Raw genomic sequence first — 113,545 nt, forward strand, 5'->3', positions numbered from 1 at the left:
GGGGGGGGGGAGAGGGGGTAGGAGGAAAGGGGAGGTGGTGTGATGAAGACAAAGGGGCCACGCCAGAACAAAACCCTCCCCCGTCCGCCCCCCCCCCGGCGCCCCCTACTCCTCCTTCTCGCCCGCCCGGCCCGCGCCGCGGCGGGCGATTTTTTTGCGTGCTGGTGGTAAACTTGAGGCCGCCAGACTACACATCGTTCAGCCCGGCATCCTGCCATCATCGCGCTGAAAAACACCCTCCATGGTCAATAACATCGGACTCACCTATTTTGCCAGCGTGGCCCGCATCGGCTCCATCCGCAAGGCGGCCGAGCATCTGCATGTAGCGGCCTCGGCCATCTCCCGGCAAATCCGTTTGCTGGAAGACGAGCTGGGCACGCAACTGTTTGAACGCGGCAAGAACACCCTGCGGTTGACACCGGAAGGCGCGCTGGTGCTCGACTATGCACGCTCGGTCGACCATGGCCTGGAGCAGTTGCTGGCCGATATACAGGCGATCGATAAACTGCAGCGCGGCAACGTGCGCATCGGTATTTCCGAATCGTTTACGCGTGAATTCCTGCCCGGTTTCCTGCACGCCTTCCATACGGATTATCCGGGCATCCAGTTCCAGGTAACGGTGGCGGGCGGTGCGGCACTGATGGCGCAGCTGGTATCGGACCAGCTCGACGCCACGCTGTCGTATATTCCACCCGAAGCTATCGATGTCGCGGTGGTCGAGCAAGTCATGGTCCAGCCGTGCCTGCTGGCGCCCGCCAGCCATCCATTGGCGGCTGGCAAGGTTGTGCGCCTGGAACAATTGGCAGGCCAGAATATTGCCTTGCCCGACGATAGCCTGAGCATCTATGGCAGTTATATCCGCATGTTTGCCGGGGCCGGCATCAAGCCGGCCAAGCTGCTGCAAAGCAACTCCTTTGAGTTCATGCGTTCGGCCGTCGCCAGCGGCCTCTGCCTGGCCATTTCCAACGATTATTTTGGCGCGCCCAGCTCGGCTGCAGCGGCGGGCCTGCGCTACCTGCCGCTGCAGGGCGACGGCGTCGAAGCGTGGCCCTTGAAACTGTGCGTACACGCCGAGCGCAGCTTGCCAGTGGCCGCCAGGTTACTGATCGACCGCCTGCAGCAGGCGCTGCGCCAGGCCGCCCCTTAATCCTGCAGCGCCACGCCATACTGTGCGCAGCAGGCATCGATGGCGGCCAGGCCGTCGGCGATTTCCTGCGCCGTCATGAACGAGGCGCGGATGCTGTTGCGGGCCAGGGTCACGATCTGCTGCACCGTCAGGCCCAGGCCTTGCGCGCACTGCATCAGGTTATCGCTGACATGCCCGCCGAAATAAGCGGGGTCGTCTGAATTGACGGTGACGTTCAAGCCCGCCTCCAGCATGCCGCGCAAGGGGTGCTTGTCCATCGACGGCACCAGCTTCAGTCGCAGATTCGATAGCGGACACACCGTCAGCGGCGTCTGGCGCTGCACCAGCCGTTGCACCAGCGCCCGGTCGTCCAGGCAGGCATTGCCATGGTCGATCCGGTCGACCCGCAGCACATCGGCCGCTTCGGCCACATACGATGCGGGGCCTTCTTCACCGGCATGTGCGGTGAGACGAAAACCCCGCTGGCGGCAGGTATCGAAAAAACGCTGGAACTTCGATGGCGGATTGCCCGCTTCCGCGCCACCCAGGCCAAACCCCAGGATGCGCCAGCGCCATGGCTCGACCGCGTCGAGCAGCGCATAGGCATCGGCCTCGCTGCGGTGGCGCTGTACGCTGACCAGCAGGGCGCCGCTGATGCCAAACGCTGCGCGCGCCTCGTCGATGGCGTCAAAAATGCCATCCATCACGGTGGCAATCGGCACGCCCCGGCTGGTAAAACTTTGCGGCCCGAGGAACATTTCAGCGCGGATCACGCCATTCTGGTGCGCGCGGTACAGATAGGCCAGCGTCACGTCGCAGAAGTCGGCACGCGTGCGCAGCACGCCGCAGCCTTCGTAATAGAGGGCGAGGAAGGATTGCAGATGATCGAAACGATAGGCGGCGCGCAGCGCCTGCGGCGTGGGCCAGCGCAAGGCGATCTGGTTGCGCCCGGCCAGCTCAAACATCAGCTCGGCTTCGAGGCTGCCTTCCAGATGCATATGCAATTCTGCCTTGGGCAGGGCTTTGATGAAGTGATCCAGATCCAGCATGTGTTTTGCTCTCGCATGAAAATGGGCCATGGTAGCGGCGCATGATGAAGCGATGGTGAGCATTTTTCGCCGCCGGTGTGCGAAAAAACAGATGCTGCAGCCTAGTCGGGCGACGCTGTTTGAGCCCGCCCCGCCAGCCATTCGCGCCCGCCCGCTTCCAGCGCGGCGGCGATCACCTCTTCCGGCAAGCTGTACACGGTAGCCCAGCTGGCGCGGCCGTCAACGGTATTGGCGGGAAAACTGTGCGTCTCGATGGGCCAGTGGTATTTGCGTTTCAAGGCCTTGACGATGGCGGCCAGCGTCACGCGGCCCTGCAGCGGTTCGGCGCCGGCCTGGTCGCGGTTCGACAGCAGCACGGCCAGCACCTGGCCACGGCCGGTGCGCACACCGGGGAATTGGGGAGTTTTCTTGCTCATGAGACATTGTAGCGAGCCTTGCACCCGCCATGTCGGCCTTTCTTACACTCGCTACGCTCGCTTGCAAGCAGGCTGAAGCAAGTCATTGATCGCACACGCTTTTTTTTCGTGGCACGCAAGCTGCTTAGTCAGTTCCAACAGAGCAGTCCAGGCCGACACGGCCAGGTTGCATGCTCCCCCCAATGATGACGACGACAACAAGGCGAGGCCGCGATGAACGTTTATCCCACACGACACAAGACCCTGGGCAGACTGGGCACGCTAGGCACGCTGTCGGCGGCCAGCCTGCTGCTGGCGGGACAAGTCCATGCCGGCGCGTATGGCCTGGCCATCAACGAGATCAATAATTTCCGCGTTACCACCAGCGCCGGCACCTTGTCGCTGACGGGCGCCAACCGCAACGCCAGCGACAGCGCGTTTTTTGAAGGCGGCGCTCCCGTCAATCCGCGCGCCGTCAATACCGGACCAGCCGCCAATGCCGACGTGCTGCAAGTGTGCTCCGGCAGCGGCTGCGCAGGCTTGCCACAGAATAACTACGCTCCCAGCGCCGTGCTGGAATTTGCGCGCGGCGATGCACATACCTTCGGCAATATGCTGACCGCCGGCGGCGCGACCATGCAAGCCGTGTCGGAAGCGCAGCGCAACACGGTCGGCGCCGCCTCGGCCACGGCAGGCGGCACCCTCACCGGCTCGCTCAACCTGACCCTGTCGAGCGCCGGCTTCATCACCTTCAGTTTCATGGCGCGGCGCGACCTGCGCACCAGCGTCACGGCCGCGGGCGACAAATCCAATGTGTCGATCATGGATATTTTCAATATTTCCTGCAATGCGGCCAGTCCCGCCGGCTGTACCTCGCGCGCCAAGACCGATGGCGTGATCTTCCAGTTCGCCCCCGATGGCGACCCGAACAACGGCAGCGACGTGAACGGCAACCACGGCGCAGGCAGCCTGGACCCGTTCAGCCTGAACATGACAGCAGGCACCAATGACCCTGGCACGCCGGGCAGCTTCACGAATGTGTTTGCGCAATTCTCACTGACGTCGAATTTCGAACTGCCCGCCGGCAGCTATACGCTGAACTTTTCCAAATCTACCCGTACCGATATCGTGGTGCTCGATCCCGTGCCGGAACCTGCCACCCTGCTGTTGCTGGCCACTGGCCTGGCGGCGCTGGGCTACACGCGCCGCCGGCGACCCGTACCGGTTTAACCGAGCTGCGCCAGCGCCTTGCGCGCCAGTTGCAGCTGCTGCAGATAATAGCGGTGCAGCATGGCCGGATCGCTGAAGTCGCGGCCCAGCACCAGCCGCAAGTCGCTGGCGGCGACATCGGCGGCGATGACATCGACCTGCGGCCCCAGCTGCAAGGCCAGCAAGCGCGCCGTCTGCTCCTGCGCAGGGCGGTACTCGACACGCGTGCGCAGTACCTGGTACGGCGGCTCATTGCCCAGGCGCACCACCTGGACGGGACTGGCCGCCAGGCTGCGCGCCATCGCGGCAGCCATGCCATGCACACCGTTGCCATTCAAGATTTCCAGGCGGGGACGCGGCGGCACGGCCAGCACCGGCGCCGCTACCGTGATCGGCGCGGCTGCCTGGCGCGCCGGCACCCTTTGCAAGCGGGCATGACCATCCGTTTGCGTAATCTCGATACGGGCGGCGTTCTCTTCCCTGGCTGGCGCACTGCGCTGCTGCAGCAAGGCATAGTCGCTGCGCGCGTCGTGCGCCTGCAGGCTCTGCGCCTGCGCCAGCATCAGTCCGGCGCGCTCGCGCTGGCCCAGTTGCTGCAGCACGTGCGCCAATTGCTGCCAGTGGCGCGCATTGAGTGGATCGAGCAGACACGCCTGCTCCAGCACCGGCAAGGCGTCGGCATGGCGGCCGGCCAACACATAGGCGCGCCCCAGGTTGGCAAACAGATAGACGTACTGCGGCTGGCGTATGCCCTCTCTGGCCGTAACGGCCTGCCATACGGCAATCGCGGCGCCGAGATCGCCCCGCTGCGCGTGCAGCACGGCCAGGCCATTGTGCGCATCGACATGGCCGGGATCGCTGCGTATGGCCAGCGTGTACGATGCCTGCGCCACAGCCAAGTCGCCGGCATCGAAATGCAGGCGGCCCGCAGCGTAAGCCACATCCGCGGCAGCGACGTCAATCGGTGGCGCATGGGCGGCATTGCTGGCGCAAGCGCCCAGGCTCAGGCAGGCAAAGGCGGCAGCCATGCGGGAAATGGGAATACGCATACAATTCCTTTCATCGGCTGGCCATGGCGGGCACCAGCACGCGATACACTTCGATCACGGCGGGCCCCATCAGCACCAGCATCAAGGTGGGGAAGACACAAAAGATCAGGGGAAACAACAGCTTCAAGGCGATCTTGGCCGCCGCTTCCTCGGCCAGCAGGCTGCGCTTGCCGCGCAGGTTTTCAGAATGCACGCGCAGCGAATCGCCCATGCTGGTGCCGAAGCGCTCGGACTGGATCAACATGGCCACCAGGGTATCGACGTCTTCCACGCCGCTACGCAAGGCCAGGTTGCGCAGCGCCTTGTCCTTGCTGAAGCCGGCGCGCATTTCCATCAGCACCAGTTGCAATTCCTGCGCCAGCACCACGCTCTTGATGTGGATTTCGCCCGATACTTTCACCAGCGCCCGCTCCAGGCTCAGGCCCGCTTCCACGCACACGGTCAGCAAGTCCAGGGCGTCGGGAATGTTTTCAAAGATCTCGCGCTGGCGCCGCCTGGCGGTACTGGCCAGCACCAGGTTCGGCAGGTAATAACCAGCAGTGGCGCTGACGCACAGCAGCAGCAACAGCACGCTGCGCAGCTGCGCCGTCATGGCGCTGGCCGCGTACAGTCCCAGCAAGGTAGGGAACAGCAGCGCCAGCACGGATTTGGCGGCGAAATACAGGGCCGGCGCACTGGCCTGGCGCCAGCCCGCATTCATGAAGCGCGTGCGCAACGGCGAATGTTCCCAGCCTTCCTCGGGCAGGGACAGCTTGCTGAACGGCTGGGCCACGCGCGCCACCCGTTCCACCCAGCCATCATCGGATGCCACATCCCGGACGGCCGGCGCCATGAAACCGAACAGGCGCTGGCGCAAGCTGCCGGGGAAAAACACCAGCAAGGCCACCAATACCAGTGCCACCACCACGCCAAACACGATCAACAGAAACAGCAGTTGCGGGCCAGTCATGAGGTTTTCCTCTCGTTTTAAATCCGGATGCGGATGACTTTGCGCATCCACACAACACCCAGAAATACCATCCCCGCCGCATACCACAGCAGGCGAATGCCGCTGGGGTCGGTCCATAGCAGGCTGATGTATTTTGGGTTGACCACCGCCATCACGCCGATCATCACCACCGGCATCAGGCCCAGCACCCAGGCCGACATGCGGCCCTCGGCCGACAGCACGCGCACCTGGCCCAGCAATTTCAGGCGGGCGCGGATGATGCGCGCAATGCTGAGTAATACTTCGGCCAGGTTGCCGCCCGATTCGCGCTGCACCAGCACGGCGATCACGAGGTAGCGCAAGTCCGTCAGCGGAATGCGCGTGGCCAGGTTTTGCAGCGCCTCGTTCATCGGCACGCCATAGTTGATCTCTTCGTACGCCATCTTGAATTCGCCGCTGATCGGTTCACTTAACTCTTCGCCCACCATTTGCAGCACATTCGAAAACGAATGCCCGGCGCGCAGGGCGCGTGCCAGGAAATCGGCAGCCTCCGGTAATTGCGCCTCGATTTTTTGCAGCCGCTGCGTGCGTGCGCGTAGCAAGAACATGACGGGACCACCACCGGCCATCGCCAGCAGCAGCAAGGCGCCCGGCAAGGGCAAAGGCCACAGCAGCAGCACGGCCACGGCCGCCAGCAGCAAGCTGCCGGCGCCGGACAGGAACTGCGCCACCGACCACGACAGGCCCGACTGCAGCAGCAAACGGTCCAGCGCGGCGCCATGCGGCGAGCGCCGCAGCAGCCGGTCCAGCACGGGCGACTGCGCATAACGGCGCTGCTTGAGGATGGACACGCGCTCGCCGCCCGAGGCTCCCCGCGTGGCCATCAGCCGCAGCCGCCGGTTGATGCGTTTGGCGGCGCTGCCATGCGTGCCCGACCACCATAGCCAGGCACCCTCCACCAGCAGGATGCAGGCGGCAAACAGCAGCACGGCAAAGCCGTAGAAGACCAGATCCATGCCGTCCTCCCTGGTTTATTCGTAGATGCGGTCGGGATCAAACACGCTGTCGGGCACGGCGGCGCCAAACATGCGCAGGCGTTCCGTAAAACGGGGCCGCACGCCGGTGGCGCAGAAGTGCCCCAGCACCTTGCCATCCTTGTCCACGCCCGTTTGCTCGAAGCGGAAAATTTCATGCATGGCGATGATGTCGCCTTCCATGCCCGTCACTTCCTGCAGGCTGACCAGCTTGCGCGCGCCGTCGGTCAGGCGCGACACCTGCATCACCACCGTCACGGCCGAGCAAATCTGCTGGCGCGTGGCGCGCGGCGTCAGGTTGACGCTAGCCATGCCGACCATGTTTTCCAGCCGCGCCAGCGCATCGCGCGCCGTGTTCGAGTGGATGGTCGCCAGGGAGCCTTCATGGCCCGTGTTCATCGCCTGCAGCATGTCGAGCGCTTCGGCGCCGCGCACCTCGCCCAGGATGATGCGGTCGGGCCGCATGCGCAGCGCATTGCGCACCAGCGCGCGCTGGCTGACTTCGCCCTTGCCTTCGATATTCGGTGGCCGCGTTTCCAGGCGCACCACGTGCGGCTGGCGCAGCTGCAGCTCGGCGGCGTCCTCGATGGTGACGATGCGCTCGCTGCCGGGAATGAAACCGGACAGCACGTTGAGCAGGGTGGTCTTGCCGCTGCCGGTGCCGCCCGAGATCAGGATGTTGACCTTGGCCTGGCCCAGCGCCTGCAGCACTTGCACCATCGGCGGCGTGAGGCTTTTATAGTCGAGCAGGTTGGCGATGCTCAGGGGATGTACGGCGAAGCGGCGGATCGACAGGATGGGCCCATCGACGGCCAGCGGCGGAATGATGGCGTTGACGCGCGAGCCATCGGGCAGGCGCGCGTCCACCATGGGACTCGATTCATCGACCCGGCGCCCCACGCGCGAAACGATTTTCTCGATGATCTTCATCAGGTGCGCATTGTCGTGGAAGGTGACGTCGGTCAGCTGCAGCCGCCCGCCCCGCTCCACGTAGACTTTATCGCAGGTGTTGACCAGGATATCGGACACGCTGGGGTCGGCCAGCAGCGGTTCGAGCGGACCGAAACCGAGCATCTCGTGCTGGATGTCGAGCACCAGGCTATGCCGCTCATGCTGGTTCAGCACGATGTGCTCGTCTTCGATGACGCGCTGCACCAGCAGCGCCAGCTCATGCTTGAACTGTTCGGCCGTCAGGCGCTTCAGGCGTTCCAGGTCGATACGGTCGAGTATCGTCTGGTGCATGGTTTTTTTCAGTTCCTGGTAGGCGTGCAATGCCAGCGCATCCTGCCCATTGCTGGCAGGACGCGTCTGTTCATTGGCGGCCAGACGTTCGCGTAATGTCATCTCGGCTCCCGTAATGGCTCCCGGCGGGAGCCGCGCTACACTTCGTTGCGGCTGAACAGGCGGTCGAACAGGCCGCGGCTTTCCGTGACGCGGCGCGCCGTCACCAGTTCCACCAGTTCCGCCAGGTTGCGCGCCACGGCGCTGCTGCGCGACAGTTGCAGCAGCGGGATGCCCTGGTTGACCGAATCGGTGGCCGCCAGATAATCGTTGGGCACCGTATGCACCACTTCGGCGCCCAGCGCCTGCTCCAGGTCGGCCAGGCGCAAGCGCCCGCCCTTTTCGTAGCGGTTGACGATCAGCCGCAGGCGTTCGCCCGGATAACCGAGCGAGCGGAAAATATCGAGCAGGCGGCGGCCATCGCGGATATCGGGCAAGGCCAGCTGCAGCACCGGATAGATGGCGTCGGCACTGTCGAGCGCGCGCAGGGACAGCGCATCGATCTGGCGCCCCACGTCGAGCACGATGTAGTCGTAATGCTGGCGCGCCACGGCCAGGATGCGGTCCATGTGCTCGGGTTGCATGTCGACCTTGTGGGCCGGATCGTCGGCCGCCGCCAGCACGCCGAAATTGGACGTCACATGCACCAGGCATGAGGCGAGAAAGGCGCCGTCCATGCGCGTGATCTGGGCGCAGATATCGGACAGGGTCATGGCCGGCTTCTGGTCGGAGACATACAGGGTGGCGTCGCCAAACTGCCCGTGCAAGTCGATCAGCAGCACCTTGCAGCCGGCCAGCGTCGCCAGCGCGTAGGCAAAATTGGTCGACAAAAAAGTGGCGCCGCTGCCGCCCTTGCACGAGATGAAGGCAAGCACCTTGCCATCGCGCATCTGCGTCACGCCCGCATGCACATCGACCCGGTCCATCGCTTCGTGAAACGCCTTGTGCACCAGCGGCAGTTGCAGCACTTCGCGCATGCCGGCGCGCATGGCGCGTATCAGCACATCCTGCTGCTGCCCGCGCGTCAGCAGCATCAGCGCCGCTTGCGGATGCTGGCGCGCCAGCCGCTCGAGCAAATCGGCCTCGTCCAGTTCGATCTCGCTGGCGTCGACGATCACCAGTTCCGGCGCCTCGCTCATCATGTGATCGACGGCGTCGCGCAAACCGCTGCGCCGCTCCAGCAGGCGCAGCACCGGCATGCGCGCCGCCCCCTGCGCCGCGATTTCATCATGCAGGGTGACATCACGGGTAATCATCAAGGCTTTCATCGGCCGTCCTCGCTTTTATCTGACATTGCAATGGATTTCTTCAGGGGCAAAACCCGGCATTCTCGTGGTAGCCCAGCGACTCAGCCACAGCCACGGTGCTGCCGCTGGGCAGGCGCATCGCTTGCGGACCCGATGGAAACATCATGCCCAGCATCGGCAGGATGGGCCGGTAAGGCACCCGTTCGCACTGCCCGCCGCCGCCAGGCAGACACAGGCGCGCGCGCACGAAACGGATGCAACTGGCGCCATGCGGGTCGTTCAGGCAATTGATGCGGTTACGCTGCGGACAGCCGGGCAGCACGCTGATGGGCAACGGCGCCGGGCTGCTGCCGCTGGCGCCCTGCGATAAATACTCGATACGCACATAGGCATCATTGATGGCGCCTCCCAGCGGCAAGCGGCCCGGTCCCGCGCGCAATATCGCCTGTTCGCGCACGGCTTGCAGCGCTGCGGCATTGCTGAAATCGGCCACGGCCGCGCCGCGCGCCGCACGCCGCGTCACCTCATGCACCATATTCCACAGATACACGGCGCGCGCCACTTCCAGCATGGCAAACAAAAAAATAAAAAACAGTAGCGCCAGCATGGCAAATTCAACGGCAAACACGCCGCCCTGGCGCCGCTGCCGCGGGTGCAGGTTAATTGTCATAACGCAAGCTCGCATTGGCGCGCAACGGTATCGACGTCGCCTGCGGCAGCCATTTGCGCACCAGGTTGGGCAAGAACGTGACCGGCATCTCCACGCCGACCTTGATGCGCACCGTCTGCGGCTTATACGCATAGTTACCGCAGGCATAAGTATCTTCGTTATAAACGCATTCGAGGATAACCTGGCTCACATCCATGGCCGGCCAGGTTTCGGCCATCGCATCGAGCACCATCTGCCTGGCAAACAGGCTGCTCTGGGCGGCGGCGCTCATACTCGTCATCTGCACCAGGGGCAAGGTGGCCATGTAGCGCGCCGCGTCATGGGTACTTTTCTGCAATGCCGTGTAAGCCTGCAGCGCGCTGCCGAACAGCAGCACCAGCGGCAACAGCCCCATGAAAAACAGCATGATCAGCGCCAGTTCGATGGCTGCCACACCCTGCTGACGCCGTTGTAGAAACGGCCGTCTCATAACAGCAGCTCCGTCGGGCCAGCCAGCGCCTGCTCCGATACCAGGCCGGCAAATTCGGCGCTCAGCATGCCGCTGGCCGCCGGCGCCGTCATGAAGAATCGCCCGATGGCCAGCACATTGACCAGGATGTCGCTGCCGCCCGGCACGGGACAGGACAGCAAGGCGATATTGAGCACGCGCCGCTGCGCCAGCCCCACATTGCCCACCGGCGCCGTTTGCAAACCCAAGGTGAAATACGGCGTGCTGCTGGCAGGATAAAAACCGTTACTGGCCGGAGCCGTGGGCAAACCGGGATACAGGCCAGCCCAGGCGCTGGTGGGAAAAGCCAGGTAGTCGCCGGCCGGTTTCGGACTGGCGTACTGCACCGCCTTGGCGAACGACCATAGCGGCCCATAGCTGGCGGCAGGAATCGTGGCCGGCAGGGCCGCTGGCGGCAGGTCGGCCACCGACAGCAACGCTGTCGCACTGGCGCTGGCGGCGGCGTTCGACCCCGACGGCATATTCATCCACCAGCCCGGCAAGGCATTCGGATAGGGCCGGATATTCGTGTCGGGCGGCGCCGTCTGCGGGTCGCAGCCATTGCCCGCATACTGGTTGAAACGTGCATTGAACGCCGGCCATAATTCGGTGGGAAATGGCCGGTGCGCGTGGATGGACGCGCCGCCGATGGCCGTGTGCAGCATGCTGCCGCTGCAGATAAACGGCGTCACGGCGGCGTTGCTCATTTGCGCCGACGAGCCGAGCGTGCCGAGCGGCCCCACGGGATTGAGCAGGAAGTGCGCCGGCGCGGGGCCATGCGGATTCAGGTTGAACAGGTTATAGGCCACGCCGCGCCGGAAGCCATATTCCAGCGCTTCCTTGCGCTCGGGTGGTCCGGGATTGGTGCGCAAGCCATTCGGCGCCGGCGACAGCGCGCAGATCGCCAGCGGCGTCAGGCGTACGCTGACCCGGCCCGCCACGGCGCGCGCCCCCGCATCGAGCGTGCGCAAGGCAGGTGACCAGGCGCCCAGGAAGGCCGTCGTCACGCGGCCCAGCGATGGATCGTTGTCATGCGTATCGACCCGCACAAACAGCGCCTGGGCCGGATCGGGCACGGCGCCGGCCGCATGCCAGGCGGTGGCGGGCGCATCGAAAGCACTGGCGAAGCGGATACTCGCATCGGACAGGATGGCGCCTTGCGTGCGGCGCTGATACGCGCTTCTGTCGGCCGCGCTGCTCTTGGCTTTCGCCACCGCATTGGCCAGGCCGGCCGCCGTGCCCACCAGTTCCGGCGCCGCCGCCAGCGCCGCGTTGTCGGCCAGGTTCTGCAGTTCAGTCTTGCGGCCAATGACTTGCCCCACATCGAGCGCCAGGCCGATAAAGCCCAGCACCACGATGAGCAGGATGCAGAAGGCGATCAGCATGGCGCCTTGCTGGCGTTTATTTTCCAACGCTGCCTCCCAGCATGAACTGCACCGGTTGTGGCACTTGCGCATGCGGTTCGGCGAACGACGCGCGGTAGCGGTCCATCACGGCGCGCGCGCTGGGGCCATCGAGGCCGTTGGCCGGGGTCTGGTTGCGCGCGGCCGCCGGATCGAGCACCTGCTGCGCCATGGCCAGGCGCACGGCATCGCCAAAGCGCCGCTCCAGCTGCGGCGTGCTTTGATGCGCGCAGGCAGTCAATTGCAGCGCCAGCAGACAGCGCAGGCAGCTCACATGGGATATCGGCATGGTCTGGCTCCCTGTCTCATTTCAACTCGAAACCCTGCACAACACGGGCCGCGGCTGGCGCGGGCGAGATCGCGTTGGGCGGCGGCAATGGCCCTTCCATCTTGCCGTTCAACATCAACGTCGTGCGCGATGGCGTCGTCAGCTGCGCCGTCGGCAGTACCGTGTCGGGCGGCAAGGGTTTGACCAGGTAGGCTGTAATCACGAACAGCAGCTCGGTGCGGTCGTGCTGGAAATCCGTGCTGCGGAACAGCGCGCCCAGGATGGGCAGCTCGCTGAGCCAGGGCACGCCCGAGACATTGCTGACCTGGTTATTCTTGATCAGGCCGCCGATGGCGTAGCTCTGGCCATCGAACAGCTGCACCGTGGTCGAGGCGCGCCGGGTAGTGATCACCGGCAGGATAGCGCGCCCGCTGACGCCGGCCGCGGAAATGCCCACCCCTTCGCGCGACAGCTCGGACACTTCGGGCGCCACCTTCAAGTGGATGCGCCCCCCCGACAGCACGGTCGGCGTGAAGCGCAGGCCGACGCCATATTCGCGCTCTTCCAGCGTGACCTTGTTATTGTCCTGGCCGACAGGAATGAAAATCTTGCCGCCGGCCAGAAAACTGCCCTCTTGCCCGCTGATCGCCATCACCGTCGGTTCGGCCAGGATGCGCACCAGGCCATCCTGCTTCTGCGCCTCGATGGTCACTTGCTGGCCAGTCGACTTGCGCACATCGAGCAAGCCATTCGCCGTGCCGGTCAGGAAATTCGACAGCAGGGTGGTAGCCCAGCTGCCGGAAGCGAAGCGCAGGGTGGCGCCCACTTCCAGCCGCTCCAGCAAGGATTTCGACACTTCGGCGATCTGCACCACCAGCATCACTTGCTGCGGTGCGCTGACGTCGAGCATATTGATGACGCGGCCCGTGGCCGGCGCGCCGCCAGGCGTGGGCGGCGCGCTGCCATCGGCCGCCCTGGGCAAGGCCAGCGGCTGTACCGGGTGGCGCACATAGGCTTGCGCCAATTCCACGGCGCGCAGCACGGCGCCCGCATCCTGCACCGTACCCGACAGCACCAGGGTATCGGCCACCGCCGTGACGCGGATGGCTTTCTCTTCCGGCATCAGCGACGCCAGGGTCGCCTGCAAGCCGGCCGGATCCATGCTGACGATCACATTGACCACGCTGCAGGTGCCGCTCTTGCCCTGGATAATCATGTTGCTGCTGCCCACATCGACGCCCACCACATACAAGGTGTCGGGCGCCACCAGGATCGCCTGCACCACGGCAGGATTGCCGACGCTGCGCTGCAGCACGGCCTCGGGCAGGCGCAGCATGCTCGACTTGCCCACCTCCAGCAGCAGCTTGCCGGGCAAGGCCGCCTCGCCGCCGCAACGGGGGCTGCCCGCCACAGGCGCGGCGGCATCCGCCAGATACGGCAGCATGGCAAGACACAAAGTCAGTAGGGCGCGGTTCATGTGGAGGTCCATGGTGGATCGTTGCGGAGCGGCTAAAAACATACGCGCGACTGGCGCGTGCCATCGATCAGCGCGCTGCAATCACGCGGCGGCTCTTCCTTGCTGCACATTACCGGGCGCGGCGGACTGGCCGCTGCGGCCACGGTCATTACGGTGGCCGGGGCGGCCGGCGGCGCTGGCGGCGGCTCGCCCAGCAAGGTCAGCTTGGTCGCGCCCGCCGTCACGCCCGGCTGCGGATCGACCTGGTTGCGCAGCACCAGCGACAGGCTGCCCACGCTGCGCGCCAGGTCGAGGTTTTCCGCCTGTTCCGGCGTCACTTCCAGGGTCACTGCATTGACCACGCGCGGCTTGGTTTCATCGCGCCCCACTTCCTGCGCCACCGCCAGCACCAGGATGCGTTCGAGCACGATCTTGGAAATATTGCGGCTCTGCGGAAAGTTGCGGTCGCCGGCATCCTGCTGGGTGCTGACGATGATGTCGACATAATTGCCGGGCAAGGCAAACCCGGCCACGCCGATCACATCGTTGACGCGCACGGTGATGGCGCGCCGTCCTTCCGCGATCAGGGCCGACAAGCCGCCGAGGGTGCCGACCGGCGCCAGCTTGGCCTCGCTCAGCGGCTCGCCGCGCAGCATGCTGCTTTTCAGCACGCGCCCCGCCAATGGCTGAGGATCCTGCAAGGCGCCTTGCGGCAGGCTTTCCGCCGGCCATTCCGCCAGCCGCAGCATGTCCGGCGTCAGGCGCTGGCCCAGGTTGACATCGGCGGCGGCCACCACGATCTTGCCCTTGCCGACTGGCGTCTGGCGCAGCAGCCAGTGCGATGCCAGCAGCACCGCCATCAGCCCCAGCAAAATGGCCAGTCCCATCATCAGCAGTGCGCGGCGGTTTTTCATGCGATGCTCTCGCACAAGCTGCCCACCGGCACATCGCAGCTGGCAAACAGGCTGCGCCAGGCCTGTTCCAGGGTGGCCAGCGTCAGGCGCGGCGGCGTGCCCGCGAAGCCGGCGAAGTCGGTGATGCGCTCCAGTAATTCAGACGGGTAGCAGGCCAGCAGGGGCCGCCCTTCGGCGCCGTGCAGCTGCTGCATCAGATGGTTGAGCGCCAGCTCGTCGAGCGCGATGCCGGTGGCGCGGCATTGCTGGCGGAACAGGGCACGGTAGGCGCTATCGCTGAGCGGCCCCACGGGCACCTTGTAGCCGATGCGGCGCAGCAGCGCAGCATCGAGCAAGTCGCCTGGCGGCAAGTTGGTGGCCAGCACCAGGGCATTGTCGAAGGGCATGCTGATTTTCAGGCCACCACGCAGGCTCTGCAGATCCATGCCCTGCACCAGCGGGCGCATCAGCCGCGTCAGCACCTCGGCCGCACTCACGCGCTGGCGTCCCAGGTCATCGACGATCAGCATGCCATTGTTGGCGCGCACATGGGGCGGCGCCTGGTAGCAGCCATTGCTGCTGTCATAGGGCAGCGCCAGCATGTCCGCATCGAATTCGGCGCCCACATGGATCACGGGGCGCTGGCACAGCACCCAGCGGATATCGGTGCTGCGCCGCTCCAGCGCCTGGCGCGCATGGCTGACATGCTGCGGCGCCGGCGGCAAGTGTTGCGCCGCATCGTACAGCTGGATGATGTCCTGGCCGACCACCACGGCGTAGGGCACGGCCACCAGGCCATGCAGCAATTGTCCCAGTTGCAGCGCCAGCGTCGACTTGCCGCTGCCCGGCGGACCATACAGCAAGAGCGAGCGCCCCGCATACAGGGCCGCCCCCAGCAGGTCGAGCATGCCCGGCCCCGCATGGGCGCTGCCCAGCACGGCCGCCAGGTCATCGCTGGCCACGCGCTGCTCCTGCGTCCGCCAGGATTGGCGCGCCACCATGGCGCGGTAGGCTTCCAGGGTGACGGGCGCGGCGCCGGCATACGCGCAGCGCTCCAGGAAAGCGGCGGCGCGCAGCTTGCCGGGGCCGGTCAGTTGATATTGCACGTCGATATCGGAATCGCCGCGCCAGGCCACCTCGGCCAGTTGCTCGGCCACCATGAAATCGAGGACTTCGCGCAAGACATTGATCGACAGGCGCAAGCGCGTGGCCAGCACGGACAGATGGGTCTTGCCACCGGAAAAAATCGCCTTGGCGATCAGCTCGACCACCAGTTGCCGCTCCAGTCCCGTCTCGCGCAGGCTCTTCGGCTGCGGCGGCAAAGGCGGCATCAGCTGCGCATCGGATGGACGCGGCACATTCTCGGCATGGGAATAGTCGACCTCGGTCATTGCAGCTTCTCCAGGCAGATTAAGACAGCAGCGATCAGAAATTCATTCTAGCGAGCAGCTCCCGGCACCCATTGATTAATAGCAATGAATGCGTTTCAGAAATAGTCATGGGCTTGCACCACCAGCGTGCCCACGGCGATCGCCAGCCCGTACGGCATGTTGCCCACGCTGGCATGGCTGGCCAGCGGCGTAGGCGCCAGCGGTGCACCGGCGGCGCGCGCGATCATCGGCCACAGCAGCTGTTGCATATTGCGCAGGCAGGCCCGCCAGCTGCCCTGCCAGAGGATCATCAATAGCGCCATCGCGCCACCGCAGGCAAAGGTGGCAAAGCAGATCAGCAAGCTCGGCCAAGGCCCCACAAAAGCGCCCACCATGGTCATCAGTTTCACATCGCCGGCGGCCATGCCGCGCAACACGTACAAGGGCAGGAACAGGAAAAAACCGGTCGCCATGCCACCCAGCCAGTCCAGCGGCAAGCGTTGCGGCGAGAGCCACAATTGCAGGCCCAGCGCAGTGGCAATCCCGGCCAGTACCCAGGCATTCGGGATCTTGCGGCGGGCCAGGTCGCTGACAGCGGCGGCCGTCACGAAGAGCAGCAGCAGCAAGTCACACAGTGCCTTGGCGGACATGGGGATACCTCCCGGAAAAAAACCGCCACCGGCCGGCCGGTGGCGGTACCTGCTTAGGGCGTCAACACCAGGTTGGTTGAAATCTCGGTGAGAACGGACAGCAAGTTGGTCTTGATCAGCAGGAAACCGGCAGTGATGGCTGTTGCCATCAATGCCGCAATCAAGCCGTACTCGATTGCCGTAATCCCGTCCTCATCTTTGACGAATTGCTGTACTGCCGACAGGAAGGTATGCATGACAAGCTCCCAAAAGTGAATCACAAGTCCCTGGCGCAATCCGGTGTGAAACATCGCCCATTCCTGCTAATATGTTTCCTACCGTAAATTTCTGCACCATTGCAGTGACTATAGAACGCGCGCAGTTCGACAAATTGACGCGTCACAAATTTCCTCATGGAAATTATCAAGGCCTGCCCAGATAGGCTGATGGCGGAGGCGATGTTGCGAGAAAGCGTGGCAAGCTTCTTGGCAGCATTTTTTACAACGGCAAGCAGCAATCGCATACTTTTACATGAAATCTTGCATACGTTAATTGCCTATTAGGCAAAAAGACATTATCCTGCTTAGTTCTTCTTTGGAAAGGCTTATCGCCCGGCAAAAAAGTGGCTGATCAAAATGTGCGGCGCCAGGCATGACCATGCCGGAGCGGACAATTTTTCAGCTACTCTGCGGTGTGTCATGCCACCAAATAAATCTTGGCTTCTTGTAGACGGACGCGAACATGCTCTTGCTTGACGCAATGCTGGTATGACGACACTGGTGTGACTACTTTCCAGAGAACGACAATGGACTCCCTACTGAAACACATGGTGGACATGACGGGACACCGCGATCACACGATGCTCGATATCTCGGTGATCTCGGCAGTCCAGGAACTCGCTTCCGCGTCACAAACCCGCGTGCTGGCGCTGACCACCGTGCGTGGCCAGGTGTTCGTGCGCTCGCGGGCCATCATCGTGGCAGGCAGCGTGGCCCGCATGGAAGACAATCCCGATCCCGCCTCGCCCGGCGAGCCGCTGGCGGACTATCCGGCGCTGGCGGCTTGCATCACGCGCCATGAAGCGAGCGCCGACACCGTGTGCGACGATGGCCGCCACCTGCTGTGGCTGCCGATCTGGATCGGCGACCAGGTCACCACCTGCCTGGAAATTACCAATCCCACGCCCTACACGGGCGCCACCATCCAGGTGATTGGCGGCATCGTCAGCGTCTACCGCAATTTCCAGAACCTGCTCGACTACAGCGAACGCGATTCGCTGACCGGTTTGTTGAACCGCAAGACCTTCGACGACCAGCTGGCCAAGATCCTGCAAAGCCGCGGCGATGGCGACACCGACAAGAGCCGTCCGTTTGACGCCGAACGGCGCCACCATAGCGACACGGAACGCCAGTGGCTGGCCGTGATCGACGTCGACCATTTCAAGCTGGTCAACGACAAGTTCGGCCACCTGTATGGCGATGAAGTCCTGATTTTGATCGCCAACCTGCTGCAGTCATCGTTCCGCTCGCAAGACCGCATCTTCCGTTTCGGCGGCGAGGAATTCGTCGTACTGCTGCGCTCGATCACCCTGGACAATGCACAGAAAATCATCGACCGCTTCCGCACCAATGTCGAGGCGCATGATTTCCCGCAAGTGGGCAGGGTCACCGTCAGCGTGGGTTTCGTCAGCATCAGCGCGTTCGAAGCGCCGGTGATCATCCTGGGCCGCGCCGACCAGGCGCTGTACTACGCGAAAAGTCACGGCCGCAATCTGGCCTGCCATTATGATGAGCTGGTGGCAAAAGGAATGTTAACCACCATCGCCTCCAACGATACGGCCGAGTTCTTTTAGGCGTCTGCGAGAGAAAGAAAACGCATGGGATCGACTTGCCACTTGGCCGCCGACTCATGGCCGACGATCTTGTCGGCGCCGCCAAAACCGACGCCGCGCGCCAGGTCGATCGTTTCGGGCTTGATGTAGGTCTTGCTTTTCGTACTGAAGAACACATTCACCTTCGGCGCCAGCAGATTGGTTTCATGTGCCTCGATCACCACCGCCAGGCGGCCCGATTCCAGCATCACCATGGTGCCTACCGGATAGATACCCACACAGCGCATGAAGTCTTGCGCAAACATGGGATTGAAATGGAATTTGCTCCATTCATAGATCTTGCGCAAGGCTTCCGCGGCCGGTATGCCCTTGTGATAACTGCGGTCCGAGGTCAGCGCGTCATACACGTCGACGATGGCCGCCATCTGCGCCAGTTCGCTGATGGCGTCGCCAGCCAGCTTGTCCGGATAACCGCTGCCGTCGCGCCGTTCATGATGATGCAAGGTGATATCGAGCGGGATAGCCCCCACTTCCGGCGACTGGCGCAGGATGTCGTAGCCATCGCGCGGATGGCGCTTGATCAGCTCGAATTCTTCCGGCGTCAGCGGCCCAGGCTTGTTCAGCACGCTATCGGGCACCAGCGCCTTGCCTGTGTCATGCAGCAGGCCGCCCAGGCCCGCCTGGTGCGTGGTGGCGGCATCGAGGCCGCGCGAGCGGCAAAACGCCACCAGCAGCGCACATACGCTGACGGAATGCAAAAAGGTGTAATCGTCCTTGTTCTTGATGCGCAGCAAACCAGGCAGGGCGCCAGGATTGCGCAGGATCGATTCGGTAATGTCCTGCACCGTGTGCTGCACCCGGTCCAGCTCAACCGCCTTGCCCAGCCGCGCATCGGCCATCACGGTGCGCACCAGGTGCTTGGCCTGGCTGCGCACCTGCGTCGCCCGCGCCAGCTCCATGCCCAATGAAATGCGCGTCACCACGGGCGGCGCGCTGACGATCTGCACCAGTTCGCGCTCGGTGGCCGCCTGGGCTTGCGCCAGGGTCGGCGCATCCTGCACGTCGAGTCCCTTGCTGCTGTCGATCACCACGTCATGGATGCCGGCCTGCACGATCTTGCGTATCTCTTCATCGCTGCGCAGCAAAAAACGGTTACGCACGAACGGGTGCGTCATCCAGTCACAACTCAGATCATGGATGTACATGCCGACTTTTAATTGCGAGGAATCTACTTTCTTGAACATGCAGTCATCCCACAAATTAAGCGTGCTGGTGAACCGGAAGCGCTAGAATGAGTATAACAAATATGCAAGGGCAAGGCCCATGCGCGCCAGGCGGGACAAGGCGCGTGTTTTTCCCGCGACAACAGCCTGTGGCCAGCGCCTGGCGCACCGCAGATACCGACTTCGTTTGTGAGACTGGCAGCACATGGAATTGCGTCAACTTCGATACTTCGTCGCCATCGTCGACCACGGCTCATTGTCGCGCGCGGCGCTGAACCTGCACGTGGCGCAACCGGCCCTGACGCAGCAGCTGCGCCAGCTGGAAGAAGAACTGGGCGTGCAATTGCTGCACCGCTCGGCGCAAGGCGTGCTGTCCACCGACGCGGGCAAGATTTTTTATGAGCACGCGCAAGCGATCCTGAAACAGGTGGCCGACGCCCGCTCGGCCGTCACGCAAAGCGCCACCCGGCCGTCAGGCAATGTCACCCTGGGCCTGCCGCACAGCATCTCTGGCGCGCTGGCCCTGCCCTTGCTGCTGGCCGCGCGCGAACGCTACCCCGAAATCACCCTGCAATTGACGGAAGAAATCACGGGCAACCTCAATGAACAGCTGAAATCGGGCCGCATCAACCTGGCCGTGCTGTTCGATGACGGCCAGCTGACGCCGTTCGCCTGCAGCCCGCTGGTGGAAGAAGAGATGCGCTTCATTTGCCGCAGTGGCTCCGCATTCGCGCCCACCGGCGACACGCTGTCGTTCCAGCAGGCGCTGGCGACCACCTTGATCCTGCCCGGCCTGCAGCATGGCGTGCGCCCGCGCATCGCCAGCCGCGCCCGCGCCGCTGGCCTGAACACGGCCAAGGTGATCGAGATCAACTCGATCGCCATCCTGAAATCCGCCATCCTGGCCGACATGGGCGCCACCATCCTGCCCACCGCGCCGCTGTTGGCCGAGCTGGACAGCGGCGCCATGCGCAGCTACGCCATCCACAGCCCCGCCCTGTCGCGCACGGTGTCCCTGTGCGCCTCGAAAAACATCCCCCTCACCAATGCCGGCACGGCCGTGAAAAACCTGGTGCGGCAAGTCGCTGGCGAGCTGTGCGCCAGCGGACGGTGGGTCGGCGCGCAAATGCTGTCGGCCTCCAAGCCGGAAAGCTGAGGGCAGCCTGGCTGAGCCCGGCAAGGCGAAATCGCCAGGCAAACCGCACCACGCGCAGTCATTCTTCAGCAGGGACAAAATCGCACAGGACTGTGCAGCCGGGCGGGTTCGATGCACCGCCGCCGGACGATGGATGCGCAGGCCCGGCCGGGTCAGCGCGAAATGTGCCATGTGATTGCGTGAACCGCCCGAGCGGTGAGTGATCTGGACTTCCGGCAATTGTGCCACTACGCAATATGTACATCAATCTGATTGCCATGAATCAAAGCAATCAATTAAAATACGCATTGTGTATATTTATATGGTGCTGGCAATGAGTATTCAACAACAGAGTTTTCTACGAGATACAATGCGTCGGCTGAACCTGACGCGAGAAGCATTTGCGTCACGGATTGGCGTCAGCCGGCGTGCACTCGATACGTGGCTACTGCCAGCCGAGTCGCAGGAGTTTCGGCGCATGCCGGAAATCGTTGAGCGCTTTGTGAGTGAAATCCTCGCCTCCACCATCCATGCAGCTACGCAAAGCGTATACTCCACTTCGGATTTAAGCATTACTCACGAGGGCAAACCCTGCCTGCTTTCCGTCGATCAATTCTCGCGCGGCTCAGCGGAGGCGCTCTTTCGATTGGCAGACGTGATGCAGCCCATCGCCCGCAGGCAGAAAATTTCACGGGTATTGGAAGGCGCGGTGCTGGGGAATCTGTTTTTCGAAGCCAGTACCCGCACACGTGTGAGTTTCGGGGCGGCCTTTTGCCGGCTTGGCGGTTCCGTGTGCGATACCACGGGCTTTACTTTTTCCTCGATGGCAAAGGGAGAATCGATCTATGACACCAGCCGCGTGTTGAGCGGCTATGTTGACGCGCTTGTCGTGCGCCATCCGGATCAAGGGTCCGTCGCGGAATTCGCGCGTGCCACCAACATTCCCGTCCTGAATGCCGGAGATGGCCCAGGTGAACACCCCAGCCAGGCACTGCTCGATCTGTACACCATACAGCGCGAATTCTCCCGATTAGGGAGAATTGTCGACGGCGCCCACATTGCCATCGTCGGCGATTTGAAATATGGCCGTACGGTGCACTCACTGAGCAAATTGCTGGCGCTGTATAGCGGCATCAAGTTCACGCTGATCGCACCGGCAGAATTGGAAATGCCGGCACATATCATCGAACGCATCGCGGTCAATGGCAACGTCGTGGAACAGACGTCGGATCTCGTCAATGGACTACGTGGCGCCGACGTTGTATATGCCACACGCATACAAAAAGAACGCTTTGCTAACGAGACAATTGAAGGCTACACCCCGGAGTTCCAGATCAACCAAGCCCTGGTCAATTCTGTTTGCGGACCAGACACGCTGATCATGCACCCCTTGCCGCGCGATAGCCGTCCTGGCGCCAATGATCTTGGCACGGATCTTTTGCACGACCCTCGTCTGGCGATCTTCCGCCAGACCGATAACGGCATCCCGGTCCGGATGGCGCTGTTCGCCTCTTTATTAGGCGTCGCTGATCAGGTACCGCATTCACTGCGTGATGCAACCTGGAAAGCACCACGCTTTATCGGACCTGACGATGCACTCTTTCACGGCATGGATGGTTGAACAAGCCGCCGTGTACGCGCATTACCGGGAAATGCGTCATCTGATGCTGGCACCGACGCTGGACGGACTTTTCCGTATGCCAGCAGCCACTTTGCCAACGGCTGGTCTTTACGCAGTCCCCCCTCCCCGGAGCCAGCCGGTCCGTCAAGCTCAAATGAGATTCAATCCCCCATCGGATAACAGGATTTCTCCCGTCAGGTAGTTCGATGCGACCAGCATGGCCACCGCCTGGGCGATATCTTTCGGCTGCGCGGCGCAGCGCAGCGCATCGGCGAGCGCTCGCGCCACAGTGCTGGGCTGCTGTCCAGTCTGCTGTCAGCGGCGTATCCACCAGGCCGGGCGCGACGGCGTTGACCCGGATCTCGGGCGCCAGCGAGGCGGCCAGCAAACGCGTCATGTGGGTCTTGCATCAACTGCGGGCAAGCCGGCGCGAGCTAAAACCATGCGCGCTGGCCTGCCAGGCGGTAAGCAAAGCCAGCAGCAGCAATCCCAATAGCACCCAGGGAATGGATGTGGCGCCCGCTGTTTCCAGCAGCACAGCACCGAGCACGCCGCTGCCGGCGAACGCCAGATTGAAGACCGTCACCAGCATAGCCTGGGCAACCTCGGCGCCTTCGCCTGCAGCGTCCGCCAGGGCTGTCTGCAGCAAGGTTGGTGCGCCACTGAAGCTCAAGCCCCACACGGCGACACTCAGATACACCACCAGCGGCGAAATATTACCCAGCCCCAGCACCAGCGCAGCCACGGCAAACGCACCCAGGCTGAACAGCACCAGCGGGCGCAGCCAGCGGTCGACCAGCAGCCCCGTGATCCAGATGCCGATCATCGCGGCGGCGCCAAAGATCAGCAGCGCCAGGTCGAGCCGCTCGCCCAGGCCGATGGCGGCAAGGAAAGGCGCAATATAGGTGTAGAGCGTGTAATGCGCCAGGATCCAGGCCATGATCACGCACAGCACGGGCCGCACGCCCGGCGTGGCCAGCACCTCGCGCATGGCGATGCGCGCCGTGGCCGGCTGCCCGGCGTAATCAGGCACGACCAGGCGCACCCAGGCCATCAGCAACAGGCTCAGCCCCGCCATGATGGCGAAGATGGTGCGCCAGCCGGCCAAGCTGCCCAGCCAGGCGGACAGCGGCACGCCGAGCGCCAGCGCCAGCGGTATGCCCAGCATGGCCAGCGCCATCGCGCGGCCTTGCAGCGGGGCCGCCACCATGCGCCGTGCATAGCCTGCCAGCAAGCTCCAGGCCAGGCCGGTGGCGATGCCGACCATGAAGCGGGCAAACAAGCTCAAGCCGTAATAGGGAGACCAGGCCGTCACGGCGTTGCAGATGAAAAAGCCGGCCAGGGCCAGCAGCAGCACCGTTTGCCGCCGCCAGCCACGCGTGGCAATCGTTAGGGGAATCGCCGCCAGGCCTGAACCCAGGGCGCACATCGTCACCAGTTGCCCGGCCCACGCTAACGATATGCCGAAACCCTCGGCGATCTGCGGCAGCAGGCCGGCCGGCACGGTTTCATTGGCGGTCGCGATAAAGCTGGCCATGGTCAGCGCCAGCAAGGCAGCCACTGGCAGGCGCTCGCTTGTTACGGGATGGCAGCTACGGTGATTCATGATGGGATAACTCTTTCTTGATTGCAGGGTTGGTCGATGCATCACTTTGCTACCATCTCTTGTTTTTGATAATTGGCGTATGATTTGAAAAACTTTCAAATCTATATTGATAATGGGCACTGACCGACTGGGTGACATGCGTTTGTTTGCCGAAGCTGCCGCACTGGGCAGCCTGTCCGCCGCCGGGCGCAAGCTGGCCTTGTCGCCGGCTGCCGCCAGCGCCCGGCTGTTCAAGCTGGAAGCAGCCCTGGACACCAGATTGTTTGAGCGCAGCACGCGCCAACTGCGTTTGACCGACGAGGGCCGCGTGTATCTGCAGCATTGCCTGATCGCCCTGCGCGCGATAGACGAGGCAGAAGCGGTGCTGCAGGAGGGAAAAAACGGCGTGCGCGGCAAGCTGCGCATTTCCGCCTCGGCCGACTTTGGCCGCCATCTGCTGAACCAGTGGCTGGAAGAGTTCAGCCGCCAGCACCCCGAATTGAAAATCGCGCTGACCCTGTCCGATTCCGTGTCGAACCTGCTGCAGGACGATATCGACCTGGCGATCCGTTTTGGCCGACCACAGGACGGCGCATTGATCGCCCGCCCGCTGGCGCCCAACTGGCGGGTGCTGTGCGCCTCGCCCGACTACCTGGCGCGCCACGGCGAGCCCGGCTCACCGGAAGAACTGGCCGGCCATCAATTCATCGTGCTGGTGACGGCAGCTGGCCCCCTGAATACCTTTCATTTTGCGCAGGGCGAACAGCAGTGGCGCCATACCGTGGCGATGGAACAGGCCTGGGAAACCAATGACGGCGCGCTGGCCCGCAGCTGGGCGCTGGCCGGCCATGGCATCGCGCGCAAAACCATCTGGGATGCTGCCGAGGATATCCGTGCCGGCAAGCTGAAAGTGGTCTTGCCAGGCTTCAGCGCCAGCGAGGATGGTGTCCACGCGGTATTCCACAGCAGCAAATACATGGCGCCCCGCGTGCGGCGGCTGCTGGACTTTTTGATCGCGCGCTTTGCCGGCGCCACCGAAACACTGCTGCGCGATAGCGCGATGCCACGGCAATAAAGCTGCCCCATCATTTTTTCTTATACCCCCATAGTCAAACCGTATTAGCCGCCACCTCCCCCTCGCCCTACACTGACCTGGCCGCCCACATGCGGCAATTCCGCCTGCACCGGGCGCGCCTTACCGGGCGCCGTTTTGTGCAGACGTCATCTGAAACACCCTTTTGGAGACAGCCATGTCCGTAACCACGGAAAACGGCTCCGCAGCGTTCGCTAGAAACGCCGGTGCCGCGCCATCTATTGCCCCGCCCGATACTTCCCGTTTGACCACCGTCAGCCTCGACGACAAATACACGGCCACGACCGGCACCATCTTTTTATCCGGCATCCAGGCTCTGGTGCGCCTGCCGATGATGCAGCGCCTGCGCGACCAGGCGGCGGGCCTGAACACAGCCGGCTTCATTTCCGGCTACCGGGGCTCACCGCTGGGCGGCCTCGATGAAAACCTGTGGAAAGCCAAGCCACAGCTGGAAGCGCACCACGTGCAATTCGTGCCGGGCGTCAATGAAGACCTGGCTGCCACCGCCGTCTGGGGTTCGCAGCAAGTGGACCTGATCGGCCCGGCCAAATACGACGGCGTATTCGCCATGTGGTACGGCAAGGGCCCCGGCGTGGACCGCTGCGGCGATGTCTTCAAGCACATGAACCATGCGGGCACTTCGAAACTGGGCGGCGTGCTGCTGGTGGCCGGCGACGACCACGGCGCGTATTCCTCGACCCTGCCGCACCAGTCCGATCATCTGTTCTCGGCCTCGATGATCCCCGTCTTGTATCCATGCAATGTGCAGGAATACCTGGACCTGGGCATCCACGGCTGGGCCATGTCGCGCTTTTCCGGCTGCACGGTGGCCTTCAAGGCGCTGGCCGATACGGTCGAATCGTCGGCGTCCATCGACGCCGACCCGTTCCGCGTGGAAGTGAAAATTCCACAGGATTTCGTCATGCCCGAAGGCGGCCTGAACGCGCGCCTGTCCAGCATTCCGCTGGGCCAGCAAGCGCGCAACCAGGAAGCGCTGATGCAGGACTACAAGATCTATGCGGCGCTGGCTTACGCGCGCGAAAACAAGCTGAACCACACCACCATCGACAGCCCGAACGCCAAGCTGGGCATCATTGCTTCCGGTAAATCGTATCTGGACGTGCTGGAAGCGCTGGAAGAGCTGGGCATCGATGAAAAAATGGCGGCCGAAGTCGGCTTGCGCCTGTTCAAGGTCGCCATGCCGTGGCCGCTGGAGCCGGACAGCGTGCGTGAATTCGCGCAGGGCCTCGATGAAATCCTGGTGGTGGAAGAGAAGCGCCAGATTGTCGAATATCAACTCAAGGAACAGCTGTACAACTGGCGCGACGACGTGCGCCCGAAGGTGATCGGCAAGTTCGATGAAAAAGGCGAATGGGTGGCGCCGCGCGGCGAATGGCTGCTGACCTCCAAGGCGGATTTTTCCGTATCGCAAGTAGCCAGGGTGATCGCCAGCCGCATCGCGCGCCTGGTGTCCGACCCCGTCACCTGCGACCTGATCAAGGCGCGCCTGAGCTTCCTGGACGCCAAGGATGCCGTCCTGAAAAAGGCCGTCAACACGCCGTTCCGCCCTGCGTTTTACTGCTCGGGCTGCCCGCACAATACCTCGACCAAGGTGCCGGACGGCAGCCTGGCCCTGGCTGGCATCGGCTGCCACGTGATGGCGACCTCGATCTATCCGGAAATGAACAAGCTGACCACCCACATGGGCGGCGAAGGCGCGCCGTGGATCGGCCAGGCGGCGTTTTCCAGCATCCCGCACGTGTTCCAGAACCTGGGCGACGGCACCTATTTCCACTCGGGCTACCTGGCCATCCGCGCCGCCATGGCCGCCAAGGTCAACATCACTTACAAGATTCTGTACAACGATGCCGTCGCCATGACGGGCGGCCAGCCCGTCGACGGCCTGATCACCGTGCCGATGATGGCGCAGCAGGTGGCAGCCGAAGGCATACAGCGCATCGCGCTGGTGACGGAAGATGTCAGCCGCTACAGCGACCGCAGCAACCTGCCCGCCCATCTGACCTTGCACGACCGCAAGGACATGGACGCCGTGCAGCGCGAACTGCGCGAAGTACCAGGCGTCTCCGTATTGATCTACGACCAGACCTGCGCAGCGGAAAAACGCCGGCGCCGCAAGAAAGGCGAATACCCCGATGTCGCCAAGCGCATGGTCATCAACGACGCCGTCTGCGAAGGTTGCGGCGATTGCGGTCTGCAATCGAACTGCGTGTCGATCTTGCCGAAAGAAACGGAATTCGGCCGCAAGCGCACCATCGACCAATCTTCGTGCAACAAGGATTATTCGTGCGCCAAGGGTTTTTGCCCCAGCTTCGTCACGGTCGAAGGCGGCAACCTGAAAAAGACCAGGACGGGCGCCGGCAAGAAGGATGACGTGGACAATTTCGGCCCGCTGCCCGAGCCGGTGCTGCCGGTCTGCGATGCGCCGTATAACATCCTCATCAACGGTATCGGCGGCACGGGCGTGATCACCGTCGGCGCGCTGATGGGCATGGCGGCCCACCTGGAAGGCAAGGGCGCATCCGTGCTGGACATGACGGGTATGTCGCAAAAGAATGGGTCCGTCACTTCGCACGTGAAAATTGCCGGCTCGCCAGCGCGCATCCGCGCCCAGCGCATCGCCACCGGCGAAGCAGACCTGATCCTGGGCTGCGACATGCTGACGGCCGGCGCGCAGGACGCCGTGTCGAAAATGCGTCCGGGCCGCAGCCTGGCCGTGGTCAACCTGCACGAACAGCCGCCAGGCACGTTTGCGCAAAACGCCGACTGGCAATATCCGGCAGCCGAAGTGCGCCAGCTGATCGAGGAATCCGTGGGCGGTGCCGACGCGGCTGACTTTATCGACGCCACCAAACTGGCCACCGCACTGATGGGCGACTCGATCGCCGCCAACCTGTTCATGCTCGGCTACGCCTGGCAAAAGGGACGTATCCCGTTGACGCAAGCGTCCTTGCTGCGCGCCATCGAATTGAATGGCGTGGGAATCGAGTCGAACAAGAAAAGTTTCCTGTGGGGCCGCCGCGCCGCATTCGACGTGCGCAAGGTCACGCAAATCGCCACGCCATCGCAAGCGATCATCGTGCAAATGCCGCAAAGCCTCGATAGCCTGATCAAGAAGCGCGTGGAGTTCCTCACCAGCTACCAGAACGCGGCCTATGCCGACGGTTATTTGACCTTGGTCAAGCAAGTGCGCGACCGTGAAAACACCCTGGGACTGGGCCAGAAACTGTCGACGGCCGTCGCCAAATCGTATTTCAAACTGCTGGCCTACAAGGATGAATACGAAGTGGCGCGGCTGTACACGGATGGCCGTTTCGTGGAGCAATTGCAGCAGCAATTCGAAGGCAATTTCTCCGTGAAATTCAACCTGGCGCCACCGCTGTTTGCCAAGAAAGACGCCAAGGGCCACCTCGTCAAAGCGGAGTTCGGCTCCTGGATGTGGCGCGCCTTTAAACTGCTGGCGAAAGCCAAGGGCTTGCGCGGCGGCGCCTTCGATGTGTTCGGCTACACGGCCGAGCGCAAGATGGAACGGGCCCTGATCGTCGAGTACCGTGACATGCTGGCCAGCCTGCTGGCCAATCTGACGGCCGACAACATTGCTATCTGCGTGGAACTGGCCAGCCTGCCCGAGAAAATCCGCGGTTTCGGCCACGTCAAGGAAGCGGCCGTCGCGACTTACCGCAAGGACAAGGCGAGATTACTGGCGGTGCTGGCCGATGGGACGCAACACGCGGCGTAACACATTAGCGTGAGCAGCAAAAACGCAGAGTTCAGTTCAGGCTCTGCGTTTTTTTATTCCAGATCAATCCAGGCAGCGCCCCACCGTCGCTCCCGGCAACAGCACCGGCTGCCAGATTTCCTGCAGTTGTTCGGGCGGCGTGCCGGCCAGCAGGGCTTGCAGCATTTCAACCATCTTGGCGCCCGCGCGCGGCAGGTCGGGCTGGTCGATGGTGGTGACATTGATGCCGATCAAACTGTCTTCCAGGCTGCCCCAGACGATCACGGAGATTTCCTTGCCGATCTCGATGCCGGCATCCATCAGCGCGCGCACGGCGCCCATGCCGGACAAATGGTTGTCGACGATCACGGCGGACGGGCGTGGCGAATACGCCAGCAATTGCTGCATGGCCTGGTAACCGCTGCGCCGGTCAAAAGTGTTGTCGAGCATGTAGCGGGGGTCCGGCAACAAGCCCGCTTGCGTCATGCCACGCATAAAACTTTCCTTGCGCTCCAGGGCGAAGTGCAAGTCCAGCGGCGCACTGAGCAGGGCGATGCGCTGGTGGCCATGCGCCAGCAGGAACGTCAGCGCCAGGTCGATGCCGGTGTCATTGTCATAGTCAAAATACGCATACGGCGCATCGACGCGCGTGCGGCCCTGGGCCACGAAAGGAAAACCGACCCGTGTCAGATAGGCGATGCGCTCGTCGCGTACCTGGGTGCGGCACACCACCAGGCCATCGACCTGGCGGCCCAGCACCAGGGTTTCATAGGAAGCCAGTTCATTCGCCTGCGATACGGGGGCGATGATCAGGCTCATCTTTGCCGCTTCCACCGCCTCGGACATGCCATTCACGACGGACAGGAACAGGCTGTCGCCCAGGTCGCCAGGCAGCAAGGGATAAATCATCCCCAGCACATTGGTACGGCCGACCGCCAGGCTGCGCGCCAGGGGATTGGGCCGGTAGCCCACTTTTTTGGCGGCCGCCAGGACGATTTCACGGGTGCGGGAATTGACTTCCGGATAGCCGTTCAACGCCCTGCTGACTGTCGTTTTCGACATGCCGAGGGCAATTGCGAGGCTCTTGAGATTCATGTATTAACTACCTGTCTGTCTGACAAATAAAACCAACTCTGGCCCAAGATTATAGCCGAGCTCGTCAAACAAGCCACGCGTCAACAGCGAGTGGATTGGTAGGAAAACAACGATTTAAACGCGATGAAAAAGGACATTTTATGACGATCACCACGCTCGCGGCCACATGCTGGGCCATCGTGCATGAATGGTTTTCATAGGCAAGAAAAGGAAGCAGGCACTTACTGCCGCCACAAGACTTGTCAAACGTCGCTACCAGGACGGCAATATTTTCTGCGCACGATAGAATTATCAATAAAGCACAATTTACTGGAACTATGCGAGAATTTATCCTAATCTTGATTTTGGTAAAGTAAGCAGGCTGCTGTTCCCGCCGATCAGCACGCGCTTGCCGCTCACGACCGCTTTCGCCCCACCCTTTACTAAGGTGACCAATGTGGTATCGCTAACTTCCGTCAACAATCTACAGGCATCGCTGGCAACGGCGCAGCGGCGCGTCGAGCAGGGACAAAACCAGGTGCAGCGCGACAGCGAGCAACTGGCGCAGAGCCGCCAGCAGCTGGTGAAAGAACAGGAGCAGTTGCGCGATACCGAACGCAGCAGCCAGCAAGCGCGGGCAGACGCCACGCCAGCCATCAAGCAGCCGCAGCTGGACCGAGCCATCGAGATCCCCGTCCCGCCAAAACCGGCGCAGATACCGGGCGGGCAGCTCAACAGCATCGGCCAGACCATCGGCCGCCTGATCGATGTGACTGCGTAGTTTATTCGCTCAATTCTTGCTGCAACACCGGCAACCACCATTTTTCGCCGCGATGCGGCTGCGTCAGATTGAGGGCTTCCCCCATCTCTGGCGTCGTCATGTCCACGCCCTGCTTCTCGGCCAGGCCGGCGATGCGGTCGAATGGCTCGTGCCAGACATGCAGGCCCAGATCGAAGGTGCCGTTATGCACGGGCAGCAACCATTTCCCCCGTAAGTCGAGGTGCGCCTGCAAGGTTTCTTCCGGCTGCATATGGATGTCCGGCCACTGTTTATCGTAGGCGCCCGTCTCGATCATGGTCAGGTCAAACGGACCATATTTTTCACCGATTTTCTTGAAGCCATCGAAATAACCGGAATCGCCGCTGAAGAACACGCGTACTTCGGGCGCTTCGATGACCCAGGATGCCCACAGGGTTTTGTTGCCGTCAAACAGGCCACGGCCCGAGAAGTGTTGCGACGGTGTCGCCACCAGTTTCACGTCAGCAATCGTCGTGCCTTGCCACCAGTCAAACTGCTGCACCTTCTCCTTCGGTATGCCCCACTCCACCAGGGTATCGCCCACGCCCAGCGGCGCCACGAAATGTTCTGTCTTGGCCGCCAGTGCCAGCACGGCGGCATAGTCCAGGTGGTCGTAATGGTTGTGCGAGAGAATCACGGCCTTGATCGGCGGCAAGTCTGCAATGCTGATCGGCGGCTGGTGAAAACGCTTCGGTCCGGCCCACTGCACCGGTGATGCGCGCTCGGAAAACACGGGGTCGGTCAGGAAGAACTGGCCATTGAGTTTCAGCAGCAAGGTCGAGTGGCCAAGGCGGAACAGGGTATTGTCTGGTGCGGCCAGCAATTGCGCCTGGGTCAGGGCTTGCACGGGCACGGCCTTGGTCGGCACGGTGCCGTCCGGCTTGTTGAAGAAGAAAGTCCACATCAGCTTGGCGGTATCGGCCGCCCCCAGCTTGAACATGGGCACGGGATTGCGGAATTTGCCTTCATGGTGCTGGGGCGAAGCAAGGGTGGCCGCAGGCTCGGCGCGCAGGGTGCAAGAACTCATGATGATCAGGATTCCCAGAAATAGAATATGGTGCAAGAACATATGGTGCCCAGTGGTTGGAAAACAAGATGTAATTTACACTACACAGTGTAGTTCCTATTTTCAGCAAAGTAAACCAAGAGGTGTAAAATATTGTTTTCAAAGGAGATTTGCCACCATGTCCTCACCGCAACGCTTGACCGACCGCAAGCGCGTAGCCATCGTCGATGCCGCCATCGCCGAGTTCCGCGCAAACGGTTTTGATGCGACCAGCATGGACAAGATTGCCGCCACGGCCGCCGTTTCCAAGCGCACCGTGTACAACCATTTCCCCAGCAAAGATAGTCTATTTGCAGAAATCTTGCAGCGCATGTGGGAAGGTAGTGCGGCACAGCCGGCAGTGGCCTACCAGGCGGATCAACCGTTGCGGCCGCAAGTGATGGAACTGGTGCAGCAAAAAATGGCCTTGCTGGCCGATGAGCACTACCTCGACCTGGCCCGCGTGGCGATGGCTGAAACCATCCATTCGCCGGAACGGGCGCAAGCGATGGTGGCGCGCATGGATGAAAAGGAAAGCAGCCTCAGCCACTGGATACGGGCCGCGCAAAAAGATGGCCGCGTGAAGCCGGCCGATATGCATGATGTATCGCATCTGCTGCTGGCGCCCCTGAAAACCTTTGCCTTCTGGCCGCAGATCATCCTGGGCAAACCCATGCTGACCGCCGCCCGGCGGCAGGAAGTGATGGATATCGCCGTCGATATGTTTCTTTGCTACTACAGTGTGACGCCCCACCCCGCATAAACCAACCCAGGAGGCAGGCATGACGATCACCCCGGAGCAGCTCGCAGTGCTGATGCAGGAAGTGGAATTGTCGGACCCCATCGACTTTGCCGACCTGCCCTTCGATGAACAGGAATTGCGCAGCCTGATCGCCAATCATTTGTGCGAGATGGCCGATGCGATGGAAACCTTCACGCCGGAAGACCGCAACCTGACCTTGCTGGCGGTCGCCGCCAAACTGGTGCTGGAAAACCTGGTGCTGCACGTGCAGTTGCTGCGCCGCCACGGCTTGCCTGTCGGCGATAGCGTGGCGGCGTTGCTGCAGCGCTTACAAGACGGCAAACTGTAAAGGTCTTGCCGCAAGGCACACAGCGATAACGCTGCAGATCGTTGGCGCGGCAGCTGCCTGTTCGGGTGGCGCACCGCGCAACATGATTACGCTGTCCAGGCGTTGCCGCCGGGACAATGCCACGAACTGCGCGATGCATGCCTGCCACTGCGTTTGCAGCATGATGGCCTCCCTGCTTGGCTGGTCTGAACAGTCAGACCTCAGCTTTGCAGGCAGGTTCCCCTATTTAATGAGAACAGAGCCAATTCTACAGCTCGGGCGCCGCCGGGAAATCCACGCTGGTATCGTTGACCCGGTTAAACAGATTCGTAAAAGTAATCGCACTGATGGCCAGCAAGGTCTCGACGATCTGCGCGTCGCTGTAGCCAGCCGCCTTGACGGCCGCGACCGTTTCTATCGTGGCCGTGCCGCGCGACGTCACCAGGCTGCGGGCAAACGCGGCCAGCGCATCGAGACGGGCATCGCCGCTGGGTGCGCCGCTGCGCAAGGCCACGCTGGCGTGCCGGTCGATACCCTGCTTGCTGGCCATCAGGGTATGGGCCGCCAGGCAATAATCGCAGCCGGCCACTTCACTGACGGCCAGGCGGATGGTTTCCAGTTCGCGCGCAGCCAGGCTGCTTTTGCGCAAGGCGCCATCGAGCGCCAGCATCGCTTCCAGCGCCAGCGGACTATTGTTGCCCATGTCGGCGTAGGCATTGGGCACCTTGCCGACGGCGGCCTGGATGGCGCTGAACAATTGTGCGGTCTTGCCGCTTGCTTCGCTAACGGCTTGCTGAAAAAGACGGGCCATGATGAAATCCTTTCAAAGTGTTGTGCTGCGCTGCACAGTGCAGGCATGAACACAGTCTACCCAGTCATTCCTTGCTTTTTAATGCTGAATATCCGCTAAAATTTGCTTTTTCGTCTCATTGGAATAGTATGGACAGTCTTAGCCGCCTGCTGGCCCTGTACCCGATGCGCACCGCCCTCGACGTGCGCTGCCATTTCGGCGCGCCCTGGCTACTGCAGCAGGATGCCGTCGACGCGGGTATTGCTCCCTATCATTTGATACTGGAAGGCCAGGCCCGCCTGGACGTGCCCGGTCAGCAAGAGCTGGCCTTGCAGGCGGGCGACATCCTGGTTTTTCCCCATGGCAGCGCGCATACCTTGCATTTGCATGGGCCCCAGGCCGACAGCCAGCCCTTGTACGAGGCGCCAGCGGCAGGCCCCCTGCGCACGGTCGTCAATGATGGCGACGGCGCAGCCACCGACATTTTGTGCGGGCAATTTACCTGGGATCCGTTAGCGTCGCAGACCTTGCTGGCGGCGCTGCCGCCGTGCTTGCTGATACGCACGCAAGGACAGGCCCGCCTGGCCGGTCTGCAAGCGCTGCTGGGCTTGCTGCGGCAGGAAGCGGAGCAGGCGCAGCCCGGCGCGGCGGCGGTACTGGCGCAGCTGGCATCGGCCCTGTTCGCCATGCTGATGCGCGCCTGGCTGACACAGGCAGACCAGCCGCCCGGCCTGTTTGCCGCATTGGCCGAGCCACGCCTGCAAGCGGCCCTGCACGCCATGCTGTCCCGGCCGGGACAGGACTGGAGCCTGGCCAGCCTGGCCGCTACCTGCCATATGTCGCGCGCCAACTTCGCCCGCGTGTTCAGCCAGGTGGCGGGCACCACGCCGGCTGCGCTGCTGCAGCAACTGCGCATGGCGCAGGCGGCGCAATGGCTGCGCCAGGAAAACCGGCCCGTGGCCGAAATCGGCGAACGGGCCGGCTACCAGTCCGAAGCAGCCTTCAACCGCGTCTTCAAGCGCAGCTTCGGCATGGGGCCGGGACAATACCGGCGCGCAGCCATGGCCACGCGCCCGTCCCTTGCCGACGCTGATTGAAGCTGATTGACGCTTATTGAAGATTAATGGCCGTCAGGCGCGCCACGCCCCTGCCGCCGTCATTCACCGTACTGATGTAGAGCAGGCCATTGCGCGAGAGCGCCAGCCTGCCGGCGATACGGAAGCTCCAGACCACTTTCTGGCTCGCCAGGTCCAGCGCATACGTGCCCTTTTCGCCGGCGATAAACAGCAGGTTATTGGTGACGATCAGGTCGCCGCCAAAACGCCCTTCCTTCACGGTAGACAGCGGCCAGCTCCACACCACGGCGCCGGTGGCCAGGCTGCGCGCTTCGAGCGACGCCGTGGCCTGGTTGCCCACGTACACCATGCCTTGCCCTGTGACGGGCTGCGTGGTGAACTGGCCATTGACGCTCCAGCGCAGTTGGCGGCTATCCGTATCGACCAGGCTCAGGCTATTGTCAGCCGACAAACCGGCCGCAGGACGCTGGTTCAGCAGCAGCACCGTGTGATCATCGGGCAGTACCGGCGCCTGGCGCAGGCTGGACTTGTTCAGGCCACCCAGCACTTGCCCTGGCACGGCCAGGCTCCATTGCTGCGTACCCGACGCACGGTCGAAGGCGCGCAAGGTGCCTGCCGTATTGCTGTACACGCTGCCGGCATTCACGACGGGCGTCCAGTCGGTCACGCTGGTCAGTATCGGCAAGCCCAGGCTGCCGGACCAGAGGTTCTGCGCCGTTGCCACATCGACGCCGGTCACGCTGTTGCTAGCACCGATATACGCATTGCCACTCGCCAGAGTAGGGCTGATCTGGGCCGAAGAATTCAGAGGGCTGCCCACTGTTTGCGGCTGCTTGACAGCGGCCAGGTTGGCGCCGCTGATGGCATCGAAGGTATACACGTTTTTCGGCTCCGCCATGACCAGACGCTGGCCCGCTACACCGGGAGCGCTAAAACCATTGCTCGATGTCTGCACCGTACGCCATTGCAGCGTGCTGTCCTGCTCCGACAAGGCCATCAGGGTATTGGTGTAGGTATAGTTGACCGACCAGGGCGCATCCGCGACGCCCTGTTCCACCGCAAGGTACACCAGGCCATTCGCGGCCACGACCTGGCTGACGCTGTAGATTTTGTCGCCGCCATCGTATTCCCACGTCCAGCGGCGCGAGAATTTACTGGCATCGAGGCTGACCGGGACCAGTCCCGTATGGGCGGCATTGCCGTTCGTGCCTTCCCAATCGCCGGCGCCCGCCAGCGCCTGCAAGGGATTCAGTTGTCCTTTCAAGCCGGCGACCACGATGCTGTAACTGGCCGTCCGCGGCTGGTAGTTGGGCGTGCCGGGAAAAGGACTGACCGCGACGGAAAAATCCACCGTGCCCGTGTACGTCCCCTGAGCCAGGCCCTGCCTGACGCTGAAATCCATGATCCACGAACCATCGGCCTGCTTGATGGGCTTCGCCCCCTCAAAAACCTTGCTTCCCGCTGCCGCCGGCTTTTCTTCCCATAAGGGACGCTGATCGGTCACGTCCGCATTGAGCATCACCGTTGCCTGCACATTGCTGCAGGCTTCACCTGGCTGCTGTACACAATTTAAATTGACTTGCGACAAATTCAGCGCCTGCTTCGGCGGCTCTCCTCCTACGCCACCACCACCACAGGCGGCTATCGATAACAGCGACAATAAAGCCAGGGAGGAAGCGATGGGACGGGACGGGCGTTGAATCGGTGTAATCATGTATTTTCCATGGTCGGGTCTGTTTATTACGCCAACACGGCGATATTTCAAAGACCCAAACGTTCTACCATGAAAAACTTTCTAAAAAATCACATATTCTATCTGGTCATTATTTATTTTTTGTCACTCGCGGCGCACGGCCCGCGCCTGCAAGGTGAGATCGGCTTCCGCCACCGCCACGCAGGGCAAGATATAACCGTCGAGCCGTTCGTCGGGACTGACGCCGGGCCAGTCGACCGTGTAGCGCACCTGGCCGGCGGGCATATGGCACAGGCAAGTGCGGCAAGTGCCGTTGCGGCACGAGCTGAGCAGGCGGATGCCGGCCAGTTCGGCGGCAGCCAGCACCGTGGTGCCGGCGTCTGCCGTGAAGTGCCAGCCTTGCGGCATCAGGGTAATGGTGTGGGAGGTCATACCCCAGTGTAACAAATCAGCTGGCGAGGCTGGTCCAGGCAGCGCCCTGCCGATGGCTGCGCAGCACGGCTTCGGCAAAGGCCAGCCCGGCCACGCCATCGTCCGCCGTCGGCAGCCAGCGCGCTGCCGACGGCACCGGCAAGCCCGCCTGCAGCGCGCGAATGGCCAGCGCCGCATCCAGGTACAGCTGCGCAAACGCTTCCAGATACCCTTCCGGGTGGCCGGCCGGCACGCGCGTGGCGTGCGCGGCAGCGTCACTGTGCACGCGGCCCGGGCGCAGCAGCTGGCGGTTGCCGCCCTGCGGCGTGAACCATAATGCGTTCGGTTCTTCCTGGTCAAAGTCCAGCTGCGCCTTGCTACCGAACAGGCGCAGGCGTACCGTGTTTTCGCAGCCGGTCGCCACCTGGCTGGCCCACAGGGTGCCGCGCGCGCCATTCGCGTAGCGCAGCATCACCTGCACGTGATCGTCCAGGGTGCGGTGCGGAACAAAGGTCGACAATTCCGCCAATACTTGCTGCGGCGTCTGGCCGCTGACGAATTGCGCCAGGTGATACGCATGCACGCCCACGTCGAGCAAAGTGCCGCCAAAACCGGCCTTTTGCGGATCGTTGTGCCAGTTGCCCTCCGCCATGCCGCCAGCGGCAATCGCGTCGGCCAGCCAGTCTTGCGAATACTCGACCTGCACCAGCCGCAGCTCGCCGATCTCGCCCGCTTCCACCATCGCCCGCGCATGGCGCAGCAATGGATAAGCGCTGTAGGTATGCGTCAGCGCGAACAGCAGGTTTTTGCGTTGCGCCAGCGCGGCCAGCGCGCGCCCTTCGGCCAGGGAAATGGCCAGCGGCTTGTCGCAGATCACGTGGATACCGGCTTCCAGGAACGCCGTCGCCACCGGAAAGTGCAAGTGATTCGGCGTGACGATGGCCACCGCTTCGATGCCATCGGTCCGTGCAGCCTCCGCCTGCGCCATGGTCCGGTAATCGCTGTAGCAGCGCTCGGGCGCCAGGTGCAGCGCGGCGCCGCTGTCGCGGGCGCGCTGCGGATCGGACGACAAGGCGCCCGCCACCAGTGCATACTGGTCGTCGATGCGCGCCGCAATCCGGTGCACGGCGCCGATGAATGCGCCCTGCCCGCCCCCTACCATGCCCAGCCGTATGCGTCGCTGCATCGTCGTGTCCTTAATGTAAGCCCAGCAAGTGATTGATCTGTCCCTGGTCCACGGCGCCGCCAGCGAAATCGTCAAACGCGCGTTCGGCCACGCGGATGATGTGTTGCTGAATAAAGCGCGCCCCTTCGGCTGCGCCGTCTTCCGGGTGTTTCAGGCAGCATTCCCACTCCAGCACGGCCCAGCCCGGAAAATCGTATTGCGCCAGCTTGGAAAAGATCGCCTTGAAATCGATCTGCCCATCGCCGAGCGAGCGGAAACGCCCGGCCCGGTCTTGCCAATCGCCATAACCGCCATATACGCCCTGGCGTCCGTTGGGGCGGAATTCCGCATCCTTGACGTGAAACGCCTTGATGCGCGCATGATAAATGTCAATGAAGGCCAGGTAATCGAGCTGCTGCAGCACGAAGTGGCTGGGGTCATACAGGATCGATGCGCGCGGATGATCATGCACGGCGGCCAGAAAACGTTCGAACGTCACGCCGTCATGCAAGTCTTCGCCCGGATGCAATTCGTAACACAAGTCCACGCCAGCCGCGTCAAACGCATCGAGGATGGGCAGCCAGCGCCGGGCCAGCTCGGCAAACGCCGTTTCCACCAGGCCAGCCGGGCGCTGCGGCCATGGATACAGATAGGGCCAGGCCAGCGCACCGGAAAACGTCACATGCGCCTTCAGACCCATGCGCTGCGAAGCGGTGGCTGCCCACAGCAATTGCTGCGTGGCCCAGGCCGTGCGAGCGGCCGGATCACCGCGTACTTGTTCCGGCGCAAAGTTGTCGAACAGCGCGTCGTACGCCGGATGCACGGCAATCAGCTGGCCCTGCAGGTGCGTGGACAATTCCGTGGCCTGCAAGCCATAACGCGCCAGCAAGGCGATTACTTCATCGCAATACTGCTGGCTGGCCGCCGCCTGTTCCAGGTCAAACAGCCGTGGCGCCGTCGGCAATTGCAAGCCCTTGTAGCCCAAGCCCGCCGCCCATTGCGCCAGGTGTTCCAGGGTATCGAACGGTGGCTCTTCGCCGAGAAACTGGGCCAGGAAAATGGCGGGGCCCTGGATGGTTTTCATGGAACTCCTTATTCAACCCAAGGGCAGAACCCGGGGTCGGATCCTCAGGGTCCGACCCCGGCATTTGCCTTTGGGTTCATTTGATAAAAATTAAAAAGGCGACTTCGGAAAATAAAACTGCTTGGCATTGTCCCGCGTAATCAGCACCGATGGAATGATGGTGTTGGCCGGCAATTTTTCGCCTTTCAAGCGCGCTTCCGTGGTCAGCTTGATGGCGTCGTACATGAACTTGGGCGAATACGATACATCGGCCACGATCAGCGGGTCGGAACCGTCCATGATTTTTTTCACGGCGCCCTTCGCGCCCGCGCCGCCGAACACTTGCTTGATGTCCGTGCGCTTGGCTTGCACGATGGCTTTTTGCACGCCGATGGCCATGTCGTCATCGGCCGCCCAGACGGCGTCGATCTGCTTGAAGCGGGTCAGATAATCCTGCATGACCTTGAAGGCATCGTCGCGGTTCCAGTTGCCATACTTGGCGTCGAGAATCTTGATGTCAGGGTGGCCCTTCATCACACTGTTGAAGGCGTCGAAACGCTCATTATCCAGGGTGGTCGGCATGCCGCGCAGCACCACGATATTGCCCTTGCCATTCAGGCTCTTGGCCAGGTACTCGGCCGGCAGCTTGCCGAAGGCCGTATTGTCGCCGGCAATATACGCATCCTGCGCATCCGTATTGGTCAGGCCGCGGTCGACCACCGTCACGTAGACGCCCTTGTTTTTCACTTGCGCCACCGGCTGCGTGAGGGATGCCGATTCAATCGGGAAAATCACCAGGGTGTTGATCTTGTTGACGGTCAACATGTCCTGCAACTGGTTCGCCTGTTCGGGTGCGGTGGCGGCCGTCTTGACGATGATTTTCAAGCCTGGATGGGCTTTTTCCAGTTCCGCCTTGGCCTGGTTGGCCCACCACACAATGCCGGACGTAAAGCTGTGCGTGGCGGTAGGAATCGCCACGCCCACTACCAATTTGTCGGCAGGCGCTGCCGCCTGCGCGTTCGGCAAGGCCCACGCCTGCATCACCAGCACTGCCATCCCTGCTACACGAATAAAACGTTTCATGCTGCTCTCCTCCAAGGTTGTGGGCGCCCGTTGGCTGCCCTTTCAGAAGACCGCTGTTTTTTATTTGCGGCCCCGCTGCAGGAAGGCGACGGCGATGATCACCACACCTTGCACTGCGGCATTCAGGTAGACGCTGATGATGCTGGTCAAATTCAGGATATTGCTGATCACGGAGAGCAGGATGGCGCCGATCACGGTGCCGATGATGCGTCCTTCTCCCCCTTTCAGGGCCGTGCCGCCCACCACGACGGCGGCGATCGCTTCGAGTTCCCACAACAAGCCCGTGGTGGGCGTGGCCGAGCCCAGGCGCGGCACGTACAGCACGGTAGCGATGCCCACGCACACGCCCAGCAGCATATAGGTGAGGATTTTGACCTTGTCGACATTGATGGCCGCATAGCGCGCCACTTGCTCGTTGGAACCAATCGCCTGCACATGGCGGCCAAAGGTGGTGCGGTTCAGAATCACGGCGCCGGCCGCCGCCACGCACAGAAAAATCCAGATCGGGATCGGCGCGCCCAGCACGCTGGTGTAATACACGGGGCTGTATAAATCGGCCAGGGTGGCGTCCAGGGTCAGCGCGCCGCCATCGGCCAGATACGTCAATACTGCGCGGAAAATACCCAGGGTGCCAAGGGTCACGATGAACGGCTCGATATTGCCCTTGCTGATCAGCAAGCCATGCATCAGGCCAAAGCCCGCGCCCAGCACCAGGGCCATGCCGATGCCCAGCACCAGCATGGTCAGCGGCGCCAGCTCGCCCGCCACGCCCTGCGCCAGCTGGTTCATGAAATAAATCATGCAGCCGGCGATCAGCGCCGCCATCGACCCGACCGACAGGTCGATGCCGCCGGAAATGATCACAAACGTCATGCCGACCGCGATGATGCCGATAAAGGCCGTGCGCGTGAGCACGTTCATCATATTGTCGACGGTGGCGAAATCGCCATTGAGCAAGGTGCCCGCGATGCACAGGGCCAGCAAGCCCAGCACGGGACCAAAGCCCTTGATGCGCGCACCCAGTGTAGCCAGGGATGTCACAGTGGTATCAGTGCGTGCCGGTTGCATGGGCAATCAACTCCTCTTCGGTCAGGTGCTCGGCGCCGAGCGTGGTTTGCAAACTGCCTGCGCGCATCACCGCGACGCGGTGGCACAGGCCGATCAATTCAATCAGTTCGGAAGAAATCACGATCACGGCGCGCCCTTCGGCGGCCAGCCGGTGGATCAAAAAGTAAATGTCGCGCTTGGCGCCCACGTCCACGCCACGGCTCGGTTCATCGAGCACGATGACACGCGGATCGGAATGCAGGTATTTCGCCAGCGCCAGCTTTTGCTGGTTGCCGCCCGACAGCATCCGTGCACGGCTTTCCAGGTCGCCCGTGCGGATATTGAAATCCTGCACCGCCGTCGCCAGCGCGGCCTTTTCCGCCTTCACATCCAGCCACGGGCGGGCATAGCGCTCCATCGTCATCATCGTGAGGTTTTCACGCAAGCCCAGGTTCACATGCAGCCCCTTGCCCTTGCGGTCTTCGCTCAGATAGGTCAAGCCATGCTGCATGGCCTGTTTGGGCGTGCGGATATCGATCGGCTTGCCATTCAAGGTGATCACGCCGGCATTGCGCGGGCGCAAACCCAGCACGGCTTCGAACGATTCCGTGCGCCCCGCGCCCACCAGGCCCGCAAAACCCAGCACCTCGCCGGCGCGCACCTCGAACGACAGGTCTTTGGCCCAGCCGGGCACCGACAAGCCCTCGACTCTCAAGAGCACGGGCGCGTCTGGCGCCACGGCGGTCTTGGCTGGGAACATGTCCGACAGTTCCCGCCCCACCATCAGGTTGGCCATTTGCTGGCGCGTCAGGCTGGCCGTCAATTCGCGCGTGACGAAACGCCCGTCGCGCATGACGATCACCTCGTCCGTGTTGCGCTCGACTTCATCGAGCTTGTGGGAAATGTAGAGGATGGTGACGCCATCGGCCTTCAGCTGCGCCATCACGGCAAACAGGCGCTGCGTCTCGGACGAGGTCAAGGTGGCAGTCGGTTCATCCATGATCAGGAAGCGGGCGCGGCGCGACAGGGCCTTGGCGATTTCCACCAGTTGTTTCTCTGCCACGATCAAATCGCGGATCTTGGTATCAGGCGATACGTCCAGCCCCACCTGGCGCAGGTAGCGCGATGCTTCCTGATTCATGGCCGCCTCGTCCAGCAGCCAGCCCCGCGTTTTTTCGTGGCCCAGGAACATGTTCTGCGCCACCGTCAAGTGTTCGGCCAGATTGAATTCCTGGTGGATCAGCACGATGCCGGCGGCCTCCGCCGCGCGCGAACTGCTGAAACGTTGCGGCTGGCCATCGATCAGTAGCTGCCCCTCGCTCACGGCCTCATAACCGGCCAGGATTTTCATCAGGGTCGACTTGCCTGCACCGTTTTCGCCGAGCAAGCCATACACCCTGCCCGGCGACAAGGTAAACGTTACGCCGTGCAAGACGCGCACGGGACCGAAATCCTTGCAGATAGCTTCAAAACCGACAGCAACGCTCACTATGCACTCCCTCGCAAAACCAGCTGATGGTGTAACAACACGCCCGGCACTTGCGCCGCGGGGTCCGCCAGGCGCTGCAGCAGCAGCCGCGCCGCCGTCTCGCCCAGTTCGCGCATCGGCTGCGCAATCGTCGTCAGGCCCGGCTCGATTTGCGCGGCAATCGCAATATCGTCAAAGCCGATCACGGCCACGTCCTCGGGCACTCTTTTCCCCAGCTGGCGCAACGCGCTCAGCACGCCGATGGCCAGCGTGTCCGATACAGCAAAGATGGCCGTGGGCGCATTCGCTTGCGCCATCATCTCCAGGGTGGCCAGCTTGCCCGCTTCGTAATCCAGGCTTTGCACCGTGCGCAGCCATTGCGGCAACACGGGCAAGCCGGCCGCCGCCATGGTGTCCAGGTAACCCTGCTGGCGTTGCCGCGCATACAGGTAGCGCTCGTCGGAATTGATCAAGCCGATACGCGTGTGCCCTCGGGACAATAAATGCGCGACCGCCTGGGACGCCGCCTGGTGATTGTCGATACCCACATACGGCACGGCCACGCCCGGATCGAATTCGCAGCAGGCCACCCACGGCAGGCTGGCCGATTCATGCGACAAGGCATGTTGCACCGTATCGGGATCGAGGCAGATGGCGCCATCGGCGCGGTGCATGCGCAGCAAATCGAAGTAGGAACGTTCGCGGCCCGCATCGGCGCCCGTATCGCACAGCAGCACGAAATAACCATGTTCGCGCGCCACCGTATCGATGCCGCGCACGATCTGTGCATAAAACGGATTGCCCACGTCCGGCACCATGGTCAGCAGCATGCGGCTCTCGGCCGTGCGCAGGCTGCGCGCCAGGTGATTCATGCGATAACCCAATGCCGCCACCGACGCCAGCACCTTGTCGCGCGTCGGTCCCCGCACCCCGCTCTGCTCATTCATCACGCGCGACACGGTGGCCACCGACACCCCGGCATGCGCGGCAACGGCGCTGATGGAGACGGCAGATTCTGGCGGCGGCTGGTTCGGAACGACGGGCGGCATGCGATGTCTTTATAAATGTAATCGATTACATTTATAAGCCAGTGCACCGCGCGATGCAAACATTATCGATGTTGCGATGCGGTAGGACGGGCCTGCTGCAGGCCCCGGTAAAGACTTACTTGTGGGGCTGGAACGGCTTCTGCTGCACGGCAAAACCGGCGCGCAAGGCCGACACGGCCGCTACCCATAAAATCAGTCCGGCGCCCAGGCAACCACCGGGATTGACGGGGCCGTGGCGCAAGGTCAGGGGGTAGCCGATGGCCCACACGCACAGCGCCAGGCCGATCGCCACATGGCGGCGGGCCTTGAACAGCCAGGCCAGTGGAAAGAAATGCAGGCCGACGATGAGGATAACAGCGGGAATGAACCATGCCTGCAAGCCCATATTCTTGAGTACATTGCCGACGATAAAAATGGCAATCCACTGGGCCGCGTTGATGATGTTGAACAGCTTGCCTGAACGTTTTGCCTCCGGCGTATCCTCCTGCGCCTTGTGGGCGGCGCGGTTGCGGCTGAACTGGCGCCAGGCCAGCAGGAACAGGAAAGCGGCGATGGCGGCGATCGGCAAGACCTTGAGCGGCTGGGCGCCATAGCTTTGCACGCACCAGGCCGCTACCCAGGCGCCGCCGAAAATGGAAAAAAACATGGCGCCGATGGCGCTGCCGGCGAGTGCCGCGGATGGGTTCGAGATTTGCATGGTCATGGGGGTGATTGAAGTTCAGGAACAACGCTTATTCCAGCATCGCACAAAACGTATCGGCAGGCCCGTTGAGTATCACGCCGCTGGGCCAGCGGTGGCTGCGCTTTTGGGCGCGCAGCAGCGAGGCGGCCAGGGCCGAATCGCCATCGGCGCCGTACACGAAGACAGGCATGTCCAGGGTGGCGGCGTCGGCCAGCAGATGCGAGTTGGCATCGAGGCTGCGCGCATCGACGTGCACGCCCAGGGGCATGCCGATCTGCTGCTGCATGCGCTGCAGCCAGGCTTTATCCAGCCTGGGCGGGCGGGCGCCCTTCGCGGCAAGGCGGCTGGTCTTGTTTTCACCAGCCGCCTGGGCCTGGCGGACATCGGGCACGACCACGCCCAGATAACCTTGCGGATCGGCGCGGCGGGCGCAGACGAGGTTGTTCGGCACGCTGGACGTCAAGAACCAGTTGCCATGTTTGATGTTGCTACGCAACTGCGCCACCAAGGTTTCCACCGGTGCACACGAAGGCAGCACATCCCTGATTTCCGCATTCAGGGTTTTATCCGGGAAAGCCGTGGCCAGGTCCGCGATGTCGGCCACGAAAGGCGGCGTTTCCGCCGTCAACACACCGTGGTTTTTCATGCGGGCTGCGCGCCAGTCATCGCTATCCATCTGCTTGACGGCGCGCGGCTGGACCGTATCGACCACCCTGCCCGTCAGCAAGTCGTGATACACCACCCAGTTGCCGTCAGCCAGCACTTGCAGATCCGTCTCGACCCCATCCCAGGTGCCAAAATACGCGTTGCGCAGGGCACCCAGGGAATTTTCCGGCGCATCACCGGCGCCGCGGTGGGCGTGCACCTGCATGCCCAGGCAATCGGCATGGGCCACCGTACTGAACATGCTCAACAGCAGCGCCAGCGCGGCCGCCTTGTTTTTTTTCTGGCTGATCAACATAGTTCTATCCCTGTAAGCATGGCGGAAATTTTCTCATATGACTGGGGGAATCCCTAAAGTTTATCTATTTGACAGTATCAGCATGATCTTCGGCAGGTTCAGGCTGGCTCAGTTACACTGTTCGCCACCTTCCAGCGGAATCCATCACATGGGCGAACAACCATCCACATTGGCTGCGCAGCAACTTGCAACTGGCCAACAGCTTCACCAGGCAGGCAAACTGATCGAAGCCATCAACGCTTACCAGGCAGCCTACAAGCTCGATCCGCACCTGGCCGAAGCCCAGCATGGCCAGGGACTGGCGATGCTGCAACTGGGCCAGCATGCGATGGGCATCGGGCTGATCAAACTATCGCTCAAGCAACAGCCCGACAACGCGCTATTCCACTACAACCTGGGCAATGTGCTGCGCGCCACCGACAGCGAGGCAGCGCTGGCCAGCTACGCCACGGCGGCGCGGCTGGCGCCAGGCGAACACGATTACGCCATCGTCCATTCCGAATTGCTGTTGACGAAGCAACGCTTGCCCGAAGCCATCGCCGAACTGGAGCGCGCCCATGCGCTGCGCCCGGAACGCTGGCAAAACCTGCAGGGACTGGCAGAACTGTATTACCGCACGGGCCAGCAGGCACTGGCGCTGGCCCGTTATACCACGGGCCTGGCGCTGCATCCGGCGATGGCGCAAGCCTGCCGCATCGGCTTTGCCAGCCCGCAAGCAGAGCGGCCTGAAACACTGGCCACGCTGGAAGTGGCCGATGACTTGCGTGACTTCCTGCTGGAAACGGATTTGCGCATCATCGACGACTTCCTGCCCGACCCGGCCGCCTGGCGTGCCCATGCACTGACCCTGCCGTTTGCGCCGCAGCGTTATGCGGGGCAAAACTATCCGGGCAGCCAGACGGAAGGCCAGCCTTGCCAGGACATCATGGAGCGCATCGCCACGGCGCTGGGCCGCGCAATCCGTTTCATTTCGCCCGACAACGCCTCCTATCGCCTCAGCCATGCCGATGCGACGGCACGCACCGATATCCACGTCGATAACGAAACGGGCAATAATTTCCAGTTTTATGCAGGCGTGCTGTACCTGAACCCGCCGGAACAATGCGAAGGCGGCACCACCTTCTGGCGCCATCGTCCCAGCGGCTGGACGCGGCGCCTGCCGGAAGCCGAGGTCAAGGCCGGCGGCTATCCCAGCTTCAAGGAATTCCAAAAGCGCTGGCTGCCCAACAGCAAGGTGCAGAAATTCAATGAGTTGCAGGCGCAGCGCGACAGCTGGCAAGCCTTGCTGGAAGTGCCCATGCGCCACAACCGCTTGATCGTGTACAAGGGACATTACTTTCATTCGATCAGCAAGGTCTTCGGCGACACGCCGGACAATGGCCGGCTGGTGCAGCTGTTCTTCTTCGAAGTACCGGAAGAACCGCCACACTGATCAGGCATCGGTGGTAAAGCGGTACACCGTTTCCGTCTGATACGGTTTGCCTGGCCGCACTATGCAGTCAGGAAAATGCGGCTGGTTCGGGGAATCCGGAAAATGCTGGGTTTCCAGGCACAGGGCGCCGCGCCGTTGCAACGGCCCCTGCTTGCCCGTTTGACTGTCGTCAAGGAAATTGCCCGTGTACAGCTGCACACCAGGTGCTTGCGTGTACACCTGCAGCCCCCGTCCCGAAGCAGGATCGCGCACGGTGGCCGCCAGGTCCAGCGATGACGCTGCCTGTTTATTGAGCACGAAGTTGTGATCGTAGCCGTGCCCAAAACGCAGTTGTTCATGCTCTGCATCGATGCCGGCGCCCACCGCCGTGGCGCGGCGCAAGTCAAACGGCGTGCCCGCTACCTGGGCCAACTCACCGGTGGGTATCGACCCCGCATCGACGGGCGTGTAGCGGTCGGCGGCGATCATCACTTCGTGTCCCAGGATATCGCCCTGCCCCGCCAGGTTGAAATAACTGTGATTGGTCAGGTTGACGGGCGTGGCCTGGTCCGCCACGGCGTGATAACGCAAGCTCAAGGCATTGTCATTATTCAACTCGTAGACCAGGGTCACGTCCAGCCGGCCCGGATACCCATCTTCGCCATCGGGACTGCTACGGGTGAACACGATACCAGCCGCATCGTCTGTCTGATACGGCTCGGCAGCCCACATTACCTGGTGAAAACCTTGCTCGCCGCCATGCAAATGATTGACGCCATTATTCACGGCCAGGCGGTAATCGCGACCATCGAGGCTGAAGCGTCCGCGTGCAATGCGGTTGGCAAAGCGCCCCACCACGGCGCCCAGGTACCAGCTATTGCTCAGATACGGCGCGACGCCATCGAAGCCCAGCACCACGTCGGCGAATACACCATGCCGGTCTGGCGCCTGCACGGCCTGGATGATGGCGCCAAGGTCCAGCACAGTGATGCGCAGACCCTGGCGGTTGACCAGGGTGTAGGCAGTCACCTGCGTGCCATCGGGCAATTTCCCGAACGGGGCGTGACTTACGGAAACAGACGAAGCAGTCGCAACACGGGTCATGGCATCTCACAAGGTGATGGTTGATGAATGGCTAGAAATACCATAAACCAAGACCTTGCGGCCATGAAAATTTAATTATTTGTCAAATAATTGCACCACGCCCGTCATATTGATTTCGCCCAGCCCCTGCTCGATGGCTTGCTGGAAGACGCCATGCGCGGCCGCAATCGTGGGGATGGTGTCGCCATCGCCCGCCGCCGCAACGGCATAGCCGAAATCTTTTTCGATCAGGGCAATCGGAAATTGCGGGGCGAAATTCCCGGTGAGCATGGTCGAGACCAGATAGTTGTTGACGGGCGCCCATACCGGCGTGGCCGCAATCGCTTTCAAGGCCGCATCCACGTCCGCACCATTGCGCTTGAGCAAACCAATCACTTCGGCCAATGCCGTCACCTGTATCCCCAGCAAGGCGTTGGTGGACAGCTTGGTCAAGGCGCCATTGCCGAGCGGTCCCACCAGATGCACGGCGCCGCCCATGGCCTTGAGCAAGGGCTGGCAACGCTCCAGGGTCGCCGCCTCGCCACCGGCCAGGAAAATCAATAACCCCGCTTCGGCCTGCGGGCGGGAACCGGCCACCGGCGCTTCCAGCAACTCGACGCCCTGTTCGGCGGCCTGCGCACCCAGTTCGCGGATCCAGCCTGGCGTCACGGTCGAACTTTCGATGGCGACCGTACCCGCCGCCATGCCGGCCAGCGCACCGTGCTCGGCATCGAGCCAGACCTGGCGCGAGGCGGCATCGTCACGCAGCATGGCCAGCACAAAGTCGGCGCCCGCCACCGCTGCCCGCGGTGTCGCCGCCTGCCGCGCACCCGCTGCAACCAGGGAGGCTGCCGCCTGCGGCGTGCGGTTCCAGACGGTCAGCGTATGGCCAGCCTTCAGCAGGTTGGCCGCCATGCGCGACCCCATCGCGCCCAGGCCCAGTACGGTAATCTTGCTCATTGTGTTCTCCTTGAAAAATATCAACCTTGGCGCGATGTGCGCTGGCGGGTAGCGATCACCACGATCAACCCCGCCAGGATAAAGCAGGCAGAGACACCGGGAATCGGCGCCGCTCCTGCACTGTTAATGATCAGTCCGCCGATCCATGCGCCCAGGCCAATCGCCGCGTTAAACACGGCCACATTGATCGAGGTTGCGGCGTCTTCACCGCCCTCTATCCTGGACGCCTGCTTGAACACCATGGTTTGCAACAATACCGGCAATGCGCCATAGGCCGCGCCCCATACCGCCAGCGTGGCCAGCATGGCGCCATAGCTGCTTACCGCCATATTCATCGCGACCAGGCTGACGGCAAGCAGGGCCGTCACGATCACCAGGCAAGTCCGCAGCGACTTGGCGGCAAACGGTGCAATGGCAAAATTGGTGATCACGCCAGCGCCGCCGTAGACCAGCAGCATCACGCTGATCTGGCTGGCAGTCTGTCCCGCGACCTGTTCCAGATACGGTGCAATATAGGTGTAGGCCAGGAAGTTGCCCGTCACAATCAGCGCCGTCGTCGCAAATACGGCCAGCAAGCGACCATCCTTGAGGATGGCCGACATCGCGCCGCGCGTGGAAGACTTGGCAATCTTGACAGCAGGCACGGACCAGGCGATCACGGCAAACACCAGCAAGCTCAGCACACTCAGCGCAGCAAAAACGGCGCGCCAGCCTTGGTGCTCACCTAAAATCGTGCCGGCGGGAATGCCGAGTACGGCAGCCAGAGACACGCCGCCGAAGACGATCGATGTGGCGCGTACCGCATGCCGGGCGGCAACCAGATGCACGGCCGTCACCACGGCGGTCGACCAGAAGACGCCAATGGCGGCAGCCACCAGCATGCGACCGATCAGCACGATGAAGTAGCTGGGCGCCAGATAGGTAGCCAGGTTGCCCAGGCAGCAGACTGCCAGCAGTGCAGCCATCAACAGCTTGCGGTTGACGGAACTCAACATGCTCGTCAATGGCGCGGCCGTAAGCGCCACCATGAAGGCAAAGCCCATCACCAGGTAGCCTGCCTGGCCCAGTGAAACGTGCAAACCCTCGGCCATCGAAGGCAGCACGCCCACGGGCATCAGTTCGGTGCTGACAAAAGTAAAACAGCCCAGGCTGAGCGCGCTCACGGCGGCGGCGCTGCGCGCCCTGGACGTCTTGGCACCCTGCGCATGCGGCGCAGGGATTGAAGTATGGGTGGTCGTCGATTGCATAGATATCCCGATAAAATTAAGGCATCGCCACGCCGGACAAGCGCGCGCAAGCCGAGAGAAAACGTTCCTGGATGGCCATATCGCGCGCTGCCTGCAGCGCTCCGGCAGGCCGTTGATGGTAAAAGTAGCCGCCCGTCACCTGTGTGGCAGGATCGGTGCCGGCAGCCAGCCAGGCCTGCGTACGCGGCGCCAGGTTCAGGTCATCGGGAGCACTGGCGCCGCCCATCTTGGTAGCTACCCAGCCCGGTTCCAGGCTGTTCGACAGCACGCCGGGCCAGCGGCGCGCCACGGCAAACGCCAGCAGCAGGTTGTGCAGCTTGGAATCGGAGTACGCCTGGGTGCCATCCCATGGCCGCTTTTCCCAGGCCAGGTCATCCAGCGAAATATCGCCATGCTGATGCAGCTTCGAGCTGATGTAGACCAGCCGTTTCGGCGGCGTCACCAGCGCCGTCAGGATGTAGGGCGCCAGCGCGTTGACGGCAAATACGTGCGGCAAGCCATCGACGGTGGCAATCCGCTTGGGTTCCTGATAACCAACGGCCGCGTTATGGATCATCGCGTCAAAAGCGCCCAGTGCATTGATGCGCGCGGCCAGCGCCGTGGTTTCGGCGATGCTGGCCAAATCGCCCGCCAGCACCGTGTCGGCGCCCGGCACCTGCGCCATGGCGTGCTCTGCACGTGCTGCATTGCGGGCGTGCAACACGACCTGGTGGCCTTCGGCGACCAGTTGCCGTGCAGCCATCTGGCCCAGTCCGTCAGAAGATCCCGTGATAAGAATACGTGCCATTTTTTAACTCCAATCTGTCCGTTTCAAGGTGGCGACATGTCAATCCGAAAGTCAGAAGGCGCCGCGTTGGAAGTATTATGGGAGCGTGAAGATGGAATAGCGATAACATGAAAGGCATTACATTTATGCGCGAGAGGCAAGAATGAGGGCGCTCAGTTCCCAGCTGCTGGAGGGCGTGGACGGCATGGCGGCAGTGGTCGACACGCGCAGCTTTAACGGCGCCGCCGAAGTGCTGGACATGTCGCAATCAGGCGTGAGCCGGGCCGTCGCCCGCCTGGAAGCGCGGCTGGGCATCCGCATTTTCGAGCGCACCACGCGCTCGGTGCGGCTGACGGACGAGGGCCGCCATTTCTATGAGCAAGTCATGCCCCTGCTGGCCGCGCTCAGCGAGGCTACCGGCAGCGCTGCCAGCCATGTGCGCAAGGTACAGGGACGGCTGCGCATCAATATCGACCCGCTGTTTGCCCGCTTCATCCTGGGGCCACGGCTGGGCGCCTTCATGGACAGCCACCCGGAACTCGATATCGAACTGCGCACCCGTGAAGACCTGGGCGACCTGGTGGCCGACGGCTTCGACGTGGCGCTGCGCTTCGGCCACCCGCAACCGTCCTCGCTGGTGGCACGGAAACTGTTCGACACGCGCGTCTTCGCCATGGCCGCGCCCGCCTACCTGGAGCGCTACGGCCATCCAGTGGACCCCACCGAACTGGAAAACGGACAGCACCGCTGCATCCTGTTCCGCGAACCGGTGACTGGCAGGCCTTTCCCGTGGGAATTTCATCAGCGCAAGAAAAAGCTGATCGTCAAACCGCAAGGCGCCCTCACCGTCAACGACCCCGGCACCCTCTACAGCACCTGCCTGGCTGGCCTGGGCATCGCCCAGCTATTCGAACTGGGTCTCGAGCAATACATCACGTCAGGACAGCTGATCCGCCTCTTTCCCGACTGGCCCGACCACCGCTTCCCCCTGTACGCCTACTACCCGTCGCGGCATCATGTGCCGGCCAAGACGCGGGCGTTGCTGGATTTTGTGGAAAGTCTGGTGCGGTGAAGATGCGAGCTGGCAAGAAAATGTATTCGGATAAAAAAACACTGTATTTAAATACAGTTAAATAAGCTACAATCTAGCAGCAGCATCCCCTCTTAACTGGTATCACATCGTGTAAGGAGTAAGGCATGTCAAATAAAGTAACAGGGAGCAAGGTCGCTAGCAGCGCATCCTCCGTACTTCAAAGCAAATCCACTGGTTCAAACTCCAAATCAAGCGCAGGCAGTGCGCTGGCTCAAGTTGCACCAGCAAAAGTTACCTCTGCAAAAGCTGCAACCGCGGCGTCAATCGTCCTTCGAGATGGTCGAACCAGTGCTGCGGCAAAAAGTGCTGCCGGATCAACTTTAGCCCAACGAAACAAGAAGTGAGTTTTTGCCTGTGGTTCACAAATGAGCCACAGGCTTTCAAGCGCAATCAAAGAAGCTTACGACCACGCGGTGCAATCGCCCGAATGAAAGTTTTGTGGAGAATTTGGTGAAGTGATGAGAAGAAAACGGCAAGACTGACGTGGAATGAACTGCCATTAAAAATCAAATCAAATCAACAGCCTGGCGCAACACGGCACACAGCTGTGGCAACCCTTGCTGCTCACAAGTAGTGATGAACTCATCAACCGATTTGGGGGGCTTTCTTAGCCGCTCACGATATGCTTTGACAATACTCAACATCCCAATCGGATTGAGATCGTACTGAGCAATCAGAAAGTCATCGGGATGGAGTATCTCGATACCATGCTGCGAAACAGCCGCCTCTGGAAAATCTTTCAGGTTGAAGGTCACAATGGCATCAGCATGGCCAACAATCGCGCTGGCCAGGACATGGCGGTCATCAGGATCAGGCAATACCAAAGAGTCGATCAGGTATTCGTAATTATGTACTAGACAATCATCTACCGCCTCGTTCATCAAGGCAACCGTTCTGTCCAAGCTATCCGGGTGTAAATCAGGCCGCTTTCTCAGTAAATTGCGTGTCCATTCTGCATGGATGGTCTCGGTCCAGCGGGCGCGAAAAATTCCTTCTGACGCTAAACTCAGAAGCAAGTCACGCAAGGGGGCTGGATACAAAACACAAGCATCCAGCACTGCCGTATACCGATAACTTCCAGCCATCAGTAGCCCATATCAAGTTCCTGTGCTTGGTCAACCAATTCTTGCAGCGCTCGGTGTGCCGATGCCTGACGCGCTTCCTTATAGGTGACGACATCCTCAAAGCGGATGCGTCGATGCGTGCCAACCTTATGAAAAGGCATTTTTCCTTCATCCAGTAGCCGGACCAGATAAGGCCGGGACACCTGCAAGAACATGGCTGCTTCCTGGGTCGTCAGATCCATTTCTTTCGGCATGATCGCCACTGCTTTGCCTTGAGCCATGGCCCCCAGCAAATCGGCAAACAAACGCAACACCTTGGGCGGCAGCTTGAGCAAGGGCGAGTCTTCCACTCTCTCGACGCCATCCTCAACGATGGCAATATTGACCGCACGCGCATGATCCAATGCACTGACGATACAGCGCTGAGCCGCTTTAGCAAGCTCGACATCTTCCTTGTTGTCCAACCTATCCATGACGGTCGACATGACTTTCTCCTCATTTTCAGGACTGATAGCAATGAGCCGTCCTGATGCCTGGCTTGAAGCCATTGTAAACGTATTATGCGAAACAAACGAAATAAACGCAACCTCGTTCCGTAACCGAAACGATATACCGTCATGCACTGCTATGCCAGTTGCAACGCGCGTCAGGAAAAAGGGGCAAGCATAGTGAGCATCAGGCCCGCCAAACCGGCTGATTGGCACAGCAATGGCACGAATATGTGCAGATACCCGCGCAACAGCGCAGCACCGTGCAATGGTAAACAGTTGATTTATTGAGGAATGCTGGTGCGGCTGGCGGGGATCGAACCCACGACCCTTGGCTTCGGAGGCCCAAAATAGTACTAGGCTCTATGCGGATTAGCGAGTTTTTTTGCATTTGTTGGCACAATTTTGGCACACTGCTGCCCCATTTCAACGTTACCAACAAATCTCATGCCAACTATCCGCAAAAAAGGTGAGGGTCAGTACCACGTACAAATTCGCAAGCGCGGCTACCCAATCCAAACCAAGACCTTTACCAAAGAAATAGATGCAAAACGCTGGGCAACCATCATCGAGTCCGAAATGGAGCGAGGCGTGTTCGTATCTCGCACTGAAGCCGAGGCGACACTGGTCAAAGACGTGCTGCAACGATTCGCCACGGAAGTATTACCGACCAAGCGCAGCGAACAGTCTGACAAGTCTCGCATCAAAACATTGATTGAGGCATTTGGAGATTATCGTCTGGCCAGCTTGAACTCAACACAGGTCGCAAGGTTTCGTGACCAACGCTTGAAGGTCGTCGGGCCGCAATCGGTAATTCACGAAATCAATCTACTTAACAGGGTTCTTAAAACCGCCACAATGGATTGGGGTATCGCTCTTCCTGGAGGCTTACCAACGACCCAAGTACGCAAGCCAGCTAAGCCTCATGGCCGAGATCGTAGGGTAACGGAAGAAGAGCTTACAAAAATTCTGGAAGCTACAAGCTCGGTAGAATTGCGAACGATTGTTACTCTGGCTGTCGAAACAGGTATGCGCCGAAGTGAACTGGCATCGTTGTCTTGGAATGAAATTAATCTAACTAAAAAAACAGCATATTTACCTAAGACAAAAACAGATGTACCTCGTACTGTTCCTTTATCAGAAGCTGCGATCATCGTGCTAAAAGACTTTGGAATAAAAAGTGAAGGAAATATTTTTTCTTTGCGAGCTGAATCTATAAGTCAAGCATTTGAAAGGGCTTGTAAACCTCACCGTGCAAACATCGTTGGGCTAAGATTCCATGACTTGCGCCATGAGGCAACTAGTCGACTATTTGAAAAAGGCTTGAATGTCATGGAGGTTGCAACAATAACAGGTCATAAAACTTTAGATATGCTTAAGCGATATACTCATCTGCGAGCTGAAGATTTAGCCAAAAAAATATAAGGCAAATTACTTTCTTTCCATTTTATAAAAAGCATGCTCTTTATCTAAAAAAACCACATAGAAAGTATTGCAATCATATCGTTCTCCGCACGAATGAAATTTATTATTATAATCTGAAGGCAATACAAATCCCACTAATCTAACAGCTGACTCCAATCGAAATCTACCCCATTGCGCCTGATGAGGGACATGTTTAGGCAAAGTAAAATCACTGTTGCTTGGAAATGCACCATAAACTTCAAGAACATGACCAGATTTTTTTCCGATTGGCTGTTTTCGCCAATGATTTAGAGAATCATTCGAATAATCTTTTATTTTTTCAAACAACTTAATCAGCTGACCATGATCCCATTCATCAAATGACTGACTTGCCTGTTGTTTATAAAAATATGAAAAATTAAATTTACACCGCTTAGTTAATGTATCGTCGTCCAGTTCAATGCTTGCAACGGGTATTGTGGCAAGGAAACTTCCCTTTTTATTATTATCAAATCCGCTCATACCCTCGGCACGCCTCCAATTCGACCTTCATTGTAGATGGGACTTATTGGTCTATCATTACGCAAAATGTCTCCAGGAATCTCATCAAGTCGATAGACGTAACTCTCATTATTATCCTTAGCAACAAGATATGATCGATAGCGCCCTAAATAGTTTAGTATTGCCGAATCATGCGTAGAGAAAATCAATTGTGCGTTGTGAACATTTATGTCTGAATCAGAAAAAAGATTTAATAATTTAGGCAAAATATGAGGATGGAGATTCAAATCAAACTCATCCAATGCCAAAACACCTCCTACACGAAGAATGTCTTTATACATTGAAAGACGCCTAAACAAACTTTTGGTCCCACTAGATTCCGTCAAATCTGAAATTATATGTGGGACTCCATTTACCTCATGAAAAAACATTGGAAACATTTCATCATTTCCACTTTTGTTTTTAAAACTATGAATTTCAATATCACTAATTCCAATATCACAATCCATAATAAAATCTTTTACAAAATCGAAAACATCCTTATCTTCACTCAAATACTTAGAAATATCAGCAACATTTATAGGCTCTTCGTGCAATCCAGAAAAAGAAACGTTCGTAATTATCGCCCGGAAAAACATGTAGACCTCTTCCAACTGCGGCAATTCATATTGATAGGAAGTAGAAATTATTGATGCATTTTTTCTCAATTTTACATTATCAAGACCACTTAGAGAATTTATTCTCATAGAGATTGAATTATTAACCCTCTCTAATATTTTTACTTTTTTTGATCGGGTCCGGTAAATTGCTTCTCGCTTTACTTCATGTTCCGTTGTAGCAAGCTCATATCGATAAATTTCAGAACCGATTGAAAACTCTGCATAAAACTCGCTAGGTTCAGTGCTATCAAAAAACGGAAGTACGCCGGTTGGTCCATCTGGCTTAGTAGAAAAAGAATCAGTACAAAAATGGGAAAGGAATGATAATCCTTTTAATACCTGCGTTTTTCCGGAACCATTCGCTCCTTTTATGCAAAGCAAAGTAGCAAAATTTTTCCCATTAGAAATAGACGCAGGGCAGTTAGCATCCAATCTAAAAGATATATTCGCACCTTCTTTAAAAGAAAAGAAGTTTTTAATTCCAAATTCCAATAACATTTAAGCTCCAAAGGACATACCAAAACAGGGTTTTTCGTCTATTTTGACGAAAAACATAATTTTCATTCTAACCGAAAATAAGCTGCCATGCATGGACTAAAATGTCAATATATTGCATTTTTTTGCACTTACCATGAGTGATTTAGGTCAAACTCACCACTATGGACATCTTTGTCGAGCTCGCACCGAGGCCAAGACCCAGAAAGATAGACGGTTCTGGGAAGACGCTTAAGTTCAAGTTGCAATGCGTTGCCCTCAACGTTACCAACTAATGTGATGCACGTCCGACAAGGCATACGCTATCCTCAAGCCAGAGGCGGCTGGCATCGTCGCTGGCCGGGACGACCGGCCAAAACGCTCCTACATGCCACCGTGAGACAAAAGGGTTCCGCTTCGCTCCAGCCCTCGCGGGCCTCAAATCGCCCTTTTCCGGTGAACATACTGTAGATCGGCAAGCAGAAATAAGTCGCGCGCAACGAAAATAGTAATACTTAAATAAAAAGTCATAAATGCAAGGGTATCCAGGATGTACCTAGTCACAAATCGAACCTGCATTTATCGCTGATAACGCTCTGACACTCTTGCAGAAAGTCCGCATCAGCCTTGGGTAATTCAGCCAGCGATGACCAACTCGGGCGAACAGGGCGCTGGATGATAGCGTCACCGCTGCCCGTAATTTCCAACTCCCCGCCCCCATCATAAGTCACGAACTGAGGCCTCAACTTACGACGCACAGAAAGCAGCTTTTTTCGGGCACGATTTTTCATACTATAAGTCTTGTTTAAAGCTGAAAATGTCTTCCACATGGCCTTACCCGTCATCACGGAGACATTCTCAAGCCACCTGGCTCTATATGCCTCATTTAAAAAACGAAGCAATGAGCAAAGTCAGTTTAGAAGTAACCGGATGGCTTGCGCCGCCCTTCAACAACCCCCTTCCGAAACACAAGCATAAGGTCCTCAAGACGCACACTATGCTCATCACACGTCACAACATCATTACATGCTGGGCAAAATACCCCCTTTACGGCAGGAATCAAGGTTTCATATCCATCCCACTCGTATCGCCAATCTCTTGTGCCTGGCACTAGGACCGCGCACCCACATGACGGACACATCATGTCTGTAGTTTCGCACGTAAAAAATTGAGCCTTTTTCGGCCCGTCATACCTCCTAGTCTGCTTGCATGCCATTACCAGCTCCTTTTAATTTTCACTTTCGCGCGCGAAAGTGAGTTAGGTTATCGATCAACTGACGCTGTCAGGATTAGCAACAACTCCGTCGAATCAGCCTGATGGCCATGTCCGAACGGAAGGCCCAGGAATGTTGCCGTAGAATTTGTCGTCTTCGAGGTGTTAAGTCCACCCAGTACAACTACCTCACCATCGTCAAGCAACTGGACGGTCTGAACTTCGCGCTTGCTGAGTGTAGGACTACCGTTGACACCGTTGGTCGTAGCGACGAACGAAGACACCTGCGCCTTGATAACGGCCTCAACACGTGAACCGTTTGGGCCACGTACAACACGTGGAACTACATCGAGGATAACGCCGGATGGGCGATAGACAACTGCCTGAGAAGTGTTGCCCTTGTTGTCCAGCTGGATATCGCCGAGGGTCGGAACATCCTCGCCAGTTACGATACTGAATCGCTCACCAGAGTAGACTGCACCCGACGGGGCTGCGATCTGTTTGAATCGACTGTCACGTTTGATGGCGTCAATAACAGCCGAAAAATTCGTACCTTTGAGCGAGATAGCAGCAGCCGAAGATGGAGTCCCAAGAGTGACGCCCAACTGCGAACCGAGAACGTTAGCAAGAACCGACATTCCGAAGCCATCACGACCGGTGCTGGTCACCTCTACAAACGTAGCATTGATCTTAACGCGACCAGCAACAGTGTCGATTTTTTCAAGAAGCGGATGCAGTTTGTCCATGTCCTCAGTATCAAGCTTGAGGACGACCACAGGTCCGGAAACGTGGCAGGCGCCGGGGGAGAACATCGCGCCAACAAACGCACAGATGAACTCCCCTGTACGCGCCACAGGCGTGTATACCTCGTAATCTTTTCTAACAAGAAGAGCAGTGGATACTGGTTGCAAGCCACCGAACGCTACTGGCAGCGGAGAATTAAGGTCGACTGGCATAGCGGGTGGCGAGCTAACTTGCAGAGCCTGAGGGGCTGCTAACGACTTAGGGGCGAGATAGACGACACCGCCAGTTTCACGCTGCTCTACACCAAGCTGATCGAGAAAGCCGACGAGGAAGGATAACAATTCGGATTCCTCGACAGAAATACGCACAGATACCTTCTTGCCCTGAGCCATCAGCTCTGGTGTCTGAACGTAGTTCTTGTGAAGCACCTCGCCATAGGTTGCGTCGAGAAACTTGTTGAGATCCACCCTAGAGAAGTTAAACGCGATGGGCTTGGCGGTTACCGACAAGGCTGTCATGGCGAACACAGCAGCCGCAATGAAATTTTTCATATCAGTCCTTTTTGTAAATCCATTTAGAGCCGACCTTGACACGAATGCCCCCGTCGTCCCTCGCGAAGTCGGTAGTACGTATCACCCGGCCATCGCTGAGGTACGCCACAACAACGTTATTGAAAAACATCACGCCATCGATCGAAATCGAGTTGTCAACGTCGCCCGCTTTGAACTGGTTTAACGTGGCGGAGCCGTGCTTGATAAGATCATTTTGGCTCCCCTTATAAAGCCACCAACTGGCCGACCAGCTGAACAATGCGCCGATGACAAGAGCAGACCCAACGTAGGTGGCGGCGATGGCTTTCGCGATTTGGAATTTGTTCATTGAGTGTCCAACGAGAGAGTAAGGCGCCAAATACGAGAATCGTCCAGGCGACGTAGCGGCATCGAATTTCTGCTCAGTGTCGTATGCCTTGTACAGCCCGGTGCCACGGAAGAACCAGCGGTCAACGATGGGGTCACGCTGGCCAAGGCCATACCGAACAATACCGACATGAACTTTCGGCGGTCGAATATTGAAGCCGGCAAGCTTGCCAAGCAGCCCAACGACTGGGATAGCAAGTCGGTCCATGCGCTTGCAGGTAACCAGATGCTCACCGAATGCGTCGCGTATCTGCTTGTCGAGCATGCCCTCAGTCTGCACGATGATATACACGTGCCAGCGAAGCTTGCGCGCATGCTTAAGCCAGTCGATCATCCCCTGTCGTGACTTGTCAGCCCACTCACGGGCATTGAAACTGCCGGATGCCTCATCGAGCACGATCATGCCGAATTTATCCTCATCAGCAAACGAATCCGAGCCACGCCCAAGTGCATCGAGATCAGCCAGCGAGGGTAAATCAGGAAGACGTGTGAGCGAAATTCGGCGACACTCTACCGGCAGCATTTTCTCAACAAAGATGTCAAGGTTCGTGGCGACCCGGCGACCATTCAGAAGCGCTTCTTTGATCTTCGAAACGCATATCAAGCTCTTACCGCTTCCGAGCATGCCTGTAACAATATAGAAGGCCATAGTGGTTAGCGTCCTGCGGATTCCCAGAAAAGTCCCACATAGAAAGTGGAGCGGTCATACACCCACCGAGTTATCTCCGCGCTGAAAATGACGGATATGCAAACGGAGACATGCGCGGGCCAGAGCACAGCAATGGCGAATGAGATCGAATAGTCACTGATCGCATATTGGACGGTCGTTATAAGGGCAAAGATGGCCGTAAAGAAGGCTGCTGCCAGTCCGCCAAGAAAGGTAATTACCGCGATCACCAGCGATAGGCGCTTGCCAAGATACTTAACGAAGAATTCGAAAAGACTACCAAGAAGACCGATAAAAAAACTGCCGAGCAACTGCATCATGACTCCTTAGCGACGTGCTGGCCGCGTGACAATTTTGAACAAATGCAAAGCGGTGAAGCAGTAGGCAAGAAACGATATAGCCTGCTGCATCATAGGAACGTACTTGCACCAATCGATAACGAAAGCCATGCCAAGTACGTTGTACGACAGCGCACTACAGGCAACCGGCTGAACTGGGATGGCCCAGTTCCAACTGAAAGCAGTGGGCATGTGAGATTGGATAGCCCCCAACACACCTTCATGTGCAGCCTGAACACCGGCAATTGAGGTATCTGTATCTGCGGTCTTGCCATCCAGACCGGAATCATCGATGCCGCACTTAACCTGTGATGCACCACCACATGAGCCGCCGGACGAGGAGCCTGTGCCTGTGCCTGTGCCTGTGCCTGTGCCCGTTCCGGTGCCGGAACCTGTACCTGTGCCGGTTCCAGTGTCGCCAGGAGTACCACCAGTACCACTGGTGCCCGTCTGTCCCGGGTAGCCACCAGTGCCGGGATTGTACGGGCCAGTCTGGACACATTTCCAAGACCCGTCCTGCTGGGTCTGACAAATGTTGAACCCTCCGTTAGCAGTGGGCTCAGCACTCATCTTTTCCCCAGTGGAATTCGACGGCGAAGAGAGCTTTTTGCCGGATACGAGCGACTCCTTGAGGCCATCGCAATTGGGGTTTGCGGAATCAAAATCAAAGGTCTGAGTACCAGCGCTGTACAAAACCTCGCAAGTTGTACTTGCTGGCTTTTTCACCTGAGTAGCATTGGCTAAATTACAGGTAGTGCCGGTTAATGTATAACCTGCGGGACATGTGGGAGTAGCGACAGTCTTGTACCAGACAGCCCGCCAATCGTTAGCCGATATGAAGTATCCGCCAGACCACGACCAACCAACATGTGCCGAGGCCGTGCTATTTTTCGCCGCAGTATCGGCAGCAGTCTGAACCATGCCGGGCTGGTATGTCTGGATAACGTCATACTGTGTAACTGTCGTTCCATTATTTTGGGAGTACTGATACGAGCCAACTCCAGCACTAGCAACAGCACCTAGTGATCCATTTCCGGGCAAAGCTTCAGCCAGTGGAAACGTGGCTTTAGGAGTAGCATCACGGCCCCCATTAGCCGGGTTGTCCCATTTTTTCGTGTCTGGATTCTTGCGAGTGGAGTCCGGGTTAAGCTTAACGACGATGGGCTTTTTGCCGAACGCGTTATCGACGGCAGCAGGATCAATCGCTGGTGTCGTAGCCTTGCAGGCTCCGATAGACGTAAAACCGTTACACTCATACCATAGCCAACCGCTGATAACCCCGATTTGGGCCATAACAATGTCGGTAATGAGCATATTGGTGCCACTGATCAGCCAAGCCGCAGCGAAGGCCGGAAGAATCGCATGCGCCAATGGAGCTACGAAAACGAAACAAAGGACTAGGGCTACTAGCCGTTTTTTGCTGAACAGTGGCACGCGCATATTGAACCGCCTTAGATTTTAGCGGTGAAACGTTTGAACAGCTTGAGGACTACCATGAGGCCCATGACGACGCCAACGACAGGAAACACGGCGTCGAACATGCTCTTACCATCTGCGGAAATCGATGCAACCGTAGTCGCAACAGCAGCGGGTACCTCAGCCATTGCAGAGCCAGCGGCAGCAATCGACAGAACAAAACCAGCGATCAATTTGTTTTTCATTTGAAAATTATCCATATTTAAATTTGCTCAAGAAACCTGCGGAAATAGTTGACAATGAAGCCGCAACAAAAACCGCCGGCATAGACAGCGAGCAATAAACCGCCTAATTCAATTGCGTCCTGCGCGGTCATCTGAGACTCAACCCGGCCTGAAAGCCAAGTGCCCAGACAACCACGCACGACACGACCAGCGCGATATCCTGAATCGGATAATCAGAAAGCATGGATCCCCCCTGCAGATCCCATATCTGGTAAAACTTCGGTCACGAAAAACCCCTCATGACAATTCAGAGCGGCCGTATCGACCGCATCAGCAAGGCCCTCAAATCGTCCCGCCTCATGTGCCCAGGGGGTGAAGGCCACGTCCCCTTTGCAAGGCATTAGAAACAATGCTGATTCCCGGTCCTGGACGATGAACTTTACTTCCGGCCTATGCGGCCACATTTTTGACACCATGGCCGGAAGGCTTCGCTGGCTCGATTGGCTTCAATGAATGAACGATGGTCTTTTGCTTTGTGCCATTCGTGACAATCTCCATTTCAGCAATGGCCATGAAAGGAAGCGAATCAGCAAGGTGCTTGTACTTCTGGTACTCATCTGATTTACCCAGCCCGTATTCGGCGCACGCGGTCCCCATGGCAGAGTCTTTGCTGCTGTCCAGCTCGGTCTCGACATACACCTTGGTGCTGTCAAATTCTGTGCCGTTATCCATCTTGCCTTTGGAGAACTTCATGCCTGTTACTTTGATGGTTGAGCTAAATTTCATTGGATACCCTTAAGTTTTTCATGGCCTACGCAAAACCGTGTTCCCCATTGAGGCCGAAAGATGGGACGGTGTTAATAAAATGAAAAAATGATGGGACATACGGAGGCGGCTCGACGTGAACGGGAGCTGGTCCGGTATCTGCAAAACTGAGGAACGGTTTGAGCCGCTTTGGAAAAGCGTTTTCGTCTTCATTGGTGATCAGATCGAGCGTTTCCTTGTCGCCAAACAACGCGCGAAAGACACGGATATATTTGCCGTACTGGCGCTTAGTCACAGCGATAGAGTCTTCCACCGTGATGTGCTGGGCGCGGGCCTTCACTTCCATGCGGGCAGGCGTTTCGACAGTGGCAAACATTGCCAAGCATGGATATGCGCCGACAAAAAAAGAGCTTGGATCCAGCAACACATCGGGGCGAATAATCGTGTTCGTACTTTTAAACTCAATCTCGCAACGGCACCACAGGGATAGTTTGTCGCCCTCTTTCTTGCCCTTTTCATAGAAGCGAGCAAATTTACTGGAACTTCTCATACCAATCGCCAAAGTGAGCCCCTTTCCGCTATAACGGTCCCAGTTGCCATGCTTCTGAATTTCAGGTGGACGACCTCCTTTTTTAAAGCTGAAGCCCCCATCCAACCACTGCTGATATGCCCAATGTACGGACAGATATGCGCCGGTAAGATCGTCATGAGCCAAATCAATACGTGAAATAGTCGGTCGGATGGCAGTTTTCGTGAGGAAATCGTATAGCCGCTTTTCCCAACCGGCAACGGCATTCAAGCACCCCTGACCAGTCAACGTAATCAACATTGTCGAGCGCTGGCTCCCGAAGCAAACGAAGCCCATATCGTCTCCAAGGACCCATGAGTCACGGTAAAAATTCATGCCCTTACCGCGATTGGCCGTTATGCCAAAGCCGAAAATTTTTTCGAGTTGCCGACTGGCTTCAACAATGATCTGATCATCAGAAATAAGCTGCTCGCGTGCGGTCTTGAACCAGGTATCTTCCAATACCGAAAAATTGATCCAGTCGATCACGCAGGTTTGAGCTGCTGATGGACGACGAACCATCACCGACTTGATCTTTCCGCTATCGGTCATTACCAGCTCGACTTCACCCAAGTCTTCGTCACAGATGCTCGACCAGGCCTCAGATTCGGCGCTTTCTAAGTTTTCCCCCATGTTATTAATGGGGGGGCATCCGGCGGCGCTTACATGCGCTATTTGCGGCACTAACCCTACACTTTCGGCCTCTGCACCGATCCGCACCGGCAGCGCTGGCGCGCTGACGGAACGGTCGGCGCATGCGGCCGCAGGTTTTCCGACACCGTAAATCTGCGATTTAACGGAGCGAGCCTGAGTGGAACAGCCGGATGCTTCTGCATAGGGGCTGAACGGCTCCTTGCGACTGCCCTTGATAAGGGTCTTACGTACCGGCCTCATGCACATACCTCGGTCTTGCGAGGACGTCCACGGCGCTTAACGTCTAAGCACACAGCCATCCCAGGCTTGTCACTTACTGGCTTGACGACAAATTTTTCGAACCAAGCGGACACATCCTCAATACGCCAAAGCAAACGCTTATTGCCAGGCAGTCGGCAAATTGGAGGCAATGTCGATGGATTACGCGAAGCATCACTACGGACGCTCGAAGGCGACTTGTGAATCAGCTCAGCCAACTGATCTACGCTCAACAAGTTTAATTTCATATGAAAGTGAATAGCGATCTAAATGGTGTATATTTTCTACACGGTGTATGAAATATACACTGTATTGCATTTCGTTGCAACATAACCGCAAACTCGTCACAATTCGCACATATAAAGGACAAGACGAATGACCAGAACGAACAAAGATGTTGAGTTGAGCGAACGTCTTCGTCAGCAGATCGAAGATAGATTTGGTGATCGAGGAAAATTTAGGTTGCTGGAAGAGGCGAGCGGTATTCCCGCATCCCGATGGAAGAATTTCTTCTACAAAAAGCAAGAAGCAACCTCACCATTGATTGAATTTTGGATAACAAAATTTCCGGAAGATGAAAGTTGGGTCCTGGAAGGCGTGAAAAGACCAAGCAAGGAGGACTTCCCGTTCTTGACTAGTCCTCCGACACGCTGGCAAGGACAGACAATGGGGGATCGACTGAACTGGGTAATAGCCGAATGGGCATCCCCTAAAGGAGATTCGCTTTTCGCCTATCTCCAGGAGCGATCGAAAGATGAGATTACAGCTGAGGAGTGGAGGGCGGTTTTTCTAGGAAAAACACAGCCAACAACGGAAATGATCGCGTTGGTATGTTCAGCACGTCCACACTTCACGCAGTGGGTGCTGTTGGGATCAGTAATATCGCAAATAGAGGTAGATCCAACAAACAACGCTTCAATACAACGCTGGAAGGAATTTCAGAGTCAAGAGTGGAATACGTTACAAAATTTGATATTGAAGAGCCGAGAGAAAGAGCAACAAAAATAGCTATAACAGACGCCGTAAACGCTGGCACAATTTTGGCACAGTGAGTGTGCCAAAATATGCGAAATAACGCATTACATCGCAAACAAATGCAACAGCTAAATGCTTGATTTATATAGGAAATTCTGGTGCGGCTGGCGGGGATCGAACCCACGACCCTTGGCTTCGGAGGCCAATACTCTATCCACTGAGCTACAGCCGCGTAGGGGGAAACTTGGAGTGATGCGAAGGATACCGTTTTTCTTTACCTACGTCTATGGAAACTGTCGTATCGCGGGCAATTGCATGTCATGGCCTTTTTTTTATGCCTATAATTGGGAGTTTCATAAAGGTTTACATCCAGGCATGTAAAAATGCTACCGTACAAGGCCATCGTTTCGAATCTGGATTAAGGACATCATGAGCGACGCACATAACGAACAACAATCAGCGATCAAAACTCCTAAGCAATTGCTTGCCGCCGTAGCCGGTTTCTTCCTGGTCACCGTCATCGGCATCATCTTGCTGGTGCAATTTGTCACGACCCAAAAACTGACGGGGGCCGGTTCGGACAGCCAGTCGCCGGACGCCATCGCAGCCCGCCTGGCCCCGGTTGCCGATAGCGGGTATACCTTCAAGGACGCCAGCGGCCCGAAAGTGCTGTTGAGCGGCGAAGCGGTCTATACGGCAACGTGCGTGGCTTGCCACGGCGCTGGCGTGGCCGGTGCGCCGAAGTTTGGCGATGCGGCCAGCTGGACGGCACGCCTGGCGCAAGGCTATGACACGGTCTTGAAACACGCCATCGAAGGCTTGCGCGCGATGCCGGCCAAGGGCGGCAATCCGGACCTGGACGATGTGGAAGTGGCGCGCGCCGTGGTCTACATGGCCAACGCGTCGGGCGGCAAGTTCAAGGAACCGGAAGTGCCGGCGCCCGCTGCCGCAGCAGCGGAGGGCGCATCGGCATCGGCAGCAGCAGCCACCCCGGCCAAGTAAGTCTCCAGCCCATGGGAAAAACCGCCTTCACTGGCGGTTTTTTTTCGCCTCAAAAACTTTCACCAAGCGTAAAAAAGCCGCCCGGCTTGCGCGGGGCGGCTTTTCTTTACAGCATCAATTGATGCATTACCACATGATGACGCGCTCTTTCGGTGGCAAGTACATCTTGTCGCCCGGTTTCACGCCAAACGCTTCGTAGAAGCCAGGCTGGTTGCGCACGGTGCCGTTGACGCGGAACTGGCCAGGCGAATGCGGATCCGTTTTCAGGTAGACCAGTTGCTGCGCTTCCCGCATTTTCATGCGCCATACTTGCGCCCAGCCGCTGTAGAAGCGCTGGTTGCCCGTCAAGCCGTCGATGACCGGGGCTTTTTTGCCATGCAGTGCCAGCTTGTAGGCTTTGTAGGCAATTGCCAGGCCCGAGTTGTCGGCGATGTTTTCGCCCAGGGTCAGCTCGCCATTGACGAAATAACCTTTGACCGGGCTGAAGCCATTGTACTGGGCCACCAGCTGCTTGGTTTTCGCGGCGAAGTTTTTATGGTCCGCCTTGGTCCACCAGTCACGCAGGTTGCCGTCGCCGTCATATTGCGCGCCCTGGTCGTCGAAGCCGTGGCTGATTTCATGGCCGATCACGGCGCCAATCGCGCCATAGTTGACGGCGTCGTCAGCGTTGGCGTCAAAGAACGGTGCTTGCAGGATCGACGCCGGGAAGACGATTTCATTCATCTCCGGATTGTAGTAAGCATTCACTGTCTGTGGCGTCATGCCCCATTCGTCGCGGTCGATCGGTTGGCCCAGCTTGTTCAGTTCGCGGTTGTACGACACCAGGTTGGCACGCTGGATGTTGCCGATCAAGTCGTCCGGGGTGACCGTCAGCGCCGAGTAATCGCGCCATTTGTTCGGGTAAGCGATCTTGGTGGTGAACTTGGACAGCTTGATTTGCGCCTGTTTCTTGGTGGCCGGGCTCATCCAGTCCAGCTTGTCGATGCTTTGCTTGTACGCCGTCAGCAGGTTTTTCACCAGCGCTTCCATGCGCACTTTGCGCTCGGCCGGGAAATATTGCTCGACGTACAGTTGACCGACGGCTTCGCCCAGCGCGCCTTCGACGGCGCTCACGCCGCGTTTCCAGCGTGGCCGCATTTCCGTCACGCCCGTCAGGGTGGTGCCATAGAAAGCGAAGTTTTCATCGACGAAGGCTTTTGGCAGGTAGCTCGCATTCGCGTGCAGCAACTGCCATTGGAAATACGCTTTCCAGGTAGCGATCGGGGTCTTGTTGGCGATCTCGGCAAAGCCTTTCAGGTAGCTGGGCTGGCTGACGATCACATAGCTGACCTTGCCGGCGATACCGGTATCTTTCAGGTACGTCGCCCAGTCAAAACCTGGCGCCACGTCGGCCAGCTTGGCCAGGTCTACCTTGTTGTAGGCCTTGACGGGATCGCGGTTCTCGACCTTGCTCCATTGCACTTTGGCCAGTTCCGTTTCCAGCGCCAGGATAGCCTTGGCGTTGGCGGCAGCGTTCTGGTCGCCGGCCAGGCTGAGGATTTTTTCCACGTGGGTCAGGTATTTGGCGCGCGTATCGGCCTTGCCTTCTTCCAGGTAGTAATCGCGGTCAGGCAAGCCCAGGCCGCTTTGGCCGATGTCGGCCACGTACTTGGTGGAATCCTTGGCGTCTTGGTGGATACCGAAATCGTAAGGCAAGTTCACGCCCAGCTTGCTGAACTCGGCGATGAAGGCGGGCAGTTCGCTGGTATCTTTCAAGGCGGCAATCTTGGCCAACTGGGCGTTCAAGGGAGTCAGGCCCAGGCTTTCCAGCTTGGCTTCATCCATGAAGCTGGTATAGAAGTCACCGATTTTTTGCGTATTCGAACCGGCGGCGCGGTTCTTGTCGGCAGCGGCGCCTTCCACGATGCCGCGCAACTGTGTCTGGGTGTCATCTGCCAGTTTGGCGAAGCTGCCCCAGCTCGACTTGTCGGCAGGAATGACCGTGTCAGCCAGCCATTTGCCATTCAGGTGCTGGAACAGGTCGTCCTGGGCGCGCACGGCTGGATCGACGTATTCGGTGGCGATACCGGACGCCAGGGTGGCTGGCACGGCGGCAGTGGCGACAACTTTCTTGGACGCATCAGCGGCGCCGGCCATGCCGGACACGCCGGCGAGCAAACTCAGTGTCAATGCACTTAACAGATAACGATTCACAGTAGTCCTCAACATTGTATGGAATTATTGTATGAAATATCAGGGTCAGAACGCATCAGGCTTCTGGCCCGGTTTTTGACTGTAGCATAAGCAATTGAACGGAAGAAAGAACTTTCTGGGAATGCAAAAAAAGACCACGCAAGGTGGTCTTTTTTTTGCTCAGGTGCATATATTTATACTATTTCTGCATAAGGTTTGCACCACAGCAGCGCATTACCAGATGATGACGCGGTTTTCCGGGGCGACATACATCTTGTCGCCAGGTTTCACGTCAAACGCTTCGTAGAAACCAGGCTGGTTGACCATGGTGCCGTTAGCGCGGTACTGGCCTGGCGAGTGCGGGTCGGTCTTGATTTGCACGATTTGTTGCGCTTCACGCATCTTGCTGCGCCATACCTGGCCAAAGCCCATGTAGAAGCGCTGGTCGCCCGTCAAGCCGTCAATCACCGGGGCAGGTTTGCCGCCCAGCGAGATCTTGTAGGCTTTGTAGGCAATCGCCAGGCCGGAATTGTCGGCAATGTTTTCGCCCAGGGTCAGCGCGCCATTGACGTGGTAGCCAGGCAGCGGGCTGTAGCCATCGTATTGCTTGGTCAGCGCGTCGGTCTTGGCGGCGAAGTTCTTGCGGTCTTCCGGGGTCCACCAGTCGCGCAGGTTGCCGTCGCCGTCGGACTGGCTGCCCTTGTCGTCGAAGCCGTGGCTGATTTCATGGCCGATCACGGCGCCGATGGCGCCATAGTTGACGGCGTCGTCCGCCTTGGCGTCGAAGAATGGCGGTTGCAAGATCGACGCCGGGAAGACGATTTCATTCATCGTCGAGCTGTAATAGGCGTTCACCGTTTGCGGCGTCATGCCCCACTCTTCGCGGTCGATCGGTTTGCCCAGCTTGGCCACATTGCGTGCGGAAGCGAAATTGGCAGCGCGCATCATGTTGCCCACCAGGTCGCCCTGCACGATTTGCAGTTTCGAGTAATCACGCCATTTGTTTGGATAGCCGATCTTCGGCGTGAACTTGGCCAGCTTGATTTGCGCTTCTTTCTTGGTTTCCGGACTCATCCAGTCCAGGGTGTCGATGCTTTGCTTGTAGGCGGCCAGCACGTTTTTCACCAGTTCTTCCATGTGCGCCTTGCGGTCGGCCGGGAAGTATTGCGCCACATACAGTTTGCCCACGGCTTCGCCCAGCACGCTGTCGACCGCGCCCACGCCACGCTTCCAGCGCGGCTGGTTTTCCGTCACGCCGCTCAGGGTCGTGCCGTAGAAGGCAAAGCTTTCATCGACGAAGTTTTTCGACAGGTAGCTGGCGTAGCTGCGCAGCAAGTGCCATTCGAAGTAGGCTTTCAGGGTGTCCAGGTCGGTGGCGGCCAGCACCTTGTTGTAACCGGCCAGATAGCTAGGCTGGTTGACGATGACGTAATCGACCTTGCTGGCGATGCTAGACGCGGCCAGGCCGGCTTTCAGGTCGTAGCCTGGCGTCAAGTCATTGAGCTTGGCCACTTCGGTCTTGTTGTAGCGCTTGATCGGGTCGCGGTTCTCGACCTTGGTCCATTGCACTTCGGCCAGCGCAGTTTCCAGGTCCACCACGGCCTTGGCGTGGGCAGCGGCGTGCTTGTCGCCGGCCATGGCCAGCATTTTTTCCACGTGCGCCTGGTATTTGGCTTTCACGGGAGCTTGCTTGGCTTCCAGGTAGTAGTCGCGGTCGGGCATGCCCAGGCCGCTTTGGCTGACGTAGGCAGCATATTTGGTCGACTCGCGCGCATCCTGGCCCACGTACACGGCGTACGGGGTAGCCACGCCAACCTGGCCCAGGTGGGCGATCAGGGCCGGTACACCCTTCTTGTCGCGCAGCGAGCGGATGCGGTTCAGCTCGCCGGTCAGCGGTTTCACGCCCAGCGCTTCGAGGTGAGCCTCATCCATGTAGCTGGCGTACAGGTCGCCGATCTTTTGCGCTTCCGAACCGGCCTTCTTGTTCTTGTCCTGTTGCGTGGCTTCGATGATGCCGCGCAATTGCGGTGTCGTGTCGTCGCGCAGCTTGGCGAACGAACCCCAGCTCGACTTGTCGGCAGGGATTTCGGCCGTGGCCAGCCACTTGCCGTTCAGGTGGGTAAAGAAATCGTCCTGCACGCGCACGGCAGGGTCGATGTATTGCACGTCGATGCCGGAAATGGCGCCGGCCGCAGCTGGCGCAGCAGTCGGTGCAACGGTCGGTGCGGCAGTGGTCGATGCCGGTTCGGCGGCGTTGGCAAATGCGGCCAACAGGGTCAGGGTCAGGCTGCTCAAGAGGTAACGGTTCACGAATTGTCCTTATGGGGCGTGTCAAAAAGATCGGGCGGATAGCGTCGGGCGGGTAGCCCGCCGCGCCCGGCGCTTCAGGAATGTAGCACGTCAAGTCCAGGCTTGACCATCCCCGACTCCCCTGGCATACAGGGGTTTTGTTGCTTTAAAAAAACATTAAAACTTGGTTTCCAGTCGAATATTCCAGACAGTATTGGTCGGCGACGTGGTCAATGCGCTTTGCAGCAGGCCGTTCGTCAGCACGTCGCGGCCATTGATGTAATCGTCGTGCAGCAGGTTGCTGGCGGAAATGCGCAGTTGCGTGCGCGCATCGAATTTCCACAAGCCATACATATCGAGTCCCCGCTTGGCCGTGCCATACACGGTTTCCGTCAGGCTGGTCTGGATGGTGGTGGCCGGCGTCCAGTTATAGCTGCCGCCCAGGGTCAGCGGCACTTCCCTGATGCGGTAGTCGAGGCCCAGGTTGGCCGTCTGCTTGGCCTGCTGGTCGAGCCGGTTGTTAGGGCCGGGAATGCCTTCCACGTTCGACCAGAAACGGCTGTAATTGGCGCGAAAATCGATGGCGGGCGCATTCGGCAGCAATTCCACCAGCTGGAACTTCGCTTCCAGTTCGATGCCGCTGGTGCGCGCATTGCCGATATTGGTGGGCGTGGACACCCAGCGCGGGCCCGTCAAGGTGTTTTGCAGGCTGGTTACACGGCGCATCAGATTATCGATCTGGCGCGTAAAACCGCTCACGCTGAGGATGCCGGCGCGGCCCAGATAATGCTCGTAGGCCAGATCAATCCCCGTCGCCAGTTCCGGTTTCAGATTCGGATTGCCGGTACGGTCAGGCCGCGTGGCGCTGTTCAGGCGCGACAGCGACGGCAGGGCGATCAGGTCGTTCAGGGCCGGCGCGCGGTAGCTGCGCGTCAAGCTCATGCGCACCTGGTCTTTTTCATGGCCGGGGATGCGCCATACGCCGTGTAACAACGGGCTCCAGACGCTGCTGGTATTGCTGACGGTACCGCTGCTGCGGTCGCTGAGGGTGCGGATACCTTCCCAGCGCAAGCCGAAATACGCGGCCCACTGGGGCGTGATATCCCATTCATCCTGGGCGAACAGGGCCAGGCGGCGCGTCTCGGCCGTCAGGTTGTCGCCCGAATCGACAAAACCGGGCAAGCCATTGTCCAGCGACACGCGGGTCTGCTCGCGCTTGCCCCATTCCGCATCCCAGCCGGCCGCCAGTAAATGGCCCTTGCCCAAGGGCGAAGTGTATTTGCCGCCCGTATTGACACTGCGGTCGCGCGTGCTGTCGGTATCGAGGAAGTTGTCGAGCAGCTTGCCGCTGGCATCGTATTGATTGCGCACCGCGTCGCTATCGCTCTTGCCGCTGCCAAAGCCAAACTTCACATCCAGCTTGGCCGCGCCGTCCATCTTGTGCAGCCAGTTGCCGAAACCGCGCAAAAAGGTACTGGTCGAGGTGCTGCTGCCGGCGGCAGTGTGGTATTCAGGGGCGATTTGCCCGATCGACTGGTCCAGCAGGCTGCTGGTGGCGCCATCGCTGCGGTTGCTCATCAGAAACGGCTGGAAGTTCAAGGTATCGCCGCCGTCGAACTTGTAGGACAGGCGCGGCGTCAGGTGCAGCGAGGTGGAGCGGCGCATGCTGATATCCTGCACCTGCTGGTCTTTTTCCAGCACGCCATCGGCCAGCTCGGTATCGAAATTGTGCGTGCGGTTGATGTCTTGCTGGCGGTTTTGCGACACGGTCGCCGACAGCAGATAGGTCAGGCTACCCACCTTGCCCGGCACCATCAGCGACAGATTGGGGCCATGGCGGCCCTTTTCGATGCTGTCGGTGACTTTTAACTGGATATCGCGCTGCTGGTAGCCGTCGCGCAAGATGATATTGATGGTGCCGGCGATGGCGCGCGTGCTGTTCTCGGCCACCGGGCCGCGCATCACTTCGATGCGCTCGACCTGGTCGGGCGAGAGCGAGTCCATGGAAAAACCGGCCGGCGGGCGCTCGCCATTGAGCAGCACCTGCGTGTAGCCGCTACCGAGGCCGCGCATGCGGATTTCACCGCCGCGGCCAGGCTTGCCGCCCATGGTCACGCCCGGCAAGCGTTTCAGCACATCGCCCAGGCTGGTGTCGCCATTGCGGTCCAGTTCTTCGCGGCCATACACCTGCTTGCCCGCCGTCGACTGGCGCCGCTCATCCATGTCGCTGGCGCGGCTGCCATTGACGGTGACGGCCGGCACCTCCTTGCCATCCTTGTCTTGCACCATCACGCTGGTGTCGGCAGGCTGGGATTGACCAAAGGCAGGCGCCATCAGCGCAGTGGAACTCAACAGCGCCAGGCTGGCGGCGGAAATCAGTTTACTCATGGAGACAGTGCAAGTGGAGGTGACGCTGTGGCTGATGTTGTAGCTTCAGCAATGTAAAAATCGTATTCTAGGTGCCCGGCCCCAGCCGTGGCCGGCAGCGTGGCCGTTTTTTACTTTACGATACATTTGCACAACAATTAAGCAACAATTCCCTGCCACCGCATACAACACTTTGCGCCCAGTTCCCCCGCCAGGGCGCTTGCCGCCTCAGTTTTCGAGCGCAGTTGTTGAACTCCGTTTCACAATTAATTGAAAGGAATATTCACCCCGCCGCCGACGTTGCCGGAACCGGCGCCGGCACCGCCCATGCCCCCCATTCCGCCCATGCCGCCGCCGGCGCCACCGCGGCCACCGCCTTTGCGTCCGCCACGGTCGCCACTGGGCGCGCCTGGCGTATCGCTGTGCGGCACGGCGCCATCCATCACGCGCGCCATCTGGCCGGCAATAAACTGGGCCACGGCGTGGCGCTGGCTTTCATCGAGCGCATCGTTGACGGTCAGCCACCATTCGCGCAACTGCTTTTCTTCGGCCAGGCTGATCGCACTTTCATTGTCAAGCCCCCCGACCAGGTCGCGCAGTTCCAGTTGCGGCGCTGCCAGGCCCGCCTGCACACTGGCTTGCAGGCGCTCGCGGCGCGCCTTGCGCTCGCGCAGCAATTGCCGCGTCTTCGCTTCCACCTGCTGCCACAAGATGTTCTGATTCGCATTGAGCTTCAATTCGGTCTTGAAATCGGGCGCCATGGGCAACAAATCTTCCAGGTGCATCTCGGTGATCGGTATGGCCGACGCCGTCAAGGCCGTCGTGGAGAGCAACAGGGCCAGGCTGAATCTACGCAAGGAAGGCAACAAGGTCAGGGATGTCATGGGGGCTCCGGATAAAAAAAAGCCTGCGTCCTGAGACGCAGGCAAAACCACTTCGGGTCGAGAATGCGAATTCACTATATGACGGTGTGACAGACTTTTTTTCGAGTATTACAAATGCTTACTCCCCTCAAGAACAACTATACATCGCATACAAAACCGCAACATATGGCAAGTTACTGGCCGGTTTCCGCTACCTACACTGTGCTTTAAACCCCGATTCACGCTGGCGTTCCACGCCGGCCGGGATTCAGGACTATACTTTGAAGCAGCGCCGCTCCACGGGGACTGGCGCCTGCGCAACACAGAAGACCAAAGACCAATTTTCGCTAGGTGGACATATGGGCAAACTCAAAAACACAGGCTTGATCGGCCTCGGCGTCGTGGCCGGGGTTGCCGTCTCGCTGCAATTTTCCGCGATGGCGCAAAAAAACGTCGAGCCAGCGCTGCCGCTGGAAGAACTGCGCCAGCTGGCCGACGTGTTTAGCCTGATCAAGTCCGACTATGTGGAACCGGTGGAAGACAAGAAACTGCTGACGGAAGCCATTTCCGGCATGGTCGCTTCGCTCGATCCCCATTCCGCCTACCTGGACAAGAAAGCCTACGCCGAACTGCGCGAAGGGTCGGAAGGCAAGTTTGTCGGACTGGGGATTGAAATTGGCCTGAGCGAAGATGGCTATATCAAGATTGTGTCGCCGATCGAAGATTCGCCCGCCTACCGCGCCGGCATCAAGGCCGGCGACCTGATTACCCGCCTCGACGGCCAGCCCGTGAAAGGCAGCAGCCTCGATGAAAACGTCAAGCGCATGCGCGGCGAGCCGGGCACCAAGGTCTCCCTGACGATTGCCCGCAAGGATGAACCGCAGCCGCTGTCCTTCGTCATCACCCGCGAGGAAATCCACCAGAAAAGCGTGAAGTCGAAGATGATCGAACCCGGTTACGCCTGGGTGCGCGTGTCGCAATTCCAGGAACCGACCGTCGATGACATGGCGGCCCAGATCACGGCGCTGTACAAGCAAGACCCCAATATCAAGGGCATGGTGCTGGACCTGCGCAACGATCCGGGTGGCGTGCTGCAGGGCGCCATCGGCGTGGCGGCCGCCTTCTTGCCCAAGGACAGCGCCATCGTCTCGACCAATGGCCAGTTGCCCGATTCCAAGCAAGTGTTTTACGGCCGCGCCGAATACTATGCCTTGCGCAGCGAAGGCGACGCGCTGGCAAAACTGCCGGAGGCCATCAAGAAAGTACCGCTGGTGGTACTGGTCAACACGGGGTCGGCATCGGCCTCGGAAATCGTCGCCGGCGCCCTGCAGGACTACAAGCGCGGCACCATCATCGGCACGCAAACCTTCGGCAAGGGTTCCGTGCAAACCATCCGCCAGCTGACCGCCGACACGGCCGTCAAGCTGACCACGGCCCGCTATTACACGCCGAACGGCCGCTCGATCCAGGCCAAGGGCATCGTACCCGACCTGCTGGTCGATGAAAACGCCAACGGCGATGGCTTGAACAGCCTGCGCATCCGCGAAGCAGACTTGCAGAAACACTTGATCAACGACCGCGACAAGGATGCCGACAAAGCCAGGGATACGGCCAAGGCCGCCCCTGTCAACGACGAGATGGAAGAGCAACTGCGCATCATCGCCCTGGAAAAAACCCAGAAACCGCTGGAATTCGGCAGCAAGGATGACTTCCAGCTGGGCCAGGCCCTGAATCACCTGAAAGGCTTGCCGGTGCAACTGGCCAAGCCGGAACCGGTGGTGGTGCAGGCGGATGTGAAACCAGCGAAAAAGTAGCCGCACGAGTAAAGTAGCCGCACCAGTAGCATTTCTTTAAAACAAAGATCCAGGACCTGCCCACGCGGCGGGTTCTTTTTCTGTCGTCCCCGCCATACACCACGCCACCGCTATTTCCTTGCGTGGCACGAAACTCTCTACAGTCGAGCCTGTTTGTGTAAAATTTGCTTCACTTATCGGCGTCGCGTCGATTGCCTAATTTGAAAGATTTCACATGAAACAAGTCGTCATCAGCGGTACCGGCCTGTACACGCCGCCATTCTCGATCTCCAACGAAGAACTGGTCGCCTGCTTTAATGCCTACGCGGAAAAATTCAATGCCGAGCACGCAGCCGCCATCGCCGATGGCACGGTGACGGCGCTGGACCTGTCGAGCGTGGCCTTCATCGAAAAGGCGTCCGGCATCAAGTCGCGCTACGTGATGGAAAAGGAAGGCATCCTGGACCCGGCGCGCATGGTGTCGCGCATCGCCGAGCGCGCCGACGATGAAATCTCCTTGCAAGCCGAAATGGCCGTGGCCGCCGCGCGCGAGGCGCTGGCCCGCGCCGGCCGCACGCCAGCCGATATCGACATGGTGCTGGTGGCCTGCAGCAATATGCAGCGCGCCTACCCGGCCATGGCAGTGGAAGTGCAGCACGCACTCGAGATCGACGGTTATGGCTTCGATATGAACGTGGCGTGCTCGTCGGCAACTTTCGGTATCCAGCAAGCGGTGGCCGCCGTGCAAAGCGGCCAGGCGCGCGCCGTGCTGGTCCTGAACCCGGAAATCACCAGCGGCCACCTGAACTGGCGCGACCGCGACAGCCACTTCATCTTTGGCGACGCCTGCACCGCCATCGTGGTCGAGGCGAAAGAGACGGCCGTCTCGCAGCACCAGTTCGAAATCGTCGGCACGGAATTGAAAACGCGTTTTTCCAACGCCATCCGCAACAACTTCGGTTTCCTCAACCGCTTCGATGAAACCAAAGTGGGCCAGGCCGACAAGCTATTCCGCCAGCAAGGCCGCAAGGTCTTCAAGGAAGTCTGTCCGATGGCGGCCGACATGATCAAGGCTACCCTGGCCAAGGCCGGCGTGGAAGTGGCGCAAGTGAGCCGCTACTGGCTGCACCAGGCGAACCTGAACATGAATCTGCTGATCGCACGCCTGATCCTGGGGCGCGACGCCGAAGCCCATGAAGCACCGGTGATCCTCGATACCTACGCCAATACCTCGTCGGCAGGTTCGATTATTGCCTTCCATAAATATCAAGATGACATGCCGGCCGGCGCCATGGGCGTGATCTGTTCGTTCGGCGCCGGTTACTCGATTGGCTGCGTGGTCGTACGTAAACTTTGATATGCCGATGCAGAAAAGCGCCTGTTTTTTGAATTAGGCGCTGTTCGAGGTGGATAGGCATGCGTTCGCAGCCACCTGAACGAAGATAAGGTTTGGATTTTTTGTAAAAAAGCGGCAGGAAAAGTTCCAGCTGCAGCTTTGTTGCGTTTATACTCAAGCGCTGCAATTTATCTTTTTACATCTGTATCATAAGGAACCCATCCCGCATGCCCCACGACATCAGTCTGATTACCACCATCGCCGCCGCCCTCGGTTTCGGCCTCGTTTTTGGCTTTATCGCCACCCGTATGAAATTGCCGGCATTAGTCGGCTATCTGGCCGCCGGCATCATGATAGGACCGGCAACGCCAGGTTTTGTTGCAGATGCGGAATTGGCTGGCCAATTGGCGGAAATCGGCGTGATGCTGATGATGTTTGGTGTCGGCCTGCACTTCTCGATTGAAGACCTGTGGGATGTGCGCAAGATCGCGCTGCCGGGCGCCATCCTGCAGATTGCCGTCGCCACCGCGATGGGCATGGGCCTGGCCCACTGGTGGGGCTGGAGCATAGGCGGCGGACTGATCTTCGGCCTGGCGCTGTCGGTGGCCAGTACCGTGGTGCTGCTGCGCGCGCTGGAAGAACGGGGCATCCTCGATTCCTTGAATGGCCGCATCGCCGTCGGCTGGCTGGTGGTGGAAGACCTGGTGACCGTGCTGGTACTGGTGTTGCTGCCGGCCTTCGCTGGCGCGCTCGGTGGCACGGTGGCGCCAGGCGCCGAAAAAGTCAGCCTGTGGTACACCCTGGGCATTACCCTGGGCCAGGTCGCCGGTTTCATCGTCTTCATGCTGGTGGTGGGCCGCAAGCTGTTCCCGTGGATCCTGTGGCAAGTGGCGCGCAGCGGCTCGCGCGAACTGTTCACCCTGTGCGTGATCGCCGCCGCCGTCGGCATCGCCTATGCCGCCACCAAGGTATTTGGCGTATCGTTCGCGCTGGGCGCCTTCTTCGCCGGCATGGTGCTGCGCGAGTCCGAGCTGAGCCACCGCGCCGCCGAAGAGTCCCTGCCGCTGCGCGACGCGTTCGCCGTGCTGTTCTTCGTGTCGGTCGGCATGCTGTTCGAACCGAATATCCTGGTGGAAAAACCGCTGCAAGTGCTGGCCGTCTGCGCCATCATCATCTTTGGTAAATCGATCGCCGCCTTCCTGCTGGTGATGGCGCTGCGTTATCCCCCCAAAACGGCCATCATCGTCTCGGCCAGCCTGGCGCAGATCGGGGAATTCTCGTTCATCCTGGCCGCGCTGGGCCTGTCGCTGGGCCTGATGCCGCAAGAAGGCCAAAGCCTGATCCTGGCCGGCGCCATTCTGTCGATCGCCTTGAACCCGCTGGTGTTCAGCATGGCCAATCCGCTGTTGCGCGTGCTCAATAACAGCGACTTTGCCCGCAAATTCGAACGCACCGCCGATCCGCTGGCCGAATTGCCGATGACGGTGCCGCAAGAAAAACTGTCGGGCCAGATCGTGCTGGTCGGCTACGGCCGCGTGGGCCGCCGCATCGCCGCCGCCCTGATGGAACGGGGCATCCACTTCGTGGTGGCCGAGGAAAACCGCGAAATCGTCGACCAGCTGCGCAAGCAGGGCATCCCGGCCGTGGCCGGCAATGCGGGCGAGCCAGCCGTGCTGATCCAGGCCCATATCACGCACGCCACCATGCTCGTCATCGCCACGCCGGACACCTTCCACGTGCGCGCCATGATCGAGACGGCGCGCGCGCTCAACCCCGGCATTTTGACGGTGGTGCGCACGCACAGCGAAGAAGAAGCCGACCTGCTGCGCGCCGAAAACGCGGGCAAGATCTTTATTGGCGAACACGAACTGGCCAATGGCATGGCCGAGCACGTGCTGCATAGTTTTGAGGAAGCGAAAAAGGGGCACGGCGGGCATTGATCCCCGGGGTCAGACCCTCAGGGCCCGGGACGCCTCATACTAAGGCGCATCCTGCCCCGGGTCTGACCCTAGCCTTTGACCTGGGGGTATGAAAAGCCAGCTATAGACTAGCAGCCAGCTCCGCCCCTTCCCGTATCGCCCGCTTGGCATCGAGTTCGGCCGCCAGCGCGGCGCCGCCGATCTTGTGGAAACGCGGGCCGCCGGCGCTGAGCGGCTTGCCATCCTTGTCCACCGGCGGCATCAGTTCCGCCTGGCTATCCTGGCCAGCGCAAATCACCACGTTATCCACCGCCAGCAGGCGCTGCTTGCCCCCCACCGTGATATGCAAGCCCTGCTCGTCGATCTTGTCGTACTGCACGCCCGCCAGCATGGCCACGCCATTGCGCGCCAGTGCCGCCCGGTGCACCCAGCCCGAGGTCTTGCCCAGGCCCGCGCCCACTTTCGATGTCTTGCGCTGCAACAGGAACAGTTGCCGGACCGGTTCGGCCACCATGGCCGCTACCAGGCCGCCGCCATTCTGGGCATTCATGTCCACGCCCCATTCACTCGCCCAGTTTGAAACCGTTTGCGGCAGCGGGTGGGATGGGTCGTGCAACAGGTATTCGCCCACGTCAAAACCGATGCCGCCCGCGCCGATGATGGCCACGCGCTTGCCCACGGCCGCCTTGGCTTGCAGCACGTCCAGGTAAGACAGGACTTTCGGGTGCTCGATGCCGGGGATGGCCGGCAGGCGCACCTTGATGCCGGTAGCGACGATCACGTCGTCGTAGCCGCCGGCCAGCAATTGTTCGCGCGTCACGCGCTGGCCCAGGCGCACGTCGACTTCCAGCAACGCCAGCCGGCGGCTAAAGTAACGGATGGTTTCGGCGAACTCTTCCTTGCCCGGTATCTGCATGGCCACCTTGAACTGGCCGCCGACACTGTCGCTGCCCTCGAACAAAGTGACGTGATGGCCGCATTCCGCCGCCACGGTGGCGGCCGACAAGCCAGCCGGCCCGGCGCCCACCACGGCCACCTTGCGGGCCACGGCTTTTTTCGCATACAGCAGGGTGGTTTCATGGCAGGCGCGCGGGTTGACCAGGCAGCTGGCGCGCTGGTTGGCGAACGTGTGATCGAGGCAAGCCTGATTGCAGCCGATACAGGTATTGATTTCATCGCTGCGCCCGGAGGCCGCCTTGGCCACGAAATACGGGTCGGCCAGGAAGGGGCGCGCCATCGACACCAGGTCGCAGTCGCCCCGTTCCAGGATGGCGTTCGCTTCATGCGGCATGTTGATGCGGTTCGAGGCCACCACGGGAATATTCACTTCGCGGCGCAGGCGGCCCGCCACGCTGGCAAAGGCGGCGCGCGGCACCGAAGTGACGATGGTGGGCACGCGCGCCTCATGCCAGCCGTAACCGGTGTTGAGGATGGTCACGCCGGCCTGCTCCAGCGCCCTGGCCACCGTTACCACGTCCTCCCAGGTATTGCCGCCTTCCACCAGGTCCAGCAGGGAATGGCGGTACATGATGATGAAATCGGGACCGACGGCGGCGCGGATGCGGCGCACGATATCCACCGGCAGGCGCATGCGGTTTTCGATGGTGCCGCCCCAGCGGTCGGTGCGCAGGTTGGTGCGGGCGCACAGGAACTGGTTCAGCAGATAACCTTCGCTGCCCATTACTTCGATGCCGTCATAGCCGGCCTTGCGGGCCAGTCGGGCGCAGCGCACGTAATCGCAAATCGTGCGTTCGATGCCCCGTTCGCTGAGCGGACGGGGGCGGAACGGCGAGATCGGCGATTTCTTGGCGGAAGCGGAAACCACGAACGGCTGGTAGCCATAGCGGCCCGCATGCAGGATCTGCATCAGGATCTTGCCGCCCTCTGCATGCACGGCGCGCGTCACCTTGCGGTGGTTCGGCACGTCGCCAAGGAAATTCAAGGTGCCGCCGAATGGCAGCAGCCAGCCTTGCCGGTTCGGCGAAATGCCGCCCGTGACGATCAGCCCCACCCCGCCACGCGCCCGTTCGCGGTAAAACGCGGCCAGCTTGCCGTAGTGGTAGAAGCGGTCTTCCAGGCCCGTGTGCATGGAGCCCATGATGACGCGGTTGCGCAAGGTGGTAAAACCCAGGTCGAGGGGAGCGAGCAAATGGGGATAGGAAGTCATGGCCTGATGTCTGAAAGGAAATATACAGACGGTACGGTAACAAGCATTGCTCGTGCCTGCAGCGATTTTCTCTAGACCAGCGGTTCTAAATGTGCGCTAGCGCTCGTTCGATGGCACGCGCATCTTGTGCCCGGCGCAACTTTACCGTAGGCTAGCCGCCATGACGCGACTCTTTCTTTGCCTACTGCTACTGTTCGCCGTGACCAGTTCCACACCGGCACTGGCGCAAACGCCCCGTGTGGAGGCGCCCAAGCTGAAAGTCGACGTCAGGCGCATCGAAGTCGATGGGCAACGCATGTATGAAGTCGATGCCAGCGGCACCGTGCAGGCGCCGCCCGCCTCGGTCTGGAAGACCTTGACCACCTATGAACGCATGAGTGAATTCGTGCCTGACATGAGTTCCTGCCGGGTGCTGTCGCGCAATGGCAATGAAGTCATCATCGAGCAGCAGGGCGTGGCCCGTTTCCTGTTCATGAACCACGCCATCCATCTGGTGGTGCGGGCCACGGAAACGCCGCTCTCGTCGATCAACATCGACCTGATTTCCGGCGACATGCGCCACTATGAGGCAAGCTGGAACCTGTATCCGATTCCCGAGACGGGCGGCACGCGCATCGTCTTCAACAGCCGGCTGATGCCGGGCTTCTACGTGCCCGGCATGCTGGGCCCGACCATGATACGCGGCGATATCGAGCGCATGATGAACGCCGTGCTGGCGCGCATCGACAGCCCGCCGGTGCGCTGAACCTGATTTAAGCCAGGGATTTATGCCAGGTATTTACGCTAAATACGTATCGCGGTCGCGGATTTCAGCGAAGTTTTCCAGGCTGCCCAGCTTGACCGTGACCGGGTTCAGGCTCGCCTGCGGCTGCATCGAGCGCCAGGCGAACAGCCATTCCTGCTCCACGGCCTCGGCGCGCGTCTTGGTAAACACGGCGCCCAGGGCGGCGCGCTGGCCGTATTCCACCAGGCCATCGATACCAGCCCAGCTGGGCAAGGTGCGCTGCACGGCGCGGTGCAGGCGTTCGCCGAATTCTTCCGTGTTATGGATGATCAGGCAGCTGTCGGCCGGCGAGAACAGGTCGAACAGTTTCTTGTCCCACACTTGCGAAAAGCTGAGGGTCAGGCAATTGCCTGCAGGCGTCAGGCGGAACTGGCCCAGGCTCAGCGCCAGTTCGAGTTCGCTGCGCTGGCCGTAACGGTGCAGGGTGGGTGGGCGTTTGTAATCTTGCATACTGGATTCAATCTCTACTCTTGGAGGTGCTTGTGGATGGTCTTGTCAGGTGGTAATGCCGGCGCGCCCTGCCGCGCGCCTGGCGGGCGAACATGGCGCCGGAAAATCTGGGCGGTGGCGGAGAGATAAATCTCGCGCAACAAATAAGTGAAACAGCCGATCAGGCACAGCACGGCCAGCACGAAAAACACGGCGATATACTTGTCCAGGGTCAGGTTCAAGATATCGCCCAGGAACAGCATGGCGATAATGATGCAGACAAAGAAACCGCAGGCCGTGCTCAGCGAGATCGAATAGTTGATCAGGTGGGTGCGCTTGTACAGGGTATCGAGCTCCAGCATATAAAGATCGTTGTAGGCGATGTCGAGCCGGTCTTCCAGCACGCGCGAACGGTCGATGATGCGGCCCAGGCGGTTGGTCAGCACGACCAGCATGGTGCCGATACCGGTCAGCAGGAAGACCGGCGCAATCGCCAGCTGGATGGTATGGCCGATATCGCCGATCTGTATATTCATGGGTAAAAAGTCGTCAGTTCACGCTGGTGCCCGCTACTGGCGCGGGCACAGCCGATAGTGTAGCAGGCTGACAAGCGTTAACGCGCATGCATCGTCTCATGCGAAGCCGCGTCCCGGCACAAAACGCTCGGTGGCCCGCACCAAGGCCGAGGCGATGCCATGTTCCAGCGCGCCATGGCCTGCATCGGGGATCATTTCCAGCTGCGCGCCGGGCCAGGCCTGGTGCAGGCGGTAGGCCGACAGCGGCGGACAGATGGCGTCGTAGCGGCCCTGCACGATGACGGCCGGCAAATGCGCAATGCGGCCCAGGTCGCGGATCAATTGATCTTCTTGCAGGAAACCCAGATTGGCCATGTAATGCGATTCCAGGCGGCCCACGCCCAGGTCCAGCGCATCGTTGGGCGTATCTTCCGGCTGCGGCATCAGATACACGCGGCGCCCTTCGAAGCGGCTCCAGGCGCGCGCGGCTGGCCAGTACACGTCCGGGTCGCTGCTGAGGATGCGTTTCACATACGCGGCCAGCAGGTCGCTGCGTTCGGCGGCGGGTATCAAAGCGGCAAATTCCTGGTACAGCTCCGGATAAAACCAGCGCACGCCTTCGATGAACCAGTCGATTTCCGCCTGCGTGCACAGGAAGATGCCGCGCAGCACGAAACCCAGGCAGGCCTCAGGATGCGCCTGGCCATACGCCAGCGCCAAAGTAGCCCCCCAGGAACCGCCGAACACCAGCCATTGGCTGACGCCGAACTGCGCCCGCAGCTTTTCAATGTCATCTATCAGCAGCTGGGTGGTGTTGTTGCGCCACTCGCCCAGCGGCGTCGACTTGCCGGCGCCACGCTGATCGAACAGGATCACGCGGTAGCGCTGCGGGTCGAAGAAGCGGCGATGCTGGGGCGACAGGCCGGCGCCCGGGCCGCCATGCAGGAACAGCACGGGGATGCCGTCCGGGTTGCCGCACTCTTCCCAATAAATGGTGTGCACCTCGTCGACCGCCAGCATGCCATGCCGGTTCGGTGACAGGACGGGAAACAACGGCGACAAGGTATCGGGCATGGCGGTCCTCGGGAAAGCGGTCAGGGAGTCGGAACTATGCCCAATTATAGTGCGCGCCCGCGTACTCAGGCCAGCGGCAGCGGCAAGCGGTTCGAGGACTTGATTTCGCGCATCGACAGGCTGGACTGGATTTCCGCCACGCCGGGCAGGCGGCGCAAGACGGTCGAGACAAATTCGCCATAGGTTTCCAGGTCGCGCGCCACCACTTGCAGGAAGTAATCGGCTTCGCCCGCCACATTGTGGCACGACAGGATTTCCGGGATCGAGAGGATGGCTTGCTCGAATTGCGAGGGCTGCTCGTTGCCGTGGTTGGCAAACACCACGCGCACGAACGCCACCAGGCCGATACCGAGCTTCTTGCGGTTGAGCAGCGCCTGGTAACCGGTAATAAAACCCTCTTCTTCCAGCCGGCGCAAGCGGCGCCAGACGGGCGTTTCGCTCAGTTTCAGGCGCTCGGCCAGGCGCGCGTTGGACAGCCGCCCTTCTTCCTGCAGCAGCCTGAGTATCTGCAAATCTGTGGCATCAAGGCTAACATCTGAAATTTTCATCTAATTATTGTTTTTTTGTGAGTTGAATCTACCCCAATACTAGGCATACCGGAAAGAAATAGCAAGCACATTTCAAGCGCGCAAGCAGATAATCGCAGCACCGCACACCCTCTTCCGCACAAGCGCGCCATGTCCGATTCTACCTTCCTGATGTACCTGCTGGCACTGGCCGGCGCCTTTTTATTGCCTGGCCCCGATATGGCGCTGGTGCTGGCGACGGGTGCGGCGCGCGGCGTGGCGACGGCGCTGGTGACGGCGGTCGGCATCGCCGGCGCGCGCGCCGTGCACGTGACCTTGTCCGGCGCCGGCCTGGCGACCTTGATGGTGGCCCATCCGCAAGCCTTGCAATGGGTGAAATGGGCCGGCGCCGCCTACCTGTTTTACCTGGCGGCGCGCCTGCTGCAATCGGCGCTGAGCAAAGGGCATACCCAGGACAGCGGACAGGCGGCGCCGGCCACGGAACAAGGCGCCCGCGCCAGCCTGGTGCGCGGTTTTCTGACCAATCTGCTCAATCCGAAAGCGTTGCTGTTTTGCAGCATGTTCCTGCCGCAATTCGTTAACGTCAATGTCGCCAGCGCCAGCATGGGCATGCAATACCTGCGCCTGGGCGCCACCCTGGTGCTGATGGGCCTGTTGTTCGATGCGATCTACGCCATACTGGCCGCCCGCCTGGCGCGCCGTTTGCGCGGCAAACCTTCGCCGTACGGCAAGTTCGTCTTGCCGGCCGTGTTTGTGTTATTGGCGGGCCGGCTGGTGATGGGTTAACTCAACAAGGACGAAAAAAAAAGACAGCCGCAGCTGTCTTTTTTTTACCTCAACAACGATTACGACATGTGCTGGCCGCCATTGATCGAGATGTTGGCGCCGGTCACGAAGGCCGCTTCATCGGACGCCAGGTAGGCTACCAGGCCAGCCACTTCTTCCGGCTTGCCCAGGCGCGCCATCGGGATTTGCGGGATGATTTTGCTGTCCAGCACTTCCTGTGGAATCGCCATCACCATCTTGGTGCCGATATAGCCTGGCGAAATGGTGTTCACGGTGACGTTCTTGCGCGCCACTTCCAGCGCCAGCGACTTGGTGAAACCGTGCATGCCGGCCTTGGCCGCCGAGTAGTTGGTCTGGCCGAAAGCACCCTTCTGGCCATTCACGGACGAGATGTTGATGATGCGGCCCCAGCCGCGTTCCACCATGCCATCGCACACCGGCTTGGTCATGTTGAAGACGGAATCGAGGTTGGTGCCCATCACGGCGTCCCAGTTCGGCTTGTCCATCTTCTTGAAGGTCATGTCGCGCGTGATGCCCGCGTTGTTGACCAGCACGTCGACCGGGCCGATCTCTTTTTCCACTGCCGCCACGCAAGCGGCGGCCGAATCGTAGTCGGCCACGTCGCAAGGATAGGCCTTGAAGTCATAGCCCATGTCCTTGGTGATCGCCAGCCATTCGGCGACCTTCGGATTGCCAGGGGAATAGGTGGTGACCACGCGATAGCCGAGCGCCGCCAATTTGAAGCACACGGCTTCGCCCAAACCACCCATGCCACCCGTTACCAGTGCTACTCTTGCCATTTTCATCACCTCAATATCGTTTTATTGCTAAAAATGTGCCGCTCACCATGTGAGACCGTCGACTGACGAATTAGTCTCTTTCAATTGCCAGGGCCACGCCCATGCCGCCGCCGATGCACAGGGCCGCCAGGCCTTTCTTGGCGTCGCGGCGTATCATTTCGTGGATCAGGGTGACCAGGATGCGCGCACCCGATGCGCCGATCGGGTGGCCGATGGCAATCGCGCCGCCGTTCACGTTGATCTTGCTGGTATCCCAGCCCATTTCCTTGTTGACGGCAATCGCTTGCGCGGCAAACGCTTCGTTGATTTCCATCAAGTCCAGCTCTTCATGCGTCCAGCCGGCTTTTTTCAGGCACAGGCGCGAGGCCGAAACCGGACCCATGCCCATGATGGCGGGGTCTAGGCCCGACGAAGCGTAGGCCTTGATGCGCGCCAGCGGCTTCAGGCCCAGTTCCTTGGCTTGCGACGCAGACATCATGATGACGGCGGCGGCGCCATCGTTCAGGCCCGAGGCATTGCCGGCCGTAACCGTGCCATCCTTGGCGAATGCCGGACGCAGGCCGGACAGGGAATCGAGGCTGGAACCCGGCTTGATGTATTCATCGCTGTCGAACACCACGGTGCCTTTTTTACTGGCGATTTCCAGCGGCAGGATTTCATCCTTGAACTTGCCCGCTTTTTGCGCCGCTTCCGCTTTCAGTTGCGACTGCAGCGCGAACTCGTCTTGCTCGGCGCGCGTGATTTCATATTTCTTGGCAACGTTTTCCGCCGTGATGCCCATGTGGTACTGGTTGTACACGTCCCACAGGCCATCGACGATCATGGTGTCGACCATCTTGAAGTCGCCCATGCGGAAACCGTCGCGCGAACCGTTCATCGCGTGCGGCGCGGCGCTCATGTTTTCCTGGCCGCCGGCGATGATGATGTTGGCGTCGCCGCACTTGATCGCTTGCGCCGCCAGGTGGGTGGCTTTCAAACCGCTGCCGCACACCTTGTTGATGGTGAACGCAGGGATACTGCTCGGCAAGCCAGCCTTGATGACGGCCTGGCGCGCGGCGTTCTGGCCGACAGCGGCCGTCAGTACCTGGCCCAGGATCGCTTCGCCGATCAGCTGAGGGTCGATGCCGGTCTGTGCCAGCAGGCCCTTGATTACATGCGCGCCCAGTTCGGACGCAGGAATCTTGGCCAGGCTGCCACCGAATTTGCCGACTGCAGTACGGCCGGCGGCCACGATTACGACATCATCCATTTATTTCTCCGATATGCTGGCCACGATGGCCAAGGTGTTGATCAATCCGGGAAGACACAGCAAGCTGTGTTTTATTGCTCGTGGCCTGGGCCACACTCCAACGCCACACCGTCGTGACTGGCAAGGTCGGCTGCCGTTCCGGTATGGCGCACGGCCGGGCGCGGCGGGTAGCCGCAACCGGGCCGCAACAAGACTAACGCTGGTCACTATCTAGTTTCCGGCGTGCCTGTTTTTATTTTTATCATACCCTTCATCTGGCCTGCCGAAAGGGGTTTTTAGAAAATTATTGAAGGGAATAACGAGGGGAAACGGTGCTTCTTTTACGGCCTGCAAGAGTTCACCAAATTTTTGATGCGTCGCAGCAAACTCACCCTTTGTCACAGTCGAGAAAGTCGCATGGGTTTCTTGAGCAACTTCCTTTGCCTGGCGTCCATAGGAACCGATGCGCGCAATGGCCAATTGCGATTGCGCGCGCGACAGTTGCAACAGCTCTTGCGGGTCTTTGGCGGACAGCAGCTGGTTGCCTGCTACCGTCGCGGCCGCCAGCGTGGTACGGGCCGCATCGAGGTTCAGATCGACGATCCTGGCGCCACCGGCGATGGCGGCCTCGACGAACGCCTGGGCACTGATTAACTGGGCTTCGTAGACAGCCAGGCTGGCACGCGACACTTGCTCGGAAAATGACACCATCTTCTTTCTCCTCGGGTAAAAGGCGGCGCTTTGTTGCACCGCACAGTACTCAACTTTAAGCGGACGTTCATTAGCAAACCTTGATGTACCTCAAGCTTTTTTTGTTCATTTGTTTCCAGAAGCCAGCAATCAAGACAATAACTTGATACCGTCTAGCGTCGCGGCGCATTGTTCCCGTATCACGCTGACAAAATCACGCACGTAAGCCTTGTCTTTCAGCCCATCGGGCACCGACACGAACAGGTCGCTCCACAGGCCATGATCGCCCACCGGACGCGCCACCACATAATCGTAATCGACATAGTTTTTGATCGCCCAGTTCGGCAAGGCGGCGATGCCGCGACGGCTGGCGACCAATTGCAGCACGGCGACAGTCAGCTCGGCCGTGCGGCGTTCAAAATGGATGCCCGCGGGCCGCAGCACTTCGCGGATCAGGTCGATGCGCTCTTCCGGCACCGGATAGGTAATCAACGTTTCACCCGCGAAATCTTGCGCGGCCAACCGGCGCTGCACCTGCAAGCGGTGTTTCTGCGCCATCACCACCAGGATTTCAAAACGGAACAGGGGGAACACGGTGAAATCGGGACCGTACGGCGAGCCGATCACCAGATCCGCCTCGCCCGAACGCAGCAATTCCGCCGGTTCGCTGTGAAAGCCCGACACCAGGTCGATTTCCACTTCCGGCCAGCGCTGGCGGAAGGCGTCCATCACCGGCATCAGCCAGTCGAAACAGGTGTGGCATTCCAGCACCACGCGCAATTGCCCCTTGTCGCCCTGCGACAGCCGCGCCACGTCGCGCTCGGCCAGTTCGATCTCGGGCAAGAGCTTGTCGGCCAGAGCCAGGAGGCGGCTGCCGGTGGCCGTAAACGCGATCGGCATCGACTTGCGCTCGAACAACGGGGCGTTATAGCGCTCCTCCAATAAACGGATCTGGTGCGACAGGGCCGACTGGGTCAGATTGAGCAGTTGCGCGGCGCGCACCAGGCTGCCCGAGGAACGCAAGGCACTCAAGGTGCGCAGGTGACGAATTTCTAGCATTGGAGAGAAAGTGTGAGTTTATACGTGAATTATTTTCACGTTATTCTAAAAAAGATTTCTTTTTGATTATAGAGTAGATTGCCGCACACTCTAGCCTACGCACATTAAATCTCGATGACATCGTGCGCATTGCCACCCCTCCCCTGGTTTTCCACAGATCCATGCGGCATGCACCTTCAGGTAGCCATAACAAAGGGGACGCCTGCAAGCATGCAGGCGTCCCCTTATCGCCATTAACTGATCAAATCACATATCAGGCAAAAGAAACCAGCACGTCATCCGCTGTGACCTCGGTTTTTTTGGTCCGTCCTTTTTGTACCAGCCGCACCAGGCCAAACTGCTCCAGCGCAACAAGGGAGGGCGATACCTTGGGTGCGTGCTTGCCTGCCGTTTTTGCCAGGGCAGACACCGAGGCCGGCTGCTGTTCCCGAATAATTTTCAGCATGGCCAGGTTCTCGCCCGACATCACGCGGGCCATGTCATGCAAGCTCAGGCTGTACTTGATGCCGTGCGGCCGGTCTGGCGTCGCTTTGACTTGATGCACCTCAAACTTAATAAAATAACCATCCTGATTCTGCACCTGGATTTCTCCATCCAGCCCTGATAGATACTCAAGGCCGGTATCTGCTTGCGGTGGCGTATTGTCAGGCATGCCCAATACAATCATCACTTGATACTTTTTGCTTATTTATTGAGCAAAGTGACAAAATGCATATAACCCGTCAGCATTGCAGCAGAGCCTGCGCTGGCGCACACCGGCAGCAACCCCAACCAGGCTGGCATGCGGCTTGCGCCCTTTTTTCAGGCAGGTATGCCGGTTCCCGTTGACAGCTCCCCTTTTTCCGATTTTTTTCAAGTAAAATGCAGAAAATTCGCTGCTTTCAAGGGTTTGACAGCAGGCAAGATACCCGGCTGGCGGCAGGCGCGATGCGTGTCTGCGGCAGGCGCTCTTTCGCAAGCCCTTCTTTTATAACTGTTTATGCCAAAAAGTTCGTCGCAGAAGCCCATCGAAATCAAGATTTCCACCGTCGTCGCTGTCTCTGCCATCCTGCATAGCGCCGATATCCGGGCACTCGACAGTGCCTTGCACGACATGACGGGAGGCGTGGCCGACTTTTTCGAAGATGACCTGGCCGTGCTGGACGTGGCTGACTTGCCCACCGTCAAGACACCCATCGACTGGGCGGCGCTGGTCGCCTTGCTGAAAAAATACCGTTTGAACGCCGTTGCCGTGCGCAATGCCGCGCCGGAATTGCATGAAGCGATCCTGGCGCAAGGCTTGAGCCTGGACAGCGGCAAGACGCGCGAGGATGCGCCACCCAAGGATGGACCCACCATCGCCGCGCAGGCAGGCGCCGAAGCGCAAGTGATGGTGATCGATACGCCGGTGCGCGCCGGCCAGCGCATTTATGCGCGCGGCTGCGACCTGATCATCACCGCCGTGGTCAACAATGGCGCGGAAATCATCGCCGACGGCAGCATCCACGTGTATTCCACGCTGTACGGCCGCGCACTGGCGGGTGCTTCCGGCAACCCGCAGGCGCGCATCTTTGCGCTGGCGATGGAACCGGAACTGGTGTCGATCGCGGGCGTGTACCGCACCTTCGAAGATGGCTTCCCGCCCGAGATGTCGCGCGGACCCGTGCAAATTCGTTTGGCTGGAGACAGAATCGATATACACTCTGTCAATCCAGTGACCCCCGTGAACCGCTCTTAACAGCTGCTCCATTCAAGAGATATCTAAAAAGGACTATTTGTGGCAAGAATTATTGTTGTGACGTCCGGCAAGGGCGGTGTCGGCAAGACGACCTCAAGCGCCAGCTTTTCCACTGGCCTGGCCATGCGCGGCCACAAGACAGCCGTGCTCGACTTCGACGTGGGCCTGCGTAACCTTGACCTGATCATGGGTTGCGAACGCCGCGTCGTCTACGACCTGATCAATGTGATCAACAAGGAAGCGACCTTGAACCAGGCGCTGATCAAGGACAAGCACTGCGACAACCTGTTCATCCTGCCGGCCTCGCAAACGCGCGACAAGGACGCGCTGACGGAAGATGGCGTGGAACGCGTGTTGAACGACCTGATCAACATGGGCTTCGAATTCATCATCTGCGATTCGCCGGCCGGTATCGAGCACGGCGCGCTGATGGCGCTGACGTTTGCCGATGAAGCCATCATCGTGACCAACCCGGAAGTGTCGTCGGTGCGCGATTCGGACCGCATCCTGGGCATCCTGCAAGCCAAGTCGCGCCGCGCGCAGACGGGTGGCGAGCCGGTCAAGGAACATTTGCTGATCACCCGCTACTCGCCGAAACGCGTGGAATCGGATGAAATGCTGTCGTTCCAGGACGTGCAGGAAATCCTGCGCATCCCGCTGGTGGGCATCATCCCGGAATCGGAACAAGTACTGGCAGCCTCGAACCAGGGCAATCCGGCCATCCATTTCAAGGGTACCGACGTGGCGCAAGCCTACGAAGACGTGGTATCGCGTTTCCTCGGCGAAGAAGTCGAACTGCGCTTTACCAATTATGAAAAGCCTGGGCTACTCCAGCGCATTTTTGGGGCCAAGTGATATGGCATTGCTCTCTTTCCTGTTTCCACCCAAGCTGAAGACGGCGGTCGCGGCCAAGGAGCGTCTGCAAATCATCATCGCCCGCGAACGCAGCGGACGTGATGGCCCAGATTTCCTGCCGGCCTTGCACAAGGAATTGATCGAAGTCATCTCGAAATACACCAAGGTCAACGCCGACGATATCAAGATCTCGCTGGACCGCCAGGGCAACCTGGAAGTGCTGGACGTCAACGTGGTGCTGCCAGACGCTTAAGCGTCCAGGTAGTTATCGCTAGCGCGGCCTGACCGCCGTCAATTCCTGCGCCACCGCGGCGCAGGCGTTGACGTGCTGGTAGCCGATCTGGCGGAATACGGCGTAACCGAGCGCCGCCGCCACCGCCTGGCCGGCGAACGGCACGAAGCGCGCCACCTGCTTGGTGGCTATTTTTATGCCGCTGCGCTTGAGCAGGTGCATCAGCAATTCACGCGTCACCAATTTCCCCACCAGCATGCCGCCCATGCCCACCGCCGCGCGGTAGGCCATCAGCTTGAACTGCGGGTTCAGGCGTTCGATCTGTTCCGGCGTCAGGCCGAATTCATGGTTGATATCATTGATCAGCATCGATAGCAGGCCCACGTCGGACATCAGGTCGATGCCGGGAATCGGGATCGCCGAGGCCCCGGCCGACATGGCAGCACGACGCCGCACCAGGCTGCGGCAGCGCTCGCGCACCTGCCCGATTTCCGCACTGCTGCCGGGTATCAGGGTCCAATCAGGGCTGCTCTGGTCGGCCATTGCGGTTTCTCCATTTGGAAGGGAACATGTCCAAGTGTAACTGAAACGTGTATTACGCCGAATTCACTGGACACAGTTGCAATCTCTGTTATATTTCACAGGAGCATTCCTTAACATTACGATAAGCAGAGCGGACCGTCTGTTTGTTGCTACACACTCCAGTCAATTATGCGAATTGCCGTACTCGATAGCGACCATAGTCAGGCAGAACTGATCTGCCAGGTGCTCACTGCCGCCGGTCACGCTTGCCATGAATTTCAGAGCGGCAAGGAACTGCTGGGGCAATTGCGCAAGGACAGCTGCGACATGCTGATCCTCGACTGGCAAGTGCACGATATGGACGGCGCCGAAGTGGTGCGCCGCGCACGCGAAAAACTGGCGCCCAAGGCGCCCGTGTTGTTTATGACCAACAGCGCTGGCGAGGACGATATCGTCGAAGGCCTGACGGTCGGCGCCGACGACTATATGGTCAAGCCGCTGCGGCGCAGCGAACTGGCGCTGCGCACCCAGGCCCTGCTGCGCGTGGCCTACCCGGCCCAAACCGGCGCCGAACACTTGCAATTCGGCGCGTACACCTTTGAAACGCGGCCCGGACGCCTGCTCAAGGATGGCGAAGTGCTCGATGTGACGCACAAGGAATTCGCCCTCGCCCTGCTGTTCTTCCGTAACCTGGGGCGCCCCTTGTCGCGCGCCTACATCCATGAATCCGTGTGGCAGCGGGAAACGGCCCTGCCCTCGCGCACCATGGACACCCATGTCTCGCGCGTGCGCAACAAGCTGCAACTGAAACCCGAACATGGCTACCGCCTGGTGCCTGTCTACAGTTATGGCTATCGGCTGGAAAGACTGGGCAGCCACGACGCTGGCGCCAGAGTGTAGGCCAGCCCAAAAACGGGCGGGCTGCTCAAAGATCGGGCACAAAGCGCTATAATGTCGGCATAACGAATTCATATCGCCCGAAATGCAACTGTTAGCCGTCGGCCTCAATCACACCACCGCCCCAGTGTCGCTCCGCGAACAGCTGGCGTTTGCGCCTGAGCATCTGGGCCAGGCGGTGATGGCTGCGCGCTCCTGGTTCCAGCGCATCGACGCGCGCGACAATGACGAGGCGGCGATCCTGTCGACCTGCAACCGCACCGAGCTGTATGCGGCCAGCCATGTGCCCAATCCGCTCGACGCGGGCGCCCATTTCCTGGCCGATTATCACAAGCTCAGCTACAGCGAGCTGCGCCCCCACCTGTACATGCTGCCGCAGCACGACGCCGTGCGCCATACCTTCCGCGTCGCCTCCGGCCTCGATTCGATGGTGCTGGGCGAAACGCAGATCCTGGGCCAGATCAAGGACGCCATCCGCACGGCCGATGAAGCCGGTGGCCTGGGCACCTATCTGCACCAGTTGTTCCAGCGCAGCTTTTCGGTGGCCAAGGAAGTGCGCAGCACCACCGAAATCGGCGCGCACAGCGTGTCCATGGCGGCTGCCGCCGTGCGCCTGTCGCAGCGCATTTTCGACAAGATTGCCGAGCAAAATGTATTGTTCATCGGCGCCGGCGAAATGATCGAACTGTGCGCCACCCATTTTGCGGCGCAAAACCCGCACAGCATCACGATCGCCAACCGCACCATGGAACGGGGCGAAGCGCTGGCCCACCGTTTCAATGGCACCGCGATCCGCCTGGCCGACCTGCCCGAGCGGCTGCACCAGTTCGATATCGTCATCTCGTGCACCGCTTCGTCCTTGCCGCTGCTGGGCCTGGGCCTGGTGGAGCGCGCCATCAAGGCGCGCCGCCACAAGCCCATGTTCATGGTCGACCTGGCCGTGCCGCGCGATATCGAAGCGGAAGTCGGCCGCCTGAACGACGTATTTTTGTACACGGTCGATGACCTGGGCAAGGTCGTGCAGACGGGCCTGGAAAGCCGCCAGGCCGCCGTGGCGCAAGCCGAAGCCATCATCGAGACGCGCGTGCAATCGTTCATGAGCTGGGTCGATGACCGCGCCATGGTGCCCGTCATCCAGGATTTGCATGAAAGCAGCGAATCCTTGCGCCTGATGGAAGTGGACCGCGCCCGCAAGATGCTGGCCAAGGGCGCCGACATCGACGCCGTGCTGGAAGCGCTGTCGAAAGGCTTGACGGCCAAGTTCCTGCACGGCCCGCAGCAAGCGCTGCACCGCGCCCAAGGCGATGAACGCAAGCAACTGGCCACCCTGCTGCCCAAACTGTTCCGCGCCCGCCGTTAGCGCCGCCCCCTGGCTGCCTGCGCGGCCATGCCCCGATTTGCGCACCGCCCCCGGCGTGCCGCTCCCTTACTTTACTTTTTACGCGAATTGCTATGAAACCATCCATGCTGGACAAGCTCGATCAACTGGCGAACCGCCTGGTCGAGCTCGACGAACTGCTGATGCACCCGGACGCCACGTCGAATATGGACAACTACCGCAAGATGACGCGCGAGCATGCCGAACTGGGTCCGCTGGTGGCGGTGTACCACCGCTACCAGGAAGCGGGCAACGATATCGCCACGGCGCAAGAGATGCTGAACGACCCGGACATGAAGGATTTTGCCCAGGAAGAAATCGAAGCAGCCAAAGCTACCATGGCCCAGCTGGAACGCGAACTGCAAACCATGCTGCTGCCGAAAGACGCGAATGACGAGCGCAATATCTTCCTGGAAATCCGCGCCGGCACGGGCGGCGATGAATCGGCCCTGTTCGCCGGCGACCTGCTGCGCATGTACACGCGCTTTGCCGAACGCAACCGCTGGCAGGTGGAGCTGGTGTCCGCTTCCGACTCGGACCTGGGCGGCTACCGCGAAGTGATCGTGCGCCTGGTGGGCAATGGCGCGTATTCCAAGCTGAAATTCGAATCGGGCGGCCACCGCGTGCAGCGCGTGCCCGCCACGGAAACCCAGGGCCGCATCCACACCTCGGCCTGCACGGTGGCCGTGATGCCGGAAGCGGACGAGGTGGAAGACGTCAACATCAACCCGGCCGACTTGCGCATCGATACTTATCGCGCCTCCGGCGCCGGCGGCCAGCACATCAATAAAACGGACTCGGCCGTGCGGATTACCCACTTGCCGACCGGCATCGTGGTGGAATGCCAGGATGACCGCAGCCAGCACAAGAACAAGGCGCAGGCGATGAAAGTGCTGGCCGCCCGCATCAAGGACGTGCAGTTGCGCGAACAGCAATCGAAAGAGGCGGCCACCCGCAAGAGTCTGATCGGTTCGGGCGACCGCAGCGAGCGCATCCGTACCTACAACTACCCGCAAGGGCGAATGACGGACCACCGCATCAACTTGACCTTATACAAACTCGACTTCATCATGGATGGCGATTTGACGGAATTGACGAATGCGCTGGCGGCAGAGCATCAGGCTGAGCTCCTCGCTGCTTTGGGTGATTGATAGCCCCAGGCAAAGGCCGGGGTCAGTTCCTGCGAAATCGGAATGCCTCCCATTGGGGGCATTCCCCCGTCGGGTCTGACCCCAAGTTTAAGTAGCGGCTAAGCAATCAAAATTGCCCGATATGCGAGAATGCCTAGCTAAAATCTTCATTCACCTCACCGGAACATCCATGAAAAGTTCGCGCCCAGCACTCCTGTTTATCGCCGCCCTCTGCTTTGTCATGCTGGGCGTGGCCATGTATCTGCAGCATGTGGTCGACATGCTGCCCTGCCCGCTGTGCGTGATCCAGCGTTACCTGTTCCTCGGCATCGCCATCGCCTGCCTGTACGGCGCGGCATCGCAGCGGCCGAAAATCGGCGCCGGCATCGGCTTGCTGGCAGCGCTGGGCGGACTGGGCGTGGCCGGCAAGCACTTGTATGTGCTGGCCCATCCCGGCTTTTCCTGCGGCATCGATCCGATGGAAACGATGTTGAATAAAATCTTCCCGGCGACCTATCTGCCTTTCATCTTCCGCGCCGATGGCCTGTGCGAAGACGCCACCGCACCGTTCTTCGGCTTGTCGATCCCGCAATGGTCGTTCGTCTGGTTCGGCATCTTTACCCTCGCGCTGCTGTGGATCTTGTTCCGCCGCCAAAAGTAATCAACAAGTAAGCAACTTATTTCAATGCCAGAAATCGTGATTCCCGCCGGCAGCACTGTCGGCGCCCTGCAAATCCGCCCGCAGCTCGATGCGCTCGACAACCGCATCCTGCTGTGCCATGCGCTGGGGCTGTCGCGCGTGGGCTTGATCACGCAATCGGAGCGAGTGCTCACTGACGACGAGGCACAGCGCTTGAGGAGCTTGCTGGAACGTCGCCTGCGCGGCGAACCGATCGCCTACATCGTTGGCCAGCGCGAATTCTTCGGCTTGCCGTTTGAAGTCAGCGACGCCGTGCTGATACCGCGCCCCGACACGGAATTGCTGGTGGAACTGGCGCTCGACCGCTTGCCGGCCCAGGGCCGCTTGCTCGACATGGGCACCGGCAGCGGCGCCATCGCCGTGTCGCTGGCGCACAGCCGGCCGGACGCCGTCGTCACGGCGCTCGACGTCAGCAGCGCGGCGCTGGCCGTGGCGCGCCGCAACGCCAGCGCCAACGGCGTCAATATCACCTTCATGGCCAGCGACTGGTTTGAAGCGCTGGGCACGGAACGCTATGAACTGATCGTCTCGAACCCGCCGTATATCGCCAGCGGCGACCATCACCTGGCCGAAGGCGATTTGCGTTTTGAACCGGTGGGCGCGCTGACCGACCATGCCGACGGCCTGTCGGCCCTGCGCACCATCGTCGCTGGCGCCGCGCGCCACTTGACGGCCGGCGGCTGGCTGCTGATGGAACATGGCTATGACCAGGCGCACGCCGTGCGCCAGTTGCTGAGCGACGCCGGTTATGCCGAGGCGCAAAGCTGGCGCGACCTGGCCGGTATCGAAAGAGTCAGCGGCGCCCGTTTGGGTTGACGTCTTTTCATACGCATTGCCTGACCAGGCAATGCGCTGCACTCCTCCGCAGTTTGTTAAAATATCATCCCATTCCTGACCGAAATAGCACCCTGTCACAGGGTGGATAAAAGCGGCACGACGTTTTTTGGAGCTGCGCCGACGCAATTGCCAATTTTCGGTTAATCTCAGCACAAATTATTTATATGCTGCACAAGAAAGGAAGCTCAAATTGCCCAACCTGTTGACTCGCCGCCTGGCATTGCTGACCGAAGATGCCAACCGCGCGCTGCTGGGCGGCTTGCGTGGCATTGAACGCGAAACCCTGCGCGTCGATAGCGCCGGCCATCTCGCTTTCACGCCCCATCCGGCCGCCCTGGGTTCGGCCCTGACGCATCCCGAAATCACCACCGATTACGCCGAAGCCCTGCTCGAATTCATCACGCCGGCCGAAAGCGACATCGGCACCACGCTGGCCAAACTCGACACCGTGCACCGCTATGCCTATAGCCGCCTGGGCAATGAGTTGCTGTGGAGCCAATCGATGCCCAGCCAGTTGCCGGCCGAAGCCGACATCGAGATCGCCAACTACGGCAGCTCGAACATGGGCATGCTGAAACATGTGTACCGGCGCGGCCTGGCGCTGCGCTATGGCAAGGCCATGCAATGCATCGCCGGCATCCATTACAACTACTCGCTCGACGAGCGCCTGTGGCAGCTGCTGGCCGCCGATGCCGGCACCACCTCCAGCGCCAGCACGGGCACCACGGCGAAAGATATCCAGTCGGAAAGTTATCTGGCGACCATCCGCAATTTCCGCCGCTATAGCTGGCTGCTGATGTATCTGTTCGGCGCTTCGCCAGCCCTGTCGGCCGGCTTCCTGCGCGACCGCCCGCACAAGCTGGAAACCTTGTCCGACGATACCCTGTTCCTGCCCTACGCCACCAGCCTGCGCATGAGCGACCTGGGCTACCAGAACGACGCCCAGTCGGGCCTGCGTCCGCACGAAAACAGCCTCGACGATTACGTCAATGCACTGACGCAGGCCGTCAACGACCCGTATCCGCCGTACCAGGAGCTGGGTACGAAAAAGGATGGCGAGTGGATACAGCTGTCCACCAACGTGCTGCAGATCGAAAATGAATACTATTCGACCATCCGCCCCAAGCGCGTGATCCGCACGGGCGAACGCCCGATCCAGGCGCTGTGCCTGCGCGGCGTGCAATATATCGAAGTGCGCTGCATGGATGTCGACCCGTTCGAACCAGTCGGCATCAGCCTGGAAACGGGCCGCTTCCTCGACGCCTTTTTGCTGTTCTGCGCGCTCGACGAGAGTGCGCCGATCACGGCCGAACAAAGCGCCTGCTATACGAATAACTTCGCGCGCACCGTCAAGGAAGGCCGTAAACCAGGTTTGCACCTGCGCCGCGACGGCGCCGAGATCGGCTTGCAAGCCTGGGGCGAAGAATTGCTGGCGCGCATCGCTCCCGTGGCGGCGCTGCTCGACGCGCGCCAGGGCGGCACGGCGCATGCCGACAGCCTGGCCGCGCAGGCAGTCAAACTGGCCGACCCGGACGCCACGCCATCGGCAAAAGTACTGGCCGAAGTGCGCGCCAACGGCGGCTCGTTTGCGGCCTTCGGCCTGCAGCAGAGCGAACGCCACGCCGCCTTCTTCCGCACGCATCCGCCCACGGCCGAACAAAGCAGCTATTTCGACCATCTGGCGGCCAGCTCGCTGGCCGAGCAACGCGCGCTGGAAGCAGCGCCCGCCGGCAGCTTCGACGATTTCGTCGCCGCCTACCGCGCCAGCACCCTGTGTTCGCACACGTGAGTCATTGATACTCCACCAGGCGCCCCATGCTGACCTTCTACAATGAACTGCACAGCCAGCATCGGGGCCGCTTTGAAATGTTCCGCGGCGAGCTGGTGCCCTGTTTCGAAAAACCGGAACGGGCCGACATGGTGGTGGCCGAACTGGGACGGCGCAACCTGGGCCGTATCGTCACGCCGCACGGTGTGCCGCTGACCTCGCTCGAGCGCATCCACACGCCGCGCTATCTGCATTTTTTGCGCCACGCCTGGCACGACTGGCTGGCGCTCGATCCCGACAACGCCAGCAAGGATGCGCTGCCCTCCGTCTGGCCCGTGCGCACCCTGCGCAGCGATATCGAACCCGATAATTTTGCCGCCAGGCTGGGCCTGTACTCGATGGACAATGGCACGCCGCTCACCAGCGGTACCTGGACCGCTGCCAAGACGGGCGCCGACTGCGCCGTCAATGCGGCCCACGCCTTGCGCCTGGGCGAACGCGCCACCTTCGCCCTGACCCGGCCGCCGGGCCACCATGCGGGCAGCGATTTCTTTGGCGGCTACTGTTTCCTGAACAACGCGGCGCTGGCAGCCCAGCATTTGCTGGACGACGGCGCGCGCCGGGTCGCCATCCTCGACCTCGACTACCACCACGGCAACGGCACGCAGAGCATTTTTTATGCACGCGACGACGTGCTGTTCGTCTCGCTGCACGCCGACCCGCGCCACGAATTTCCGTTTTACCTGGGCCACGCCGATGAAACGGGCAGCGGCGCGGGCACCGGCTACAACCTCAACCTGCCGCTGCCGGCCGGCACCTCTGGCGCCAGCTGGTTTGCCGCGCTGGAAACAGCCTGTTTGCGCATCAAGATGTATGGCCCCGATGCGCTGGTGGTCTCGCTGGGCGTGGACACCTATGCCGGCGACCCGCTGTCCCACTTCACCCTGCAAAGCGGCGACTACCTGCGCCTGGGCGAACGCCTGGCTTTCCTGGACTTGCCTACCGCCTTTATTCTGGAAGGCGGCTATGCCGTGAAAGAGCTGGGCATCAATGTGGTGAACGTACTCGAAGGTTTCGAGACAGCGGAGTAAAGGGCGGCGTTACCAGCCGGTTCGCCGTCACACGCAGCACTCTCGCATGCTCACATTAATATTTTTCATTCTATTTACAAAATGTGAATATTGGTGAGTATTCAACCCGATCCAAGCTAGTAGAATTTATTTTCCATGAAGAAACATTCATGGTTATTCTGCTTGATAATCTTATAAAACTCCGGGAGAGTCAGATGCAAGTATTATCGTTGGATGAGTTGGAAATTGTTTCCGGTGGCTACTGGTGGGACAATGTTATTGACGAACAGTTCGGCGGCAACAATGGCGGCGGCCATCCTCCAAAGAATGAGGACAGCAAGCCTCTGGCAGAGCCTTGATGATTCAATCGCCTCATTCTTGATTGAATAGCTAACAAGAAACTCGCTCCGTAGAGCGAGTTTTTTTATGCGCCAGCGTTTAAAGACAAGGGCGCTACATATTCCTGAACAGGGTCATGAACGGCTGGCTGACGCTCAGCGTTTCCGGCCGCGTTTTCAGCCTCAGCAGACCACGTCCCATTTCATCGCGCGTGACCGACGCCACCATCTTCATGTTGACGATGGTCGAGCGGTGTATCTGTTTAAAAATAGCCGGGTCGAGCACATCGAGCAGTTCGCGGATCGGCTTGCGCAGCAGCGCCTCGCCTTCGGCCGTGATGACGGCCGTGTACTTGGTGTCGGACTGAAAATAGGCGATATCGTCGACCATGATCAAACGCGTATCCTTGCCGCTGCTGGCCGTCACCCACACCAGCGGCGGCGCCCTGGACACACTCGGCAAGGCGCCCGTCAGTTGCTGCAGCAAGCCGGCCAGCGCGGCGTCCGGTGCATCGCCGCGCGCGGCCCTGGCCTGCACCCGCAACATGGTGGCTTGCAGGCGTTCGCGGGCGATCGGTTTGAGCAGGTAATCGACGGCGCCCTTGTCGAAGGCCTCGATCGCATACTGGTCGTAGGCGGTGACGAACACCACCTGGGTGGACGGACTGGCGTCGAGCGCGCCGGCCGCCACTTCCATGCCGGACAAGCCGGGCATGCGGATATCGAGAAAGGCCACGTCGGGCTGCAAGGTGGCAATCGCATCGAGCGCCGTGCCGCCATCGTCGCAGGCAGCCAGGATGCGCAAGTCGGGCCACAGCTCGCCCAGCATGGCGACCAGCGCGTCGCGCAGCAGCGTTTCATCTTCGGCGATGATGCATGTCATGCCCGGCGTCGTCTTATCCATGTGCCGCTCCTTGCGCGCTGACGTCCGGCACCGTGATGGTGGCCGTCACGCCATCGGGGAAATTGGCCAGGATGGAAAACGAGGCGGCCGCGCCATACGTCAGGCGCAGGCGTTCGCGCACATTGCGCAAGCCGATGCCGGTGCCCGTGCCGTCGTCGCGGAACCCCTGGCCATCGTCGGCCACCGTGACGATCACCGTGCCATTGCCGCTGCGCGCCATGATCCAGATGGTGCCGCCGCCGCTTTTCGGCTCCAGGCCATGCTTGATGGCGTTTTCCACCAGGGTTTGCAGCATCATCGGCGGCAGTTCCACCTGGCGCAGATAGGCCGGCACTTCGATCTGCAGGTTCAAACGGGCGCCCATGCGGATTTTCAGGATATCGAGGTAGGCGCGCGCCCGTTCCAGTTCCGTGCCCAGGGTCGACATCGCTTGCTCCGTGCGCGGCAAGGAATGGCGCAGGTAGAGGATCAGGTTGCCCAGCATCTCGTCGGCCAGGGCCGGATCGCTGCGCGTGAGCAGCTGCGCGCTGGCCAGGGTGTTGTACAGGAAGTGCGGCTCGACCTGGGCGTGCAATAAACTCAGCTTGGCGACCGTCAATTCCTTCTCCGTCACCGTCTGGCGCGCTTCGGCCTGCTCGCCGCGGCGGCGCTGCGCCACCCGGCGCGTGATGGCGCGCGTCACCGCTTCGGCGTTTTCCAGGTTGCTGCCATGGTCGACCAGGAACCAGTCGGTCCAGGCATTGCGCGCCGGCTCGCAAATCAGGGTCACGCTGCCCGCTTCGCCATTCGGCGTGATGGTGGCCAGGATCTGGTTCGGCCGCGGTTCCATGAAGGCGAGCAAACGCATGCGTGGCAAACCCGTGTGCGTGTACGGCGCGGCGCGGCGCACGCGGGCTTGCACCTGCAGGCTGTCGCGGGCGCTTTCGACCACTTCGCTGCCTGGCAATTCGCGGATGGCCGCATCGATCATGTCGAACGCTTCGCCCGCCTCGAACGGGATCTCGATCTGGCGCCGCTGGCGGCTCGACAGGGTACTGGCATTGACTTCATTGGCAATCAGGCGCACCCGCCGCACATGCGAAAAGGCGTTGGTGATGACGATCGCCGCCAGGAAGAAGCCCAGGGTGACAAAAAAATCATCGGGATGCCAAAAGATATGGCGCAAATAATTTTCGACCAGGATGGCCGTGACGATGATGTAGGTGATCATCGTGGCCAAGGTCAGGCGCAGAATAAAGAAAATGCTCGTCATGATTTTTCCCTGGGTATTGAAGTAGGCGTAGCATAAGCAGCGGCGTCCACGGCGGTGGACATTATGCGACGGAAGGCCTGTCATGGCGACAAAGGCAAGGAAATAAAGCATTAACGATACAGAAGGCCAAATAAAATCGCTTGCAATTAAATAGCGCACGATATATATTGAGCACATGGACGCCGCAACGACAGTTTCAGACGGGCCTCCAGGGGTGCCTAGGCACGCAACAAGTAGTACACTATTTAGTCGTTATCTATTTATCCAAATACCTCATTAAAGGAAACCATCATGTCGATCAAACAAGTCCTGTATCGCGCTCAAGCAACTGCCACCGGTGGCCGCGAAGGCCGCGCCGTATCGTCCGACAATGTGCTGGACGTGAAACTGACCACGCCTAAAGAACTGGGCGGCAATGGCGCCGTCGGCACCAATCCGGAACAACTGTTCGCCGCCGGCTACTCGGCCTGCTTCATCGGCGCCATCAAATTCGTTGGCGGCCGCGACAAGATCGCCGTGCCAGCCGACCTGTCGATCGAAGGCCATGTGGGCATCGGCGCCATCGAGACCGGCTTCGGCATCGAAGTGGAATTGAAAATCTCGCTGCCAGGCATGGAACGCGCCGCCGCCGAAGCGCTGGTCGCCGCCGCCCACATCGTGTGCCCTTACTCGAACGCCACGCGCGGCAACATCGACGTGACCCTGACCATCGTGTAATAGATCAGTCCAGCCGCGCTGACACGCAGCACTGAAACATAGCCCGCCCCGGCCGCGCCCCTGCGCGGCCGGGGCTTGTGCATTGCACCGGGCCGCCGGGCTTATTGCGCTTTCACATAGTCGACAAAGGCGCGCAAGCTGCAGCTGATGTACTTGTTGCGCGGGTAGTAAAGCTGCAGGCTGGGTTTCTCCGGCAACCACGCTTCGAGCACGGAAACGAGCTTGCCACTGTCCAGGTATTGCCTGGCCTGTTCATAGTTGAGATAAGCGATCCCTGCTCCGCACAGTGCGGCCTCCAGCGCAGAATCGAGATCGTCGAGGATGATATTGCCCGTTACCGCGATTTCCAGCTTGCCCTCGGGACCATCAAACTCCCACAGATAGGGGCGGCCGCTCTGGAAGCGCAAGACGATACACTGGTGCGCACCGAGTTCGGCGGGATGCACGGGCGGCGCATGGCGTGCAAAGTAATCCGCCGTGGCGACCACGGCGAGCCTGATTTTCGGACCGATGGGCACGGCCACCATATCGTTTTCAAGCGCAGTGTCCAGCCGTATGCCCGCGTCAACATTCTGCTTCACAATATCGATCAGCTTGTCATCCGTGCTGATCTCCACCTTGATATCCGGGTACTCGCGGATAAAACCTGCCACGATCGGCACCAGCACCAGGCGTGCAAACAAGGGCGCCGTATTGATCTTCAAGGTGCCCATGGGGGTAGTACGGAAACAATTGACCTCATCGATCATCGTATCGATTTCATCAAAGGCCGGACGCAGGCGGACAAACAGGTTCAGCCCCGCTTCGGTCAGCGCCACGCTGCGCGTGGTGCGGTTAAAGACCTGAAGCTTCAGCCTTTGTTCCAGCTGCTTGATCGCGTGACTGACGGCGGACGGCGACAAGCCCAGCTCATCACCTGCCGCACGGAAGCTTTTGTGCCGCGCAACGGCAATGAATGCGGCGAAGTCGGCAAATTTCAATCGCATTAGTGAAAATCCTTCAGTAACCCATATCAATAACATCGTTTCACAAAATTATCCCCTGTTTCTACAATCAACGCCACATCGAAACGCATGGAGAAACTGGCATGAAAACAGAGAAACTACACCTGGTCTGGGCCCATCCCCGCACGGACTCATTCACCGCGCAAGTCGTCAGGGAAATGCAGGACCAGGCCGCGCAGCAAGGGATCACGGTCAGCAATCTCGACCTGTACAGCAGCAACTTCGATCCGGTGCTGGCCGCACACGATGAACCTGACTGGAATAATCCAAAGAAACAATACTCGGAGGATATCCACCGCCTGTATGCGGCAATCGAAGAGAGCGACACCATCGTGATGGTGTTTCCCGTCTGGTGGTTCAGCTTCCCGGCCATGATGAAAGGCTATCTGGACCGCGTCTGGACCAATGGGCTGGCGTATGGCGAAGGCAGTAGCCTGAAGGGCAAGAAATTCCGTTATGTCGCGCTGGTGGGTGGCACCGAATCCGGCTTCGGCAAGTACGGCTGGGAAAATCATATGCGGGACTACGTCGTCAGGATGATGAACTACCTGACAGTGGAAGATACGAGGATTGATTTCCTCTACAACACACTCGGCATGGAGGAAGAGATTAGCGCCAGCCATTATCAGCAGCTGCTTGCCCAGGCACGCGGCATCGTCACGGCCTTGCAAAGCTGAACCTGGTGCGCCGTTATCCGCTGCAAGCGGCGTGAAGCCGGTAAAATCATGGCCTCCACCAATCAAGGACACCGCATGATCAGCTGGCAATGGCTTACCTTCGAAGAACTCGGCACCCACACGCTGTATCAGGTGCTGGCCTTGCGCCAGCGCGTGTTCGTGCTGGAACAGCAATGCCTCTACCCTGACCTCGATGGCCATGACCAGCACGCCATGCATCTGCTGGGCTGGCGCAGCGTCGATGGCCAGCGCCAGCTGGCGGCGTATCTGCGCTGCCTGGCGCCGGGCGCCAAGTACACGGAAATGTCGCTGGGCCGCGTGCTGACGGCGCCCGAGGCACGCGCCGGTGGCGCCGGCAAGCAGCTGCTCACCGAGGGTATCGCGCGCGCCGAACAGCAGCATCCTGGCCACGCCATCCGCATCGGCGCCCAGCACTACCTGGAGCGCTTTTATCAATCGTTCGGCTTCGCCACCGTCAGCGCGCCCTACGACGAAGACGGCATCGCCCATATCGACATGCTGCGTCCGGCATCGAGGGCAGCCGCATGACGACGGCACTGATTTCCTGGAGCGGCGGCAAGGATTCCTGCCTGGCCCTGTGGCGCGCCCGCGCGGCCGGCATGGCCGTGCCGCTGCTGATCACGGCGATGGATGAAGATGGCCGCAAGTCGCGTTCGCACGGCGTGCCGCCGGAGCTGCTGGAAGCGCAGGCGGCCAGCCTGGGCGCCCGCCTGCAGCGCTATCACGCCAGCTGGGCCAGCTATGAGGAAAAATTCATCGCCATGCTGCGCGAAGCCAAGGCAGCGGGCATACACCACGCCATCTTTGGCGATATCGACTTGCAGCCGCACCGCGACTGGGAAGAAAAAGTCTGCGCCGCGGCCGGCCTGGCGGCGCATCTGCCGCTGTGGGGCGAAGTGCGCCGCGCGCTGGTCGACGAGTTCCTGGGCGCCGGCTTCAAGGCCATCGTCGTGTGTGTCAACGGCCAGCACTTGTCACGCGACTTTTGCGGCCGTGAATTCGACGCCAGCTTCCTGGCCGACCTGCCGCCCGGCGTCGACGCCTGCGGGGAAAATGGCGAATTCCATACCTTCGTCTACGATGGTCCGGCCTTCAGCACCCCTGTCGCCCTGCGCCGCACGCACCTGCTGCAATACGATGCGCCCGCCAGCCTGGGCGGCGCCACTTATTATTTCCAGGAACTGGCGCCGGCCTGAACGGTCGCCGAAAACAAAACGGGCGACCCCGCAGGATCGCCCGTTTTTTCATGTGGTCAATGTAACGATCAATTCACCGAGATCAGCGTCACGTCGAATACCAGGCCGGCATACGGCGGAACCGCCTGGTTGCCGCTGCTATCCTTCGGGGTGCCGCCAGGACCATAGCCCAGGCTGGACGGGATCAACAGGCGACGCGTACCGCCTACCTTCATGCCCACCAGGCCCTGGTCCCAGCCGGGGATGACGGTACCCCGGCCCAGCACGAAAGAAAAACCCTGGCCAGGCTTGCTTGCATCGAACTGCTTGCCCTTGCCATCCGGCTGGGCCGAGTTGTACAGCCAGCCCGTGTAAGACACGACCAGGCTGTTGCCAGCGGCAGCGGTCGCACCGGTACCGACGGTCAGATCGGTGACGGTTAAGGCCGCCACCTGCGTCGCTGGATCGATCACGACGGGTTTCGTGTCGGAAGCGGCAGCGCCGCAAGCGGTCAATACTACGGCACAAGCGATACTGGCAATCAATTGAAATACCGATTTCATGGTTTCCCTTTAAATATTGGAGTGTGACTAATAACGCCTGACAAAACCGTAGCGAGCAGATGCGAGTTGTGGCTGAGAAGCGGAGCTGTGCGCATGCACAGTGAGCATCGCAGGCCGCAAATCGCGACGCGCAGTAGGTTTTGACAGGTGTTTACGGGCCGTACGGTGCGGCCCCGTGCTTAGCGCAGTTTAACAGGTGTCGGGAAGCCGACTTGTAAGCAGAGGTAAGCACGGCAGAAAAATAGGGTGACAATACAACATTGTCAAAATAATTATCCTGCCGGGCCCTCCCGTCAGATTTCCACTTGCGTGCCCAGTTCGATGACCCGGTTGCTCGGGATCTGGTAGTAATCGGCTGCCGTGCGCGCATTGCGCGACATGGTGACGAACAGGTGTTCGCGCCATGGCATCATGCCGGCGCCCGGCGTGGAAATGATGGTCTGGCGGGCGATGAAGAACGAGGTTTCCATCATCTCGAAATCGAGTCCCTGTTCCGCGCACTGCGCCAGCGCACCCGGAATATCGGGTTCATCCTTGAAGCCATAATGCACGTTCACCTGGTAGCACTGGTGGCCCAGGTCTTCCACGCGCACCCGCTCGGATGGCGCCACCCACGGTTCTTCATGCATGTAGACCGTCAGGAAAATCACGCGCTCGTGCAGCACCTTGTTGTGCAGCAAGTTGTGCAGCAGCGCATGCGGCACGCCGTCGGTCTGGCCGCGCAGGAAGATGGCCGTGCCGGCCACGCGCTGCGGCGCCGAGATAAACAGCGAGGAAAGGAAGTCGTCGAGCGGAATCGCATGTTTTTCCAGGTTCTGGAACACCAGTTCGCGGCCACGCTTCCAGGTCAGCATGACGATGAACAGGATGGAGCCCAGCAGCAGCGGGAACCAGCCGCCATGCAGCAGCTTCAGGGCGCTGGCCGAGAAGAACATCACATCGATGGTCAGGAAGAAGCCGGTAGCGGCCCAGCACAGGAACAGATTCATCTTCCAGCGGTAGCGGATGACGAAGAAGGTCAGCACGGTGGTGGCCATCATGGTGGCCGTGACGGCGATACCGTAGGCGGCGGCCAGGTTTTCCGAGGAACCAAAACCGATCACGGCCATCAGCACCACGGCCAGCTGCAGCCAGTTCACGGCCGGGATGTAGATCTGGCCGATCTCGCTCTCCGAGGTATGGCGCACGCGCATGCGTGGCAGGAAGCCCAGCGCGATCGCCTGCTTGGTCATCGAGAAGGTGCCGGAAATGGTCGCCTGCGAAGCGATCACGGTGGCCAGGGTCGACAGCACCACCAGCGGGTAGACGCTCCAGGCGCCCAGCTGCTGGTAAAACGGATTCGAAATCGCATCGGGATGCATCAGCAGCAAGCCGCCCTGGCCCAGGTAGTTGAGCGCCAGCGCAGGGAAGACGATCAGGAACCAGGCGACCTGGATGGGCTTTTTGCCGAAGTGGCCCATATCGGCATACAAGGCCTCGGCGCCCGTCAGCGCCAGCACCACGGCGCCCAGCGCCACGAAGGCGACGAAACCATGGTTGAGCAGGAAAGTGGCGGCGTACAGGGGATTGAGCGCGGCCAGCACGGCCGGCGCCTTGATGATGTTGATCACGCCCATGATGGCCAGGGCGCCGAACCACAGCACCATCACGGGCGCGAAGAAGCGCCCGATGCCGGCCGTGCCATGCGACTGCACCGAATACAGCACCAGCAGCAGCAAGATCGTCAGCGGCACGACATACGGTTTCAGGGCCGGCGTGGCCACTTCCAGGCCTTCGATGGCCGACAGCACCGAAATGGCCGGCGTGATCACGCTATCGCCGTAAAACAGGGTGGCGCCAAACACGCCGATCAGCATCAGCGCAAAATACCAGCGCGAACTGCGGTTGACGGAGGACAACACCAGCGCCATCAAGGCCATGATGCCGCCCTCGCCGCGGTTGTCGGCGCGCAACACCAACGTCACGTATTTGAGCGAGACGATGATGGTCAGGCTCCAGAAGATCAGCGAGATGATGCCGAGCAAGTTGCCGTGGGTCAGTTCCAGGCCGTGGGCAGGGTCAAAGACAGTCTTCAGGGTATACAGCGGACTGGTGCCGATATCGCCGTAAACGATACCGACAGCAGCCAGGGTCAAGCCGACCAGGCTGCTTTTTTTATGTTCCGACGTCAAGGTTGCACCCGATTTTGTTTTGTTGCATCGCACAATATGATAGGTATTAGCAAATAGCAAGTGTATTTTTGCATGGTTCCTGGCTGTCCCAAGGTCGTGTTTTTTGTAGGCTGAGGTACTGGCATGAGTACTCGTGCAAGTGGGGTATGGCTGATTTGCTGCCATTCTACGCCTCGCCAGCAGCGCCGGGCAGTCCCCCGTGTTTTCAGCGATAATGACAGATTGTCTACTACCGCGCGAACGCCACCATGAATCCAGGCATGTTGTACGCTTCCCTCGCCTTCTTGTGCTGGGGATTGTTTCCACTGTACTTCCATGCCATCGAAGAGGTCGCGCCGCAGGAAATCCTGGCGCACCGCATGGTCTGGTCGCTGCTGTTCCTGGGCCTGGTGCTGACCGTACGGCGCCAGTGGGGCTGGCTGCGCAGCCTGAAAACCCAGCCGCGCGTGGTGGCCAGCTTCGTCGCCAGCGCCTTCTTGCTGTCCACCAACTGGTTCATTTATATCTGGGCCGTCAACAACAACCACGTGGTCGACGCCAGCCTCGGCTATTTCATCACGCCGCTGGTCAATGTCATGCTGGGCTTCCTGCTGCTGCACGAGCGCCTGCGCCGCCTGCAATGGCTGGCCATCGGCCTGGCTGGCTGCGCCGTGGCCTGGCTGACCTGGCAGGCAGGGCAGATACCATGGATCGCCCTGCTGCTGGCGGCCACCTTTGGCGGCTATGGCTTGCTGCGCAAGACGGCAGTGCTGGGGGCGCTGGAAGGCTTGTCGTTTGAAACCTTGATTTTGTTCCCCTTGGCGCTGGCCTATATGCTGTGGCTGGGCTGGCAAGGCCAAAGCGGCTTCGTTAATACCGAGTCGCACGGCACGCGCGCCCTGCTGCTCGCTTCCGGCCCCATCACGGCGATTCCCCTGCTGCTGTTTGCGGCCGGCGCGCGCCGTTTGCCGCTGGCCGTGCTGGGCCTGCTGCAATACATTGCCCCCACGGGCCAGCTGCTGATCGGCGTCTGGGTCTTCCACGAAGCGTTCACGCCGGAACGCATGCTCGGTTTCATGGTGATCTGGATCGCCCTGGCCCTGTATGCGCTCGAAGGGCTGTGGAGCACCCAGCGCGCCCGCAACAGCGCCTGACACTGTTGATCGTGTCCGCTTCGCGCCCGTTTCTGCAGCGCACAGCGCTGGCCGGAAGCGGGCGTTTACCGTATCCTGTCCGTCTTTGTATATCACCCGAGATTTCTAATGGCTAATTACGTCTACACCATGAATCGCGTGGGCAAAATCGTTCCGCCCAAGCGCCAGATTCTGAAAGATATTTCCCTGTCCTTCTTCCCAGGCGCCAAGATCGGCGTGCTGGGCCTGAACGGTTCCGGTAAATCGACCCTGCTGAAAATCATGGCAGGCATCGACACCGACATCCAGGGCGAAGCCGTGCCGATGCCAGGCCTGAACATCGGCTACCTGCCGCAGGAACCGCAGCTCGATCCTGAAAAAACCGTGCGCCAGGAAGTCGAATCGGGCCTGGGCGAAGTATTTGAAGCGCAAGCCAAGCTCGAAGCCGTGTACGCCGCCTATGCCGAAGAAGACGCCGACTTCGATGCGCTGGCCACGGAACAGGCACGCCTGGAAGCGATCATTTCGACTTCCGACGGCGGCAACTTGAACCTGCAGCTGGAAATGGCCGCCGACGCGCTGCGCCTGCCGGCATGGGATGCCAAGATCGCCGTGCTGTCCGGCGGTGAAAAACGCCGCGTGGCGCTGTGCAAGCTGCTGCTGTCGAAACCGGACATGCTGCTGCTCGACGAGCCGACCAACCATCTGGATGCGGAATCGGTCGACTGGCTGGAACAATTCCTGCTGCGCTTCCCGGGCACCGTGGTGGCGATTACCCATGACCGCTACTTCCTCGACAACGCTGCCGAGTGGATCCTGGAACTGGACCGTGGCCATGGCATTCCATGGAAAGGTAACTACTCGACCTGGCTGGACCAGAAGCAAGCCCGCCTGAAACAGGAAGAAGCCACCGAATCGGCGCGCCAGAAAGCCCTGCAGAAGGAACTGGAATGGTCGCGCCAGAACCCGAAAGCGCGCCAGGCAAAGTCGAAAGCCCGCCTGGCCCGCTTCAATGAGCTGTCCGAGCACGAATACCAGAAGCGCAACGAAACCCAGGAGATTTTCATCCCTGTGGCCGAACGCCTGGGCAATGATGTGATCGAATTCAAGAACGTGTCGAAAGCGTTTGGCGACCGCCTGCTGATCGATAACCTGAACTTCACGATCCCCGCCGGCGCCATCGTCGGTATCATCGGCCCCAACGGCGCGGGTAAATCGACCCTGTTCAAGATGATCACCGGCAAGGAACAACCGGATAGCGGCGAAGTGGTGATCGGCCAGACGGCGCGCGTCTCCATCGTCGACCAGAACCGCGACAACCTGGCGGACAACAAGTCGGTGTACGAAGACGTCTCCGGCGGCGCCGACATGCTGACCGTGGGCCGCTTTGAAATGCCGTCGCGCGCCTACCTGGGCCGCTTCAACTTCAAGGGCTCGGACCAGCAAAAACTGGTGGGCAACCTGTCCGGCGGTGAACGCGGACGTCTGCACCTGGCAAAAACGCTGTTGATGGGCGGCAACGTCCTGCTGCTCGATGAACCGTCGAACGATCTGGACGTGGAAACCCTGCGCGCGCTGGAAGACGCCCTGCTGGAATTTGCCGGCAGCGTGATGGTCATCTCGCATGATCGCTGGTTCCTGGACCGTATCGCCACCCACATCCTGGCATTCGAAGGCAACTCGCAAGTGACCTTCTTTGACGGCAACTATCAAGAATACGAAGCCGACAAGAAGAAACGCCTGGGCGAAGAAGGCGCGAAACCGAAACGTATCCGCTACAAGCCCTTGACCGTGTAAGTCTGGCTTGCTAAGACAAAAAGGCAGTCACCGCGAGGTGACTGCCTTTTTTTTAAGCACTAATTAGTACTTTTAAAACCGTAGCGAGCGGCAACGAGTTGTGGCTGAGAGGCGGAGCTGTGCTTTGCACGGGACCGCCGAGGCAGTCCGCAAATCGCGCCGCGCAGTAGGTTTTTAGAAGTTGTAGCGTGCGCCTAAAGCCAGGCCGGTGGCCTTGTTGCCCTGATCGGCGCTCTTGCCGAAGTGTTCCAGCTCAGCCGTCAGCGAGACTTTCTCGTTGATGGCGTATTGGGCGCCGACGGAAGCGTACACGCCCGTCTTGTTGTCACCCGTGATGCCCGTCGAGAGGCCGGTGCCGGTCAGGCCAGTGTTCACGCGGGCCACGCCCAGCTTGCCGAACACGCCCAGTTTATCGGACACCGGCATGGTGGCTTTACCAGCCAGGTAATAGCCGTGGGAATCGCTTTTCACGCTGCCGCTACCGGCGCTGGTGATGTAGTTATAGTCCTTGCTGCCGAAATCGGCATAGCCGCCTTCCACTGCCCAGGTTTTGTCGATATCGTAACCGGCATAGATTTTGCCGCCAGCCTGGTAACCGCTGTGGTTACCGGCGCTGGTTGCGCCAGGAACATCGAAGTTATAACGGTTGACGGTGACACCACCACCAACATAAGCACCATCAGCGTGCGCAGCGCTCATGCCGGCGACTGCAGTAACGGAAGCGATCATTGCAAACAGGATCTTTTTCATCATGTTCTCTCTTTCTCAATAAGTTGACGTGCCTTGATTCGCAGTTCAGCGAAGTGCGATGAGTGAAGAGTAACACCGTGAAAAAGCCACGTCCTTCAGGATCCCGTAAGATTTGTGACGAGATGTAAGCCGCCTCATCAAACCGAAGATGATGGCATTTTGAAATAAGTTGGCAGAACTTAAGCGAAACTTAAGCGAACTGACTCATGCGTAGGCTTCCGCCATCGACATCACGCGCGGCGTGATCGTGATGCCATGCTCCTGGAACAGCGCCGTGACGGCGGCCAGGTTATGCGTGCATTCCTCCGTCTTCCAGCCCTTGAAGATATCCGTGCCATCTTTCTGGAAATGCAGGTCCAGCACCTTGCCCTGGTCCTTGTGCAGATAGGCCGAACTGTAGGTATTTTCGAAACCGAGGGCCTTCAGCTGCCCCAGCAGCGCATGCGGCGGATGATCGGGATCGGTGGCGAGAAAAATGCCGAAGGTCTTGCCTGGCGGCTTGGCGGCAATATCGACCTCATAAATGCCGGGGGCCTTGCTCACTGAAGTACTTTTTAGAAATAACATGGAACACTCCCTGTGGGCGACGATACCCCAGATAGTATTTCCTATTTGCATCTTTGTGTTTCTTTTATATCTATGGTGCGCGCTTGCGCCTGGCCAGGTCCTGCGTGGGCGCCACCAGCGCGGCATATAAGTCGCCGGTAGCGCCATCCCATGACTGCACCGCCTGTTGCTGGCGCGCCACCGTGGCCATGTCGCCACGCGCAATCGGGCCGCTCAGGGCAGGCGCCGCACCCAGCCGGAATACATTCGCCACCGCTTCCGTCACCAGCGGCTGCGCCAGTTCGCGCGCCACCGGCTCGGGGATGCCGGCCGCCTGATAGGCGCGCAGGGCCGCGTCCAGCACCGTCACCAGGTAATTGCTGGCAAACACGGCAGCCGCGTGATACAGGGTCTTGGCGGCCGGATCGATGGGCACGGGGCGCGCACCGATGGCCTGCAAGGCGGGGCTCAACACGGCCAGCGCCTGCGCATCGCCCTCGATGCCGCAAAACGTGCCGCCAAAACTGGC

The 113,545-nt window shown here is 60.0% G+C and carries 109 protein-coding genes, 1 tRNA gene and 1 pseudogene (1 of these 111 cut by a window edge); 39 read left to right on the plus strand and 72 right to left on the minus strand.

Translation table 11 applies throughout. The features are described from left to right. The first annotated feature begins 241 nt into the window (after window positions 1-241). Complete coding sequence (locus tag ACL9RI_RS18095; protein ID WP_422727897.1) at window positions 242-1,147, plus strand: LysR family transcriptional regulator; 906 nt, start codon at window positions 242-244, stop codon at window positions 1,145-1,147. On the opposite strand, the gene ACL9RI_RS18100 is transcribed toward ACL9RI_RS18095, so the two are convergent. Further along, entirely contained in the window at window positions 1,144-2,175 is a 1,032-nt protein-coding gene (locus ACL9RI_RS18100; protein ID WP_422727898.1) for an adenosine deaminase, read from the minus strand. The two genes, ACL9RI_RS18095 and ACL9RI_RS18100, sit on opposite strands and share 4 nt — an antisense overlap. Window positions 2,176-2,276: 101 nt before the next feature. After that, window positions 2,277-2,591, minus strand: a complete 315-nt coding sequence (locus tag ACL9RI_RS18105) for a hypothetical protein (RefSeq protein ID WP_422727899.1) — start codon at window positions 2,589-2,591, stop codon at window positions 2,277-2,279. A gap of 213 nt (window positions 2,592-2,804) precedes the next feature. On the opposite strand from ACL9RI_RS18105, the gene ACL9RI_RS18110 reads away from it, so the two are divergent. Then, window positions 2,805-3,800, plus strand: coding sequence for an EDSAP-1 family PEP-CTERM protein (locus tag ACL9RI_RS18110; RefSeq protein WP_422727900.1), 996 nt, complete (start codon window positions 2,805-2,807; stop codon window positions 3,798-3,800). Here the strand turns inward: ACL9RI_RS18110 and ACL9RI_RS18115 are convergent. The 14 genes from ACL9RI_RS18115 to ACL9RI_RS18180 form a co-directional block, all read right to left on the minus strand. Continuing rightward, the gene (locus tag ACL9RI_RS18115) at window positions 3,797-4,828 is read right to left on the minus strand and encodes a LytR C-terminal domain-containing protein (protein ID WP_422727901.1); all 1,032 of its coding nucleotides are present in this window, start codon (window positions 4,826-4,828) and stop codon (window positions 3,797-3,799) included. The genes ACL9RI_RS18110 and ACL9RI_RS18115 overlap by 4 nt on opposite strands. 10 nt (window positions 4,829-4,838) lie before the next feature. Beyond that, on the minus strand, window positions 4,839-5,777 hold the full coding sequence (locus ACL9RI_RS18120; protein ID WP_422727902.1) for a type II secretion system F family protein: 939 nt from the start codon (window positions 5,775-5,777) through the stop codon (window positions 4,839-4,841). 17 nt (window positions 5,778-5,794) lie between these two features. Beyond that, on the minus strand, window positions 5,795-6,772 hold the full coding sequence (locus tag ACL9RI_RS18125) for a type II secretion system F family protein (protein WP_422727903.1): 978 nt from the start codon (window positions 6,770-6,772) through the stop codon (window positions 5,795-5,797). Between the two features lie 15 nt (window positions 6,773-6,787). Continuing rightward, entirely contained in the window at window positions 6,788-8,134 is a 1,347-nt protein-coding gene (locus ACL9RI_RS18130; RefSeq protein WP_422727904.1) for a CpaF family protein, read from the minus strand. Between the two features lie 35 nt (window positions 8,135-8,169). Further along, window positions 8,170-9,339: an AAA family ATPase gene (locus ACL9RI_RS18135; protein ID WP_422727905.1), complete on the minus strand. Its 1,170-nt coding sequence runs from the start codon at window positions 9,337-9,339 to the stop codon at window positions 8,170-8,172. A 40-nt stretch (window positions 9,340-9,379) separates the two neighbouring features. After that, window positions 9,380-9,988 carry a TadE/TadG family type IV pilus assembly protein gene (locus ACL9RI_RS18140; protein ID WP_422727906.1) on the minus strand — a complete coding sequence of 203 codons (609 nt, stop codon included), beginning with the start codon at window positions 9,986-9,988 and terminating at the stop codon, window positions 9,380-9,382. Then, window positions 9,978-10,421 (minus strand): TadE/TadG family type IV pilus assembly protein, encoded by a 444-nt coding sequence (locus tag ACL9RI_RS18145; protein ID WP_422727907.1) that lies wholly within the window; start codon window positions 10,419-10,421, stop codon window positions 9,978-9,980. The genes ACL9RI_RS18140 and ACL9RI_RS18145 overlap by 11 nt, the downstream gene beginning before the upstream one ends. Before the next feature lie 32 nt (window positions 10,422-10,453). Beyond that, the gene (locus ACL9RI_RS18150) at window positions 10,454-11,887 is read right to left on the minus strand and encodes a pilus assembly protein TadG-related protein (protein ID WP_422727908.1); all 1,434 of its coding nucleotides are present in this window, start codon (window positions 11,885-11,887) and stop codon (window positions 10,454-10,456) included. Then, window positions 11,877-12,167 carry a hypothetical protein gene (locus tag ACL9RI_RS18155; protein WP_422727909.1) on the minus strand — a complete coding sequence of 97 codons (291 nt, stop codon included), beginning with the start codon at window positions 12,165-12,167 and terminating at the stop codon, window positions 11,877-11,879. The genes ACL9RI_RS18150 and ACL9RI_RS18155 overlap by 11 nt, the downstream gene beginning before the upstream one ends. A 16-nt stretch (window positions 12,168-12,183) precedes the next feature. Next, entirely contained in the window at window positions 12,184-13,623 is a 1,440-nt protein-coding gene (locus tag ACL9RI_RS18160; RefSeq protein ID WP_422727910.1) for a type II and III secretion system protein family protein, read from the minus strand. Between the two features lie 32 nt (window positions 13,624-13,655). Beyond that, window positions 13,656-14,516 (minus strand): Flp pilus assembly protein CpaB, encoded by an 861-nt coding sequence (gene cpaB, locus ACL9RI_RS18165; RefSeq protein ID WP_422727911.1) that lies wholly within the window; start codon window positions 14,514-14,516, stop codon window positions 13,656-13,658. Beyond that, entirely contained in the window at window positions 14,513-15,886 is a 1,374-nt protein-coding gene (locus ACL9RI_RS18170) for an ATP-binding protein (protein WP_422727912.1), read from the minus strand. The genes cpaB and ACL9RI_RS18170 overlap by 4 nt, the downstream gene beginning before the upstream one ends. Before the next feature lie 95 nt (window positions 15,887-15,981). Beyond that, entirely contained in the window at window positions 15,982-16,515 is a 534-nt protein-coding gene (locus ACL9RI_RS18175; protein ID WP_422727913.1) for an A24 family peptidase, read from the minus strand. A 53-nt stretch (window positions 16,516-16,568) separates the two neighbouring features. Then, window positions 16,569-16,751 carry a Flp family type IVb pilin gene (locus ACL9RI_RS18180; RefSeq protein ID WP_422727914.1) on the minus strand — a complete coding sequence of 61 codons (183 nt, stop codon included), beginning with the start codon at window positions 16,749-16,751 and terminating at the stop codon, window positions 16,569-16,571. A 548-nt stretch (window positions 16,752-17,299) separates the two neighbouring features. On the opposite strand from ACL9RI_RS18180, the gene ACL9RI_RS18185 reads away from it, so the two are divergent. Then, the gene (locus ACL9RI_RS18185) at window positions 17,300-18,346 is read left to right on the plus strand and encodes a GGDEF domain-containing protein (RefSeq protein ID WP_422727915.1); all 1,047 of its coding nucleotides are present in this window, start codon (window positions 17,300-17,302) and stop codon (window positions 18,344-18,346) included. Here ACL9RI_RS18185 and ACL9RI_RS18190 read toward each other — a convergent pair. After that, window positions 18,343-19,569: an HD-GYP domain-containing protein gene (locus ACL9RI_RS18190; protein WP_422727916.1), complete on the minus strand. Its 1,227-nt coding sequence runs from the start codon at window positions 19,567-19,569 to the stop codon at window positions 18,343-18,345. The two genes, ACL9RI_RS18185 and ACL9RI_RS18190, sit on opposite strands and share 4 nt — an antisense overlap. A gap of 184 nt (window positions 19,570-19,753) precedes the next feature. On the opposite strand from ACL9RI_RS18190, the gene ACL9RI_RS18195 reads away from it, so the two are divergent. Then, on the plus strand, window positions 19,754-20,704 hold the full coding sequence (locus ACL9RI_RS18195) for a LysR substrate-binding domain-containing protein (protein ID WP_422727917.1): 951 nt from the start codon (window positions 19,754-19,756) through the stop codon (window positions 20,702-20,704). Window positions 20,705-21,017: 313 nt separating this feature from the next. Then, window positions 21,018-22,304, plus strand: coding sequence for an aspartate carbamoyltransferase (locus ACL9RI_RS18200; protein ID WP_422727918.1), 1,287 nt, complete (start codon window positions 21,018-21,020; stop codon window positions 22,302-22,304). 150 nt (window positions 22,305-22,454) lie between these two features. Here ACL9RI_RS18200 and ACL9RI_RS18205 read toward each other — a convergent pair. Both ACL9RI_RS18205 and ACL9RI_RS18210 read right to left on the minus strand, forming a co-directional pair. After that, window positions 22,455-22,704: pseudogene (locus tag ACL9RI_RS18205) on the minus strand (SDR family oxidoreductase); the annotation flags it as partial. Between the two features lie 9 nt (window positions 22,705-22,713). Beyond that, on the minus strand, window positions 22,714-23,910 hold the full coding sequence (locus ACL9RI_RS18210; RefSeq protein WP_422727919.1) for an MFS transporter: 1,197 nt from the start codon (window positions 23,908-23,910) through the stop codon (window positions 22,714-22,716). Window positions 23,911-24,022: 112 nt separating this feature from the next. On the opposite strand from ACL9RI_RS18210, the gene ACL9RI_RS18215 reads away from it, so the two are divergent. Together ACL9RI_RS18215 and ACL9RI_RS18220 are read left to right on the plus strand one after the other, a co-directional pair. After that, complete coding sequence (locus ACL9RI_RS18215) at window positions 24,023-24,964, plus strand: LysR substrate-binding domain-containing protein (protein ID WP_422727920.1); 942 nt, start codon at window positions 24,023-24,025, stop codon at window positions 24,962-24,964. Between the two features lie 175 nt (window positions 24,965-25,139). After that, complete coding sequence (locus ACL9RI_RS18220; RefSeq protein ID WP_422727921.1) at window positions 25,140-28,739, plus strand: indolepyruvate ferredoxin oxidoreductase family protein; 3,600 nt, start codon at window positions 25,140-25,142, stop codon at window positions 28,737-28,739. A gap of 63 nt (window positions 28,740-28,802) precedes the next feature. Here the strand turns inward: ACL9RI_RS18220 and ACL9RI_RS18225 are convergent, their stop codons facing one another. Next, window positions 28,803-29,813, minus strand: a complete 1,011-nt coding sequence (locus ACL9RI_RS18225; RefSeq protein ID WP_422727922.1) for a substrate-binding domain-containing protein — start codon at window positions 29,811-29,813, stop codon at window positions 28,803-28,805. A 436-nt stretch (window positions 29,814-30,249) separates the two neighbouring features. Between ACL9RI_RS18225 and ACL9RI_RS18230 the strand changes: the two genes are divergently transcribed. Beyond that, window positions 30,250-30,573, plus strand: coding sequence for a hypothetical protein (locus ACL9RI_RS18230; protein WP_422727923.1), 324 nt, complete (start codon window positions 30,250-30,252; stop codon window positions 30,571-30,573). Window position 30,574: 1 nt separating this feature from the next. Here the strand turns inward: ACL9RI_RS18230 and ACL9RI_RS18235 are convergent, their stop codons facing one another. Continuing rightward, window positions 30,575-31,618, minus strand: coding sequence for an MBL fold metallo-hydrolase (locus ACL9RI_RS18235; RefSeq protein WP_422727924.1), 1,044 nt, complete (start codon window positions 31,616-31,618; stop codon window positions 30,575-30,577). A gap of 157 nt (window positions 31,619-31,775) precedes the next feature. Here ACL9RI_RS18235 and ACL9RI_RS18240 point away from each other — a divergent pair, with 157 nt between their 5' ends. Both ACL9RI_RS18240 and ACL9RI_RS18245 read left to right on the plus strand, forming a co-directional pair. After that, the gene (locus ACL9RI_RS18240; RefSeq protein ID WP_422727925.1) at window positions 31,776-32,399 is read left to right on the plus strand and encodes a TetR/AcrR family transcriptional regulator; all 624 of its coding nucleotides are present in this window, start codon (window positions 31,776-31,778) and stop codon (window positions 32,397-32,399) included. 19 nt (window positions 32,400-32,418) lie between these two features. Continuing rightward, window positions 32,419-32,727: a hypothetical protein gene (locus ACL9RI_RS18245; RefSeq protein ID WP_422727926.1), complete on the plus strand. Its 309-nt coding sequence runs from the start codon at window positions 32,419-32,421 to the stop codon at window positions 32,725-32,727. A 247-nt stretch (window positions 32,728-32,974) separates the two neighbouring features. Here ACL9RI_RS18245 and ACL9RI_RS18250 read toward each other — a convergent pair whose 3' ends face one another. Continuing rightward, window positions 32,975-33,517: a carboxymuconolactone decarboxylase family protein gene (locus ACL9RI_RS18250; RefSeq protein ID WP_422727927.1), complete on the minus strand. Its 543-nt coding sequence runs from the start codon at window positions 33,515-33,517 to the stop codon at window positions 32,975-32,977. 128 nt (window positions 33,518-33,645) lie between these two features. On the opposite strand from ACL9RI_RS18250, the gene ACL9RI_RS18255 reads away from it, so the two are divergent. Continuing rightward, window positions 33,646-34,593 (plus strand): AraC family transcriptional regulator, encoded by a 948-nt coding sequence (locus ACL9RI_RS18255; RefSeq protein ID WP_422727928.1) that lies wholly within the window; start codon window positions 33,646-33,648, stop codon window positions 34,591-34,593. A 13-nt stretch (window positions 34,594-34,606) separates the two neighbouring features. On the opposite strand, the gene ACL9RI_RS18260 is transcribed toward ACL9RI_RS18255, so the two are convergent. The 10 genes from ACL9RI_RS18260 to ACL9RI_RS18305 form a co-directional block, all read right to left on the minus strand. Further along, window positions 34,607-36,286 carry a PQQ-binding-like beta-propeller repeat protein gene (locus ACL9RI_RS18260; protein WP_422727929.1) on the minus strand — a complete coding sequence of 560 codons (1,680 nt, stop codon included), beginning with the start codon at window positions 36,284-36,286 and terminating at the stop codon, window positions 34,607-34,609. A gap of 123 nt (window positions 36,287-36,409) precedes the next feature. Next, complete coding sequence (locus ACL9RI_RS18265; RefSeq protein WP_422727930.1) at window positions 36,410-36,697, minus strand: 2Fe-2S iron-sulfur cluster-binding protein; 288 nt, start codon at window positions 36,695-36,697, stop codon at window positions 36,410-36,412. 16 nt (window positions 36,698-36,713) lie between these two features. After that, window positions 36,714-37,862 (minus strand): Gfo/Idh/MocA family protein, encoded by a 1,149-nt coding sequence (locus ACL9RI_RS18270; protein ID WP_422727931.1) that lies wholly within the window; start codon window positions 37,860-37,862, stop codon window positions 36,714-36,716. Window positions 37,863-37,872: 10 nt separating this feature from the next. After that, complete coding sequence (locus tag ACL9RI_RS18275) at window positions 37,873-38,925, minus strand: sugar phosphate isomerase/epimerase family protein (RefSeq protein ID WP_422727932.1); 1,053 nt, start codon at window positions 38,923-38,925, stop codon at window positions 37,873-37,875. Window positions 38,926-39,015: 90 nt separating this feature from the next. Further along, entirely contained in the window at window positions 39,016-39,987 is a 972-nt protein-coding gene (locus ACL9RI_RS18280; RefSeq protein ID WP_422727933.1) for a substrate-binding domain-containing protein, read from the minus strand. Window positions 39,988-40,047: 60 nt separating this feature from the next. Next, window positions 40,048-41,055: an ABC transporter permease gene (locus ACL9RI_RS18285; RefSeq protein ID WP_422727934.1), complete on the minus strand. Its 1,008-nt coding sequence runs from the start codon at window positions 41,053-41,055 to the stop codon at window positions 40,048-40,050. Continuing rightward, entirely contained in the window at window positions 41,036-42,523 is a 1,488-nt protein-coding gene (locus ACL9RI_RS18290) for a sugar ABC transporter ATP-binding protein (protein WP_422727935.1), read from the minus strand. Before ACL9RI_RS18290 ends, ACL9RI_RS18285 begins: the two co-directional genes overlap by 20 nt. Then, entirely contained in the window at window positions 42,523-43,551 is a 1,029-nt protein-coding gene (locus tag ACL9RI_RS18295; RefSeq protein ID WP_422727936.1) for a LacI family DNA-binding transcriptional regulator, read from the minus strand. The genes ACL9RI_RS18290 and ACL9RI_RS18295 overlap by 1 nt, the downstream gene beginning before the upstream one ends. Before the next feature lie 115 nt (window positions 43,552-43,666). Beyond that, complete coding sequence (locus ACL9RI_RS18300) at window positions 43,667-44,254, minus strand: hypothetical protein (RefSeq protein WP_422727937.1); 588 nt, start codon at window positions 44,252-44,254, stop codon at window positions 43,667-43,669. Between the two features lie 28 nt (window positions 44,255-44,282). Next, window positions 44,283-45,194, minus strand: coding sequence for a glycerophosphodiester phosphodiesterase (locus ACL9RI_RS18305; RefSeq protein ID WP_422727938.1), 912 nt, complete (start codon window positions 45,192-45,194; stop codon window positions 44,283-44,285). Window positions 45,195-45,342: 148 nt separating this feature from the next. Here ACL9RI_RS18305 and ACL9RI_RS18310 point away from each other — a divergent pair, with 148 nt between their 5' ends. Beyond that, a complete protein-coding gene (locus ACL9RI_RS18310) occupies window positions 45,343-46,626 on the plus strand; it encodes a DUF6445 family protein (protein ID WP_422727939.1) in 1,284 nt (427 codons plus the stop codon). On the opposite strand, the gene ACL9RI_RS18315 is transcribed toward ACL9RI_RS18310, so the two are convergent. The 4 genes from ACL9RI_RS18315 to ACL9RI_RS18330 all read right to left on the minus strand — a co-directional run bounded on the left by ACL9RI_RS18315 (window position 46,627) and on the right by ACL9RI_RS18330 (window position 50,682). Further along, complete coding sequence (locus ACL9RI_RS18315; RefSeq protein ID WP_422727940.1) at window positions 46,627-47,709, minus strand: aldose epimerase family protein; 1,083 nt, start codon at window positions 47,707-47,709, stop codon at window positions 46,627-46,629. It lies immediately after the preceding gene. A gap of 75 nt (window positions 47,710-47,784) precedes the next feature. Beyond that, complete coding sequence (locus tag ACL9RI_RS18320; protein ID WP_422727941.1) at window positions 47,785-48,648, minus strand: NAD(P)-dependent oxidoreductase; 864 nt, start codon at window positions 48,646-48,648, stop codon at window positions 47,785-47,787. A gap of 20 nt (window positions 48,649-48,668) precedes the next feature. Continuing rightward, on the minus strand, window positions 48,669-49,895 hold the full coding sequence (locus tag ACL9RI_RS18325) for an MFS transporter (protein WP_422727942.1): 1,227 nt from the start codon (window positions 49,893-49,895) through the stop codon (window positions 48,669-48,671). Window positions 49,896-49,911: 16 nt separating this feature from the next. Beyond that, entirely contained in the window at window positions 49,912-50,682 is a 771-nt protein-coding gene (locus ACL9RI_RS18330) for an SDR family NAD(P)-dependent oxidoreductase (RefSeq protein WP_422727943.1), read from the minus strand. 142 nt (window positions 50,683-50,824) lie between these two features. On the opposite strand from ACL9RI_RS18330, the gene ACL9RI_RS18335 reads away from it, so the two are divergent. Beyond that, entirely contained in the window at window positions 50,825-51,733 is a 909-nt protein-coding gene (locus tag ACL9RI_RS18335) for a LysR family transcriptional regulator (RefSeq protein ID WP_422727944.1), read from the plus strand. A 125-nt stretch (window positions 51,734-51,858) separates the two neighbouring features. After that, window positions 51,859-52,098 (plus strand): hypothetical protein, encoded by a 240-nt coding sequence (locus ACL9RI_RS18340; protein WP_422727945.1) that lies wholly within the window; start codon window positions 51,859-51,861, stop codon window positions 52,096-52,098. A 162-nt stretch (window positions 52,099-52,260) separates the two neighbouring features. On the opposite strand, the gene ACL9RI_RS18345 is transcribed toward ACL9RI_RS18340, so the two are convergent. Both ACL9RI_RS18345 and ACL9RI_RS18350 read right to left on the minus strand, forming a co-directional pair. Next, window positions 52,261-52,839, minus strand: a complete 579-nt coding sequence (locus ACL9RI_RS18345; RefSeq protein ID WP_422727946.1) for a PIN domain-containing protein — start codon at window positions 52,837-52,839, stop codon at window positions 52,261-52,263. Beyond that, complete coding sequence (locus ACL9RI_RS18350) at window positions 52,839-53,303, minus strand: helix-turn-helix domain-containing protein (protein ID WP_422727947.1); 465 nt, start codon at window positions 53,301-53,303, stop codon at window positions 52,839-52,841. The genes ACL9RI_RS18345 and ACL9RI_RS18350 overlap by 1 nt, the downstream gene beginning before the upstream one ends. Window positions 53,304-53,753: 450 nt before the next feature. On the opposite strand from ACL9RI_RS18350, the gene ACL9RI_RS18355 reads away from it, so the two are divergent. Continuing rightward, window positions 53,754-54,731 carry a tyrosine-type recombinase/integrase gene (locus ACL9RI_RS18355; protein ID WP_422727948.1) on the plus strand — a complete coding sequence of 326 codons (978 nt, stop codon included), beginning with the start codon at window positions 53,754-53,756 and terminating at the stop codon, window positions 54,729-54,731. A 6-nt stretch (window positions 54,732-54,737) separates the two neighbouring features. Here the strand turns inward: ACL9RI_RS18355 and ACL9RI_RS18360 are convergent, their stop codons facing one another. The 10 genes from ACL9RI_RS18360 to ACL9RI_RS18405 form a co-directional block, all read right to left on the minus strand. Further along, window positions 54,738-55,232 carry a hypothetical protein gene (locus ACL9RI_RS18360; RefSeq protein ID WP_422727949.1) on the minus strand — a complete coding sequence of 165 codons (495 nt, stop codon included), beginning with the start codon at window positions 55,230-55,232 and terminating at the stop codon, window positions 54,738-54,740. Further along, window positions 55,229-56,368 (minus strand): AAA family ATPase, encoded by a 1,140-nt coding sequence (locus ACL9RI_RS18365; protein ID WP_422727950.1) that lies wholly within the window; start codon window positions 56,366-56,368, stop codon window positions 55,229-55,231. The genes ACL9RI_RS18360 and ACL9RI_RS18365 overlap by 4 nt, the downstream gene beginning before the upstream one ends. A gap of 892 nt (window positions 56,369-57,260) precedes the next feature. Further along, entirely contained in the window at window positions 57,261-57,560 is a 300-nt protein-coding gene (locus ACL9RI_RS18370; protein WP_422727951.1) for a type II toxin-antitoxin system MqsA family antitoxin, read from the minus strand. Window positions 57,561-57,607: 47 nt separating this feature from the next. Then, window positions 57,608-58,852 (minus strand): type II secretion system protein GspD, encoded by a 1,245-nt coding sequence (locus ACL9RI_RS18375; protein ID WP_422727952.1) that lies wholly within the window; start codon window positions 58,850-58,852, stop codon window positions 57,608-57,610. Window position 58,853: 1 nt separating this feature from the next. Further along, entirely contained in the window at window positions 58,854-59,867 is a 1,014-nt protein-coding gene (locus tag ACL9RI_RS18380; protein WP_422727953.1) for a zonular occludens toxin domain-containing protein, read from the minus strand. Window positions 59,868-59,872: 5 nt separating this feature from the next. Continuing rightward, window positions 59,873-60,202 carry a DUF5455 family protein gene (locus tag ACL9RI_RS18385; RefSeq protein ID WP_422727954.1) on the minus strand — a complete coding sequence of 110 codons (330 nt, stop codon included), beginning with the start codon at window positions 60,200-60,202 and terminating at the stop codon, window positions 59,873-59,875. A gap of 9 nt (window positions 60,203-60,211) precedes the next feature. After that, window positions 60,212-61,663, minus strand: a complete 1,452-nt coding sequence (locus ACL9RI_RS18390; RefSeq protein ID WP_422727955.1) for a hypothetical protein — start codon at window positions 61,661-61,663, stop codon at window positions 60,212-60,214. Between the two features lie 11 nt (window positions 61,664-61,674). Beyond that, window positions 61,675-61,899 (minus strand): major coat protein, encoded by a 225-nt coding sequence (locus ACL9RI_RS18395; RefSeq protein ID WP_422727956.1) that lies wholly within the window; start codon window positions 61,897-61,899, stop codon window positions 61,675-61,677. A gap of 414 nt (window positions 61,900-62,313) precedes the next feature. Continuing rightward, complete coding sequence (locus ACL9RI_RS18400) at window positions 62,314-62,649, minus strand: hypothetical protein (RefSeq protein ID WP_422727957.1); 336 nt, start codon at window positions 62,647-62,649, stop codon at window positions 62,314-62,316. A gap of 25 nt (window positions 62,650-62,674) precedes the next feature. Continuing rightward, a complete protein-coding gene (locus tag ACL9RI_RS18405) occupies window positions 62,675-64,090 on the minus strand; it encodes a replication initiation factor domain-containing protein (protein WP_422727958.1) in 1,416 nt (471 codons plus the stop codon). 393 nt (window positions 64,091-64,483) lie between these two features. Here ACL9RI_RS18405 and ACL9RI_RS18410 point away from each other — a divergent pair, with 393 nt between their 5' ends. Further along, window positions 64,484-65,116 (plus strand): hypothetical protein, encoded by a 633-nt coding sequence (locus ACL9RI_RS18410; RefSeq protein WP_422727959.1) that lies wholly within the window; start codon window positions 64,484-64,486, stop codon window positions 65,114-65,116. 123 nt (window positions 65,117-65,239) lie between these two features. On the opposite strand, the gene ACL9RI_RS18415 is transcribed toward ACL9RI_RS18410, so the two are convergent. Continuing rightward, a tRNA-Arg gene (locus tag ACL9RI_RS18415) sits at window positions 65,240-65,315 on the minus strand. A gap of 197 nt (window positions 65,316-65,512) precedes the next feature. Here ACL9RI_RS18415 and ACL9RI_RS18420 point away from each other — a divergent pair. Next, the gene (locus tag ACL9RI_RS18420; protein ID WP_422727960.1) at window positions 65,513-66,085 is read left to right on the plus strand and encodes a c-type cytochrome; all 573 of its coding nucleotides are present in this window, start codon (window positions 65,513-65,515) and stop codon (window positions 66,083-66,085) included. A gap of 126 nt (window positions 66,086-66,211) precedes the next feature. Here the strand turns inward: ACL9RI_RS18420 and ACL9RI_RS18425 are convergent, their stop codons facing one another. From ACL9RI_RS18425 to ACL9RI_RS18440, 4 genes are all read right to left on the minus strand, one after another. Then, window positions 66,212-68,221 (minus strand): M13 family metallopeptidase, encoded by a 2,010-nt coding sequence (locus tag ACL9RI_RS18425; RefSeq protein ID WP_422728126.1) that lies wholly within the window; start codon window positions 68,219-68,221, stop codon window positions 66,212-66,214. 270 nt (window positions 68,222-68,491) lie between these two features. Continuing rightward, window positions 68,492-70,567 (minus strand): M13 family metallopeptidase, encoded by a 2,076-nt coding sequence (locus ACL9RI_RS18430; protein WP_422727961.1) that lies wholly within the window; start codon window positions 70,565-70,567, stop codon window positions 68,492-68,494. 156 nt (window positions 70,568-70,723) lie between these two features. Continuing rightward, window positions 70,724-72,934, minus strand: a complete 2,211-nt coding sequence (locus tag ACL9RI_RS18435; protein ID WP_422727962.1) for a TonB-dependent receptor plug domain-containing protein — start codon at window positions 72,932-72,934, stop codon at window positions 70,724-70,726. Window positions 72,935-73,179: 245 nt separating this feature from the next. After that, window positions 73,180-73,797, minus strand: a complete 618-nt coding sequence (locus ACL9RI_RS18440) for a hypothetical protein (RefSeq protein WP_422727963.1) — start codon at window positions 73,795-73,797, stop codon at window positions 73,180-73,182. A gap of 338 nt (window positions 73,798-74,135) precedes the next feature. Here ACL9RI_RS18440 and ACL9RI_RS18445 point away from each other — a divergent pair, with 338 nt between their 5' ends. The 3 genes from ACL9RI_RS18445 to ybaL all read left to right on the plus strand — a co-directional run bounded on the left by ACL9RI_RS18445 (window position 74,136) and on the right by ybaL (window position 78,845). Beyond that, the gene (locus ACL9RI_RS18445) at window positions 74,136-75,590 is read left to right on the plus strand and encodes a S41 family peptidase (RefSeq protein ID WP_422727964.1); all 1,455 of its coding nucleotides are present in this window, start codon (window positions 74,136-74,138) and stop codon (window positions 75,588-75,590) included. Window positions 75,591-75,804: 214 nt separating this feature from the next. Beyond that, entirely contained in the window at window positions 75,805-76,926 is a 1,122-nt protein-coding gene (locus ACL9RI_RS18450; protein WP_422727965.1) for a beta-ketoacyl-ACP synthase III, read from the plus strand. 206 nt (window positions 76,927-77,132) lie between these two features. Next, entirely contained in the window at window positions 77,133-78,845 is a 1,713-nt protein-coding gene (gene ybaL, locus ACL9RI_RS18455; protein WP_422727966.1) for a YbaL family putative K(+) efflux transporter, read from the plus strand. 100 nt (window positions 78,846-78,945) lie between these two features. Here ybaL and ACL9RI_RS18460 read toward each other — a convergent pair whose 3' ends face one another. Further along, entirely contained in the window at window positions 78,946-80,991 is a 2,046-nt protein-coding gene (locus ACL9RI_RS18460) for an FAD-dependent oxidoreductase (RefSeq protein WP_422727967.1), read from the minus strand. Window positions 80,992-81,151: 160 nt separating this feature from the next. Between ACL9RI_RS18460 and ACL9RI_RS18465 the strand changes: the two genes are divergently transcribed. Next, window positions 81,152-81,736, plus strand: a complete 585-nt coding sequence (locus ACL9RI_RS18465; RefSeq protein ID WP_422727968.1) for an SRPBCC family protein — start codon at window positions 81,152-81,154, stop codon at window positions 81,734-81,736. 33 nt (window positions 81,737-81,769) lie between these two features. On the opposite strand, the gene ACL9RI_RS18470 is transcribed toward ACL9RI_RS18465, so the two are convergent. The 4 genes from ACL9RI_RS18470 to ACL9RI_RS18485 form a co-directional block, all read right to left on the minus strand. Then, on the minus strand, window positions 81,770-82,225 hold the full coding sequence (locus ACL9RI_RS18470) for a hypothetical protein (protein ID WP_183679619.1): 456 nt from the start codon (window positions 82,223-82,225) through the stop codon (window positions 81,770-81,772). Between the two features lie 14 nt (window positions 82,226-82,239). Then, complete coding sequence (locus tag ACL9RI_RS18475) at window positions 82,240-82,740, minus strand: DUF2721 domain-containing protein (RefSeq protein WP_422727969.1); 501 nt, start codon at window positions 82,738-82,740, stop codon at window positions 82,240-82,242. Between the two features lie 96 nt (window positions 82,741-82,836). Then, window positions 82,837-83,793 carry a prolyl aminopeptidase gene (pip, locus tag ACL9RI_RS18480; RefSeq protein ID WP_422727970.1) on the minus strand — a complete coding sequence of 319 codons (957 nt, stop codon included), beginning with the start codon at window positions 83,791-83,793 and terminating at the stop codon, window positions 82,837-82,839. Between the two features lie 65 nt (window positions 83,794-83,858). After that, window positions 83,859-84,341: an Lrp/AsnC family transcriptional regulator gene (locus tag ACL9RI_RS18485; RefSeq protein WP_183679614.1), complete on the minus strand. Its 483-nt coding sequence runs from the start codon at window positions 84,339-84,341 to the stop codon at window positions 83,859-83,861. Between the two features lie 129 nt (window positions 84,342-84,470). On the opposite strand from ACL9RI_RS18485, the gene ACL9RI_RS18490 reads away from it, so the two are divergent. Continuing rightward, on the plus strand, window positions 84,471-85,106 hold the full coding sequence (locus ACL9RI_RS18490; protein WP_422727971.1) for a LysE family translocator: 636 nt from the start codon (window positions 84,471-84,473) through the stop codon (window positions 85,104-85,106). A 59-nt stretch (window positions 85,107-85,165) separates the two neighbouring features. Here the strand turns inward: ACL9RI_RS18490 and phbB are convergent, their stop codons facing one another. From phbB to ACL9RI_RS18515, 5 genes are all read right to left on the minus strand, one after another. Continuing rightward, window positions 85,166-85,906 (minus strand): acetoacetyl-CoA reductase, encoded by a 741-nt coding sequence (phbB, locus tag ACL9RI_RS18495; protein WP_422727972.1) that lies wholly within the window; start codon window positions 85,904-85,906, stop codon window positions 85,166-85,168. Between the two features lie 70 nt (window positions 85,907-85,976). After that, on the minus strand, window positions 85,977-87,155 hold the full coding sequence (locus tag ACL9RI_RS18500) for an acetyl-CoA C-acetyltransferase (protein ID WP_422727973.1): 1,179 nt from the start codon (window positions 87,153-87,155) through the stop codon (window positions 85,977-85,979). Window positions 87,156-87,365: 210 nt separating this feature from the next. Then, window positions 87,366-87,845 (minus strand): phasin family protein, encoded by a 480-nt coding sequence (locus ACL9RI_RS18505; RefSeq protein WP_422727974.1) that lies wholly within the window; start codon window positions 87,843-87,845, stop codon window positions 87,366-87,368. 129 nt (window positions 87,846-87,974) lie between these two features. Beyond that, the gene (locus tag ACL9RI_RS18510; RefSeq protein WP_422727975.1) at window positions 87,975-88,883 is read right to left on the minus strand and encodes a LysR substrate-binding domain-containing protein; all 909 of its coding nucleotides are present in this window, start codon (window positions 88,881-88,883) and stop codon (window positions 87,975-87,977) included. A gap of 253 nt (window positions 88,884-89,136) precedes the next feature. After that, window positions 89,137-89,553, minus strand: coding sequence for a hypothetical protein (locus tag ACL9RI_RS18515; protein WP_422727976.1), 417 nt, complete (start codon window positions 89,551-89,553; stop codon window positions 89,137-89,139). Between the two features lie 309 nt (window positions 89,554-89,862). On the opposite strand from ACL9RI_RS18515, the gene minC reads away from it, so the two are divergent. Genes minC through minE form a run of 3 tightly spaced genes read left to right on the plus strand, consistent with a single transcriptional unit; the run spans window position 89,863 to window position 91,708 of the window. Further along, window positions 89,863-90,600, plus strand: coding sequence for a septum site-determining protein MinC (gene minC, locus ACL9RI_RS18520; protein WP_422727977.1), 738 nt, complete (start codon window positions 89,863-89,865; stop codon window positions 90,598-90,600). Between the two features lie 39 nt (window positions 90,601-90,639). Further along, window positions 90,640-91,455: a septum site-determining protein MinD gene (gene minD / locus ACL9RI_RS18525; RefSeq protein ID WP_183679591.1), complete on the plus strand. Its 816-nt coding sequence runs from the start codon at window positions 90,640-90,642 to the stop codon at window positions 91,453-91,455. Between the two features lies 1 nt (window position 91,456). Next, the gene (minE, locus tag ACL9RI_RS18530) at window positions 91,457-91,708 is read left to right on the plus strand and encodes a cell division topological specificity factor MinE (protein WP_183679589.1); all 252 of its coding nucleotides are present in this window, start codon (window positions 91,457-91,459) and stop codon (window positions 91,706-91,708) included. Between the two features lie 18 nt (window positions 91,709-91,726). Here the strand turns inward: minE and ACL9RI_RS18535 are convergent, their stop codons facing one another. Next, window positions 91,727-92,230, minus strand: a complete 504-nt coding sequence (locus tag ACL9RI_RS18535; protein WP_422727978.1) for a hypothetical protein — start codon at window positions 92,228-92,230, stop codon at window positions 91,727-91,729. 168 nt (window positions 92,231-92,398) lie between these two features. Here ACL9RI_RS18535 and ACL9RI_RS18540 point away from each other — a divergent pair, with 168 nt between their 5' ends. From ACL9RI_RS18540 to ACL9RI_RS18575, 8 genes are all read left to right on the plus strand, one after another. Next, window positions 92,399-93,109 (plus strand): response regulator transcription factor, encoded by a 711-nt coding sequence (locus ACL9RI_RS18540; protein ID WP_422727979.1) that lies wholly within the window; start codon window positions 92,399-92,401, stop codon window positions 93,107-93,109. Window positions 93,110-93,191: 82 nt separating this feature from the next. Further along, complete coding sequence (hemA, locus tag ACL9RI_RS18545) at window positions 93,192-94,466, plus strand: glutamyl-tRNA reductase (protein WP_422727980.1); 1,275 nt, start codon at window positions 93,192-93,194, stop codon at window positions 94,464-94,466. A 92-nt stretch (window positions 94,467-94,558) separates the two neighbouring features. Continuing rightward, a complete protein-coding gene (prfA, locus tag ACL9RI_RS18550; protein WP_422727981.1) occupies window positions 94,559-95,635 on the plus strand; it encodes a peptide chain release factor 1 in 1,077 nt (358 codons plus the stop codon). A gap of 169 nt (window positions 95,636-95,804) precedes the next feature. Then, window positions 95,805-96,275, plus strand: a complete 471-nt coding sequence (locus tag ACL9RI_RS18555; protein WP_422727982.1) for a disulfide bond formation protein B — start codon at window positions 95,805-95,807, stop codon at window positions 96,273-96,275. A gap of 24 nt (window positions 96,276-96,299) precedes the next feature. Then, complete coding sequence (gene prmC / locus ACL9RI_RS18560; RefSeq protein ID WP_422727983.1) at window positions 96,300-97,130, plus strand: peptide chain release factor N(5)-glutamine methyltransferase; 831 nt, start codon at window positions 96,300-96,302, stop codon at window positions 97,128-97,130. A 211-nt stretch (window positions 97,131-97,341) separates the two neighbouring features. Next, complete coding sequence (gene gshA, locus ACL9RI_RS18565) at window positions 97,342-98,940, plus strand: glutamate--cysteine ligase (RefSeq protein WP_422727984.1); 1,599 nt, start codon at window positions 97,342-97,344, stop codon at window positions 98,938-98,940. Between the two features lie 26 nt (window positions 98,941-98,966). After that, on the plus strand, window positions 98,967-100,010 hold the full coding sequence (locus ACL9RI_RS18570; RefSeq protein ID WP_422727985.1) for a histone deacetylase family protein: 1,044 nt from the start codon (window positions 98,967-98,969) through the stop codon (window positions 100,008-100,010). Between the two features lie 149 nt (window positions 100,011-100,159). Continuing rightward, entirely contained in the window at window positions 100,160-100,348 is a 189-nt protein-coding gene (locus ACL9RI_RS18575; protein WP_422727986.1) for a hypothetical protein, read from the plus strand. Between the two features lie 94 nt (window positions 100,349-100,442). Here the strand turns inward: ACL9RI_RS18575 and ACL9RI_RS18580 are convergent, their stop codons facing one another. After that, window positions 100,443-101,231 (minus strand): LytR/AlgR family response regulator transcription factor, encoded by a 789-nt coding sequence (locus tag ACL9RI_RS18580; protein WP_422727987.1) that lies wholly within the window; start codon window positions 101,229-101,231, stop codon window positions 100,443-100,445. Beyond that, entirely contained in the window at window positions 101,224-102,483 is a 1,260-nt protein-coding gene (locus ACL9RI_RS18585; protein WP_422727988.1) for a sensor histidine kinase, read from the minus strand. The genes ACL9RI_RS18580 and ACL9RI_RS18585 overlap by 8 nt, the downstream gene beginning before the upstream one ends. Before the next feature lie 291 nt (window positions 102,484-102,774). Between ACL9RI_RS18585 and ACL9RI_RS18590 the strand changes: the two genes are divergently transcribed. Beyond that, the gene (locus tag ACL9RI_RS18590) at window positions 102,775-103,200 is read left to right on the plus strand and encodes an organic hydroperoxide resistance protein (protein WP_422727989.1); all 426 of its coding nucleotides are present in this window, start codon (window positions 102,775-102,777) and stop codon (window positions 103,198-103,200) included. A 101-nt stretch (window positions 103,201-103,301) separates the two neighbouring features. On the opposite strand, the gene ACL9RI_RS18595 is transcribed toward ACL9RI_RS18590, so the two are convergent. Continuing rightward, on the minus strand, window positions 103,302-104,186 hold the full coding sequence (locus tag ACL9RI_RS18595) for a LysR family transcriptional regulator (protein WP_422727990.1): 885 nt from the start codon (window positions 104,184-104,186) through the stop codon (window positions 103,302-103,304). 101 nt (window positions 104,187-104,287) lie between these two features. Here ACL9RI_RS18595 and ACL9RI_RS18600 point away from each other — a divergent pair, with 101 nt between their 5' ends. The 3 genes from ACL9RI_RS18600 to ACL9RI_RS18610 all read left to right on the plus strand — a co-directional run bounded on the left by ACL9RI_RS18600 (window position 104,288) and on the right by ACL9RI_RS18610 (window position 106,098). Further along, window positions 104,288-104,881: an NAD(P)H oxidoreductase gene (locus ACL9RI_RS18600; RefSeq protein ID WP_422727991.1), complete on the plus strand. Its 594-nt coding sequence runs from the start codon at window positions 104,288-104,290 to the stop codon at window positions 104,879-104,881. Window positions 104,882-104,956: 75 nt separating this feature from the next. Further along, window positions 104,957-105,430: a GNAT family N-acetyltransferase gene (locus ACL9RI_RS18605; RefSeq protein ID WP_422728127.1), complete on the plus strand. Its 474-nt coding sequence runs from the start codon at window positions 104,957-104,959 to the stop codon at window positions 105,428-105,430. After that, window positions 105,427-106,098: a diphthine--ammonia ligase gene (locus ACL9RI_RS18610; protein ID WP_422727992.1), complete on the plus strand. Its 672-nt coding sequence runs from the start codon at window positions 105,427-105,429 to the stop codon at window positions 106,096-106,098. Before ACL9RI_RS18605 ends, ACL9RI_RS18610 begins: the two co-directional genes overlap by 4 nt. A 68-nt stretch (window positions 106,099-106,166) precedes the next feature. Here the strand turns inward: ACL9RI_RS18610 and ACL9RI_RS18615 are convergent, their stop codons facing one another. Beyond that, window positions 106,167-106,640, minus strand: a complete 474-nt coding sequence (locus tag ACL9RI_RS18615; protein ID WP_422727993.1) for an FKBP-type peptidyl-prolyl cis-trans isomerase — start codon at window positions 106,638-106,640, stop codon at window positions 106,167-106,169. A 293-nt stretch (window positions 106,641-106,933) separates the two neighbouring features. Beyond that, entirely contained in the window at window positions 106,934-108,811 is a 1,878-nt protein-coding gene (locus ACL9RI_RS18620) for a potassium transporter Kup (protein ID WP_422727994.1), read from the minus strand. Between the two features lie 248 nt (window positions 108,812-109,059). Here ACL9RI_RS18620 and rarD point away from each other — a divergent pair, with 248 nt between their 5' ends. Together rarD and ettA are read left to right on the plus strand one after the other, a co-directional pair. Beyond that, window positions 109,060-109,944: an EamA family transporter RarD gene (gene rarD / locus ACL9RI_RS18625; RefSeq protein ID WP_422727995.1), complete on the plus strand. Its 885-nt coding sequence runs from the start codon at window positions 109,060-109,062 to the stop codon at window positions 109,942-109,944. A 108-nt stretch (window positions 109,945-110,052) separates the two neighbouring features. Next, window positions 110,053-111,720: an energy-dependent translational throttle protein EttA gene (gene ettA, locus ACL9RI_RS18630; RefSeq protein ID WP_183679557.1), complete on the plus strand. Its 1,668-nt coding sequence runs from the start codon at window positions 110,053-110,055 to the stop codon at window positions 111,718-111,720. 174 nt (window positions 111,721-111,894) lie between these two features. Here the strand turns inward: ettA and ACL9RI_RS18635 are convergent, their stop codons facing one another. The 3 genes from ACL9RI_RS18635 to ACL9RI_RS18645 form a co-directional block, all read right to left on the minus strand. Continuing rightward, entirely contained in the window at window positions 111,895-112,473 is a 579-nt protein-coding gene (locus ACL9RI_RS18635; protein WP_422727996.1) for a porin family protein, read from the minus strand. A 201-nt stretch (window positions 112,474-112,674) separates the two neighbouring features. After that, window positions 112,675-113,037: a hypothetical protein gene (locus ACL9RI_RS18640; RefSeq protein ID WP_422727997.1), complete on the minus strand. Its 363-nt coding sequence runs from the start codon at window positions 113,035-113,037 to the stop codon at window positions 112,675-112,677. A gap of 70 nt (window positions 113,038-113,107) precedes the next feature. Then, a protein-coding gene (locus ACL9RI_RS18645) for a Rossmann-like and DUF2520 domain-containing protein (RefSeq protein WP_422727998.1) crosses the window boundary here: on the minus strand, window positions 113,108-113,545 show its 3' portion. Its footprint extends 390 nt past the window's final position; 438 of the gene's 828 nt are visible here — the last part of the coding sequence; its start codon lies off the right edge, out of view; its stop codon occupies window positions 113,108-113,110.

The organism is Janthinobacterium sp. Mn2066 (assembly GCF_049319705.1).
Classification (GTDB): Bacteria; Pseudomonadota; Gammaproteobacteria; order Burkholderiales; family Burkholderiaceae_D; genus Janthinobacterium.

Coding starts and splice junctions, on each gene's coding strand:
- ACL9RI_RS18095 (WP_422727897.1), top strand. CDS start 242: ATGGTCAATAACATCGGACTCACCTATTTTGCCAGCGTGGCCCGCATC.
- ACL9RI_RS18100 (WP_422727898.1), bottom strand. CDS start 2,175: ATGCTGGATCTGGATCACTTCATCAAAGCCCTGCCCAAGGCAGAATTG.
- ACL9RI_RS18105 (WP_422727899.1), bottom strand. CDS start 2,591: ATGAGCAAGAAAACTCCCCAATTCCCCGGTGTGCGCACCGGCCGTGGC.
- ACL9RI_RS18110 (WP_422727900.1), top strand. CDS start 2,805: ATGAACGTTTATCCCACACGACACAAGACCCTGGGCAGACTGGGCACG.
- ACL9RI_RS18115 (WP_422727901.1), bottom strand. CDS start 4,828: ATGCGTATTCCCATTTCCCGCATGGCTGCCGCCTTTGCCTGCCTGAGC.
- ACL9RI_RS18120 (WP_422727902.1), bottom strand. CDS start 5,777: ATGACTGGCCCGCAACTGCTGTTTCTGTTGATCGTGTTTGGCGTGGTG.
- ACL9RI_RS18125 (WP_422727903.1), bottom strand. CDS start 6,772: ATGGATCTGGTCTTCTACGGCTTTGCCGTGCTGCTGTTTGCCGCCTGC.
- ACL9RI_RS18130 (WP_422727904.1), bottom strand. CDS start 8,134: ATGACATTACGCGAACGTCTGGCCGCCAATGAACAGACGCGTCCTGCC.
- ACL9RI_RS18135 (WP_422727905.1), bottom strand. CDS start 9,339: ATGAAAGCCTTGATGATTACCCGTGATGTCACCCTGCATGATGAAATC.
- ACL9RI_RS18140 (WP_422727906.1), bottom strand. CDS start 9,988: ATGACAATTAACCTGCACCCGCGGCAGCGGCGCCAGGGCGGCGTGTTT.
- ACL9RI_RS18155 (WP_422727909.1), bottom strand. CDS start 12,167: ATGCCGATATCCCATGTGAGCTGCCTGCGCTGTCTGCTGGCGCTGCAA.
- ACL9RI_RS18160 (WP_422727910.1), bottom strand. CDS start 13,623: ATGAACCGCGCCCTACTGACTTTGTGTCTTGCCATGCTGCCGTATCTG.
- cpaB (WP_422727911.1), bottom strand. CDS start 14,516: ATGAAAAACCGCCGCGCACTGCTGATGATGGGACTGGCCATTTTGCTG.
- ACL9RI_RS18170 (WP_422727912.1), bottom strand. CDS start 15,886: ATGACCGAGGTCGACTATTCCCATGCCGAGAATGTGCCGCGTCCATCC.
- ACL9RI_RS18175 (WP_422727913.1), bottom strand. CDS start 16,515: ATGTCCGCCAAGGCACTGTGTGACTTGCTGCTGCTGCTCTTCGTGACG.
- ACL9RI_RS18180 (WP_422727914.1), bottom strand. CDS start 16,751: ATGCATACCTTCCTGTCGGCAGTACAGCAATTCGTCAAAGATGAGGAC.
- ACL9RI_RS18185 (WP_422727915.1), top strand. CDS start 17,300: ATGGACTCCCTACTGAAACACATGGTGGACATGACGGGACACCGCGAT.
- ACL9RI_RS18190 (WP_422727916.1), bottom strand. CDS start 19,569: ATGTTCAAGAAAGTAGATTCCTCGCAATTAAAAGTCGGCATGTACATC.
- ACL9RI_RS18195 (WP_422727917.1), top strand. CDS start 19,754: ATGGAATTGCGTCAACTTCGATACTTCGTCGCCATCGTCGACCACGGC.
- ACL9RI_RS18200 (WP_422727918.1), top strand. CDS start 21,018: ATGAGTATTCAACAACAGAGTTTTCTACGAGATACAATGCGTCGGCTG.
- ACL9RI_RS18210 (WP_422727919.1), bottom strand. CDS start 23,910: ATGAATCACCGTAGCTGCCATCCCGTAACAAGCGAGCGCCTGCCAGTG.
- ACL9RI_RS18215 (WP_422727920.1), top strand. CDS start 24,023: ATGGGCACTGACCGACTGGGTGACATGCGTTTGTTTGCCGAAGCTGCC.
- ACL9RI_RS18220 (WP_422727921.1), top strand. CDS start 25,140: ATGTCCGTAACCACGGAAAACGGCTCCGCAGCGTTCGCTAGAAACGCC.
- ACL9RI_RS18225 (WP_422727922.1), bottom strand. CDS start 29,813: ATGAATCTCAAGAGCCTCGCAATTGCCCTCGGCATGTCGAAAACGACA.
- ACL9RI_RS18235 (WP_422727924.1), bottom strand. CDS start 31,618: ATGAGTTCTTGCACCCTGCGCGCCGAGCCTGCGGCCACCCTTGCTTCG.
- ACL9RI_RS18240 (WP_422727925.1), top strand. CDS start 31,776: ATGTCCTCACCGCAACGCTTGACCGACCGCAAGCGCGTAGCCATCGTC.
- ACL9RI_RS18245 (WP_422727926.1), top strand. CDS start 32,419: ATGACGATCACCCCGGAGCAGCTCGCAGTGCTGATGCAGGAAGTGGAA.
- ACL9RI_RS18250 (WP_422727927.1), bottom strand. CDS start 33,517: ATGGCCCGTCTTTTTCAGCAAGCCGTTAGCGAAGCAAGCGGCAAGACC.
- ACL9RI_RS18255 (WP_422727928.1), top strand. CDS start 33,646: ATGGACAGTCTTAGCCGCCTGCTGGCCCTGTACCCGATGCGCACCGCC.
- ACL9RI_RS18260 (WP_422727929.1), bottom strand. CDS start 36,286: ATGATTACACCGATTCAACGCCCGTCCCGTCCCATCGCTTCCTCCCTG.
- ACL9RI_RS18265 (WP_422727930.1), bottom strand. CDS start 36,697: ATGACCTCCCACACCATTACCCTGATGCCGCAAGGCTGGCACTTCACG.
- ACL9RI_RS18270 (WP_422727931.1), bottom strand. CDS start 37,862: ATGCAGCGACGCATACGGCTGGGCATGGTAGGGGGCGGGCAGGGCGCA.
- ACL9RI_RS18275 (WP_422727932.1), bottom strand. CDS start 38,925: ATGAAAACCATCCAGGGCCCCGCCATTTTCCTGGCCCAGTTTCTCGGC.
- ACL9RI_RS18280 (WP_422727933.1), bottom strand. CDS start 39,987: ATGAAACGTTTTATTCGTGTAGCAGGGATGGCAGTGCTGGTGATGCAG.
- ACL9RI_RS18285 (WP_422727934.1), bottom strand. CDS start 41,055: ATGCAACCGGCACGCACTGATACCACTGTGACATCCCTGGCTACACTG.
- ACL9RI_RS18295 (WP_422727936.1), bottom strand. CDS start 43,551: ATGCCGCCCGTCGTTCCGAACCAGCCGCCGCCAGAATCTGCCGTCTCC.
- ACL9RI_RS18300 (WP_422727937.1), bottom strand. CDS start 44,254: ATGACCATGCAAATCTCGAACCCATCCGCGGCACTCGCCGGCAGCGCC.
- ACL9RI_RS18305 (WP_422727938.1), bottom strand. CDS start 45,194: ATGTTGATCAGCCAGAAAAAAAACAAGGCGGCCGCGCTGGCGCTGCTG.
- ACL9RI_RS18310 (WP_422727939.1), top strand. CDS start 45,343: ATGGGCGAACAACCATCCACATTGGCTGCGCAGCAACTTGCAACTGGC.
- ACL9RI_RS18315 (WP_422727940.1), bottom strand. CDS start 47,709: ATGACCCGTGTTGCGACTGCTTCGTCTGTTTCCGTAAGTCACGCCCCG.
- ACL9RI_RS18320 (WP_422727941.1), bottom strand. CDS start 48,648: ATGAGCAAGATTACCGTACTGGGCCTGGGCGCGATGGGGTCGCGCATG.
- ACL9RI_RS18325 (WP_422727942.1), bottom strand. CDS start 49,895: ATGCAATCGACGACCACCCATACTTCAATCCCTGCGCCGCATGCGCAG.
- ACL9RI_RS18330 (WP_422727943.1), bottom strand. CDS start 50,682: ATGGCACGTATTCTTATCACGGGATCTTCTGACGGACTGGGCCAGATG.
- ACL9RI_RS18335 (WP_422727944.1), top strand. CDS start 50,825: ATGAGGGCGCTCAGTTCCCAGCTGCTGGAGGGCGTGGACGGCATGGCG.
- ACL9RI_RS18340 (WP_422727945.1), top strand. CDS start 51,859: ATGTCAAATAAAGTAACAGGGAGCAAGGTCGCTAGCAGCGCATCCTCC.
- ACL9RI_RS18345 (WP_422727946.1), bottom strand. CDS start 52,839: ATGGCTGGAAGTTATCGGTATACGGCAGTGCTGGATGCTTGTGTTTTG.
- ACL9RI_RS18350 (WP_422727947.1), bottom strand. CDS start 53,303: ATGTCGACCGTCATGGATAGGTTGGACAACAAGGAAGATGTCGAGCTT.
- ACL9RI_RS18355 (WP_422727948.1), top strand. CDS start 53,754: ATGCCAACTATCCGCAAAAAAGGTGAGGGTCAGTACCACGTACAAATT.
- ACL9RI_RS18360 (WP_422727949.1), bottom strand. CDS start 55,232: ATGAGCGGATTTGATAATAATAAAAAGGGAAGTTTCCTTGCCACAATA.
- ACL9RI_RS18365 (WP_422727950.1), bottom strand. CDS start 56,368: ATGTTATTGGAATTTGGAATTAAAAACTTCTTTTCTTTTAAAGAAGGT.
- ACL9RI_RS18370 (WP_422727951.1), bottom strand. CDS start 57,560: ATGGCATGCAAGCAGACTAGGAGGTATGACGGGCCGAAAAAGGCTCAA.
- ACL9RI_RS18375 (WP_422727952.1), bottom strand. CDS start 58,852: ATGAAAAATTTCATTGCGGCTGCTGTGTTCGCCATGACAGCCTTGTCG.
- ACL9RI_RS18380 (WP_422727953.1), bottom strand. CDS start 59,867: ATGGCCTTCTATATTGTTACAGGCATGCTCGGAAGCGGTAAGAGCTTG.
- ACL9RI_RS18385 (WP_422727954.1), bottom strand. CDS start 60,202: ATGCAGTTGCTCGGCAGTTTTTTTATCGGTCTTCTTGGTAGTCTTTTC.
- ACL9RI_RS18390 (WP_422727955.1), bottom strand. CDS start 61,663: ATGCGCGTGCCACTGTTCAGCAAAAAACGGCTAGTAGCCCTAGTCCTT.
- ACL9RI_RS18395 (WP_422727956.1), bottom strand. CDS start 61,899: ATGGATAATTTTCAAATGAAAAACAAATTGATCGCTGGTTTTGTTCTG.
- ACL9RI_RS18400 (WP_422727957.1), bottom strand. CDS start 62,649: ATGAAATTTAGCTCAACCATCAAAGTAACAGGCATGAAGTTCTCCAAA.
- ACL9RI_RS18405 (WP_422727958.1), bottom strand. CDS start 64,090: ATGAGGCCGGTACGTAAGACCCTTATCAAGGGCAGTCGCAAGGAGCCG.
- ACL9RI_RS18410 (WP_422727959.1), top strand. CDS start 64,484: ATGACCAGAACGAACAAAGATGTTGAGTTGAGCGAACGTCTTCGTCAG.
- ACL9RI_RS18420 (WP_422727960.1), top strand. CDS start 65,513: ATGAGCGACGCACATAACGAACAACAATCAGCGATCAAAACTCCTAAG.
- ACL9RI_RS18425 (WP_422728126.1), bottom strand. CDS start 68,221: ATGGCCGGCGCCGCTGATGCGTCCAAGAAAGTTGTCGCCACTGCCGCC.
- ACL9RI_RS18435 (WP_422727962.1), bottom strand. CDS start 72,934: ATGAGTAAACTGATTTCCGCCGCCAGCCTGGCGCTGTTGAGTTCCACT.
- ACL9RI_RS18440 (WP_422727963.1), bottom strand. CDS start 73,797: ATGACATCCCTGACCTTGTTGCCTTCCTTGCGTAGATTCAGCCTGGCC.
- ACL9RI_RS18445 (WP_422727964.1), top strand. CDS start 74,136: ATGGGCAAACTCAAAAACACAGGCTTGATCGGCCTCGGCGTCGTGGCC.
- ACL9RI_RS18450 (WP_422727965.1), top strand. CDS start 75,805: ATGAAACAAGTCGTCATCAGCGGTACCGGCCTGTACACGCCGCCATTC.
- ybaL (WP_422727966.1), top strand. CDS start 77,133: ATGCCCCACGACATCAGTCTGATTACCACCATCGCCGCCGCCCTCGGT.
- ACL9RI_RS18460 (WP_422727967.1), bottom strand. CDS start 80,991: ATGACTTCCTATCCCCATTTGCTCGCTCCCCTCGACCTGGGTTTTACC.
- ACL9RI_RS18465 (WP_422727968.1), top strand. CDS start 81,152: ATGACGCGACTCTTTCTTTGCCTACTGCTACTGTTCGCCGTGACCAGT.
- ACL9RI_RS18470 (WP_183679619.1), bottom strand. CDS start 82,225: ATGCAAGATTACAAACGCCCACCCACCCTGCACCGTTACGGCCAGCGC.
- ACL9RI_RS18475 (WP_422727969.1), bottom strand. CDS start 82,740: ATGAATATACAGATCGGCGATATCGGCCATACCATCCAGCTGGCGATT.
- pip (WP_422727970.1), bottom strand. CDS start 83,793: ATGCCCGATACCTTGTCGCCGTTGTTTCCCGTCCTGTCACCGAACCGG.
- ACL9RI_RS18485 (WP_183679614.1), bottom strand. CDS start 84,341: ATGAAAATTTCAGATGTTAGCCTTGATGCCACAGATTTGCAGATACTC.
- ACL9RI_RS18490 (WP_422727971.1), top strand. CDS start 84,471: ATGTCCGATTCTACCTTCCTGATGTACCTGCTGGCACTGGCCGGCGCC.
- phbB (WP_422727972.1), bottom strand. CDS start 85,906: ATGGCAAGAGTAGCACTGGTAACGGGTGGCATGGGTGGTTTGGGCGAA.
- ACL9RI_RS18500 (WP_422727973.1), bottom strand. CDS start 87,155: ATGGATGATGTCGTAATCGTGGCCGCCGGCCGTACTGCAGTCGGCAAA.
- ACL9RI_RS18505 (WP_422727974.1), bottom strand. CDS start 87,845: ATGGTGTCATTTTCCGAGCAAGTGTCGCGTGCCAGCCTGGCTGTCTAC.
- ACL9RI_RS18510 (WP_422727975.1), bottom strand. CDS start 88,883: ATGCTAGAAATTCGTCACCTGCGCACCTTGAGTGCCTTGCGTTCCTCG.
- minC (WP_422727977.1), top strand. CDS start 89,863: ATGCCAAAAAGTTCGTCGCAGAAGCCCATCGAAATCAAGATTTCCACC.
- minE (WP_183679589.1), top strand. CDS start 91,457: ATGGCATTGCTCTCTTTCCTGTTTCCACCCAAGCTGAAGACGGCGGTC.
- ACL9RI_RS18535 (WP_422727978.1), bottom strand. CDS start 92,230: ATGGCCGACCAGAGCAGCCCTGATTGGACCCTGATACCCGGCAGCAGT.
- ACL9RI_RS18540 (WP_422727979.1), top strand. CDS start 92,399: ATGCGAATTGCCGTACTCGATAGCGACCATAGTCAGGCAGAACTGATC.
- hemA (WP_422727980.1), top strand. CDS start 93,192: ATGCAACTGTTAGCCGTCGGCCTCAATCACACCACCGCCCCAGTGTCG.
- prfA (WP_422727981.1), top strand. CDS start 94,559: ATGAAACCATCCATGCTGGACAAGCTCGATCAACTGGCGAACCGCCTG.
- ACL9RI_RS18555 (WP_422727982.1), top strand. CDS start 95,805: ATGAAAAGTTCGCGCCCAGCACTCCTGTTTATCGCCGCCCTCTGCTTT.
- prmC (WP_422727983.1), top strand. CDS start 96,300: ATGCCAGAAATCGTGATTCCCGCCGGCAGCACTGTCGGCGCCCTGCAA.
- ACL9RI_RS18570 (WP_422727985.1), top strand. CDS start 98,967: ATGCTGACCTTCTACAATGAACTGCACAGCCAGCATCGGGGCCGCTTT.
- ACL9RI_RS18575 (WP_422727986.1), top strand. CDS start 100,160: ATGGTTATTCTGCTTGATAATCTTATAAAACTCCGGGAGAGTCAGATG.
- ACL9RI_RS18580 (WP_422727987.1), bottom strand. CDS start 101,231: ATGGATAAGACGACGCCGGGCATGACATGCATCATCGCCGAAGATGAA.
- ACL9RI_RS18585 (WP_422727988.1), bottom strand. CDS start 102,483: ATGACGAGCATTTTCTTTATTCTGCGCCTGACCTTGGCCACGATGATC.
- ACL9RI_RS18590 (WP_422727989.1), top strand. CDS start 102,775: ATGTCGATCAAACAAGTCCTGTATCGCGCTCAAGCAACTGCCACCGGT.
- ACL9RI_RS18595 (WP_422727990.1), bottom strand. CDS start 104,186: ATGCGATTGAAATTTGCCGACTTCGCCGCATTCATTGCCGTTGCGCGG.
- ACL9RI_RS18600 (WP_422727991.1), top strand. CDS start 104,288: ATGAAAACAGAGAAACTACACCTGGTCTGGGCCCATCCCCGCACGGAC.
- ACL9RI_RS18605 (WP_422728127.1), top strand. CDS start 104,957: ATGATCAGCTGGCAATGGCTTACCTTCGAAGAACTCGGCACCCACACG.
- ACL9RI_RS18610 (WP_422727992.1), top strand. CDS start 105,427: ATGACGACGGCACTGATTTCCTGGAGCGGCGGCAAGGATTCCTGCCTG.
- ACL9RI_RS18615 (WP_422727993.1), bottom strand. CDS start 106,640: ATGAAATCGGTATTTCAATTGATTGCCAGTATCGCTTGTGCCGTAGTA.
- rarD (WP_422727995.1), top strand. CDS start 109,060: ATGAATCCAGGCATGTTGTACGCTTCCCTCGCCTTCTTGTGCTGGGGA.
- ettA (WP_183679557.1), top strand. CDS start 110,053: ATGGCTAATTACGTCTACACCATGAATCGCGTGGGCAAAATCGTTCCG.
- ACL9RI_RS18635 (WP_422727996.1), bottom strand. CDS start 112,473: ATGATGAAAAAGATCCTGTTTGCAATGATCGCTTCCGTTACTGCAGTC.
- ACL9RI_RS18640 (WP_422727997.1), bottom strand. CDS start 113,037: ATGTTATTTCTAAAAAGTACTTCAGTGAGCAAGGCCCCCGGCATTTAT.